This is a genomic window from Enterobacter cloacae complex sp. 6730903, assembly GCF_048283985.1.
Taxonomy (GTDB): Bacteria; Pseudomonadota; Gammaproteobacteria; order Enterobacterales; family Enterobacteriaceae; genus Enterobacter; species Enterobacter hormaechei_C.
On sequence record NZ_JBLVXX010000001.1, the window covers coordinates 57672 to 172312 of the forward strand.

Consider the following 114641-nt stretch of genomic DNA (forward strand, 5'->3'; position numbering starts at 1 on the left):
CTGGCGGGCAATTATCTGGCTAACCAGAACCCGGATCTTCATCAGGCAACCCGTGTCCTGGAAGACGAGTCGAAAATCGAGTTTATCGTCGCAAGCGATCTGTTTATGACGCCGAGCGCCAGATACGCCGACCTGCTTTTGCCGGAAACCAGCTTTATGGAACGCTGGAATATCGGCGAAACCTGGGGCACGGCAAGCTATCTGATCCTGTCCGAAAAGCTGATTGAACCTGAATTTGAACGCCGTTCAGACTACGACTGGCTGCGGGAAGTCGCTGCTAAGCTTGGCGTCGAGCCAGCGTTCAGCGAGGGTCGTGACGAAAAAGCGTGGATTGAGCACATCTGGGAGCAGACGCGGCTGTCCATGCCGGATGAAAACCTGCCGGACTTCGCGACGCTACAGAAGACGCGTCAGCATCTTTTCAAAAGCGCGCCGTACGTTGCCTTTGAAGACAACATTCGCGATCCGCAGAATCATCCGTTCCCGACGCCGTCCGGTAAAATTGAGATCTTCTCAAAGCGTCTGTACGACATGCATCACCCGGAAATTCCGGCGCTGTCGCACTACGTGCCTGCCCATGAAGGGCCGGAAGACGAGCTGGCGAAAACCTTCCCGCTCCAGCTGATCACCTGGAAAGGGAAGAACCGCGCTAACTCCACCCAGTACGCCAACCCGTGGTTAATTGAGGCGCAGCAGCAAAAGCTGTGGATCAACCCGCAGGATGCGCAAAAGCGCGGCATTGCGCAGGGGGATAACGTGCGTATTCATAACGCGCGCGGCATTTGCGAGATCCCGGCGGAGGTCACGCCGCGCATCATTCCAGGCGTGGTGGCCATGCAGGCAGGCGCCTGGTGGCAGCCGGACGCGCAGGGTATCGATAAAGGCGGCTGCGCTAATGTGCTCAGTTCCGCCCGTATTACCGCGCTTGCGAAAGGGAATTCCCATCAAACCATGCTGGTGGAGGTAGCTAAAGCATGAGTCAGTTTAAACATTACGCACCGGTGAGCGACAAACAGCTGGGTTTTTATATCGACTCTTCTCGCTGCTCGGGCTGCAAGGCATGCCAGGTGGCGTGCAAAGATAAAAACAACCTTGAGGTCGGACGTCGTTTCCGTCGCGTTTATGAAGTTAATGGCGGGGGTTTTATCCCGACCGGGCAGGGCGGCGTCAGCAACAACGTTTTTGCCTACACGCTCTCCATTTCCTGTAACCACTGCGCAGACCCTGTCTGCACCAAGAACTGTCCGACCACCGCGATGCATAAGCGTCCGGGGGACGGCATTGTGCGCGTTGATACTGATAAGTGCGTCGGCTGCGGCTACTGCGCATGGTCTTGCCCTTACGGCGCGCCACAGCTCAACGAGCAGACCGGGCAGATGTCCAAATGTGATTTCTGCGTGGATCTCCAGGCGAAGGGAGAACAGCCCGTCTGTGTGGCAACCTGTCCACTCGAAGCGATTAAATTCGGGCCGATTGATGAACTGCGGGCGAAGTATGGTGCGGTCTGTGATGTGAAAGGTTTGCCTGATTCCTCCATCACCAAACCAAACCTGGTGATCAAAGCGCATCAGGGCGCAGAGAAAGAGGGGAAACGTCATGCATGAGTTACCGCTGCTGATTTTTACGCTGTTCCTGCAAGGATCGGTTGGCGTTACGCTGTGGCTGGCGTTCGGAAGCACGCAACGCAGCGCGCTGCTGCCGGCTGCCGGAGCGTTTGTGCTGGCGAGCCTGGGGCTGCTCGCCTCCGCGCTGCACATGGGCTATCCGCTTAATGCTCTTAACGCGCTGCGCCACGTATCCAGCTCCTGGCTGAGCCGTGAGATTATCTTTGCCAGTCTTTATCTTGCGGCACTTGGTCTCGCAACCTTGCTGATGTTTGTCAAAAAGCCAGGCTGGAAGCCACTGTTGGTTGTGGCAGGTCTGGTTGGTTTAGTCGATGTGTTCTGCATGGCGCAGATCTACATGCACGCATCCGTGGTGACATGGCAGCATGTTAACACTCTGGTGCTGTTTATCGGTTCGGTGGGGATTATCGGTTCAGCCTGCATGGCCGTTGGGACGCGTTCCCAGACTACCGTGCGTGCGGCGGTTGTCATTATCACGCTGCTGGTGCTTGTGCGTCTGGTGATGCAGCCCGTCTGGCTGGCAGATATTACGGCTATGGACAACACCGTGGTGACGTTCCCTCACGCACCGCTACAGATGCTGGAGCAACTGCGAACCGTGCATCTGCTGAGCTGGTGCGTATCCGTTGCGGGTATGCTGTGCTTTGCTGCGGGCGGTCTGAAAGCGGCGCGATCTCCCATGCTGCTGGGAAGCGCATTGCTGATTGTCGGTGAGCTGATGCTGCGCTTCGTTTTCTTCAGTATTGGCTGATGGGCGGATTGACCTTTGCCCCGGCGATGGACGTGACGCATGCGTGCGTCCGTCGCCGTTTTCGCCATGCTTCCTGCCTCGCCTGCGCGGACGTCTGTCCTGTGCAGGCTTTTTCTTTTACCGACTCAGGCGTCTCGGTTGATGACAGCCGCTGTATTGAATGCGGTGACTGCCTGTTCGTCTGCCCCGCTGAGGCCATCACCGGCATCACGCCGCGAAAACGCTTTCTGTGTGGCGATACGCTTGTTGGGCCTTTTACTGACCGTGCGCCAGAGGTGAATGAGCTTCTGCTGTGGCACGCGCAGCACAACGTTCGTTTTATCAGTATCGACGCGGAGCAGAATCCTGACTGGTTGCTGGCGATTGCCCGGCTGAATCTGGCGCTTCGTCGACGCGGTGAAGCGGCGTGGGCGTTTAAACATATACCCGTCAACGAGGTTAATACCGCCCGGCGTGCGCTGATGCACGTTCCCCGTGAGGATGTCCGGGTCTGTAGCGTCGTGCCCGGCCAGCGTGAACTGCGCAGGGCGTTTTCTGCGTTTAGCGAGGCAGAGATAACGCTCGATGCCGAATCCTGCGTACTGTGCGGCGCGTGCTGGCGGAGTTGTACGGAAAACGCGATTCGGTTTGAGAACGCTTAACTGGTCGTGGAAACCGGACACTGTACGGGGTGCGGCGGCTGCGAAGCGGTATGCCAGCATGCGGCGATAAACGTGACGCAAACTGAAGGAACAGCGAAAAGCGTGACCATACCGGCATATGAAGCCGTTTGCCTGACGTGCCACCGTCATTTCTGGTCATTTACGTCTGATGAAAAGCAGTGTCCGCTCTGTTTTCATCATCAACACGGTATGCGAAATACGAGCTGTTGCTAATCTTCGTCTCATTTTAAAAAAATGTTATGCATAACCATAGGCAATGGCGCTATTGCTCTTTATAATCCGCGCCACACCATACTCAGGTATGCAAAAACAACAGAACATTTTACAGAGGTTATCAATGGCTATTGAACGTACTTTTTCCATCATCAAGCCAAACGCGGTGGCAAAAAACGTTATTGGCAGCATCTTCGCTCGCTTTGAATCAGCAGGGTTTAAGATCGTTGGCACCAAAATGCTGCACCTGACCGTTGAGCAGGCTCGCGGTTTCTACGCTGAGCACGAAGGTCGCCCATTCTTTGACGGTCTGGTCGAGTTCATGACTTCTGGCCCAATCGTGGTATCCGTACTGGAAGGCGAAAACGCGGTACAGCGTCACCGCGATCTGCTGGGTGCAACCAACCCGGACAACGCACTGGCAGGTACTCTGCGCGCCGATTACGCAGACAGCTTCACCGAGAACGGCACCCACGGTTCCGACTCTGTTGAATCTGCTGCGCGCGAAATCGCGTTCTTCTTCGCTGAAGGCGAAGTGTGTCCGCGCACTCGCTAATAATTTCGTAAATGCCGCGTGCAAACGTGGCATCCCTGCGCCAGACTTTGTACAATGCAACGCCCCGGACGAGCAGACTGCTTACCGGGGCGTTTCTTTTCAACCCACCAAGGGCCACAACGTGTAACAACGAGGCCGGAAAAAATTATGTCTGAATTAGTGAATACCTCCGAAGTCGCCATTCCTGCGGTTCCCAATAAAAATGGAAAAATTAACCTGCTGGATCTGAACCGTCAGCAGATGCGCGAGTTCTTTAAAGAGATGGGCGAGAAGCCGTTTCGTGCCGATCAGGTCATGAAATGGATGTACCACTATTGCAGCGACAACTTTGATGACATGACGGACATCAACAAAGTGCTGCGCAATAAGCTTAAAGAAGTGGCGGAAATCCGCGCACCGGAAGTGGTGGAAGAGCAGCGCTCTTCAGATGGCACCATCAAGTGGGCCATTGCCGTTGGCGATCAGCGCGTTGAAACCGTGTATATCCCGGAAGACGATCGCGCCACGCTGTGCGTCTCTTCTCAGGTGGGCTGTGCGCTGGAGTGCAAATTCTGCTCTACGGCGCAGCAGGGCTTTAACCGTAACCTGCGCGTGTCGGAAATTATCGGCCAGGTCTGGCGTGCGGCGAAAATCGTGGGCGCGGCGAAAGTCACCGGTACACGTCCAATCACCAACGTGGTGATGATGGGGATGGGTGAACCGCTGCTCAACCTGACCAACGTCGTTCCGGCGATGGAAATCATGCTCGACGATTTCGGTTTTGGTCTGTCCAAGCGCCGCGTTACGCTCTCTACTTCCGGCGTTGTGCCTGCGCTGGACAAACTGGGCGACATGATTGACGTTGCGCTGGCCATCTCCCTTCACGCGCCGAACGACGCAATCCGTGACGAAATTGTGCCGATCAACAAAAAGTACAATATCGAAACCTTCCTGGCTGGCGTGCGCCGTTACCTGGAGAAATCCAACGCTAACCAGGGCCGCGTGACCATTGAATACGTGATGCTGGATCATGTTAACGACGGTACCGAGCATGCACACGAGCTGGCTGAACTGCTGAAAGATACGCCATGTAAGATCAACCTGATCCCATGGAACCCGTTCCCGGGCGCGCCGTATGGCCGTAGCTCGAACAGCCGTATCGATCGCTTCTCAAAAGTGCTGATGGAGTATGGTTTCACTACCATTGTCCGTAAAACGCGTGGCGATGATATCGACGCAGCCTGCGGTCAGCTGGCGGGTGACGTTATTGACCGTACCAAACGTACGCTGCGTAAGCGTATGCAGGGTGAGTCAATCGCGGTTAAAACCGTTTGATTATTATGCAGACACGGCGCATTTTTTGCGCCGTGAAGCATTAATTTACTGAATATTCAGTCACAATCATCACGACTGATTAATAATTACGGTGCGTTTCATACGACTTTCGGGCAGTATGTAACGACGTAACAACAGTTTAGCGTGAAGGCCTGCCAGCGCTGTCATCTGCGGCCCGACAGTCTTATACTGTTTGTTCCAGGTTAACTGACCTAAAGTTTCGCGGTGCGGGTGGCATTGTGACTCACCGGCACCTGAACCCTTATTTTCACGTACCAGTAGTTGTAGCGAATGAATACTGAAGCCACTCACGATCAAAATGCAGCACTCTCCACTGGCGTTCGTCTTCGCAACGCCCGTGAACAACTCGGACTTAGCCAGCAAGCCGTTGCAGAACGCCTGTGCCTGAAGGTTTCCACCGTTCGCGATATTGAAGAAGATAAGGCACCCGCCGATCTGGCTTCAACGTTTCTGCGCGGTTATATCCGTTCTTACGCCAAACTGGTTCATATCCCTGAAGACGAATTACTGCCGATGATGGAGAAGCAGGCGCCTGTGCGTGCGGCAAAAGTTGCGCCGATGCAAAGCTTCTCTCTGGGTAAACGTCGTAAAAAACGCGATGGCTGGCTGATGAGCTTTACCTGGCTGGTCCTGTTTGTGGTTGTCGGCCTGACGGGCGCATGGTGGTGGCAAAACCACAAAGCGCAGCAGGAAGAGATCACCACCATGGCCGATCAGTCCTCCGCTGAGCTTAATCAGTCTGGTAATAACGGCGCGCAAAGCGTGCCGTTGAGCACCGAAGGGGCTGCGACCTCCAGCGAACCTCAGGCGGCAGCAAGTAATACGCCTGCAACCGAGCCAGCGGCGACGCCAGAAGCGACGGCGAATACCGCGCCAGCCACCCAGACACAGGATCAGAACGCGGTCGTATCACCTTCTCAGGCCAATGTTGATACCGCCCCTGCGGCAACGGCACCGGCAGAGAACACCGCGGCGTCACTGCCAACTGACCCGGCTGGCACGGCGGCACCTGCCGTTGACCCGAATGCGCTGGTGATGAATTTTACGGCTGATTGCTGGCTGGAAGTGACTGACGCGACAGGTAAAAAGCTGTTCAGCGGCCTGCAACGTAAAGATGGCACGTTAAATCTAACGGGCCAGGCACCTTACAAGCTTAAAATCGGCGCACCGGCAGCGGTACAGATCCAGTATCAAGGAAAACCTGTCGATCTGAGCCGCTTTATCAGAACTAACCAGGTTGCGCGTCTTACCGTTAATGCCGAACAATCAGCAGCACAGTAACAGACGGGCAATGCGGGAGATTTTACATGCATAACCAGGCTCCTATTCAACGTAGAAAATCGAAACGGATTTACGTTGGGAACGTGCCAATCGGCGATGGGGCACCTATCGCCGTCCAGTCGATGACCAATACGCGTACTACGGATGTAGAAGCGACGGTCAATCAAATCAAAGCATTAGAACGCGTCGGCGCGGATATTGTTCGCGTCTCTGTGCCGACCATGGACGCCGCCGAGGCGTTCAAACTGATCAAGCAGCAGGTGAGCGTTCCGCTGGTTGCCGATATTCACTTCGATTACCGTATCGCGCTGAAAGTCGCTGAATACGGTGTCGATTGCCTGCGTATTAACCCAGGCAACATCGGCAACGAAGAGCGCATTCGCATGGTGGTTGACTGCGCCCGCGACAAAAACATTCCAATCCGTATCGGCGTGAACGCTGGCTCTCTGGAAAAGGATCTCCAGGAAAAGTACGGTGAGCCGACGCCGCAGGCGCTGCTCGAATCCGCGATGCGTCACGTCGATCATCTGGATCGCCTTAACTTCGATCAGTTCAAAGTGAGCGTGAAAGCGTCTGACGTCTTCCTGGCCGTTGAATCATATCGTCTGCTGGCAAAACAGATCGATCAGCCGCTGCATCTTGGGATCACCGAGGCGGGTGGTCTGCGCAGCGGTTCGGTAAAATCGGCGATTGGTCTCGGCCTGCTGCTCTCTGAAGGCATCGGCGACACGTTACGCGTCTCCCTGGCCGCTGATCCGGTGGAAGAGATCAAAGTCGGTTTCGACATCCTGAAATCACTGCGTATCCGCGCGCGTGGGATCAACTTCATCGCCTGCCCAACCTGTTCACGTCAGGAGTTTGACGTGATCGGCACCGTCAATGCTCTGGAGCAGCGCCTGGAAGACATCATCACCCCGATGGACGTTTCCATCATCGGCTGCGTGGTGAACGGTCCGGGTGAAGCGCTGGTGTCCACGCTGGGCGTGACCGGCGGTAACAAGAAAAGTGGTCTCTATGAAGATGGCGTTCGTAAAGATCGTCTGGATAATAGTGACATGATCGACCAGCTCGAAGCCCGCATTCGTGCAAAAGCGACGATGATGGACGAAGCGCAGCGCATCAGCGTTCAGCAGGTTGAAAAATAACGTGATGGGAAGCAGGCTGCTTCCCATGTATGATTGAACCCATTCTTTGGGTTCTTTTTTGTATATAGAAAGAGAATAAACGTGGCAAAAAACATTCAAGCCATCCGCGGCATGAACGATTATCTGCCTGGCGAAACCGCCATCTGGCAGCGCATTGAAGGCACACTGAAGCAGGTGCTCGGCAGCTACGGTTACAGCGAAATTCGTTTGCCGATTGTAGAGCAGACCCCGTTATTCAAACGCGCGATCGGCGAAGTGACCGACGTGGTTGAAAAAGAGATGTATACCTTTGAGGACCGCAACGGCGACAGCCTGACCCTGCGTCCTGAGGGGACGGCGGGTTGCGTACGCGCCGGCATCGAACATGGTCTCCTGTACAATCAGGAGCAGCGCCTGTGGTATATCGGCCCGATGTTCCGCCACGAACGTCCGCAAAAAGGCCGCTACCGTCAGTTCAACCAGCTTGGCGTGGAAGTGTTTGGTCTGCAAGGACCCGATATCGATGCCGAACTGATTATGCTGACTGCCCGCTGGTGGCGTGCGCTCGGTATTTCTGAGCACGTTTCTCTGGAGCTGAACTCTATCGGTTCTCTGGAAGCGCGTGCGAATTATCGCGATGCGCTGGTGGCGTTCCTGGAACAGCACAAAGAGAAGCTCGACGAAGACTGTAAGCGTCGTATGTACAGCAACCCGCTGCGCGTACTCGATTCCAAAAATCCTGACGTACAGGCGCTGCTGAACGATGCGCCAGCGCTGGGTGACTACCTGGATGAGGATTCCCGCGAACACTTTGCCGGCCTGTGCAAGCTGCTTGAAGCGGCGGGCATTGCTTATACCGTTAACCAGCGTCTGGTGCGCGGTCTGGACTACTACAACCGCACCGTATTTGAGTGGGTCACCACCAGCCTCGGTTCGCAGGGTACCGTCTGTGCCGGCGGTCGTTATGACGGACTGGTCGAGCAACTGGGTGGTCGTGCAGCACCGGCTGTAGGCTTCGCGATGGGCCTTGAGCGACTTGTTTTGCTGGTTCAGGCAGTTAATCCGGAATTTAAAGCCGATCCTGTTGTCGATATATACCTGGTGGCCTCAGGTGCGGATACGCAGTCTGCGGCGATGCAGCTTGCCGAACGCGTGCGCGATGCGCTGCCGGACGTTAAGCTGATGACCAACCACGGCGGCGGCAACTTTAAAAAACAGTTTGCTCGTGCCGATAAGTGGGGCGCAAGTATCGCACTGGTGCTGGGTGAGTCCGAAGTGGCCAACGGCGAAGTGGTGGTTAAAGACCTGCGCTCTGGTGAGCAAACTACGGTAACGCAGGATGGCGTTGCGGCGCACTTGCGCACTCTATTGGGCTAAGGAGAAGGACTGCGTGGAAATTTACGAGAACGAACACGACCAGGTTGATGCGGTTAAACGCTTCTTTGCTGAAAACGGCAAGGCACTGGTTGTAGGGGTTATTTTAGGTGTTGGTGCGCTGGTAGGCTGGCGTTACTGGAACAATCATCAGGCTGACTCTGCTCGCGGTTCGTCCCTGAACTACGAAAATACCGTTAGCGCAATCCGTGCCGATCAGCCGCAAACGCTGACGACTGCGGAGAAATTTGCCGCTGACAACAAAAACACCTACGGCGCGCTGGCTGCGCTGGAAGTGGCTCAGCAGTATGTTGATAAAAACGAACTGGACAAAGCCGCTGCGCAACTGTCTCAGGGGCTCGCTGCTGCCAGTGACGATAATCTGAAAGCGGTGATCAATCTGCGTCTGGCGCGTATCCAGGTTCAGCAGAAAAAAGCCGACGACGCGCTGAAAACGCTTGATACCATTAAAGGCGAAGGCTTTGCCGCTATTGTCGCCGATCTTCGCGGTGAAGCACTGCTGAGTAAGGGTGATAAAGCGGGCGCGCGTAAAGCGTGGCAAGCTGGCGTGGATAGTAAAGCTTCACCTGCGCTGAGCGAAATGATGCAGATGAAAATAAATAATTTGTCCGTCTGAGAGGGACCCAATGCAATTGCGTAAATTACTTCTGCCAGGACTGCTTTCTGTTACGTTATTGAGTGGTTGTTCACTGTTCAGTGGCGAAGAAGACGTTGTTAAAATGTCCCCGCTGCCGACGGTTGAAAACCAGTTCACCCCATCCACCGCCTGGGACACCTCCGTAGGCGATGGTATTGGCGATTTTTATTCCAACCTGCACCCGGCATTTGCTGACGGCGTTGTCTATGCGGCCGATCGCAAAGGCACCGTTAAAGCGCTGAACGCTGATGACGGAAAAGAAGTGTGGTCCATTAACCTGGCGGAAAAAGACGGCTGGTTCTCCCGTAAACCTGCACTGCTTTCTGGCGGCCTGACCGTTGCCGGCGGTCACGTTTATGTGGGCAGCGAAAAAGCGCAGGTTTACGCGCTGAATGCCAGCGACGGTTCGGTTGCATGGCAGACCACCGTTGCCGGTGAATCCTTGTCGCGCCCGGTTGTCAGCGACGGCCTGGTGCTGATCCATACCAGCAACGGCCAGTTGCAGGCGCTGAACGAAGCCGATGGTCTGGTAAAATGGACGGTTAACCTGGATATGCCAGCGCTGTCTCTGCGTGGTGAATCTGCTCCGGCGACCGCATTTGGCGCCGCCATTGTGGGCGGTGACAACGGCCGCGTCAGCGCGGTACTGATGCAGCAGGGTCAGATGATCTGGCAGCAGCGTATTTCCCAGGCGACCGGTTCAACTGAAATCGACCGTCTGAGTGACGTGGACACCACGCCAGTTATCGTTGACGGTGTGGTTTACGCGCTGGCGTATAACGGCAACCTGACGGCGCTGGACCTGCGTAGCGGCCAGATCATGTGGAAACGTGAGCTGGGTTCCGTGAACGATTTCATCGTCGACGGCAACCGTATTTATATGGTGGATCAGAACGACCGTCTGCTGGCGCTGAGCACCGAAGGTGGCGTGACGCTGTGGACGCAGAGCGATCTGCTGCACCGTCTGCTGACCGCACCGGCACTGTATAACGGCAGCCTGGTGGTGGGCGACAGCGAAGGCTATATGCACTGGATCGATCCAGAGAATGGCCGCTTCGTGGCACAGCAGAAAGTGGATAGTTCAGGCTTCCTGACGGAGCCCGTTGTGGCTGACGGCAAACTGCTGATTCAGGCAAAAGACGGCACGCTGTACGCGATCACGCGTTAATTACACGGCGGTTGTAGTATACTAAACGGCTCCTGATCACTCAGGAGCCGTTTTGACATTTTTAAAAACGCTGCGAAAGCGACGTTATTTTGAATTTTATGAGGCTTCAAACATGGTACCTGTGGTCGCGCTTGTCGGGCGCCCTAACGTTGGAAAATCCACTCTTTTTAACCGTTTAACACGCACCCGTGATGCGCTGGTTGCGGATTTCCCGGGGCTGACGCGTGACCGTAAGTACGGTCGTGCAGAGGTGGAAGGACGCGAGTTCATCTGTATCGATACCGGGGGTATTGACGGTACGGAAGACGGCGTAGAAACCCGCATGGCAGAGCAATCTCTGCTGGCTATCGAAGAAGCGGATGTAGTTCTGTTTATGGTGGATGCTCGCGCTGGCCTGATGCCCGCGGATTCTGCTATTGCTAAACATCTGCGTTCACGCGAAAAGCCAACCTTCCTGGTGGCGAACAAAACTGACGGCATCGATGCCGATCAGGCCATTGCGGATTTCTGGTCTTTAGGCCTGGGCGATATTTATCCTATCGCGGCCTCGCATGGCCGTGGCGTCACCAGCCTGCTGGAAACCGTTCTGCTGCCGTGGGTTGATGAAGTAAACCCGCCGGAAGAGGTGGACGAGGATGCTGAATACTGGGCGCAGTTTGAAGCCGGAGAGGAAGGTGAGGAAGAGCCGGAAGACGACTTCAACCCGCAGGATCTGCCTATCAAGCTGGCTATCGTGGGTCGCCCAAACGTAGGTAAGTCTACGCTTACTAACCGTATTCTCGGTGAAGAGCGCGTGGTGGTTTACGACATGCCAGGCACAACGCGTGACAGCATCTACATTCCCATGCAGCGCGATGAACGTGAGTACGTACTTATCGACACCGCAGGGGTGCGTAAGCGCGGGAAAATCACCGATGTGGTAGAGAAATTCTCGGTGATCAAAACCCTTCAGGCGATTGAAGACGCCAACGTGGTGCTGCTGGTTATTGACGCACGTGAAGGTATCTCCGATCAGGATCTCTCTCTGCTCGGCTTTATCCTCAATAGTGGGCGCTCACTGGTTATCGTCGTCAACAAATGGGACGGCCTGAGCAATGAAGTGCGCGAGCAGGTGAAAGAGACGCTGGACTTCCGTTTGGGCTTTATCGACTTTGCCCGCGTTCACTTCATCTCTGCCCTGCACGGCAGCGGCGTTGGTAACCTGTTTGAATCCGTTCGTGAAGCCTATGACAGCTCTACCCGCCGTCAGAGCACGGCGATGCTGACCCGTATCATGAACATGGCTGCTGAAGACCACCAGCCGCCGCTGGTGCGCGGTCGACGCGTGAAGCTGAAATATGCTCACGCCGGGGGGTATAACCCGCCTATCGTGGTGATCCACGGTAACCAGGTGAAGGATCTGCCGGACTCCTACAAACGCTACCTGATGAACTACTTCCGCAAGTCGCTGGACGTGATGGGTACGCCTATCCGTATTCAGTTCAAGGAAGGGGAAAACCCGTTTGCGAATAAACGCAACACACTGACGCCGAACCAGATGCGTAAGCGTAAGCGTTTGATTAAGCACATTAAGAAAAGCAAATAATCCTTACCGATCTCACTAAAACCCGCGCCTGTCGCGGGTTTTTTTCGCTCATTCAAAAGGCCTGCCTTCCCTGTGTGATGTCAATCACTATTCGCTTTTAACCATGTTTATATCTAAGAAAGTAGACAATCGTCGAATTTTCGTCTTAAAGTCCGGGGTTCGGTACTAGACAAAACTAGCGCCTGGTTATCAAATGGTTAACCAACATTTCGCCGCATGTAAAAAATCGATCGGATACGTAACCGTTCGGCGTACATGCTGGTGTTTACAAGCACGACACATACCTTTTCGGGAGAATTATGCAATCCTCTGTTAATCAAAAAGAGAGCCGAACCTTCTTCGGCCATCCTTATCCGCTCGGTTCTCTGTTCTTCACCGAGATGTGGGAGCGTTTCTCGTTTTACGGTATTCGCCCGCTACTGATCCTGTTTATGGCCGCCACCGTGTATGACGGCGGAATGGGCCTGGCGCGTGAAAACGCCTCGGCGATTGTCGGTATCTTCGCGGGCACCATGTACCTCGCCGCGCTGCCGGGCGGCTGGCTGGCCGATAACTGGCTCGGCCAGCAGCGGGCCGTCTGGTACGGTTCGATTTTGATTGCGCTCGGGCACCTGTCGATCGCGCTGTCGGCCATCATGGGCGACAACCTGTTCTTCATCGGCCTGATGTTCATCGTGCTCGGCTCCGGCCTGTTCAAGACCTGTATCTCGGTCATGGTGGGGACACTGTACAAAAAGGGCGATGCGCGTCGTGACGGCGGTTTCTCGCTGTTCTATATGGGCATCAACATGGGCTCGTTCATTGCCCCTCTGATTTCCGGCTGGCTGATTAAAACCCACGGCTGGCACTGGGGTTTTGGTATCGGTGGTATCGGGATGCTGGTCGCCCTGATTATCTTCCGCGTGTTTGCCGTTCCGGCCATGAAGCGCTACGACAGCGAAGTCGGTCTGGACTCCACCTGGAACAGTCCGGTAGTGAAGCGTAACGGCGTGGGCGCCTGGCTGCTGGCGCTGGCTGTGGGTGTTGCAATCATCGTTACGTTGATTGCCCAGGGCGTGATTGTGATTAATCCGGTCGCGGTCGCCAGCGTGCTGGTGTATGTGATTGCCGCCTCCGTCGCGCTCTACTTCATCTATCTGTTCATCTTCGCCGGGCTGAATCGCAAAGAGCGCGCAAGGCTGCTGGTGTGCTTTATTCTGCTGGTCTCCGCCGCGTTCTTCTGGTCCGCGTTCGAGCAGAAGCCAACCTCCTTCAACCTGTTCGCCAACGACTACACTAACCGCATGATTGGTGATTTTGAGATCCCGGCGGTGTGGTTCCAGTCGATTAATGCCCTGTTCATCATTCTGCTGGCCCCGGTATTTAGCTGGGCATGGCCGAAGCTGGCGAGCAAAAACATTCGTCCGAGCAGCATCACCAAGTTCGTGATCGGTATTCTGTGTGCAGCGGCGGGCTTTGGCCTGATGATGCTGGCGGCGCAGAACGTGCTGAACAACGGTGGGGCAGGGGTTTCTCCGTTCTGGCTGGTGGGAAGTATCCTGATGCTGACGCTCGGGGAACTGTGCCTGAGTCCGATTGGTCTGGCGACCATGACCCTGCTGGCGCCGGAAAGAATGCGCGGTCAGATGATGGGCCTGTGGTTCTGCGCCAGTGCGCTGGGTAACCTGGCTGCGGGGCTGATTGGTGGTCATGTGAAGGCCGACCAGCTGGATATGCTGCCAGACCTCTTTGCCCGTTGCTCCATTGCGCTGCTGATTTGTGCTGCGGTGCTGATCGTCCTCATTGTTCCGGTGCGCCGCATGCTGGAAAATGCGCAGACTAAACCGGCTACCGAAGCCTGACACTATTCAGCCTGCCGGGGCAGTTATCCTGCCCCGGCTCAACTCAACAGGAGAGAGCATGTCGATTACCTGTCCGGATTGCCACGCAGCGCTCGAGCCGCAAAACGGTATCGCGCACTGCGACAGCTGCAATAAAGATATTCCCCTCGAAGCGCGCTGCCCTGACTGCCATCAGCCGCTTCAGGTACTCAAGGCCTGCGGCGCGGTGGATTACTTCTGTCAGAACGGCCACGGGCTGATCTCAAAAAAACGCGTCGAGTTCGTCAGGGCTGGGGCTTAATCGCACACGCAGCCTTCCCCTTTTTGCCATAGTTCGATCAGCGATTCCGGCGCTTCCTGCTCCGGAACCAGCACAATAATATCGGTATACTGCGCCTGATTGTGCCGGGTCCAGATTATCTGAATGCGAAAATAGCGCTGATCGCCGCTGCCCGGAGACGACGCCTGGCCCGGTGGCTGTCCGCGCGGGATAGCCTGTTCCAGAATATTCACCACGCGCTGACGCTGCGCCTCGTTGAGCGTGGAGAGGGCGATCGTGCGCTGACCGCTCAGCTTAGGAATAAAGGCGACGCCGCCTTCCCGGGCCAGCTCAACCACGGCGTCATCCGTCAGTTCCGGTACTTGCATTACAGTACTCCCACCTGTTCCCAGGCTTGTTTAATGGCCGCCCCAACGTCGCTACCGGAGCGTTTCTCGCCGTGGGCGATCGTCAGTTTTGCGAAAGCGTCAAAATCCGCATCCTGCGCCAGGTTGCGATCGCAAACCGTGTCGTACCAGGCATAACCCGCTTTTTCCCAGGCGTAGCCACCGATTGCCGTTGCGGCCAGGTAAAACGCGCGGTTGGGGATGCCGGAGTTCAGGTGTACGCCGCCGTTATCCTCGCGCGTTTTGATGAAATCTTTCATGTGCGCGGGCTGCGGGTCTTTACCGAGGAGGGGATCGTCGTAGGCGGTACCGGGTTCAGACATGGAACGTAGCCCTTTCCCGTTGATGCCCTCCGCCAGCAGACCCTCGCCAATCAGCCAGTCTGCCCGATCGGCGGTTTGCTTAAGATGGTATTGCTTCACCAGCGAACCGAACACGTCGGATAACGACTCGTTCAGCGCGCCCGATTGTTCAAAGTAGATGAGCCCGGCTTCGGTCTCGGTCACGCCGTGGCTCAGCTCATGCGCCACCACGTCGATGGCAATGGTGAAGCGGTTGAAGATTTCTCCGTCACCGTCGCCAAAGACCATTTGCTGGCCGTTCCAGAAGGCGTTTTGATACTCACGGCCGTAATGCACGGTGCCGGTGAGGATCAGCCCCTTATTATCGAGCGAATCGCGCTGATACTCCTTCCAGAAGAAATCATGGGTGATACCCAGATAATCGTACGCTTCATCCACCGCCACATCGCCGTTGGAGGGCTGGCCTTCATAGCGCACCTGGGTACCCGGCAGCTCCTGGGTCTGTTTCGCATCGTAGATGTCACGCTCAAGCTGACCGGCTTTATTCACATGCGGCGCGGCGGGTTTGCCCGGCATATGGGCCATCAGCGTCTGGACGTGGGTTAAGGTCTGACGGGCGCAGCGCTGCTGGGGCTCTGAACCGCTTTCGATAATACGACGAAGAATATACGGAGGGATGACGCTATGAAGATGGGGCATGCTGCTCTCCTTATTAAAAAAGGCAATAGCAGCAGTATAGTTTGTAACCGGCGAAGATTTATCCGCTTTTACGCTGGCGCGTTTTTTTCACCGGTTTGATCTCTTTCACCTCACTCTCGACCCAGCCGTCAGAAAGCCGGGTGGTGAGCACATCCCCGGCTTTAACCTGTTTCGTCTGCTTCAGCACTTTGCCGTCCGTCGCGGTGGTCACACTATAGCCGCGAGCCAGCGTGGAGAGCGGGCTGACGGCTTCCAGATGGGTGACCGCATTGCCAAAACGCTCGCGGGTGGCGCTCAGGCGTGAGCGGATATTTTCCGCGAGGCGGAACTCAAGCTGCTGGATCCGCGTTTGTGCGCGATAAATCTTCGGCTGCGGATTCTGCTGGTTCAGACGCTGCGTCGTGCGCTGCTGGCGCGATACCGCCCGCTTAAGCTGGTTATCCAGCGCGAAGTTCATCCGCTGACGCAGACGTTCCAGCACGGTTTGCTGACGCGCGAGACGCAATTGTGGATGCTGCTGTTGCAGACGATGGTGAAGCTGGGTAAAGCGGCGGGTACGGTTGGCGAGGAAGTAGTCCATCGCCATCTCCAGGCGCTGCTGCCCGTTCTGGATCTGACGCAGCAGCTCCTGCTGGTTACGGCTGACCACCTCTGCCGCCGCGGACGGCGTGGGCGCGCGTAAATCCGCGACAAAATCCGCTATCGTCACATCCGTTTCATGGCCGACGGCGCTTACCACCGGGATAAGGCTGGCAAAGATTGCCCGCGCCACGCGCTCGTCGTTAAAGCTCCACAGGTCTTCCAGCGAGCCGCCGCCGCGCCCGACGATCAGGACATCACACTCCTGACGCGCATTCGCCAGCTCAATGGCGCGCACGATCTGCCCCGGCGCATCGTCACCCTGAACGGCAGTCGGGTAGATAATGACGGGCAGGGAAGGGTCACGGCGCTTCAGGACATGCAAAATATCGTGCAGGGCCGCACCGGTTTTCGAGGTGATAACCCCAACGCAGTGGGCAGGTGAGGGCAGGGGCTTTTTAAACTGCTGGTCGAACAATCCCTCAGCCGAAAGCATGGCTTTTAGCTGCTCGTACTTTTGCTGCAATAAGCCTTCACCGGCGGGCTGCATGCTCTCGACGATAATCTGATAATCGCCGCGCGGCTCATACAGGGTAATATTGGCGCGAACCAGAACCTGCTGGCCATGCTGAGGACGGAACGTCACGCGACGGTTGCTGTTGCGGAACATCGCGCAGCGCACCTGAGTGGTGTCGTCTTTCAGCGTAAAGTACCAGTGACCGGAAGCGGGCTGTGTGAAGTTAGAGATTTCACCGCTGATCCAGACCTGTCCCATTTCCTGCTCAAGCAGCAAACGCACCGTCTGATTAAGGCGGCTGACAGTATAAATTGAGGGGGATTGAGAGGATAACATGTGAGCGGGATCAAATTCTAAATCAGCAAGTTATTCAGTCGATAGTAACCTGCTGAGAGGTGAGCGCAAGCATTTTTTTCAAAAAAGTGTGGATGCAATCGGTTACGCTCTGTATAATGCCACGGCAATATTTAACCACCCAGGTCAGAGATATTGCCCATGCTACGTATCGCTAAAGAAGCACTGACGTTTGACGACGTCCTCCTCGTTCCCGCTCACTCCACCGTTCTGCCGAATACTGCCGACCTCAGCACGCAGTTGACGAAAACCATTCGTCTGAACATTCCTATGCTCTCCGCAGCAATGGACACCGTGACTGAAGCGCGTCTGGCTATCGCCCTGGCACAGGAAGGCGGCATTGGCTTTATCCACAAAAACATGTCTATTGAGCGTCAGGCGGAAGAAGTTCGCCGCGTGAAGAAGCATGAATCCGGTATCGTGTCCGATCCTCAGACCGTTCTGCCAACCACCACGCTGCACGAAGTGAAAGCCCTGACCGAGCGTAACGGCTTTGCAGGCTATCCGGTAGTCACTGAAGACAACGAACTGGTGGGTATCATTACCGGTCGTGACGTGCGTTTCGTGACTGACCTGAACCAGCCTGTCAGCGTCTACATGACGCCAAAAGAGCGTCTGGTGACCGTGCGTGAAGGCGAAACCCGCGACGTGGTGCTGGCGAAAATGCACGAAAAACGCGTTGAGAAAGCGCTGGTTGTGGACGCGAACTTCCACCTGCGCGGCATGATCACCGTGAAAGATTTCCAGAAAGCAGAACGTAAACCGAACGCCTGTAAAGATGAGCATGGCCGTCTGCGCGTCGGCGCTGCGGTGGGCGCAGGTGCGGGTAACGAAGAGCGCGTTGACGCGCTGGTTGCTGCGGGCGTTGACGTGCTGCTGATTGACTCCTCCCACGGCCACTCCGAAGGCGTTCTGCAACGTATTCGTGAAACCCGTGCTAAATACCCGGATCTCCAGATCATCGGCGGTAACGTGGCAACCGGCGCAGGCGCTCGCGCGCTGGCGGAAGCGGGTTGCAGCGCGGTGAAAGTGGGTATCGGTCCTGGTTCTATCTGTACCACCCGTATCGTCACCGGCGTAGGCGTGCCGCAGATCACGGCGGTTTCTGACGCGGTTGAAGCGCTGGAAGGTACCGGTATTCCGGTAATCGCGGACGGCGGTATCCGTTTCTCTGGCGACATCGCCAAAGCGATCGCCGCAGGTGCCGCAGCCGTGATGGTGGGCTCCATGCTGGCCGGTACCGAAGAATCCCCGGGTGAAATCGAACTCTACCAGGGCCGTTCTTATAAATCCTACCGCGGTATGGGCTCCCTGGGCGCGATGTCCAAAGGTTCCTCCGACCGTTACTTCCAGACCGATAACGCCGCAGACAAACTGGTGCCGGAAGGTATCGAAGGCCGCGTGGCGTATAAAGGCCGCCTGAAAGAGATCATTCACCAGCAGATGGGCGGCCTGCGCTCCTGTATGGGTCTGACCGGCTGTGGTACCATTGACCTGCTGCGTACCAAAGCGGAATTCGTACGCATCAGCGGTGCGGGTATCCAGGAGAGCCACGTTCACGACGTGACGATCACCAAAGAGTCCCCGAACTACCGTCTGGGCTCCTGATAAATTTCCGCGCCCGGCTCAATGCCGGGCGCTTTGTTTTGTTTCACTTGCCTCGGAATTAGCGTCAATGACGGAAAACATTCATAAACATCGCATTCTCATCCTGGACTTTGGTTCTCAGTACACTCAACTGGTGGCGCGCCGCGTGCGTGAGCTGGGCGTTTACTGTGAGCTGTGGGCGTGGGATGTCACGGAAGCACAGATTCGCGAGTTCAATCCAAGCGGCATCATCCTGTCCGGCGGCCCGGAGAGCACCACCGAAGAGAACAGCCCGCGCGCGCCGCAGTACGTATTCGAAGCAGGCGTACCGGTGTTCGGCGTTTGCTACGGTATGCAGACCATGGCGATGCAGCTGGGCGGCCACGTAGAAGGCTCTAACGAGCGTGAGTTCGGCTACGCACAGGTTGAAGTCGTCACCGACAGCGCGCTGGTGCGCGGTATCGAAGACTCCCTGACCGCAGACGGCAAACCGCTGCTGGACGTGTGGATGAGCCACGGCGACAAAGTCACCGCTATCCCGTCCGACTTCGTGACCGTTGCCAGCACTGAAAGCTGCCCGTTCGCGATCATGGCGAACGAAGAAAAACGCTTCTACGGCGTGCAGTTCCACCCGGAAGTGACCCACACCCGTCAGGGTATGCGCATGCTGGAGCGCTTCGTGCGTGACATCTGCCAGTGTGAAGCCCTGTGGACCCCGGCAAAAATCATCGACGATGCCGTGGAGCGTATCCGCCAGCAGGTTGGTGATGACAAAGTGATCCTCGGCCTCTCCGGCGGCGTGGACTCCTCTGTAACCGCGATGCTGCTGCACCGCGCCATCGGTAAAAACCTGACCTGCGTCTTCGTGGACAACGGTCTGCTGCGCCTGAACGAAGCCCGGCAGGTAATGGACATGTTCGGTGACCACTTCGGTCTGAACATCGTTCACGTGGAAGGCGAGCAGCGCTTCCTGGATGCGCTGAAAGGCGAGAACGATCCGGAAGCGAAACGTAAAATTATCGGTCGCGTGTTCGTGGAAGTGTTCGACGAAGAAGCGCTGAAGCTGGAAGACGTGAAGTGGCTGGCGCAGGGCACCATCTACCCTGACGTGATCGAGTCTGCGGCCTCCGCCACCGGTAAAGCGCACGTTATCAAATCTCACCACAACGTGGGCGGCCTGCCGAAAGAGATGAAGATGGGCCTGGTTGAACCGCTGCGTGAGCTGTTCAAAGACGAAGTGCGTAAGATCGGCCTGGAGCTGGGTCTGCCGTACGACATGCTCTACCGTCACCCATTCCCGGGCCCGGGTCTCGGCGTGCGCGTGCTGGGCGAAGTGAAGAAAGAGTACTGCGACCTGCTGCGTCGCGCGGACGCGATCTTCATCGAAGAGCTGCACAAAGCTGACCTGTACAACAAAGTGAGCCAGGCGTTCACCGTGTTCCTGCCGGTGCGCTCCGTCGGCGTGATGGGCGATGGCCGTAAGTACGACTGGGTTGTCTCCCTGCGTGCGGTGGAAACCATCGACTTCATGACCGCGCACTGGGCGCACCTGCCGTATGACTTCTTAGGCCGCGTGTCTAACAGAATAATCAATGAAGTCAATGGCATATCGCGTGTCGTGTATGACATCAGCGGTAAGCCACCGGCGACGATCGAGTGGGAGTAAGCCCATAATCTTTCCTGCGAAGTTATAAGCAGGTAAGACGGATAAAACCCTCTGTTTACAGGGGGTTTTTCTTTTATGACCGATATCCAGCTCAGTGGTGAATTACTGCCTCATCTGCCGCGATTCACGGCAGCCGATACTGCGTCGCCATGCCCCTGGCGCCTGACCATACTGACGCTTAAAGCTGCGGTTGAAGGACTGCTGAGAGTCAAAGCCCAGCGCGATCGCCACGTTCAGAATCGGTTCATCGCTGTGGGCCAGGCGCTCAACCGATTTTTGCAGCTTTTGCGCGCGAATATATTCGGCGAGAGGGGAGCCGGTATGTTCCTTGAAAAGCCGCTGGAGGTGCCATTTCGAATAGCCGGCTCGCCTGGAGACGGTTTCAATATCCAGACGGCTATCGAGGTTGTTGTCGATCCAGTCGAGTAAATCGTGAATGAATGCACCCGTGTTCATCTTGCTTCCCCCTACGCCACGCATTAAAAGCATCTTTGTTTGTTGCATTTAAAGGTGACCCGTTTTTACATTAATTGCAAGTTTTATTGTTGCATTTAAATCCCTGCTCAAAACGCGTGATTTATCTTCGCCGCAAATAGCACATAAAGTGCAACAATTATTCTTGCACTTAATTAAGCGCCTTCCTACAATCGCCGCGATAGTGTATTCGAAACTGTTACAGTTTTGTGGCGATGAACGACACAAATGGCCTTCAGCCAGCTACCGGACAAAGGAAGTGGCGCGGCGCCTCCCGCTGCGTCTTGCCCGGCAGCTACAATAACCGGAATAAAAATAATGAGCCTGCAAAAAACCTGGGGTAACTTTCATCTGAGCGCGATGGGGGTGGTTTTACTCTCCGCGCTTCTCGTCGGGTGCGATGACAGCGTCGCGCAAAATGCCGCACCGCAAGCGCCCGTTGTCAGCGCTGCTGACGTGGTGGTGAAATCCATTAGCCAGTGGGACAGCTTTAACGGTCGCATTGAAGCGGTGGAAAGCGTTCAGCTGCGTCCGCGCGTCTCCGGCTACATTGAGAAAGTGAATTACACAGACGGCCAGGAGGTGAAAAAGGGCGAGGTGCTGTTCACGATTGATGATCGAACCTATCGCGCCGCGCTGGAACAGGCGCAGGCGAACCTGGCGAGAGCCAAAACGCAGGCCAGCCTGGCGCGAAGCGAGGCTAACCGTACCGATAAATTAGTCAATACCAACGTGGTATCCCGCGAAGAGTGGGAGCAGCGCCGTTCCGCCGCTACCCAGGCGCAGGCCGATATTCGCGCCGCGCAGGCGGCGGTAGACGCTGCGCAACTTAACCTCGACTTCACCAAAGTGACCGCGCCTATCGACGGTCGCGCCAGTCGGGCGCTGATCACCAGCGGTAACCTGGTGACGGCGGGCGACAGCGCCAGCGTGCTCACCACCCTGGTCTCGCAGAAGACGGTTTATGTCTACTTCGACGTGGACGAGTCAACCTACCTTCACTATCAGAACCTGGCCCGCAGCGGGCAGCGGGCGTCCGGCGATCATGCGGCGCTGCCGGTGGAGATTGGCCTGACGGGCGAGGAGGGCTATCCCCATCAGGGCAAAGTGGATTTCCTGGATAACCAGCTCACGCCGGGTACCGGAACGATCCGCATGCGCGCGCTGCTGGATAACTCACAGCGTCAGTTCACGCCTGGACTCTTTGCCCGCGTGCGCCTGCCGGGCAGTGCGGACTTTAAAGCCACGCTTGTTGACGATAAGGCGGTGCTGACCGATCAGGATCGGAAATACGTCTATATCGTGGATAAAGACGGGAAAGCGCAGCGCCGCGACATCACGCCGGGGCGTCTGGCCGACGGTTTACGTATCGTACAGCAGGGGCTGAATCCCGGGGATAAAGTCATCGTCGATGGTTTACAAAAAGTGTTTATGCCGGGTATGCCGGTTAACGCAAAAACCGTTGCCATGACCGCCAGCGCCGCCCTCAACTGATCCCTTACCTGAGAATCCAATCCATGGACTTTTCCCGTTTTTTCATCGACAGGCCGATTTTTGCCGCCGTACTGTCGATTCTGATTTTTATCACAGGGTTAATCGCCATCCCGCTGCTGCCGGTGAGCGAATACCCTGACGTCGTGCCGCCAAGCGTGCAGGTGCGCGCCGAGTACCCGGGCGCCAACCCGAAAGTGATTGCCGAGACCGTGGCGACGCCGCTGGAAGAGGCGATCAACGGCGTTGAGAACATGATGTACATGAAATCCGTCGCGGGCTCCGACGGCGTGCTGGTGACTACAGTCACCTTCCGTCCGGGCACTGACCCGGATCAGGCGCAGGTTCAGGTGCAAAACCGCGTCGCGCAGGCCGAGGCGCGTCTGCCGGAGGACGTGCGGCGTCTGGGCATCACGACTCAGAAACAGTCGCCAACGCTGACGCTGGTGGTGCATCTGTTTTCGCCTGGCGGTAAGTACGATTCACTGTATATGCGTAACTACGCAACGCTGAAGGTGAAGGACGAGCTGGCGCGTCTGCCCGGCGTGGGTCAGATCCAGATTTTTGGCTCGGGCGAATACGCGATGCGCATCTGGCTGGACCCCAACAAGGTGGCTTCCCGCGGGCTGACCGCTTCGGATGTGGTCACGGCGATGCAGGAGCAGAACGTGCAGGTGTCTGCCGGACAGCTTGGCGCCGAGCCGCTGCCGAAAGAGAGCGATTTCCTGATCTCCATTAACGCCCAGGGCCGCCTGCATACCGAAGAAGAGTTCGGCAACATTGTCCTGAAAACCACGCAGGATGGTACGGTCGTCCGGCTGCGCGATGTGGCGCGTGTCGAGATGGGGTCCGGCAGCTACGCGCTACGCTCCCAGCTGAACAATAAAGACGCGGTCGGGATTGGTATCTTCCAGTCGCCGGGGGCAAACGCCATCGATCTGTCTAACGCGGTACGCGCCAAAATGGACGAACTGTCCACGCGGTTCCCGGACGATATGAAATGGGCGGCGCCTTACGACCCGACGGTATTTGTACGCGACTCGATCCGCGCGGTGGTGCAAACGCTGCTGGAAGCGGTGGTGCTGGTTGTGCTGGTGGTGATCCTGTTCCTGCAAACCTGGCGCGCGTCGATTATCCCGCTGATTGCGGTGCCGGTATCGGTAGTGGGCACGTTCAGTATTCTCTACCTGCTGGGCTTTTCGCTGAATACCCTGAGTCTGTTCGGGCTGGTGCTGGCGATTGGTATCGTAGTGGACGATGCCATCGTGGTGGTGGAAAACGTCGAACGAAATATCGAAGAGGGGCTCGCCCCGCTTGCGGCAGCACATCAGGCGATGCGTGAAGTGTCCGGGCCAATTATCGCCATTGCGCTGGTGCTGTGTGCGGTATTCGTTCCGATGGCGTTCCTCTCCGGCGTGACCGGTCAGTTTTACAAACAGTTTGCGGTAACGATAGCCATTTCCACGGTGATCTCCGCCATCAACTCGCTGACGCTCTCTCCGGCACTGGCCGCGCTGCTGTTGAAGCCGCATGGCGCCCCGAAAGATTTCCCGACCCGGCTTATCGATCGTCTGTTCGGCTGGATTTTCCGCCCGTTTAACCGCTTTTTCCACCGCAGTTCAGAGGGGTATCAGGGGCTGGTGGGCAAAACCCTCGGCCGACGCGGGGCGGTGTTTGTGGTTTATCTGCTGCTGCTCTGTGCCGCAGGGGTGATGTTTAAAGCGGTACCCGGCGGGTTTATTCCGACGCAGGATAAGCTGTACCTGATTGGCGGCGTGAAAATGCCGGAAGGCTCGTCGCTGGCGCGCACCGATGCGGTGATCCGCAAGATGAGCGAAATCGGGATGAACACCGAAGGCGTGGATTATGCGGTCGCGTTTCCTGGCCTGAATGCGCTCCAGTTCACCAATACGCCGAACACCGGGACGGTCTTCTTTGGCCTGAAGCCGTTCGACCAGCGTAAACATACTGCGGCGGAAATAAACGCGGAGATCAACGCGAAAATCGCGCAAATCCAGCAGGGCTTTGGCTTCTCGATTCTGCCGCCGCCGATTTTAGGGCTGGGCCAGGGATCGGGTTATTCGCTGTACATTCAGGATCGTGCTGGTCTGGGCTATGGCGCGCTGCAAAACGCGGTGAACACCATGTCCGGGGCGATTATGCAGACGCCGGGGATGCATTTCCCCATCTCAACCTACCAGGCTAACGTTCCGCAGCTGGATGTACAGGTTGACCGTGATAAGGCGAAAGCGCAGGGCGTGTCGCTCACCGATCTCTTCGGGACGCTGCAAACCTATCTGGGCTCGTCTTATGTGAATGACTTCAACCAGTTCGGGCGCACCTGGCGCGTAATGGCGCAGGCCGACGGGCAGTTCCGCGACAGCGTGGAAGATATCGCGAATTTACGCACCCGTAATAACCAGGGTGAAATGGTGCCGATTGGCAGTATGGTGAAAATCACGACCACCTACGGTCCGGACCCGGTGATCCGCTACAACGGCTACCCGGCGGCGGATCTCATTGGCGATGCCGACCCGCGCGTGCTCTCTTCCGCGCAGGCGATGACGCAGCTGGACGCTATGTCTAAGCAGATCCTGCCGAACGGGATGAATATTGAATGGACGGACCTGAGCTTCCAGCAGGCCACCCAGGGCAACACGGCGCTGATCGTCTTCCCGGTCGCGGTGCTGCTGGCGTTCCTGGTGCTGGCGGCGCTGTATGAAAGCTGGACGCTGCCGCTGGCGGTGATCCTCATCGTGCCGATGACGATGCTCTCCGCGCTGTTCGGCGTCTGGCTGACCGGGGGCGATAACAACGTCTTCGTGCAGGTAGGGCTGGTGGTACTGATGGGGCTGGCCTGTAAAAACGCGATTCTTATCGTGGAGTTTGCCCGCGAGCTGGAAATTCAGGGCAAAGGCATTATGGAGGCCGCGCTGGAAGCGTGCCGCCTGCGTTTACGCCCGATTGTAATGACCTCTATCGCCTTTATTGCCGGGACCATTCCACTGATCCTTGGTCACGGGGCAGGGGCAGAAGTGCGCGGCGTCACCGGGATCACCGTGTTCGCCGGGATGCTGGGCGTGACGCTGTTTGGTCTGTTCCTGACGCCGGTCTTTTACGTGACGCTGCGTAAGTTCGTGACGCGCGGTAAAGCGGAAAGAGAGGTGTTGCCTGCGTAGGACGTAGCAGATAGCAAAAAGCCGCCTTCATTGTGAAGGCGGCTTTTTTTTCGCAGTCCGTCAGGATTAGGGCGCTTTTTTATGCTGTGTGCAGAGTTCCGGCACCGGATCGCACCCGCTGGTATCGGCTTTTTTCACCTCTTCCAGCGCGCTGGCGACGGTATGGCGCGCTAAAACCGCTAACGAAGCCTGCTCCGCTTCATCAGCGATTGATTTGAAGTACCAGCAGGCGTTGGCGCTGACCACGCAGCGGGCCGGGACGTCAGGACGGGACGCCCACAGCTTTTTATCTTCAGTGACGGAAAGGTAGATATCACGCAGGGTGATCTCTTCCGCCGGGCGGCCAAGGTGAATAGAGCCGTTGCGGCCAAGCGTGGAGACGATAATGCCGTCGCGGGCGAGAGGAACCATTAATTTGCGGATAAAGCTCGGATTCGCTTCCAGGCCGTAAGCCAGGATTGCACTCGTCGAACGTTCACCCGATTGCTCCGCCATCGCTACGCTGAGAACCATCTGCAAAGCTGTCGGGAAGCGGTAATCTAACATTTTTCTGTCCTGGGTTGCGGTGAATCTTGTTCTTTTTGGCACCGCAGAGGTGAATAATCAGTAAGTAACAATATAACAAATACGGTAATTTTATTGAAGCAATCTGCGGCATACGTGAAGTAACGCTGCGCTGACACATGTCAGGATGTGTAGCGCCGCGTTTACGTTCATGCGAACGCCGGATTCGGGAAATCAACGGTCACCATAAGACCACCTTCGGCTGACGTACTCAGATTGACCCTGCCGTTGTGTTGCTGCGTAACGGCTTTAACGATAGCAAGCCCCAGTCCACTCCCGCTTTGGGTCTGATTAGGATCGCGGAAGAATCTGTCGAACACGCGCTCCCGCAATTCAACCGGAATGCCGGGACCCGCGTCTGAGACGCGCAGTTGAGCGGACTTGTCACGCGATTGCAGTTGTACCTCAATGCGTCCACCCTCAGGGCTGTACTTCACGGCATTCTCAATTAAATTGTCGATCAGCGATACCAGACGTTCCCGAATGCCTGTGATATGGATTTCATCATCGGCGATGAATTCAAACTCAATTCTGCGCCCGGACGCCAGCGGTTCCAGGGCAGCCATTCGCTCCTGAATAAGTGTTGTTAGCGGTACAGGCGACATCACCGTGCTGATATGCGCTTCGCTGTGCATCATCAGCAGAAGCTGATTGACGAGACGCGCAGCACGGCTATTGCTGCGAACAATGCCCGCAAGCAGCTCCTGCTGGCTTTCGCTGATGACCCAGGACTGCAACGCCTCGACGTTGATCCGCATCGCGGCCAGAGGCGTACGCAGTTCGTGTGCGGCATCGGCAATAAACATTCTTTCTCTTTCGGCGCTTTCCCGCACCCTGGCCAGAAAGTCATTAATCGCGTCTACCGTCTGGCGAAGCTCCCTGTGTCTGGGGACGGCTTTTAAAGGCGAGAGATCGTCCGGCGTGCGCAATGAAATTTCATCTACCACCTTGTTCCAGGGGCGCATCGCGATGCGGATGGACAGCCACGCGGGGAACAGAAGAAAAGGGATGCATATCATCAGCGGCATGACGTAGTAGCCGCGAGAGTTCAGGTAGATAAAGAAATTCCAGCTCCCGGCCGGGGTGAAGAGGGTGACCTCCACGTCGGAGTGCGCGGATTTGAGGGTACGGCTCGTCCATGTATGGTCTTCACTCTGGACATGCTGCATGACCCCCAGACGGCTATTTTTTACCCCCGTTGGCGCACCATCCGAAGAAAAAATCACCTCATTATGCTTACGAACAATGAGGTTGATGGACAGCTCCGGATCTTCACCGCCGCCATACCCCTCCCGCAGCGCCTTGCTGAACGCTGCCAGCACGGCATCACGCGCCTGCGGGCGATCGTCCATGCTCTCCACCAGGGAAAAAACGGTTTCGTAAGTCTCACTGCCCGTCAGTATGGGAGGGCTACGCAGGTCTTCCAGCAAAATGAAGGTTAAAAAGAGACACCAGAGCAACGTAAGCAGCAGCATCTGGGCGACCAGCATTCGCCTGACCAGCGTGGGAAGCCTGAGGTGGTGCCAAAAATTACGCATCAACCTGCCGCCTTCTGAACGGGTACGGTATCAATGACATACCCAACGCCTCTCACCGTTCGCACAAAGCCATCGCCAATTTTTCGCCGCAGGTTACCCATATGCACATCAAGCGCGTTGCTGAGGTTTTCTTTCGTGCCAAATATCCTTTCTTCCAGATACCGTCGCGTAAGCACGCGATCGGCGCGCAGCATTAACGTTTCAAGCAGCGCATATTCGCTTGCCGTCAGCTCAACGTGGCGTGCGCTCACCGTTACGCGACGCGTCGGAATATGAAGCGACAAACCGCGAATTTCTATTGCCTCATTTTCAAAACCGTAACTGCGCCGCGCAAGGGCTCTCACGCGCGCCAGCAGTTCGGCGAGAATAAAAGGTTTGACCAGATAATCGTCTGCGCCTGCATCCAGCCCGCACAGGCGGTCCTGTAGCGTGCCTCGCGCCGTCAGGATGATGACGGGGACGCCCTTAAGCTGTTGACGCAGGCGCGTCATCAGGCTCATGCCATCGCCATCGGGCAGCCCCAGGTCGAGCAAAATAAGTTCCGGCACGCAGAGCTCAAGCTGATGCAGCGCATCCTCTTTGCGGCGTACCCATATGACATCAAATCCTTGATCTGCTAGGGCGATACGCACGCCATTGCCGAGATCCAGGTCGTCTTCAATTAGTAGAATTTTCACATTGGTAACTGTATCAACAGTGCATGAAGAACAACTGAAGAACAAACGGTAACAGGTATTCTTCAGGGTTTACAGAACCTTCACGTGCTTCAGAATTTCTTCATTTACGGCTCATAAGAACCTTAGGGTGAGTATTCAGAATGGGCGCTCTGGCGTTTAACACCGCTTGTATCGCAATCATCTGAATCCAAAGGGCTTCTTTAATGAGAAACATCACACTGCGTCATAGTTTCCCCCGTTCACGCATCGGTCGCAGCATGAAAAGCATCTTGCCGGGGGCCGTCCTGGCGTTACTGGCCACCCCGGCGCTGGCGACAGAGCAGCCTCAGGGCAACGTGTTAACCCTGGGAGGCGGCGTGGATGTTTCGCCACGCTATTCCGGTTCGGACAAGAGCCGGGTCTCTGCGGCTCAGGTGGTTGATTACGCGATGGCAAATGGTTTTTTTGTCAGCACCACGCGGGGGATCGGCTACGGCAACAGCTTTGGTAACCTGGACTACAACGCAGCGCTGAGCTATCGCGCTGGACGTAAGGATCGCGACGTAAGCAGCGATTCGATCGCCTCCGGCAGCGACGACCTGCGAGGAATGGGTGACATTAAAGGCTCAGCTATCGTTGTGCCAGGGCTGGGGTACAGGGTGACTGACTGGCTGACCGTGCAGTTGCAGGCAGAGGTCCCGGTTTCTGAGAGAGACAATGGTGAAGCTGTGCATTTCGGTATTGCCAGCCCGCTCTATACATCTCCGAAAAATGCGTTAACGCTGGCGCTGACCGGTAGCTGGGGATCAAGTAAGTACGTGCAAACCTACTACGGGGTGAATGCCGCCCAGTCGGCCGCATCGGGTTTTGCCCGACACGATGCCGGATCGGGAATATATGCGTATTCGCTGAATCTGGACTGGACCCATAAGCTTACCTCCCGCTGGAGCCTGCTTGCCGCAGCTGGCGTTACGCAGCTGACGGGGGAGGCCGGCGATAGCCCCATTGTTCAGCGAAAAACATCTCCTGTGGGAAGTTTGAAGGTAACGTACAGCTTCTGATGGTTAAGAGAGGGGGGAAGGCGCGTTTGTGACAAAACCGCACATAACCTCGTTGCAGGAGCCGGAAGTGCATAAAGCCCGCAGGATGGCGTGGCCCGAAGTCGGACCGATCATCATGCGGGCTTTTTTGCTGATCACATACCAGCTTCAGCTGCTGCCGTCGGCAAACGTCCCGTGCGCCAGCAAATGACGTCAGCGCAAATACAGGAAGCAGGAAATATCGACGAATCATCTGTGTCTCTCCTCATCAGTTTATTATGGCGAGGAATACAGAAGACCATTTTTATGTATCGGGGATGTTTGCTTTTGCGGGCGTTTTGTACCGATTTGCCAGCGTAGCGCTCGGGATACAGTGCGATACAGTTTGTCTGCCGGGAGCGAACACGCTTTAGCGCTCGGGCGAATCCACCACAAGACCTGATTGCTGCGACTGAATTTTGTCCTGATGGTGATACCAGGCGCCAATGGAGGAGTAAACAAAGCGGCCAAAGAAAAACAGGAAACTGATGAGCAGTATGATGCGGGTCATCCGGGTGTTAAATCGATGTCGTTTTCGCATACGCGTAGCCTGACTCACTTTCTTTTCCTGAGTATACCCTTTTGGGCGATACGGCTATTAAGGCACAGCCGCAAGTCAGGGTCAATTCGGCGAAATGTAAAATACCGTCAATGCTTACATTAATTTATGTTATTAAAAACAACGCTTTTATTTATCGCATTGATAATTACAGGAAAAATATTCAAAAAAAACGTAAGAAAGGTTTATTCAGATAAATTAATTTGATTTAGGTCAACCGCATCCCGTCGTTGCTATTTAAAATCCCTCCTCCACTGTGCTTGCCAGGAATTTTCCGGGCAATGTGTACGTCAGGTTGGATGCCTGTCTTCATTTACCCTCTGGATCGCAAGGGTTGTAAACGAGCATCTATGAATATTCATCATATCCTGAAGCAAAATAAAGACCGCTGGTGGGCTCTTCCTCTTATTTTACCCGTCGTGTTACTCCCGGTGCTAAGTGTGGCTAATACCTTAACGCAGCTGGGCGACGGTATCGTTGCGCTCTATTATCTCCCGCTCTCTTTTCTGCTGGCGCTGCTGCTGTTCTTTGGCCTGGAAGCCCTCCCCGGGGTGGTGGTATCGCTATTTTTACGTTATTACCCCTCCGTTGGGTTATTTGAAGCCATGGCCGGCATTCTGCATTTTATCGTTCCTCTGGTGCTCAGCTGGGGCGGTTATCGCGTGTTTGCGCCCCGGCGCAATATGACCGCCTACGGTGACATACGCCTGATGGGGCAGCGTATTTTCTGGCAGGTGTTTTGTCCGGCAACGCTTTTTCTGATGCTGTTTCAGTTTGCGGTTTATCTCGGCGTCTATGAGAGCCGCCAGAGCCTCGCAGGACTGAATCCCCTCAATATTCGGACACTTATTAACTATCAGGGGCTGCTGGTAAGCGGGCTGACGGGCGTGCCGCTAAGCTACCTGCTGATCCGCCTGATACGTCATCCGCGCTATATCAAGGGACTGATGTCCCAGCTCCGCGCGCAAATAGACAAGAAGGTGACGGCCGTTGAGTTTGTGGTGTGGTTTTTAGCCCTGGGCGGGTTGCTGGTCATGCTGCTGTTGCCCATGAATGCAAACAGTTCCATTTTCAGTACCAACTACACCTTGTCCCTGCTGATGCCCGTGATGCTCTGGGGTGCGATGCGCTTTGGCTACAAGCTGATGTCACTCATCTGGACGCCGGTCCTGCTGGTGTCGATTCACTTTTTTTATCACTACATTCCGGTGCAGGAGGGTTATGGCATTCAGCTGGCGATCACCTCATCCAGCTATCTGGTCTTTTCCTTCGTTGTGACGTACATGTCGATGCTGGCGACACGCCAGCGGGCCATCAATATTCGCTCCCGCAGTCAGGCTTTTCTCGATCCGGTGGTGCATATGCCCAACCTGCGGGCGCTGTCGCGCGAGCTGGCCAGTCACCCGTGGTCGGCGCTCTGTTTACTGCGCGTGCCCGAGCTGGAGGTACTGGGACGCAATTACGGCGTGATGCTGCGGATCCAGTATAAACAGCAGCTGGCGCAATGGATAAACGGTACCCTTCAGCCCAATGAGCGAGTCTATCACCTCACCGGGTATGACATGGCGGTGCGTCTGGATGCGGAGTCGCATCAACAGCGCATTGAGACGCTGGACGAGCATATCAAGCAGTTCGTTTTTGTCTGGGATGGTATGCCGGTACAGCCTCAGGTTGGCATAAGCTATTGCTATGTGCGCTCACCCGTCAATCACCTCTATCTGGTGCTGGGGGAGCTGGGCATCGTGGCCGATCTCTCCCTTTCTACCAACCACCCGGAAAATCTTCAGCAGCGCGGGGCTGTTCACTTGCAGCGTAGCCTGAAAGATAAGGTCGCGATGATGAGCCGTTTGCAGGCCGCGCTGGAGCAGGACGCTTTTACCCTGCTGGTTCAACCCGTTCGCGGGCTGCGCGGCGATTGTTACCACGAGGTGCTGCTGCGAATGCGTGATGATAACGGGGCGCTGATCTTTCCCGAACAGTTCCTGCCCATCGCACAGGAGTTTGGTTTATCATCGCGTGTCGATTTATGGGTACTGGAGCGTACGCTGAGTTTCCTGGCACAGCACCGCCAGCGTTTGCCGGGCCAGCGCTTTGCGATCAACCTCGCACCTTCTACCGCCTACAGGGCGCAGTTCCCGCTTGAAGTGAGCCGCCTGTTAGCCAAATACGCCGTTGAAGCGTGGCAGCTGATCTTTGAAGTGACCGAAAGCAGCGCCTTTGGTCATGCGGATCTGGCGGCGTCGACCCTCAGGAAATTACAAAAAATGGGCATCCGGATCGCCATTGATGATTTTGGCACCGGCTACGCCAGCTATGCGCGGTTAAAAAGCGTGGACGCCGACATCCTCAAAATCGACGGCGGCTTTATTCGCAATATTGTCAGCAACAGCCTGGATTACCAGATTGTGGCTTCCATTTGCCATCTGGCCCGGATGAAGAAAATGCTGGTGGTGGCGGAATATGTGGAAACGGAAGAGATACGTAGCGCGGTGCACGCGCTAGGTATCGATTATGTGCAGGGCTATTTGATTGGGTTACCGGCTGAGCTTGATACGTTGCTCGACACGCAGCCTTCTCAGGAGAGCGCCTGAGCCGCTACGCTGCCGCCTCAGAACTCTCTTCTTCAATCTTCAACAGCCAGCCGGTTACCGCTTCCCAGTACTGCTGCTCTTTTTCCAGATCCAGCAGCACCAGCGCGTTCTGGCTAAACCAGTCGTGCGGGAAGCTCAGCGTCCAGTGATAGTCATCCGTTTTTAGCTTCAGCGTCGGCGGCGTGGTGGTTGCCTGTCGCTGATTATTGAGCAACACGCCCAGGCGCAACAGCTGAATGAGCGGCAGGAACTGCTTTTTCTTAAATAACGTAAAGCGCGGCAGATCGTCGAGCTTGATGGCTTTGCGGTGATAGCGCACCAGCGTCGCCATCATGGATTGCTGCTCCTGGTTGAAGCCAGGCAGATCGCTGTTTTGCAGAATATAGGCCGAATGGCGATGCATTCCGCTGTGGTTAATGTTCAGCCCCACCTCGTGCAGCATGGCGGCCCATTTCAACAGCGCGGCCAGCTGCGGATGCGCCAGCTTCGGATTCTGCTCCTCCCACTGCTCATACATCTGCACCGTGGTTTCGAGAACGCGCTTCGCCTGTTCGCGGTCGATGTTGTACTGGTTGGCCAGGCTCTGCGCGGTGCGGCTGCGAATATCCTGATGACGGAAACGGCCTTCCATCTCATACAGCACGCCTTCACGCAGGGCGCCGTCAGAGAGGCGCAGCTCTTTGATCGCCAGCGCGTCAAACACGCCGCAGAGGATCGCCAGCCCCGGTACGAACACGGCTTTACGTTCGTCGGACAGACCCGGCAGACTCAGGGCGTCGAAGCTCTTATGCTTAAGCACCTCTTCGGTGAGTTTCACCAGGCGCTCAGGCGTAATAAACCCGTCTTTTTCACCCATTGCCAGCAGCACTTCATGGGCCGCTTTAATCGAACCCGATGCGCCCAGCGCCACGTTCCAGCCCTGAATACGGTATTGCCAGGCCAGATTTTCCAGTTTTTGTACGGCGGCCATGCGCGCGCGCTGGAAGTTTTCGCGGGTGATGACGCCGCCCGGGAAATACATCTGCGCGAAGCTGACGCAGCCCATACGGCGGCTTTCCACCAGACGCGGCTCGAAGTCTTCACCAATCACCAGTTCCGTGGAGCCACCGCCGATATCAATCACCAGCTTGCGGCCTTTTTCCGGCTGCGTATGCTCCACGCCCATAAAAATCAGGCGCGCTTCTTCGTTACCGGAGATGATCTCGATCGGGTAGGGGATAACCTTTTCCGCGCGCTTAAGAAACTCCGGCGCGTTTAGCGCCTGGCGTAGCGTATGCGTCCCGACGATGCAGACGCTGGACGGCGAAAAGCCTTGCAGACGTTCTGCGAACAGCGACAGGCAGTTCAGCCCGCGCTCCATGGCCTCTTCGCTCAGCATGTTACGCGCGTCGAGACCATCGGCCAGATGCACACGCTGCTTCAGACGACCGATGATCTGCATTGCGCCATCCACCTCGCGGGCGATGACCATATGGAAACTGTTTGAGCCAAGATCGACCGCAGCGAACTCCTGCGGGCGTGGGGTATTATCGTTTATTGGCATAGGTTAATCGGGTTGCTCAAGTGATTTGATGTAATCGTAAATCGCCAGCTGCGACCGCACTTTACGGCGATTGCCGCGCGGTACATAGCGATTACTGAGTTCTTTGTCGATATAACGTGCTTTCACCGTATCGCTGAACAGGATCTCGATAATGTCCAGGATACGCTGCTTCAGGCGAGGATCCAGCAGCGGTGCCGCCACTTCAATACGGTAATCTATATTACGCGTCATCCAGTCGGCGGAAGAGAGATATACGCGCTTATCACCGGCGTTATCGAAAATATAGACGCGATCGTGTTCAAGATAGCGATCCACAATGCTGATCACGCGGATATTGTCGCTGATGCCTTCCAGTTCCGGAATGAGCGAGCACATGCCGCGAATGAGCAGATTTACCGGAACGCCGGAGCTGGAGGCCGCGTACAGGCGATCCACCAGCCCTTTGTCCACCAGATTGTTGAGCTTCAGCGTAATGCCGGACGACAAGCCGTTCTGCGCATTGGCAATCTCTTTGTCGATCATATCGTACAGCAGGCGTCGCGAGTTCTGCGGTGACACCAGCAGATAATCGAAGCTCACCGGGCGGTACGGGTTCTCAATGAAGTTGAACACCCGACGCACTTCGTTAGTGATGCGCGCATCGGCAGTCAGCAGCGAATAGTCGGTGTAAATTCGCGCGGTTTTCTCGTTAAAGTTCCCGGTACCGATATGGGCATAGCGCACCACGTCCTCGCCCTCTTTACGGGAGATCAGGAACAGCTTGGCGTGAATTTTCAGCCCCGGCGCGGAGAAGATGACGTGCACGCCCGCTTCCGTCAGTCGGCGCGCCCAGTGGATGTTGGCCTCTTCGTCGAAGCGAGCCTGGAGCTCAACCACCACGGTCACTTTCTTGCCGTTGTGCGCCGCGTGGATCATCGCATCGATGATACGGGAATCTTTCGCCACGCGATAAATGTTGATTTTGATCGCCAGCACGTTCGGATCGAACGAGGCCTGACGCAGCAATTCCAGCACGTGTTCAAAGGTGTGATACGGATAGTAGAGCAACACATCCCGCTCGCGGATGGCGTCGAACCCGTTGCGGAACTTATCGAACCAGATATGGCGCAGGCGCGGCAGCGGTTTGTTCACCAGATTGGCTTTGCCGACGTTCGGGAAGCCAATGAAATCTTTAAAGTTGTGGTAACGCCCGCCGGGAATAATGGAGTCGTAGCGGGAGATGGTCAGCTTATCGCGCAGCATCTCCACCATCGCGTCCGGCATATCGCGCTGATAGACAAACCGCACCGGTTCCGCCGTCAGGCGCTGCTTGAGGCTGGAAGACATCAGCTCCATCAGGCTGGCCTCCATCTCATGCACCAGATCGTACTCGGCGTCACGGGTCATCTTCATCGAGTAGGCGTTGAGCGCGTCGTAATCGAAGAAGCCTTTGAAGATATCGTCCAGGCAGTAGCGCAGGATGTTATCCAGCAGGATCATCGGCTTACGTCGGCGCGGGGTTTCCGGCGGCAGGTTTACAAAGCGTGGGACTTTATCAGACGGTATTTCCAGCAACGCGTAGTTAATGGTCTCACCCCGAATGATTTCTACCGCCAGATAGGTGTAATCATCTTTCAGGAACTGCACCAGATCGGTTTCACGATTGATCAGAATCGGGGTGATATGCTGGCGCAGATAATGTTTGAAATAGTGGCGCAGCCAGTTTTGCTGATTCGCGGAGAGCTGGCGTTCGTTGATCAGGAAGATTTGGTTGCGTGCCATTTCCAGCAGCAGCTCGTTATAGAGGCCATCAAATTCCTGATCGGCTTTCATTACGCGAGACTGGATTTTTCCAAGCAGATGCCGCGAGTGGGAGTTTAAGCCCTGTTCTTCGCTGATGATGATTCGCCGTTTCAGTTCGGCGAAGCGAACCTTGTAGAACTCATCCAGATTGTTGGAATAGATGCCTAAAAAACGCATACGTTCAATCAGCGGGTTGCTTTTATCGGCCGCTTCCTGAAGTACACGTTCGTTGAATGCTAACCAGCTTAGCTCTTTCTCGATGTATAACTTTTCCTGACCCATTACAGCTCACACTCCAGTTCAATCACAGGACGTGGTAAATCCGTCTCGTCCTTATTATGGCGAGCATTTCCACGATATGTCCAACAGTGCCAGAAAAGTATGACAGTTATTTTTTTATTGGGGAATTTAGAGGGTTGGGGGAGGGGGTGTCGGGTGGCGCTGCGCTTACCATGACCTACGGGACCGTAGGCCCGTGCAAGCGAAGCGCCGCCGGGCAATTCAAACAGACTACTCTTCAGCCGCATAACCCTGCGGGGGCAACTTCACGCCGTCCAGCCAGGCTGCGCCGTTGCGCATCTCCAGACGTCCATCGACAAACCAGCTTACCACCAGCGGATAAATGGCGTGTTCCTGCGTCTGCACACGTTCGGTCACGTCGTCTTCGTTGTCGCCGTCAAAGACCGGTACTTTTGCCTGCAAAATCACCGGACCACCGTCCAGCTCGTCGGTAACGAAATGCACGGAGGTACCATGCTCCTCATCGCCGTTCTCCAGCACCTGACGATGGGTATGCAGGCCGGGGTATTTTGGCAGCAGGGAAGGGTGGATATTGAGCAGTCGTCCGGCGTAGTGTGCAACAAAAGCCGGGCTCAGGATGCGCATGTAGCCTGCCAGCACCACCACGTCAGGCGCGTAGGCGTCAATCTCCTGCACCAGCTCACGGTCAAAGGCTTCACGCCCGGCGAACTGGCTGGCTTCCAGCGCGTGCGCAGGAATGTTCGCTTCCCGCGCGCGCTCAAGGCCGAATGCATCGGCCTTGTTGCTGAATACTGCCCGAATGGTGCCATTGATTTTCTTCTGTTTGCAGGCGTCTATGATTGCCTGCAAATTGCTTCCGTTGCCGGAAATGAGCACCACGATGTTTTTCATTCAATGACCACACGCTGTTCGGAATCGGATGCTTTAATCGTACCGATTTTCCACGCGTTTTCACCTTTTTCTGTCAGCAGCTTAACCGCTTTATCCGCTTCGCTGGCGGGCAGGGCGATAACCATGCCCACGCCGCAGTTAAAGGTGCGGTACATTTCGTGAGAGCTCACGTTGCCTGCGGTTTGCAGCCAGTTGAAGACGGACGGCCACTGCCATGAGGATGCGTCGATCACCGCCTGGGTATTGTCCGGCAGCACGCGCGGAATGTTTTCCCAGAAGCCGCCGCCGGTAAGGTGAGCGATGGCGTGCACGTCAACGTTCTCAATCAGCTCCAGCACGTTTTTCACGTAGATGCGGGTCGGGGCCAGCAGGTGATCGGCCAGCGGTTTGCCGTCCAGCTCGGTGGTCAGCGGGTCGCAACCGCTCACTTCGAGGATTTTACGCACCAGAGAGTAGCCGTTGGAGTGCGGACCGCTGGAGGCCAGCGCAACCAGCACATCGCCGTCTGCCACTTTGCTGCCGTCGATAATTTCTGATTTTTCTACCACGCCGACGCAGAAGCCTGCGACGTCATAATCTTCACCGTGATACATGCCCGGCATTTCAGCGGTTTCACCGCCGACCAGCGCACAGCCGGATTGCAGGCAGCCTTCGGCGATACCGTTAATGACGCTGGCTGCGGTATCCACGTCCAGCTTGCCGGTCGCGTAGTAATCGAGGAAGAACAGCGGCTCAGCGCCTTGTACCACCAGGTCGTTGACGCACATCGCCACCAGATCGATACCAATCGTATCGTGACGCTTAAGATCCATCGCCAGGCGCAGTTTTGTACCGACACCATCCGTACCCGAGACCAGCACAGGTTCACGATATTTTTGCGGCAGCGCGCACAGTGCGCCGAATCCACCCAGGCCGCCCATCACTTCCGGGCGGCGGGTTTTTTTCACCACACCTTTGATTCGGTCAACCAGCGCATTACCTGCGTCAATATCAACACCGGCATCTTTGTAGCTGAGAGAAGTTTTGTTGGTCACGGCTTAAATCCCCACGCGATTGCATAGCTAGTAAGAAAAATCGGCGCAATTCTAACAGTCCAGGCAAACGTTTGCGAGCCTATTCTCGGCGCGGGGATCTTTTTTTCTGTGCGGGCTGTCCAGGGCAACAAACTTGACTCCGTTCACGAAAATGAAACCGGTTTCGGCGATCTGCTTGCAACGGCTATCCCCTTTGCACATCATCAAACTGAAACCGGTTTCTGTAACTGTTTTTGCAGAAAATAACGCAGAATGAGGGATAGCGAATGTCAGGATTTAAAGCAGGTTTTCTGTGGGGTGGGGCCGTTGCGGCGCACCAGTTTGAAGGCGGCTGGAAAGAGGGCGGCAAGGGCGTGAGCGTTGCCGATGTCATGACGGCAGGCGCCCACGGGGTACCGCGTGAAATCACCAACGGCGTGCTGGAGGGGAAAAATTACCCAAACCACGAAGCCATCGACTTCTATCACCGCTATAAAGAAGACATCAAACTCTTTGCCGAGATGGGGTTCAAATGCTTCCGCACCTCCATCGCCTGGACGCGTATCTTCCCGAAAGGCGACGAGCTGGCGCCGAACGAAGCGGGACTCAAATTCTATGACGATCTTTTTGACGAGTGCCTGAAGCACGGCATCGAGCCGGTGATCACGCTTTCCCACTTCGAGATGCCTTTCCACCTGGTGACGGAATACGGCGGCTGGCGCAACCGTAAGCTGATCGACTTCTTTGTTCGCTTCGCGAAGGTCGTTTTTGAGCGCTACCAGCATAAAGTGAAGTACTGGATGACCTTTAACGAGATCAACAACCAGGCCAACTTCCACGAAGACTTTGCGCCGTTTACCAACTCCGGGCTGAAATATGCGCCCGGAGAAGATCGCGAGCCGGTGATGTTCCAGGCGGCGCACTATGAGCTGGTGGCCAGTGCCCTGGCGGTGAAGGCGGGGCGCGAGATCAACCCGTCGCTGCAAATCGGCTGCATGATTGCCATGTGCCCCATCTATCCGCTGACCTGTGCTCCGGACGACATGATGATGGCGATGAACGCCATGCATCGCCGCTACTGGTTCACCGACGTTCACGTGCGCGGCAAGTATCCGCAGCATCTGCTCAACTACTTTGAACGTCGCGGCTTCGCGCTGGATATCACCGAAGAAGATAAAGTGGCGCTGACGCAGGGCTGCGTGGATTACATCGGGTTCAGCTACTACATGTCTTTCGCCACCAAAGCGACGGCGGATAATCCGACGCTGGATTACGACGAGAGCAAGAGCCTGGTCTCTAACCCGTACGTGCAGAAATCCGACTGGGGCTGGCAGATTGACCCGGTGGGGCTTCGCTACTCCCTCAACTGGTTCTGGGATCACTATCAGCTGCCGCTATTTATTGTGGAAAACGGCTTTGGCGCGATCGACGTGCAGGAGAGCGACGGCACGGTGAACGACCAGTACCGCATCGACTACCTTTCCGCCCACATCCGCGAGATGAAAAAAGCGGTGGTGGAAGACGGCGTGGATCTGATGGGCTATACCCCGTGGGGCTGTATCGACCTGGTCTCTGCCGGCACCGGCGAGATGAAGAAACGCTACGGCTTTATCTTTGTCGATAAAGATAACGAAGGTAACGGCACGCTGAACCGCAGCAAGAAGAAATCGTTCGACTGGTATAAGCAGGTGATTGCGAGCAACGGAGAGCAGCTATAATTGCCCGGTGGCGCTGCGCTTACCGGGCCTACGGGATGTGTAGGCCGGGTAAGCGTTAGCGCCACCCGGCAGAATCCCGCACCCAAGCCGGAGCCCAGCCTCCGGCTTTTTTGTTTTTGATTGATGTACGTCAAGCAAGATGGGTATGGCGCAATCCGAAAAAAGCGGTATAATCCCGCGATTTTTTTGCGGATGCCACCTCAGAGGAGAAAGAGAATGAAGATTGTGGAAGTGAAACACCCACTCGTTAAACACAAGTTGGGCCTGATGCGTGAGCATGACATCAGCACGAAGCGTTTTCGCGAACTGGCTTCTGAAGTGGGTAGCCTGCTGACCTACGAAGCGACCTCTGATCTGGAAACGGAAAAAGTGACCATCGAAGGCTGGAACGGCCCGGTGCAGGTTGAGCAGATCAAAGGTAAAAAAATTACCGTGGTGCCAATCCTGCGTGCGGGTCTGGGCATGATGGAAGGCGTGCTGGAGCACGTCCCAAGCGCGCGTATCAGTGTGGTGGGTATCTACCGTAACGAAGAGACGCTTGAGCCGGTCCCGTACTTCCAGAAGCTGGTCTCTAACATCGACGAGCGTATGGCGCTGGTGGTTGACCCGATGCTGGCGACCGGTGGTTCGATGATCGCCACCATCGACCTGCTGAAAAAAGCGGGATGCAGCAGCATTAAAGTGCTGGTGCTGGTTGCGGCGCCGGAAGGTATCGCGGCGCTGGAAAAAGCGCACCCGGACGTTGAACTCTATACCGCGTCTGTCGACCAGGGACTGAACGAGCACGGGTACATCATCCCGGGGCTCGGCGATGCCGGCGATAAGATTTTTGGTACTAAATAATCGAATAACGATAAAGAAGCCGACTTTGATAGTCGGCTTTTTTTTGAATAAAAACCAACAATGACACTCAGAGGAAAACACTATGACGCGCCGTGCTATCGGGGTGAGTGAAAGACCGCCGCTTTTACAGACAATCCCGCTTAGTTTGCAGCACCTGTTCGCCATGTTTGGCGCAACCGTGCTGGTGCCAATCCTGTTTCACATTAACCCGGCTACCGTGCTGCTGTTTAACGGCATCGGTACGCTGCTTTACCTCTTCATCTGTAAAGGCAAAATCCCGGCCTATCTCGGGTCGAGCTTCGCGTTTATCTCCCCGGTACTACTGTTGCTGCCGCTGGGTTATGAGGTCGCGCTGGGCGGCTTTATTATGTGCGGCGTGCTGTTCTGCCTGGTCTCCTTCATCGTGAAGAAAGCCGGTACCGGCTGGCTGGACGTGATGTTCCCGCCTGCGGCCATGGGGGCCATCGTTGCCGTCATCGGCCTGGAGCTGGCGGGTGTCGCGGCGAACATGGCTGGGCTGCTGCCTGCGGACGGTCAGTCACCGGATTCCAAAACCATCATTATTTCGCTGGTGACGCTGGGCGTGACGGTTTTCGGTTCCGTCCTGTTCCGCGGCTTTATGGCGATTATCCCGATCCTGATCGGCGTGCTGGCGGGTTACGCGCTCTCCTTCGTGATGGGCGTTGTGGATACCACCCCGATTGCCGAGGCGCACTGGTTCGCGCTGCCAACCTTCTACACCCCGCGCTTTGAATGGTTCGCCATTTTCACTATTCTGCCTGCCGCGCTGGTGGTGATTGCTGAGCACGTCGGCCACCTGGTGGTCACGGCGAACATCGTGAAGCGCGACCTGATCCGCGACCCGGGCCTGCATCGCTCCATGTTTGCCAACGGTTTCTCCACCATCATCTCTGGTTTCTTCGGCTCCACGCCAAACACGACTTACGGTGAGAATATCGGCGTAATGGCGATCACCCGCGTCTACAGCACCTGGGTTATCGGCGGTGCGGCGATCATCGCCATTCTGCTCTCATGCGTTGGCAAACTGGCGGCGGCGATCCAGATTATCCCGGTTCCGGTGATGGGCGGCGTTTCCCTGCTGCTGTACGGGGTGATCGGTGCCTCCGGTATTCGCGTGCTGATTGAATCCAAAGTGGATTACAGCAAGGCGCAGAACCTGATCCTGACCTCCGTTATCCTGATTATCGGCGTGAGCGGCGCGAAGGTGCACATCGGCGCGGCAGAGCTGAAGGGGATGGCGCTGGCGACCATCGTCGGCGTCGGCCTGAGCCTGATTTTCAAGCTGATCTCGGTGATCCGCCCGGAAGAGGTGGTGCTGGACGCGGACGACAGCGAAAAAGCGCCACATTGATCGTCATGCCGGGCGAAGGATCGCCCGGTTCTCTCCTTGCAGGTTCCGTGTTAAACTCCATTCCGATTTTATGTAAGATCTCTGGTTGAGGTATTTCTGAACGGACCGGCACAGCTCTCTCTGCCACTTTATCTCCCTGACGACGAAACTTTCGCGAGTTTCTGGCCGGGTGATAACCCCTCTTTACTGGCTGCACTGCAAAACGTGCTGCGCCAGGAACACAGCGGATACATCTATATCTGGTCACGCGAAGGCGCGGGACGCAGCCACCTGCTGCATGCCGCCTGTGCGGAGCTTTCGGCGCGCGGTGACGCGGTAGGCTATGTGCCGCTGGATAAACGCACCTGGTTTGTGCCTGAGGTGCTGGAGGGCATGGAACATCTCTCCCTGGTCTGCATCGATAATATCGAATGCGTGGCGGGGGACGAACCGTGGGAAATGGCGATCTTTAACCTCTACAACCGCATTCTGGAGTCGGGCAAAACCCGGCTGCTGATCACCGGCGATCGTCCGCCGCGCCAGCTCAATCTGGGGCTGCCGGATCTGGCGTCTCGTCTGGACTGGGGGCAAATCTACAAGCTGCAACCGCTGTCGGATGAAGACAAACTCCAGGCACTTCAGTTGCGCGCCAGACTGCGCGGATTTGAACTGCCTGAAGACGTAGGGCGCTTCCTGCTCAAGCGTCTGGATCGGGAGATGCGCACGCTCTTTGATACGCTCGATCAGCTCGACCGCGCCTCCATTACCGCCCAGCGCAAGCTGACCATTCCGTTTGTAAAAGATATTCTTAAGCTTTGAGTTTTTTGCCCGGTGGCGCTGCGCTTACCGGGCCTACGAAAACCCGTCATACCTTGTAGGCCGGGTAAGGCGCAGCCGCCACCCGGCTAAAGATCCCCCAACAAGTGCTCCACCAGCAGTGGAATCGGTCTTCCCGATGCCACGCTTCTGCCGTTCTCACGCCACAGCGCCGTCCCGCTGATATCCAGATGCGCCCACGGAATGGTCGGCGGGCAGAAGTGGTGCAGCAGCCACGCCGCCGAGGCGCTGATCGCCGCGTTATTGGTCGGCGTGTTGCACAGATCGGCAATCGCGCTGTCGGTTTGCTTTTTCAGCCGGGCGTCCAGCGGCAGGGACCACACCTCGTCGCCGCTCCGTTTGCCCGCGTGCGTCAGTGCCTGACGCAGCGGTTCATCCTGGGTCATCAGCCCGCTCAGCTCATACCCCAGCGCTTTCACCACCGCTCCGGTTAAGGTCGCCATATCAATGATATAGTGCGCCTGCGGATGGCGCTGACTCGCCCAGGCGATAGCGTCTGCCAGCACCAGCCGGCCTTCGGCATCGGTATTGTTGATTTCCACCGTAATGCCGTTGCAGGCCGTTGCCACCGTGCCGGGCTGCATGGCGTCGGGGCCGATGGCGTTTTCCGCCAGCGCCAGCACGCCCATGATGCGCACGGGTAATTTCAGCTCTGCAACGGTCAGCATCAGCCCGAGTACGTTAGCCGCGCCGCACATGTCATATTTCATGGTGTACATGCCCGCGCCTTCCTTCAGCCACAGGCCGCCGGTGTCAAAGGTAATGCCTTTTCCCACGTAGCAGCGCACCGGGCCATCAGACACGCCGTTATAGTGAATAGCCAGCAGGCGCGGCGGGCAGGTCGCCCCTTTGCCAACGGCATGCAGCAGTCCAAGTCCCTGCTCAACAATTTGCGTTTCATCCAACACTTCGCAGCGCAGGGCAGGGCTGGCGGCACACAGTTTTTGCGCCTCTTCCACCACAAACTGCGGCGTGCAGCGGTCGGACGGCATATCCGCCAGACGTCGCGCTGCGACCATGCCGTGGGCGATGGCCTGCTGCTGGCGGAAGGCCGTCTCCAGCTTCGCCTGCTGTTCCGGCAGGCAGAGGGCAGTGATGCAGGTAAGACGCAGCGCTTCGTCCGTCTTCTTCAGCTTCAGGTCACTGAGCCTGTGCGCCTGATTAAAGAGAAAACGCAGTACCTGCGCCAGCACCACATCGTCAATATCCGTCACGTCCAGCACGAGTTCGGTGCTGGCGGGGGCGGCAAGCAGCGGTCGCAGAGCGGTAAGCAACCCTTCGGTCAGGGCGTCATGCCAGAGCGCGTCCGGCAACAGGGTGATGCGGGCAAACGGCGCGCAGCCAAAGCGCGTGTCGGCGACGGTGCTCTGCTGGCGCATTTCAGCGATAAGAGCGTTTTCCGGTAACAGGGAACTGTCAGCGCGCGCAATCAAATGGCTGTTCGGCTTCGCGTCTGAAAGCGCGTTGATAAACTGGTACGTGATCATCATGACTCCTCAATCGGCGCGCGGATCCGCGCGGCATAGGCCTGCATCCACTCCTCATCTACCGCGTGATAGTGCGTTTTCTCCCGCAGGCGTTCAGTACGGAAAACGGTGAGGGGCTGGCGAGCCGTCGCCACCACGAACGAGAAGGTTTTGATGTTGGTCGCGGCGCCAAATTCTCCTTTGCTGTTCATGCACACCACGGAAAGATCGCCCGCGCGACCGAAGCGCGACATCAGCTTGTCTTCCAGTTCGAACACCACGGAGTCTGCCGCCTGCTGCGGCGTCATGCCTTGCGCCATCCGGCGAACGATTTCGTAGCTGGTACAGCCCTTCATCAGATCTTCACCGACGCCCGTGGCGGTGGCCGCGCCGGTTTCGCTGTCGCAGTAAAAGCCGGAGCCGATGATGGGTGAGTCACCGAGGCGACCGCGTTTTTTCATAAACAGGCCGCTGGTGGAAGTGGCGACGCTCATCGAGCCCTGTTTATCGAGGCCGATGATGCCGACGGTGTCATGTCCGTCGTAGGGGCTTAACCCCTTGTCCAGCGTTTCGCGGCAGCGCTTACGGTAGTGTTGCATGGCGCGATCCGTGAGCATGGTTTTGTCGGCAAAACCCTGGCTCAGCGCCCATTCGCGCGCGCCCTGGCCGACCAGCAGGCTGTTATAGCGCTGGCGGCTGAGCGCGTGCGCCACGCGCACCGGGTTGGCGATATCCACCAGATTGCCCACGGCGCCGAACGCCAGCGTGTCGCCGTCCATATAGGCCGCGTCCAGCTCCACCTCGCCGTTTTCGGTGGGCAGCCCGCCGTAGCCGACGGATTTATAAAACGGAAAGTCCTCGACGGCGGCGACGGCATCCACCACCGCCGCAGCGACCGGTTTGCCCGCAGCCAGCGCAGACGCGGACTCCGTTACCCCTTCAAGCGCCATTCGCCAGGTTGCGATAATTCCCCACATGCTTTACTCCTGTTTTGCAAGGGTTGTGTCGGGTTGCGTAGCGGTAGTCAGCTCCGCGGCGCGGTACTGTTTATCCACGATACGCATGAAAGGCAGGTACAGCATGGCGCCAATCAGCAGGTTGATCAGCTGCATCACGCTGCCGCTCAGGTGCCCGGTGACGATAAAGCCGCTAATAACCGGCGGCAGCGTCCAGGGGATAAACACCCCGGTGGTGACGGCGACCGCACCAATTTTCATCGCCGCATACTGCACGGTGACCAGCACCAGCGGTACCAGATTGAACGGGATGAGCATGATTGGGTTCATGATCACCGGCAGGCCAAAGAGAATCGGTTCGTTGATGTTAAACACCGACGCGCCCGCGCCGAGGCGCGCCACTTCGCGCATGTTTTTGCTGCGGGCGAAAATCAGCATCGCAATCACCAGCGACAGCGTGGCGCCCGCGCCGCCCATCCAGATCATGTCAAAAAACTGTTCGGTGATGATGTGTGGCGGCGTCGTTCCCGCCTGGATCGCGGCGATGTTGTCGGTCTGGTTTTCCATCCACAACGGACGAATAATGCCGTTGATCATCGAACCGGAGTTAATGCCCACTGACCACAGAATGGTGATGCTGAATACGGTCATCAGCGCGCCAAAGTAAGAGGTGCCGTAATGACGCACCGGGGTGGCAACCACTTCATAAATAAACTGGTGGATGGTGTGGTAGTGGGTGTTTTCAAAGATGATGCGGATAAGCAACACCAGAATCATCACCAGCAGGGCCGGGATCAGGGCCGCGAACGACTCCTGCACCGCCGGAGGCACGCCGTCCGGCATTTTGATGACCAGCTTTTTGCGCTTCAGCCAGCAGAACAGTTCCGTCCACAGCAGGGAACCGATCATCGCCACGAACAGCCCTTTGCTGCCAATCCACTCTACCGGCATCACGGTAATGCCGCCGTTTTCCGCCACCTTAATAAACGGGGTCAGGATCAGAAACGCGACCAGCGCCAGGATGCCGCAGGAGATGCGGTCCTCGCCGTAGTGTTCCGCCAGGCGGTAGGCCACCAGGAAGCTGATAAACAGCGACATGGTCGAGAACACCGCGTTGAAGGGGATCTCAATAATCGCGCTCCAGCTGTCACCAAAGGCCTGAGACATAAACTGCTGATAGGCCTGATTCGGGAAGGAGGAGATCACCAGCAGAATGGAGCCGACGATGATAAACGGCATGAATGAAACGTAGGCCCCACGAATGGCCCCAAGATGACGCTGCTGGGCCGTTTTCGCCGCCAGAGGCATCAGTTTTGCTTCAAGAAATCCCAGAACATTGTTCATTGTGAACTCCGTACAAGATTGAGGGGTGTTGTTTATGTTATGTCTGTGGATTATCAGTGAAGCGCGGCGAGCGAAAGGTGAAATCGGTCACAAAGCATTCGCTGCTCTGATATAAATCTCATAAGATTAGTTGCGGAGAGAGACGCGATGGAAATCAAACTACATGCCAACGCCACCACCACACCGCGTATCCGTCGCTATCTTCAGCAGTCAGATAAAAGCGACAGAGAGCTTGCCGTTGAGCTGGGGATCTCGGTCACCACCGTCAGGCGCTGGCGCAACCGCGACCAGGTTTCGGATAATCACACCACGCCAAAAGTGATACACAAAGCGCTGAGACAAGAGCAGGCGGCACTGATAAATGCCCTGCGGGATATCACCGGGGCACCGCTGGATGAATTGCTGCTGCTGGTGAATGACGGACTCGGGATCGCCGTTTCCCGCGCGACCCTGAACCGCTACCTCAAACCAGCCTCGCTAAAACAAAAGGGGGCGTCGTTGCAGGGCAAAAAGGCGCTGAAGGCCGGAATCATGCCGCAGAAGCTACTCCTGCATCATCAGCCGCTGTCGCTGCATATGGACGACGGTGGCGAGCAACACCTGCTCTGGGCGCGTGAACCCGTCAGCGGCTGGTGCTACGCCCGGCTTTATGCCGGTGTCTCGCCGCAGTTGCTGACCCGCTGGTCGAACGAGGTGCTGGCTGCCTGTCCGGCTGATATTCAATCTGTTGAGACTTTTGGGCTGGAAGTGAACTTGCCGGAGCATAACGTCACCGTAAAAGTGCATTCACAGTATTATCTCGCCCTTCAGGTCACCGTGCCGTTACGCGAAATCATTCCGCGGGTGAACAGTGAACCGATGGGAGAGCTGTTGATCCAACTGTGTGAGTTTTACAACCGGGTAAAAGCGCAGAAAAAGCTGGGAGAGCGTACGCCGCAGGCGTTTCTGGAAGCGCTGCGGCGTAACGATTAGACGATCCCGAGCACGTCTTCCGGCGGACGGCCGATACGCGCCTTGCCGTTCGCCACGACAATCGGGCGCTCAATCAGCTTAGGATTGTCGACCATCGCCTGAATCAGCCGATCTTCAGTGAGACTGGTATCGTTCAGATTAAGCGACTTATACAGATCTTCTTTCTGACGCATCAGGTCGCGTGCGCTGCCCATGTTAAGCATCTTCAGCAGCTGGCGGATCGTCTGCGCGTCCGGCGGCGTCTCCAGATACAACACCACTTCCGGTTCGATGCCGTTAGACTTCAGCAGATTCAGCGTCTCGCGGCTCTTGGAGCAGCGAGGGTTATGGTAAATTTTTACCGCGTCTGTCATGACTTCTCCTTTATTACATCTTCTCGTACGGCTTAAAGCGTTGTTGCAGGCCGCGCAGCTGGTCGATTCGCGCATCGTAGCGGGCCTGTTGCAGGCTGCCAAGCTTCACCTGCGAGCTGGCGCTGCTCAGCAGGGAAATGGCCTGATCGAGACGACCCGCCAGCGCCAGACCTTCCGCACGCGCGGCCAGCTCCTGATCGCGGTTACCCAGTTGCCCCTGGGCCTGTGCGAGCAGCTCCCAGCCGTTCTGGTCGTCTTTATTGTTAAAGGTGTAGCGGTTCAGAATAGTCACCGCCTCGCCGGGCTGGCCGCCCTGTAGGTAGGCGTTCGCCAGGTTAAGCTGCAATACCGGATTGTTGCGAATGTCTTTCGCCCCTTTCAGACGGTTGATCGCATCGGTCGCTTTTTTCTGCCCCAGATCGATATCGGTGGCGAGGTCGAGATACCACGGATTGTCAGGCGCCGCCGCCAGCAGCGGCTGTAGCGCTTTACGCGCTTCATCGTACTTGCTGGCCTCCATCGCCTGGAGCGCCTGACCATACTGCGCCGCGTTCTTCTCGCGCACGTTGCCTTTCGCCAGCGCGTCCAGCAGATCGCTGGTGAGCTGATTACGTCCGGAGTTGTACATGCCAAGCGTTCTCACTTTGGCCATGTAGAAATCCTGCGAAGACTGCACCACGACCGGACGCATCTGGTTGGCACGGTTACGCGCATCCGAGAGACGGCTTTCCGGCAGCGGGTGGGTCAACAGAATTTCAGGCGGGCGCGACGAGTAGCGTGCCTGATCGAGCAGTTTTTCCAGGAAGCTCGGCATGGCCTGCGGGTCAAAGCCGGAACGCTGTAAAACCTGAATGCCGATGCGGTCTGCTTCCTGCTCGTTCTGCTGGGTGAAGCTGATCATCCCCTGACGCGTCCCCGCCAGCGTCCCGGTAAGCGCCGCCATCCCGGCCTGCGGGCTGGCCATCGCCAACAGAATAGAACCCAGCGCGCCCACCCAGGTAAGCGGGGCGTTACGCTTCTGATCTTCCATTGCACGCGCCAGATGGCGCTGGGTGACGTGCGAAATTTCGTGCGCCATGACGGACGCCAGCTGGCTTTCGTTATCGGAATAACGGAACAACGCCGAATGCAGCACCACGTTCCCGCCAAAGAAGGCGAAGGCGTTGATTTCGTCGTTATTGATTAAATAGAAGTGGAAGGGCGTTTTTACCGAGTCGGCGTGCGCCACCAGACGCATCCCCAGACCGTTGATGTACTGCACCAGCAAAGGGTCGTTAATCAGCGGAGCACTGCCGCGCAGCTGGCGTACGTAATAATCACCCATCTGCATCTCCTGCCCGATGGAGAGCGTGCTTCCTGCCGTGGTGCCCATGTCCGGCAATGAATCGGACGAGTCAGCGAAAGCGGGCAACACCTGACCCACCGTCACGGCGGCAATCAGTGTCGCAACCAGTGTTTTTCTCAACTGCCTGAACATAACCACTGTCCTGTATTTTGGATGTGCTAATTTGACCGATGAACCCGCATAACGTTCATCTCCGCTGCTCTGCGAGTGTAGCCGTGTTAAGAGATGAAGAAAATCCCATTCATCAGGGTTTTGCGAAACCTGACAGTGAAACAAAAAGGAAAGTCTTTTTTGTGACAGTTAGATACAATTCACCGTCTCACTCCCGCCATTCGATTCAGGGAAGGGTTGTATGCTCGAAATGTTAATGCAGTGGTATCGGCGTCGGTTTAGCGACCCGGAAGCCATTGCTTTGCTGGTCATTCTGGTTGCCGGATTCGGTATCCTGTTCTTCTTTAGTGGCCTGCTGGCACCGCTACTGGTGGCGATTGTGCTGGCGTATCTGCTGGAGTGGCCCACCGCGCGTCTGGAACATATCGGCTGTTCCAGACGCTGGGCGACCAGCATTGTTCTGGTGCTGTTTGTCGGCATTCTGCTGCTGATGTCCTTCGTGGTGATGCCCATCGCCTGGCAACAGGGGATCTACCTGATCCGCGATATGCCCGGCATGCTGAACAAACTGTCTGATTTTGCCGCCACGCTGCCGCGCCGCTATCCTGCGCTGATGGACGCCGGGATCATCGATGCGATGGCCGAAAACATGCGCGCCCGCATCATGACCATGGGTGATTCGGTGGTGAAATACTCTCTGGCCTCGCTGGTCGGCCTGCTGACGCTTGCGGTTTACCTTGTTCTCGTGCCGCTAATGGTGTTTTTCCTGGTCAAAGATAAAGAGCAGATGCTGAATGCGGTACGCCGCGTGCTGCCGCGCAATCGCGGTCTCGCCGGTCAGGTCTGGCAGGAGATGAACCAGCAAATCACCAACTACATTCGCGGCAAAGTGCTGGAGATGATTGTGGTGGGCGTGGCGACATGGATTGGTTTCGTGATCTTCGGGCTGAACTACTCGCTGCTGCTGGCGGTGCTGGTCGGATTCTCGGTTCTGATCCCGTATATCGGCGCGTTTGTGGTGACCATTCCGGTAGTCGGTGTGGCGCTGTTCCAGTTTGGTCTGGGTACGGAGTTCTGGAGCTGTTTCGCCGTATACCTGATTATTCAGGGACTGGACGGGAACCTGCTGGTACCGGTGCTGTTCTCAGAAGCCGTTAACCTGCATCCGCTGGTGATTATCCTGTCAGTGGTGATTTTCGGTGGGCTGTGGGGATTCTGGGGCGTGTTCTTCGCCATTCCGCTGGCGACGCTGATTAAAGCCGTGGTCCACGCGTGGCCGGATGTGCCGGCGGTGGAGGAGAAGTAGATTTAGTGCGGGCTGATGCCCTCACCCCAACCCTCTCCCACGGGGAGAGGGGGCAAACACTAAAAACGGTAGCGCATGCTACCGTTTTGCATTTACCTTGTAGGCCGGGTAAGCGCAGCGCCACCCGGCACTAAAATGATCACGCGTTCTCTTTCAGCCACTTCAACACTACGTCGTGGTGGTTGCTGGTTTTGAAATCATCAAACACGTGCTCAACTTTACCATCAGCGTCAATCAGGAAGCTGATGCGGTGAATACCGTCGTACGTTTTGCCCATAAAGGACTTCTCACCCCAGACGCCAAACTGCTCGCAAACCTGGTGGTCTTCATCGGAAAGCAGCGTGAAGTTCAGCAGCTCTTTTTCCGCAAAGCGTGACAGCTTCTCTGGCTTATCGGTGCTGATGCCCAGCACTTCCACACCGACCTTTTTCAACTCATCCATGTTGTCGCGTAGACCGCAGGCCTGTACGGTACAGCCCGGGGTCATGGCTTTCGGGTAGAAATAGACCAGAACACGCTGTCCCTGGAAGTCGGTCAAATTTACTTGCTCGCCGTCTTGATCCGGTAAGCTAAATTTCGGTGCGATATCACCGGCTTTCAGTGGGTTCATTACTCAACTCCATCCTGTTCGTGCTGCGAATAATCGACGACGCTTATACTGCCTTGCGCGTGTAATTCTGTACAGAGGGCTTTGAACGCTTGCTCGATATTTGACGCATCCTGCGAGGCAGGGCTGTGTGCGGTAATTTGAATAAACAGCGTCGGGATTGCGTTTTCATCGCCCGGCTGCGTGCGGGAAACCAGTTCGGCAATGTTCATCTGATGGCTGTCAAACAGCGCCGTAAAACGTTCAATCAGATGAGGTGAATCAGGCACTTCAACCTGTACCCAGACCGTGGCAGGCAGAGCCGGACGCGGGCGCGCGGTGGTGCGCTTCATCACAATCAGTAAATCCAGCTCTGCGCCTTTCAGCGGCAGGGTAGATTCGATGAGGGTAATGGCATTCCATGTTCCGGAAAGCAGCATAATGAACGTGAACTCTTCGCCAAGCATAGCCAGCCGGCTGTCTTCGATGTTGCAGCCGCAGCTGCTCACGTGGCGAGTGATGGTATTCACGATACCCGGCCTGTCAGCACCCAGCGCAGTGATAACCAGGTAATGTTGTGATGAGGTTGTCAAACCTGTTCTTCCTTTGCGTGGTTAAGTCTTCCTAAGGAAAGCATAAAAAAAACATGCATACAACCGCCTGAGAGCCTCAGGTCGCTTGCTTTTATTACAGTTCCAAACGTAACATTGAGGCTCTTGTTCGCACAGAGGATGGCTCATGTTCACGGGAAGTATTGTCGCGCTTGTTACACCGATGGATGAAAAAGGTAATGTCTGCCGGTCAAGCATGAAGAAGCTCATTGATTACCATGTCGCCAATGGAACCTCGGCGATCGTTTCGGTAGGGACTACCGGTGAATCCGCTACGCTGAGCCACGAAGAGCACGGCGACGTTGTGATGCTGACCCTGGAACTGGCGGACGGGCGTATTCCGGTCATCGCGGGGACGGGCGCAAACGCAACCGCAGAAGCTATCAGTCTGACCCAACGTTTTAACGACAGCGGCATTGTCGGCTGTCTGACGGTGACCCCTTATTACAACCGTCCTACTCAGGAAGGTTTGTTCCAGCATTTCAAAGCCATCGCTGAACATACTGACTTGCCACAAATTCTGTATAATGTGCCGTCCCGTACCGGTTGCGATATGCTGCCGGAAACCGTTGGCCGTCTCTCGAAAGTAAAAAATATTATCGGGATTAAAGAGGCGACAGGGAACTTAAGCCGCGTTCATCAGATCAAAGAGCTGGTTTCAGACGACTTTATCCTGTTGAGCGGTGATGATGCGACCGCGCTGGACTTTATGCAGCTCGGTGGTAACGGCGTGATTTCCGTGACGGCGAACGTGGCGGCGCGCGATATGGCTGACATGTGCAAACTGGCCGCAGCCGGTCACTTTGATGAAGCACGCGTGATTAATCAGCGTCTGATGCCGTTGCACAATAAATTATTTGTCGAACCCAATCCGATCCCAGTGAAATGGGCATGTAAGGAGTTGGGGCTTGTAGCAACCGACACGCTGCGTCTGCCAATGACACCGATTACCGACCACGGTCGTGAAATTGTCGCTGGCGCGCTGAAGCATGCCGGTTTGCTGTAAAGTTTAGGGAGATTTGATGGCTTATTCAGTACAGAAGTCGCGCCTGGCGAAGGTTGCGGGTGTTTCGCTTGTTATGCTCCTCGCTGCCTGTAGTTCAGACTCGCGCTACAAGCGCCAGGTGAGCGGTGATGAATCCTATCTGGATGCGCCGCCGCTTGCTGAACTTCACGCGCCTGCCGGCATGATCCTGCCGATCCAGAACGGTGATTATAATATTCCGGTTACTAACGGCAGCGGCCTGGTGGGTAAAGCGCTTGATATTCGTCCGCCAGCTCAGCCTCTGGCGCTGGTGAGCGGCGCGCGCACGCAGTTTACCGGTGATACAGCTTCTCTGCTGGTGGAAAGCGCACGCGGTACCACGCTGTGGCCGCAGGTTGTGAGCGTCATTCAGTCGAAAAACTATACGATTGATAAACGCGACGACGCCAGCCAGACTTTAACCACCGACTGGATTGAGTGGAACCGTCTCGATGAAGACCAGCAGTACCGTGGTCGTTATCAAGTCTCCGTTAAGCCGCAGGGTTATCAGCAGGCGGTTACCGTTAAGCTGTTGAATCTTGAGCAGGCAGGAAAACCGGTTGCCGATCCGTCCGCCATGCAGCGCTACAGCACCGAAATGCTGAACGTGATTGCAGCGGGTCTGGATAAGAACGCTACCGATGCCGCAAACGCCGCGCAGAACCGTAACGGCTCAACCTTTGACGTGCAGAGCGGTGCAGACGATACCGGCCTGCCAATGCTGGTGGTGCGTGCGCCGTTTAACCAGACCTGGCAGCGCCTGCCAGCAACGCTTGAAAAAGTGGGCATGAAGGTGACCGACAGCACCCGCTCAACGGGCAGCATCACAGCGACCTATAAGCCGCTGTCTGATAGCGCCTGGCAGGAGCTGGGGGCAAGCGATCCACAGCTGCCTTCCGGTGACTACAAAATCCAGGTTGGCGACCTCGATAACCGCAGCAGCCTGCAATTTATCGATCCGAAAGGACACACGCTGACCCAGTCGCAGAACGATGCGCTGGTCGCTGCCTTCCAGGCCGCATTCAGCAAATAATAGTGAGGGCTGGTTAATCCAGCCCTTTTTATTTTCGTGCCACGCAAACGTGTGCGTGGCATAATATGGCCAGTTTTGAATACAAATCATCACACCAGGAGTAATGAAGATGCAGAAGCAAGCTGAGTTGTATCGTGGCAAAGCGAAAACCGTATACAGCACGGAAAACCCGGATCTGTTGGTGCTCGAATTCCGCAATGATACGTCAGCAGGAGACGGCGCACGCATTGAGCAGTTCGATCGTAAGGGCATGGTGAACAACAAGTTCAACCACTTCATTATGACCAAACTGGCTGAAGCCGGTATCCCGACTCAGATGGAAGCGTTGCTGTCCGATACGGAATGTCTGGTAAAAAAACTGGATATGGTGCCGGTTGAGTGCGTGATCCGTAACCGTGCCGCAGGCTCCCTGGTGAAGCGTCTGGGCATTGAAGAGGGTATCGAACTGAATCCACCGCTGTTCGATCTGTTCCTGAAAAACGACGCCATGCACGACCCGATGGTCAACGAATCCTACTGCGAAACCTTCGGCTGGGTAAGCAAAGAGAACCTGGCGCGCATGCAGGAACTGACCTACAAAGCCAACGACGTGCTGAAAAAGCTGTTTGATGACGCGGGCCTGATCCTGGTCGACTTCAAGCTGGAGTTCGGTCTGTATAAAGGCGAAGTGGTGCTGGGCGACGAATTCTCTCCGGACGGCAGCCGCCTGTGGGACAAAGAGACGCTGGATAAAATGGACAAAGACCGTTTCCGCCAGAGTCTGGGTGGAGTGGTCGAAGCGTACGAAGCGGTTGCTCACCGTTTAGGCGTTAAGCTCGACTAAACTGCGCATTTGCCAAAGGATGTTGGCATCCTTTGGCGTCTTATCCTTGTTTACTATGGTAATCCTTTCATTAACCGCCTACGATCATAGCTATTATAAATGGAATAGTTCGAGGTGTTTATGCGCTGGCAAGGGCGTCGTGAAAGTGACAACGTAGAAGACAGACGCAGCAGTGGTGGCGGTGGTCCGTCTATGGGCGGGCCAGGTTTCCGGTTACCCAGCGGCAAGGGCGGCATTATTCTGCTGGTCGTTGTGCTGGTGGCGGGCTACTACGGCGTCGACCTGACCGGTTTGATGACCGGTGAAACCGGGCAACAGCAGCAGTATTCTCAGCGCTCCATCAGCCCAAATGAAGATGAAGCGGCGAAATTTACTTCCGTTATTCTCGCGACGACCGAAGATACCTGGGGTCAGCAGTTCGAGAAAATGGGGCGGACTTATCAGCCGCCAAAACTGGTGATGTACCGGGGCGCAACCCGCACCGGCTGCGGCACCGGGCAGTCCGTTATGGGGCCGTTCTACTGCCCGGCGGACAGCACCGTCTATATCGATCTCTCCTTCTATGACGACATGAAAAGCAAGCTGGGCGCCGACGGCGATTTTGCCCAGGGCTACGTGATTGCGCATGAAGTCGGCCACCACGTGCAGAAGCTTCTCGGCATTGAGCCTAAAGTGCGTCAGATGCAGCAGAATGCTTCTCAGGCGGAGGTGAATCGTCTGTCCGTACGTATGGAGCTTCAGGCCGACTGCTTCGCTGGCGTCTGGGGACACAGCATGCAGCAGCAGGGCGTGCTGGAAACAGGCGATCTGGAAGAGGCCCTGAATGCCGCACAGGCGATTGGTGATGATCGCTTGCAACAGCAGAGCCAGGGGCGCGTTGTGCCGGACAGCTTTACCCATGGTACCTCAGAGCAGCGCTACAGCTGGTTTAAGCGTGGCTTCGACAGCGGCAACCCGTCGCAGTGTAATACCTTCGGCAAAGCTATGTGATGTTGGGGTTTGAACAGCTGGTTAACCAGCTTCAGCGTATCGGGCACCGCCGGCTGGTGGTGCTCAGCGGCGATGAAGCGTGGACGTTGAGCCAGGCGACCATCCTGCGCGATACGTTACCAGGAGACTGGCTGTGGCTGGAGGAAAACCCCTCTAAGGCCATCAGCGGCCTGCTGGGACGTGAATACCTGCACGCCGTTTTTGACGCGCGTCGCGGGTTTGACGTCTCGGCCTTCGCCGCCCTCAGCGGGACCCTGCGCGCCGGAAGCCTTCTGGTGCTGCTGGTGCCGCCGTTCTCCGTCTGGGCTGACAGGCCCGACGCGGATTCTCTGCGCTGGAGCGACAGCGCCGAGCCGATCGCCACCCCGCACTTTGTTCACCACTTTTGCCGGACGCTTGCCGCCGATTCAGATGCCATCGTCTGGCATCAACATCGTCCTCTGTGCCTTCCCGTTGCGCCAGATTTACCCGCCTGGCAGCCCGCCAACGGTGAACCGCAGCGCGAGCAGGCTGAGATCCTCGACGCTCTTCTGACCATGCCTGCGGGCGTGGCCGCCGTGACGGCGCCGCGCGGACGCGGGAAGTCCGCCCTGGCGGGCATGTTGCTGAGCGGCATTCAGGGGAGTGCAGTCGTGACGGCACCGGCAAAAGGGGCGACGGATGTCATCGCGCGTTTCGCCGGGGAACATTTTCACTTTATGGCCCCGGATGCGCTGCTGGCCTCCACCACAGAAGCTGACTGGCTGATTGTCGATGAGGCGGCCGCCATCCCCGGCCCGCTGCTGGAGAAGCTGGCGTCGCGCTTTCCCCGCGTGTTGCTGACCACCACGGTGCAGGGTTATGAAGGCACGGGCAGGGGATTCCTGCTGAAGTTCTGCGCCCGGTTCAGCGGGCTGCGGCGGTATACCTTATCCACGCCTGTTCGCTGGGCTGCCGGATGCCCCCTTGAGCGGACAGTGGCGAACGCGCTGCTGTTCGACGATGCGCTTATCGATCGCAAACCGGCAGGGGAGGTACGTTTAACGTCGCTGAAGTCCGGGATATGGGAGAGCGATCCGGCGCGCGGGGCAGGCGTGTATGAGCTGCTGTGTGCCGCGCACTACCGGACGTCACCCCTCGATTTACGCCGGATGATGGACGCCCACGGCCAGCACTTTGCTGTTGCTCAGGCGGGCGCGGAGATCGCGGGCGCGCTCTGGCTGGTGGAGGAGGGGGGATTACCCCCTGAACTTAGCCGCGCAGTCTGGGCGGGCTTTCGTCGGCCGCGTGGAAATCTGGTGGCGCAGTCGCTGGCAGCGCACGGCGGCTCGCCGCTCGCGGCGACGCTGAAAGGCCGACGCGTCAGCCGCATTGCGGTTCATCCCCATCGCCAGCGGGAAGGCATCGGCCAGCGGCTGATCCGCAGTGCCAGCGGAGAAGATTATCTCTCGGTCAGCTTTGGCTATACCGACGAGCTGTGGCGTTTCTGGCGGCAGTGCGGGTTTGTGCTGGTGCGAATGGGCAGTCACCGGGAAGCCAGCAGCGGGTGCTATACGGCGATGGCGTTGCTGCCGCTGAGCGAGGCGGGGCATCAGCTCTGCGAACAGGCGCATCAGCGGTTATGTCGTGATATGCGCGTCCTGTCGGCCTGGAATGGCGAAAAGATCCCGGTGACGGATTCATGGGAAGCTACCCTTAATAGTGACGACTGGCTGGAGCTGGCGGGGTTTGCCTTTGCTCACCGGGCGTTTTCAACTTCGGTTGCGGCGCTGACCCGGTTGCTGTTAGCCGTGGACATGTCGCTCCCGGCGCTGCGGGGGAAAATGGAAGGGAATATGCATGATTTCGGGCGCAAAGCGTTGCTGGCGAAGCTACGCGAGGAAACCGCTTACGCGCTTGAAAGCCTTGATTACCCCCGCAGCCAGCAGCTGAAAGCCGATATTTTGCAATGGCAATTTTTTCAATGACTTCTTCAGTAAAGTGGCATGGTCATTACCCCGCAGAGGCGTAAAATCCTGCTTATCAATTAAGGAGATCGCCATGAAACATGACCATTTTGTAGTGCAAAGCCCGGATACGCCTGCTAAACAGCTCCTGCTTCTGTTTCATGGCGTGGGCGACAATGCCGTCAATATGGGACAGATTGGCAGCTGGTTTGCACCCGTTTTCCCACACGCGCTGATCGTCAGCATCGGCGGCGTAGAGCCGTGCGGTCCGGACGGGCGGCAGTGGTTTTCCGTCGAGGGCGTGACGGAGGAGAATCGTCAGGCGCGTATTGATGCCGTTATGCCAGCCTTTATCGATACTGTGCGTTACTGGCAGCAGCAGAGCGGCGTAGGCGCCGACGCAACGGCGCTGATTGGCTTCTCTCAGGGGTCAATCATGTCGCTGGAAAGCGTAAAAGCGCAGCCCGGACTGGTGTCCCGCGTGATTGCCTTCAACGGGCGTTTTGCGACGTTACCGCAAAGCGCGACCACGCAGACCACGATCCATCTCATTCATGGGGGGGAAGACCGGGTAATTGAGCTTTCGCATGCGGTAGCTGCCCAGGAGACGCTGATGCGCGAGGGCGGAGATGTGACGCTGGATATCGTAGACGATCTGGGGCATGCCATTGACGATCGCAGCATGCAGTTCGCGCTCGATCATCTGCGTTATACCGTACCGAAGCACTACTTTGATGAAGCGCTCAGCGGCGGTAAGCCGAATGACGATGATATTGTAGAGTTTATTTAAACATTTCCCCTCACCCTAACCCTCTCCCCAAAGGGAGAGGGAACAAAACACCCCTCGCCCCTCCGGGGAGAGGGGCCGGGGGTGAGGGGTGTGTACAATTACTTCTTCTGGTCCTTCTTCGGCCAGTCGTCTTCATCGTCCCACTTGTCGTTAAAATCACGGTGCGGCGGAAGATCCGGTTTGTTGGCAAGGAACTTTTTGTGGTCAACGCGCTTGAGATCTTTAATCACGTTAAGCAGCACGCCTACCAGAAACACCAACACCAGAATCCACCAGTACTTTGAAAGCCAGTCCATTCGCTAATCCTCTGTAAGCACCCGTCAGGCGACGAGCTGCTCCATAATACGTTGATACATGCGGGCCAGCAGTTGTAAATCGGCAGCGTTCACGCATTCATTGATTTTGTGAATCGTCGCGTTAACCGGACCCAGTTCGACAACCTGTGCGCCCATGCGGGCAATAAAGCGTCCGTCAGACGTGCCGCCCGTTGTCAGCAGCTGTGGCTTAATTTCATTATAGTGCGCAATGGCGTTCACCACCGCATCCACTAGTTTACCGCGCTGCGTCAGGAACGGCTGGCCAGACAGCCACCAGTCGAGGGTATAGCGCAGCTGATATTTCTCGAGCAGCGCAATCACACGCGCTTTGATCATCTCGTCGGTCAGTTCGGTACTGAAGCGGAAGTTAAACTGGACGAAGAGATCGCCGGGAATGACGTTGTTGCTGCCGGTGCCGGCCTTGATGTTGGCTATCTGCATGCTGGTTGGCGGGAAAAATTCATTGCCTTTATCCCATTCAATGCCCACCAGTTCGTTCAGCATCGGCGCGGCGCGGTGTACCGGGTTATCTGCCAGGTGCGGATAGGCAACGTGGCCCTGCACGCCATGTATGGTCAAATTGCAGGTCAGGGAGCCACGGCGGCCATTCTTCACTACGTCGCCCACCACTTCGGTGCTGGACGGTTCGCCCACCAGACAGTAGTCCAGACGTTCATTGCGCGCCATCAGCGCCTCAACGACCTTCACGGTGCCGTTGTGGGCGCTGGCTTCTTCGTCGGAGGTAATCAAAAACGCAAGACGGTTTTTATGGTTCGGATGCTGGGCGACGAAACGTTCTGCCGCCACGACCATCGCAGCCAGGGAACCTTTCATGTCCGCAGCGCCGCGTCCGAAAAGCATGCCGTCGCGAATGGTCGGTTCAAAAGGCGGGTTGATCCAGCGGTCTGCGTCGCCTGCGGGAACTACGTCGGTATGTCCGGCAAACGCCAGCGTCTCTCCCTGACCGCGCCATGCCCAGAAGTTCTGCGTATCGCCAAAATCCATGTGCTCCACGGTAAAACCGATGGCACGCAGGCGCTCAATCATTAATGCCTGACAACCTGCGTCGTCCGGGCTAAGGGAAGGACGGCGAATAAGCTGCTGAGTCAGCTCAATGACCGGGCATGACATAGACTACACCTCAACGAAAAAATCTGAATAAAGGGTTTCACTGAAACCCAGCAGCATAGGCTGACCTGGCTTGCAGAGCAATGGGCGTTTGATGATTGCCGGCATTTCAAGCATCAGTTTGGCTGCGCTGTCGGCGTCGTTGATCGTGGCCCGGAGAGATTCATCCAGTTTTCGCCAGGTGGTGCCGCGGGTATTCAGCAGCGCTTCCCAGCCCAGTTCGTTGATGGCGGAATGGAGAAACGCGGGGTCAAGCCCGTCGGCACGGTAATCGTGGAAGCGATAGTCGATGTTGTGTGCTTCCAGCCAGCGGCGGGCTTTTTTAATCGTGTCGCAATTATTAATGCCGTACATCACAACCATAGTGAATCCTTTTGTTCTTTTGTGGATTAAATGTTCAATATTTTCGACGATATATCCTTAAGTGGAATATAACACATTCGGAATTTTTCAGGATTTACAATTCTCCATAATTCAACGAACAGCTGTAAGCTGAATAGTCTTTCATCTTTTAAGCGTAGTTGTCCACCCTGTTTAAATTGCCAATAAACTCAGGGGGAAATTAAAAATGCTGTCATTTTTCCGACTATTTCAAAATATTGCTGTAGGTCACATAAAATTTACCCGGCAACGCTCATAGTGATCCTAAACCTACCAGCACAGCGGGGCTCAATCACAGCAATCGGTTAAAGTGGCTTCACAATGATGATACGTTTTCGTAGAATGCGCATAATAATAAGAGAGGTTGTTATGATTGAACGTGAACTGGGGAACTGGAAAGATTTTATCGAAGGCATGCTTCGTAAATGAATTTCCAGTAAGAAATGCAAGAGCACTTAATTAACTAAAATAACCATAGTGTGAACGAATCACATAATAAAAAGGCGGCCTGTAAAGCCGCCTTTTTTATTTCAACGGGTTATTCCGGCTTATCCTTCAGCGGAAAACGACGGCGTATCAGCACAAAGAACAGCGGTACGAAATAGATAGCCAGAATCGTCGCGGAAATCATTCCCCCCATAACGCCCGTTCCCACCGCGTGCTGGCTGCTGGAGCCTGCGCCGGAGCTGGTGGCCATCGGCAGGACGCCAAACACAAACGCCAGAGAGGTCATCAGGATCGGACGCAGGCGCTGACGACAGGCGTGCAGCGTGGCGGCCATTAGTTCGTGACCTTTGGCATTCATCTCATTGGCAAATTCGACGATCAGAATGGCGTTTTTCGCCGACAATCCGATTACGGTGAGAAGTCCGACCTGGAAATAGACATCATTTTCCAGGCCGCGCATCCAGGTTGCCAGCAGCGCGCCGATGACCCCAAGAGGCACCACCAGCATCACCGAGAACGGCACTGACCAGCTTTCATACAGCGCCGCCAGGCAGAGGAACACCACCAGCAGCGAAAGGGCATACAGGGCAGGCGCCTGCGCGCCGGAAAGCCGTTCCTGGTAGGACATCGCCGTCCACTCCAGACCAAAGCCGGTCGGTAACTGCTGAACCAGTTTTTCCATTATGTCCATTGCGGTACCGGTACTCACGCCCGGCGCGGCTTCACCGACAATCTCCAGCGCCGAATAGCCGTTGTAACGCTCCAGACGCGGTGAACCGGTCTCCCAGCGTGACGTCGCAAATGCCGAGAACGGCACCATGCCGCCGGTGTTATTGCGCACATACCAGCGGTTGATATCGTCCGGCAGCATGCGGTATTTGGCGGCAGACTGAACGTAGACCTTCTTCACGCGGCCGCGATCCATAAAGTCATTCACGTAGCTTGAGCCCCATGCCGTTTGCAGGGTGTCGTTAATGTCGTCGATGGAGACGCCCAGCGCCTGCGCTTTACGCTGGTCGATATCCACCTGTAGCTGAGGGCTGTCATCCAGACCGTTATGACGAACGCGGGTAAGCTGCGGATCTTTCCCGGCCAGCTCCAGCAGTTTATCGCGAGCAGCCATCAACGCGTCATGCCCGGCACCCGCGTGATCCTGAAGCTCCATATCAAACCCGGCTGAGCTGCCCAGGCCGCTGATGGCGGGCGGGCTGCTGGCGAAAACGCGCGCTTCCTTGATTTTGTTGAACGCTTTGGTTGCACGCTCAATGATGGCAAAGGAGGAGCCGGTATCGCTGTCGCGCTGGTCCCAGTCTTTCAGGCGCACAAACATACGCGCCACGTTCTGCCCGTTACCGCCAGGGCCAGAGCCGACGGTGGAGAAGACGGAAACCACGTTATCTTTCTCCTGAGTATGGAAGTAGTTCTCAACCTTCTGCACCACTTTCAGGGTCTGCTGCTGGGTCGAGCCGCTCGGTAACTGTACGGAGGTGATAAACATGCCGCGATCTTCCAGCGGCAGGAACGAGGTTGGCAGTCGCAGGAACAGGAAGACCATGCCGCCGAGCAGCAGGACATAAACCACCATCCAGCGTACGCTGCGGTGCAGAACTTTACCCACCCCCGCTTCATAGCGCGCCGCATTGCGGTTAAACATGCGGTTAAACCAGCCGAAGAAGCCTTTTTGACCGTGGTGTTCGCCCTTATGCAGCGGTTTGAGCAGCGTTGCGCACAGGGCAGGGGTAAGGATCATCGCCACCAGTACGGAGAGCACCATCGCGGAAACGATGGTGATCGAGAACTGGCGATAAATCGCGCCCGTGGTGCCGCCAAAAAATGCCATCGGGATAAATACCGCCGACAGCACCATGGCGATACCGACCAGCGCGCCCTGAATCTGTCCCATCGATTTGCGCGTGGCCTTGCGGGGCGAAAGCCCTTCCTCGCTCATGATGCGTTCAACGTTTTCCACCACCACGATGGCATCATCCACCAGCAGGCCGATGGCCAGCACCATGGCGAACATGGTCAGGGTGTTGATGCTGTAACCGAAGGCATACAGCACCGCAAAGGTGCCCAGCAGCACCACCGGCACCGCAATAGTGGGGATCAGCGTGGCGCGGAAGTTTTGCAGGAACAGGTACATCACGAGGAACACCAGCGCGATAGCTTCGAGCAGGGTTTTCACCACATCTTCGATGGAGGCTTTTACGAACGAGGTGGTTTCGTAGGCGACTTTGTACTCCAGTCCGTGCGGGAAGTAATGCGACAGTTCATCCAGACGCTCTAAGACCCGCTGCGCGGTCGCCATTTCGTTGGCGCCGGAGGCCAGTTTCACCCCCAGCCCGGACGCGGCATTGCCGTTAAAGCGGCTCAGGTAGTCATATTTTTCCGCCCCCATTTCCACGGTGGCGACATCCCCCAGACGCACTTCCGAACCGTCCTGATTCACGCGCAGAGTAATATCGCGGAACTGTTCAGGCGTCTGGAGCAGCGACTGCGAGTTGATGGTGGCATTAAGCGCCTGGTTATCCACGGACGGCGTACCGCCGAGCTGCCCCACGGCAATCTGGGCGTTCTGCGATTCGATAGCGTCAGTGACATCTTTGGCGGTCATCTGCACGCTGTTCAGCTTGTTGGGATCCAGCCAGATACGCATGGAGTACTGCGAGCCGTAGACGTCGATATCCCCCACGCCGTTGATACGGCTGAGCGGGTCCTGAATATTACTGGCGACGTAGTCCGCGATGTCCTGCTTATCCATTGAGCCATCGGTTGAAACAAACGCGATGGTCAAAATATTGGTGTCACCGGTTTTACGCACGGTCACCCCCTGGTTCTGCACCGCCTGAGGCAGTTTACGCAGGGCCGATTGCAGCTGGTTTTGCACCTGCTGCACCGCTTCATCCGGATCCGTGCCCGCCGTAAAGCTCAGGGTTACCGTCGCCTGGCCCGTGGCGCTGCTCTGCGAGGACATGTACATCAGATTATCGAGACCCGTCATGTTCTGCTCGATAACCTGGGTGACGGTATTTTCCAGCGTCTGTGCCGAGGCGCCAGGGTAGTTCGCCGTGATACGCACGTTGGGGGGCGCGAGGTCAGGGTATTGCTCAACAGGAAGGGAAGTAATCGCCAGGACACCCGTCAGACACAACAGGATTGCAAGCACCCAGGCAAAAATGGGGCGATCGATGAAAAAATTCGCCATTAAAGTGTGACCTCGTTTTGCTGCACGTCATTATTGTTTATTGCCCGCCTAACTTTAGCGGTAAGGCCCAGGTCAAACGTGGAGAAATAAAGGAGATAATGTAAATTATCATGCGCTTTTTTCAGCGCGCCTTCTTTCCCGCTATTTTTCAGCCTGCGCCGCAGGCGTCCGGAACGTCACGCTGACCTGTGTCCCGCCCTGTGGCGGCTGAGAAAAGTGTAATGTCCCGCCGAGCCGTCCCGCGCGTTCGCGCATGATATTCAGCCCGTAATGCCCCGGCGGTTCACTGGCGTCGCCGATACCAATGCCGTTGTCGCGGATCGTGACCGTGTGAGTGCCGTCCGCGGTGGTGACGCAGCTGACCACAATCTCGCTGGCGCCGGCATGTTTAATCGCATTCAGCACTGCCTCACGCACAATCTGTAAGAGGTGCACCTGTTTTTGCGCGTCCAGCGCCAGCGATGAGAGACGGCAGTCGAGCACCAGCTTCGCGCGGGTCTGGCTTTGCAACCCGTCGAGAGACTCCTGTAGCGCGGCAGGAAGATTGGCGTGATTGAGCGTCAGGCGGAAGGTGGTGAGCAGCTCGCGTAGCTGATGCCAGGCGTTATTCAGCTCGCGAGAGAAATCCGTGATGATGGTCTGCGCCGGCGCATTGTCGCCCGGCACGGCATGCTTCAGCAGCGTAAGCTGAATACGCAAATAGGAGAGCACCTGCGCCAGCGAATCATGCAGCTCGCGCGCGATGGTGGCGCGCTCCTCCATCAGCAGCAGCTGCTGATAATGTTTCTGCGCCTGATTAAAATAGAGCCCCCGGCCCAGCATCGTCGCCACGCTTTCCATGAGCGGCAGCGGAACATCCCCGGTCGCGCTTTGCCAGCGCAGTTCGCCGTACAGGGTGTCCTGCATTAACACCGGTAAAGTGTGCATTTTCTCGCCCGGGGATTCCTGTCCTTCGTAAAGCTGCCAGTCGTCACTGGTGCGCAATTGCAGGTAATTCATCTGCGTATAGTCATGCACAATCTGCAAAATATGCCGGAAGCAGTGGCTGTCTATCTGCCCGGTATTCAACGCCTGTGAGCATTTGAACAGCATTTCGAGCTGCTGATGCGCTTCATTCAGGTGGCGGGTTTTTTCGGCAACGGAGTGCTCAAGGGAGCGGTACAAAGTGTGTAATTCCGCCGACATATGGTTGAAGGCGCGTGAAAGCTGGCCCAGCTCGTTGGGCAGCATAGTATCCGGCGCGGGGGTATCGAACTGCCCCTGTTCGATACGCTCGCTTGCCGCCACCAGATTATTCAGCGGCAGCACAACCTGGCGGCGGATGCGCCGCAGGGTCACCACCGCCAGCAGCAGAATGCCCAGGCCGCCCGTCAGCGACATGCAAATCACCAGCTGAATTTTATGTTCGGTGTAGTGCTGAAGCGCCAGCACAAAGGCATCTATCCGGCCCACGAAATCCTCTATGTGGTTCTGATACCACCCGGTATCGCCGCTGGCGATGCGCGTGTCCATCTCCTGCCAGCCAAGGTGCAACTGCTGGTAACGCTGTTTGACGTCCTCAGGCACATACCACCGGTTTAGCTTCTGCAACGCAGGCGCGCCCAGCGTTTTCTGCCAGACCGCGCGGTGCTCCGCCAGCGACGGGCTGGCGCGCTGCATTTCGTAGCCCAGGCGGTAGCTCTGCATACGCAGCGAACCGGCGATATTAATCGCCTCGGCGTCGCGCTGGCTGCTGGCGAGTGTAACCAGCGCAATGGCGCTGATCAGAACGGACAAGACAATCATCGAAAAGAAAGCCCGAGCCAGGCTTCCCGATACGGGGCGTTTAACGGTCACTCATCAGCTTCCTGAATTAAATTGATCTGCCACAGGTTCACTGGAAATAGTTCGCCTTCCTGGGCATTTGAACATTGCGTCGCCATGCCGCTGTGGGTAAATACGATAACAATAGAAAGAATAAGGTTATTGAACCAAAAACAGGTGTTGTTATGAATCGTTTTATTATGGCCAACGCTCAACAGTGTATCGGTTGTCGCGCCTGCGAAGTTGCCTGTGTGATGGCGCACAACGGGGAGCAGCACGCGCTGAGCGAGCGCCATTTTCATCCCCGCATTACGGTCCTTACCTCAGGCTTGCGAAAAAGCCCCGTGACCTGCCACCACTGTGAAAACGCGCCCTGCGCGCAAAGCTGCCCGAACGGAGCCATCACGCAACACAGCGACAGCGTACAGGTCAATCAACAAAAATGCATTGGCTGTAAAGCCTGCGTGGTGGCCTGTCCGTTTGGCACGATGGACATGCTGATCGCCCCGCTGGAAAACGACAGCGTAAAGGCCTCGGCACACAAATGCGACCTCTGTCTGGAAAGGCCGCAAGGCCCGGCCTGCGTTGAAAACTGCCCGGCGGAGGTGCTTACGCTCGCCACCCCAGCCGTACTGGATAAGCTGGTTAAGCAGCGCCGACAGCGCAGTGCAAGGCTGGACGCGCTGCCGTGGCACAGCGAGGCGGTTCAGTCAGTCTCTCCGCAAACCAAACGGCAACAGATGCAAAACACCCCGGCGCGCGGTGAGCCGGATAAGCTCAGCCCCGAAGCACGTGCAGGCCATTTTAACGAGATCTACCTGCCGTTTCGCCCGGAACAGGCGCAGCGCGAGGCATCCCGGTGCCTGAAATGTGGCGAGCACAGCATTTGCGAGTGGACCTGCCCGCTGCATAACCACATTCCGCAGTGGATTGAGCGGATCAGGGCGGGGGATATCGTCGGTGCGGCTGAGCTTTCTCACCAGACTAACTGTTTACCGGAAATTACCGGCCGCGTCTGCCCACAGGATCGATTATGTGAAGGCGCCTGCACCCTGCGGGATGCGTCAGGGGCAGTAACCATCGGGAATATCGAACGGTATATCTCGGATCGGGCGCTGGCGATGGGCTGGACGCCGGACGTCAGCCACGTTAAGCCGGTCGGTAAGCGCGTCGCCATCATCGGTGCCGGTCCGGCAGGGCTGGCCTGCGCCGACGTACTGGTGCGCAGCGGCGTCGGTGTGACGGTCTACGACCGCCATCCGGAAATCGGTGGATTGCTGACCTTTGGTATTCCTGCCTTCAAGCTGGATAAATCCCTGTTAGCGCGGCGCAGAGAGATATTCAGCGCGATGGGTATCCGCTTCGAGCTGAACTGCGAGGTGGGAAAAGACGTGTCGATGACCCAACTGCAAAACGACTACGATGCCCTGTTCATCGGCGTAGGGACCTATCGTTCCATGAAAGCGGGTATCCCTCACGAAGACGCGCCGGGCGTGTACGACGCGCTGCCGTTTTTAGTGGCAAACACGCGGAACGTGATGGGCCTTGACCCTGCCGCAGACGAGCCGTTTATCGACACGCAAGGGTTAAACGTGGTGGTGCTCGGCGGGGGCGATACGGCGATGGACTGCGTGCGCACCGCGCTGCGGCATGGCGCGGCGAAAGTCACCTGCGCCTATCGGCGGGACGAGGCCAACATGCCGGGCTCAAAGAAAGAGGTTAAAAACGCGAAAGAAGAGGGCGCGGCGTTTGAATTTAATGTCCAGCCGGTTGAGCTCACGCTGGATACTGACGGGAAGGTCAACGGTATCCGGATGCTGCGCACCCGTCTGGGCGAGCCGGATGCGCAGGGGCGGCGGCGTCCTGTCCCGGTGGCGGGCAGTGAGTTTGTTATGCCAGCGGATGCGGTGATCATGGCGTTTGGGTTTAATCCGCACGCCATGCCGTGGCTTCAGGCGCAGGGCGTCGACACCGACGACTGGGGGCGCATCAGGGCCTCCGTGGAGAGCCGTTATCGCTACCAGACCTCGAATCCGCAGATTTTTGCTGGCGGTGATGCGGTACGCGGTGCGGATCTGGTGGTCACCGCGATGGCGGAAGGGCGTCATGCCGCGCAGGGGATCATGGACTGGCTTGGCGTGCCGCCGCGCAACATGCATTAACGCAGACGGGCGACAAAGCGGGCTTCACGGCGTAGTATAAACAGACTCATTTTGCCGTGGAGCCCGTATGTCCCTGAACATTAGCGTTATTAAAGACAAAATCCTTTCTGAAAATTACTTTGTCCTGCGTAACATCACTTACGATCTCACCCGTAAGAACGGGGAAGTCATTCGCCATAAACGCGAAGTCTACGACCGGGGCAATGGTGCAACCATTCTGCTGTATAACCGTGAAAAGCAAAGCGTGGTGCTGATCCGCCAGTTTCGCATCGCGACATGGGTCAATGGCAACGCGGACGGACGGCTGATTGAAACCTGTGCAGGTCTGCTGGATGACGATGAGCCGGAAGTGTGTATCCGCAAAGAAGCCATTGAGGAGACGGGCTTTGAAGTGGGGGCGGTGCAGAAAGTCTTTGAGCTGTTTATGTCCCCTGGCGGGGTTACCGAGCTGATCCACTTCTTCATTGCGGAATATACCGATGCCCAGCGCACGCACCGGGGCGGCGGCGTGGACGATGAAGACATTGAAGTGCTGGAAATGCCTTTCGCGCAGGCTGTTGACATGGTGAAACGCGGCGAGATCCGCGACGGTAAAGCGGTGATCCTGTTGCAGTATCTGCAAACCAGCGGGCTGATGAATGCGGCGGCGGCAGCGCGATAAGTTGTATTTCAGATAAATCTATCCGATAAATCCGATTGAGCCAGCCCGCCCAGGGCACGAAGATACGCCCCAGATTGACCTATTCGTTTCCGGGGCTGTGCCGTTCATGCGCTACTGCGTTTTTCTTCTCTTCTTCATTTGCGTGCTTCCCGCGCCTCGGGTGTGGGCTGCGCCTGCGCAGCAGTCTTTTTCAGACTGGCAGGTGACCTGCAATAACCAGAACTTTTGCGTAGCGCGCAACACCGGCGAGCATCGCGGTCTGGTCATGACGCTGAGCCGCAGTGCGGGGGCAAAAACGGACGCCAGCCTGCGCATCGATCTCGGCGGGCTTTCAGCGCCTCCGGTGAAAGAGCCTGACATCGCCCCGCGCCTGCTGCTCGACAATGTGCCGCTTAAACTCACGTCGCAACACTGGCAGTTAACCCCCTGGCATCTTAAAACAGACGATACGGCCACCATCACCACGTTTCTGAAAACCATTCAGGAAGGGCAGGCGCTGACCCTGCGCGGGGGGAAGCAGACAATCTCTCTGGCCGGGCTAAAAGCGGCGCTGCTGTTTATCGATGCCCAGCAAAAACGCGTCGGAAGTGAAACGGCATGGATTAAAAAAGGGGATAGTCCACCGCTGAGCGTGCCGCCTGCGCCGGCATTAAAAAAGGTGGCGGTGGTGAACCCCACGCCAACGCCGCTGACGCATAACGAACTCAACGATCTGCTGGATTATGGTACCTGGCGCATGAACCACAGCCAGTGCTCTCTCGATCCGAACCGGCGTGAAGTGCGCGTGACCGCGCTGACCGATGACAAAGCGCTGATGATCATCAGCTGTGAGGCGGGGGCGTACAACACCGTCGACCTGGCGTGGCTGGTGTCGCGTAAAAAACCATTTGCGGCCAGGAGCGTGAGATTGCGCCTGCCGTTTACCCCTTCCAGCCAGAGTAGCGACATGGAGCTGATGAATGCCAGCTTCGATGAAAAAACGCGCGAGCTGACCACGCTGGCGCTGGGACGCGGGATTGGCGACTGTGGGATCCAGACCCGCTGGCGTTTTAACGGCCAGCGCTTCCGCCTGGTACGCTACGCGGAAGAGCCAAGCTGTGATAACTGGAATGGGCCAGATGCCTGGCCCACGCTGTGGATCACAAGGTAGGGTTTTGCCGGGTGGCGCTGTCGCTTACCCGGCCTACGTTTTAGCGATTTGTAGGCCCGGTAAGGCGTAGCCGCCACCCGGCAACGCAGATCGCATTACAGCACGCTCAGCGCCTTCTCCACCACGTTCTCAACGGTAAACCCGAAATACGGGAACAGCTTGTCGGCCGGGGCGGATTCACCGTAACCATGCATCCCGACAATTGCCCCTTTCAGACCCACATATTTGTACCAGTAGTCGGCAATGCCAGCTTCAACCGCCACGCGCGCCGCGACGTTTGAAGGCAGCACCGATTCGCGGTACGCCTCATCCTGAGCATCAAAGATATCCGTTGAAGGCAGGGAAACCACGCGCACCGCATGACCCTCAGCGGTCAGTTTCTCCGCCGCTTTTACCGTGATTTCCACCTCGGAACCGGTGGCGATCAGGATCACGTCTGGCTTGCCGCCGCTGTCTTTCAGGATGTACCCGCCGCGGGCGATATTTTTCACCTGCTCCGGCGTGCGTTCGATCTGCGCCAGGTTCTGGCGCGACAGGATCAGCGCCGTAGGTCCGTTATGACGCTCTACGGCCAGCTTCCAGCCCACTGCCGCTTCAACCTGATCGCACGGACGCCAGGTGCTGAAGTTTGGCGTTAAGCGCAGGCTCGCCAGCTGCTCCACCGCCTGGTGCGTCGGCCCGTCTTCACCCAGCCCGATGGAATCGTGGGTATACACCATGATCTGCCGCGCCTTCATCAGGGCCGCCATACGCGCCGCGTTACGGGCATATTCGACAAACATCAGGAAGGTGGCGGTGTACGGCACGAAGCCGCCGTGGTGGGCGATGCCGTTGGCAATGGCGGTCATCCCGAACTCGCGCACGCCGTAGTGGATGTAGTTCCCGGCAATGTCCTCCTTCAGAGATTTAGAGCCGGACCAGATGGTGAGGTTACTTGGCGCCAGATCCGCCGAGCCGCCCAGCAGTTCGGGCAGGATTGGGCCAATTGCGTTCAGGGTGTTTTGTGATGCCTTACGGGTGGCAATTTTCGCCGGGTTGGATTGCAGGTTTTCAATCAGCGCCTGGGTTTTCTCTTCCCAGTCTTCCGGCAGGCCGCCGCTCATGCGGCGGGTAAACTCAGCCGCCAGCTCCGGATACGCTTTTTTGTAAGCGGCAAACTTCTCGTTCCAGGCCTGCTGCGCTTTTTCACCTGTTTCGCGAGCATCCCAGGCCTTGTAGATCTCTTTTGGGATCTCAAAGGCCGGGTGTTTCCAGCCCAGTTTCTGGCGGGTCAGCGCCACTTCCTCTTCACCCAGCGCCGCGCCGTGCGCCTCCTCTTTGCCCGCTTTGTTCGGCGAGCCGAAGCCGATGGTGGTGCGGCAGATGATCAGGGACGGTTTGTCCTTCACGCTCTGCGCTTCCTGAATCGCTTTTTTCACCGCCTCAGGATCGTGACCGTCGATCTCGTGCACCACGTGCCAGTGATAGGCTTCAAAGCGTTTCGCCGTGTCGTCGGTAAACCAGCCCTCGGTTTCCCCGTCAATGGAGATGCCGTTGTGATCGTAGAAGCCAATCAGCTTGCCCAGCCCCAGGGTGCCCGCCAGCGAGCAGACCTCGTGGGAGATCCCCTCCATCAGGCAGCCATCACCCATAAAGACATAGGTGTAGTGATCGACAATCTCGTGGTCAGGCTGGTTGAACTGCGCAGCCAGCGTACGTTCGGCAATCGCCAGGCCAACGGCATTCGCCAGCCCCTGGCCCAGCGGGCCGGTAGTGGTTTCAACGCCCGGCGTATAGCCGATCTCCGGGTGGCCCGGCGTTTTGGAGTGCAGCTGGCGGAAGTTTTTTAACTCCTCAAGCGGCAGATCGTAGCCGGAAAGGTGCAGCAGGCTGTAGAGGAGCATCGAGGCGTGCCCGTTGGAAAGAATAAAACGGTCGCGGTCGTACCAGGTCGGGTCGGTCGGGTTGTGCTTCAGGAAGTCGTTCCACAGCACTTCGGCGATATCAGCCATACCCATGGGGGCGCCAGGGTGGCCGGAATTGGCTTTTTGTACGGCATCCATGCTGAGGGCGCGAATGGCGTTGGCGAGCTCTTTACGGGACATAGTTCACTCCGTGGCAAGGTTAAAGTTTGGCGGCGAGAAGATCTTCGAGTTTGCGCTGGTCGACGGCGAACTGACGGATGCCGTCCGCCAGTTTTTCCACGGCCATTGGGTCCTGATTGTGCTCCCAACGGAATTCCGCTTCGGTCATGGGTTTTGGTTTCGGCAGAACGGTAGAGGTTGGCACCAGCTTGCGGATCACCGTCTCTTCACTCTCCTGAAGCTTTTTCAGCAGGTCAGGGGAGATGGTCAGCCGGTCGCAGCCCGCGAGCGCGAGGATCTGCTCGGTGCGGCGGAAGCTGGCCCCCATCACGATGGTCTCGTAGCGGTGCTGCTTGTAATAATCGTAGATATTCCGCACCGATTTCACGCCGGGATCTTCGTCCACCACATACGGGTCCATCGGCTGTTTCGCCTGATACCAGTCGTAGATACGCCCGACAAACGGTGAAATAAGGAACACGCCCGCTTCGGCGCAGGCGCGCGCCTGGGCGAAGGAGAACAGCAGCGTCAGGTTACAGTTGATCCCCTCTTTCTCCAGCACTTCCGCCGCGCGGATGCCTTCCCAGGTGGAGGCAAGCTTGATCAGGATGCGTGACTTATCGATCCCCTGCTCCTGGTAGAGTTCCACCAGGCGGCGAGCCTTGTTAATGCTCTTTTCCTGATCGAATGAGAGGCGGGCATCCACTTCGGTGGAGACGCGTCCCGGTATGCTTTTAAGAATTTCCGCACCGATATTGACCGCCAGCTTGTCGCTGGCCTCGGCGACCTGCTGCTCCTGCGTTTTCCCGCGCTGTTTGCCGTAGGCAAGGGCGTCATCAATCAGATGACTAAAGTGCGCAAGACCGGCCGCCTTGAGCAGCAGCGAGGGGTTGGTGGTCGCGTCTTCCGGCTGGTAGTGACGAATCGACTCAATGTCGCCGCTGTCTGCAACCACGGTGGTAAATTGTTTGATGCCGTCTAGCTGGTTCATAATTACTCCTTGGAAATAAAAGAGTTAGTCGAGTGCGTCAGGTCACACTTCTGAGAAAATCATGATGGACTTAACAAAAAAGCATAGCAGACGGGGGAGGCATTGCTGTCTGAGACGGGTAACATGGCTGTTATAAATTGATAACAATTTTTATTCTGCAATGGTGAGAGTTTGGTAGCCTTCAAAGTTTAGGAGCCTGCCTGCGGCGATACTATGCGGCACACCAGGGTGTGCATAGGAACGTCAACATCACCCTTTTTGACCGAAACGTGAAAGGAATAACAAGATGGATGATCAGTTAAAACAAAGCGCTCTCGATTTTCACGAGTTTCCTGTTCCGGGTAAAATCCAGGTATCCCCGACCAAACCGCTGGCGACCCAGCGCGATCTGGCGCTGGCCTACTCGCCAGGCGTAGCCGCTCCGTGCCTTGAAATCGAAAAAGATCCGCTGGCAGCGTACAAATACACCGCCCGTGGCAACCTGGTGGCCGTGATCTCTAACGGTACGGCGGTACTGGGGTTAGGAAACATTGGCGCGCTGGCCGGTAAGCCGGTGATGGAAGGGAAGGGCGTTCTGTTTAAGAAATTTGCCGGTATCGACGTCTTCGATATTGAAGTGGACGAACTGGACCCGGATAAATTCATCAACGTGGTGGCGGCGCTGGAGCCGACCTTCGGCGGCATCAACCTGGAAGACATCAAAGCGCCGGAATGTTTCTATATCGAGCAGAAGCTGCGCGAGCGTATGAACATTCCCGTGTTCCATGACGACCAGCACGGCACGGCGATTATCAGTACCGCCGCCATTCTGAACGGTCTGCGTGTGGTGGAGAAAAACCTCTCCGACGTGCGCATGGTGGTTTCCGGCGCGGGCGCCGCAGCCATCGCCTGTATGAACCTGCTGGTGGCGCTGGGCATGCAGAAACACAACATTGTGGTCTGCGACTCCAAAGGCGTGATTTACAAAGACCGTGAGCCAAACATGGCGGAAACCAAGGCGGCCTATGCGGTGGAAGACGACGGCAAGCGCACGCTTGAAGACGTCATTGAAGGTGCTGACATTTTCCTCGGCTGTTCAGGCCCGAAAGTGCTGACCCAGGAGATGGTGCAGAAGATGGCGCGCGCGCCAATGATCCTGGCCCTGGCGAACCCGGAGCCGGAAATTCTGCCGCCGCTGGCGAAGGCAGTGCGCGAAGACGCTATCATTTGTACCGGCCGTTCGGACTACCCGAACCAGGTGAACAACGTGCTCTGCTTCCCGTTCATCTTCCGCGGTGCGCTGGACGTTGGCGCTACGGCGATCAACGAAGAGATGAAGCTTGCCGCCGTTCATGCTATCGCAGAGCTGGCGCACGCCGAGCAGAGCGAAGTGGTGGCCTCCGCCTACGGCGATCAGGATCTGAGCTTTGGCCCGGACTACATCATTCCTAAACCGTTTGACCCGCGTCTGATCGTGAAGATCGCGCCAGCGGTGGCCAAAGCGGCGATGGACTCCGGCGTGGCGACGCGGCCGATTGAAGACTTCGATGCCTACGTCGATAAACTTACCGAGTTTGTCTACAAAACCAACCTGTTTATGAAGCCGATCTTCTCCCAGGCGCGTGCTGACGCGAAGCGCGTGGTGCTGGCGGAAGGGGAAGAGGCGCGCGTGCTGCATGCCACGCAGGAGCTGATCACCTTAGGGCTGGCGAAACCGATCCTGATTGGTCGTCCGAGCGTGATCGAGATGCGTATTCAGAAGCTGGGCCTGCAAATTAAGCCGGGCGTCGACTTTGAGATCGTCAATAACGAATCCGATCCACGCTTCAAAGAGTACTGGAACGAATATTATTCGATCATGAAGCGCCGCGGGATCACCCAGGAGCAGGCGCAGCGGGCGGTGATCAGCAACACCACGGTGATCGGCGCGATCATGGTTCATCGCGGTGAGGCGGATGCGCTGATCTGCGGCACAATCGGCGAGTACCATGAGCATTTCAGCGTGGTGCAGGAGATCTTCGGCTATCGCGAGGGTGTCCATACTGCCGGCGCAATGAACGCGCTGCTGCTGCCAAGCGGTAACACCTTTATCGCCGATACCTACGTCAACGACGATCCAACCCCGGACGAACTGGCGGAAATCACCGTGATGGCGGCGGAAACCGTTCGCCGCTTTGGTATCGAGCCGAAAGTGGCGCTGCTGTCGCACTCTAACTTCGGGTCATCTAAATCCGCGGCGGCGTGCAAAATGCGCCAGACGCTGGACCTGGTGCGCGAGCGTGCGCCGGAGCTGATGATTGACGGCGAGATGCACGGCGACGCCGCGCTGGTGGAGACCATTCGTAATGAACGTATGCCGGACAGCCCGCTGAAAGGCTCGGCGAACGTGCTGATCATGCCGAACGTAGAAGCGGCGCGTATCAGCTACAACCTGCTGCGCGTGTCGAGTTCTGAAGGGGTGACCGTAGGGCCAGTGCTGATGGGGGTGTCAAAACCGGTACATGTGTTAACGCCGATTGCCTCCGTGCGTCGTATCGTCAACATGGTGGCGCTGGCGGTGGTTGAGGCGCAGACGCAGCCGCTGTAATTTTTACCCTCACCCTAACCCTCTCCCAAAGGGAGAGGGAATTTATACTCCCTCTCCCTTTGGGAGAGGGCAGGGGTGAGGGGGTTACACCCAGTCCCGAACCCGAATAAACTCACGCAAGGCAGCCTCCGGGCTGCCTTCTTTGGGTTCAAAGCTGTATTCCCAGCGCACCAGCGGCGGCATCGACATCAGAATGGACTCCGTGCGCCCACCGGTTTGCAGGCCAAACAGCGTCCCGCGATCCCATACCAGATTAAACTCCACGTAGCGCCCGCGGCGGTACAGCTGGAACTCACGCTCGCGAACGCCGTAGTCGGTGTTTTTGCGGCGTTCGACAATTGGCAGATAGGCGTCGGTAAAGCCTTCACCCACTGCGCGCATAAAGCTGAACGCGGTATCAAAATCCGGCGTGTTGAGATCGTCAAAGAACAGCCCGCCGATGCCGCGCTGCTCGTCGCGGTGCTTCAGATAGAAATAATCATCGCACCACTTTTTGTATTTCGGGTAAACGTCTTCGCCAAACGGCAGGCAGAGGTCGCGCGCGGTGATGTGCCAGTGCACGGCGTCCTCTTCGAAGCCATAGTAAGGCGTTAAGTCGAAACCGCCGCCAAACCACCAGACGGGATCGGCTCCCGGTTTTTCCGCGATGAAAAAGCGCACGTTGGCGTGGCTGGTTGGCACAAACGGGTTATGCGGATGCACCACCAGCGAGACGCCCATCGCCTCGAAGCTGCGGCCCGCCAGTTCAGGCCGATGCGCCGTGGCGGATGCTGGCATTGCATCACCGTGGACGTGGGAGAAGTTAACCCCGGCCTGTTCAAAAATACCGCCGTTACGCAGCACGCGGCTGCGCCCGCCGCCGCCCGCGTCACGCTGCCAGGCGTCTTCATGGAATTCACCGCCGTCTGCGGCGGCCAGTTTCTGGCAAATCGCGTCCTGTAGCTGCATCAGGAACGTTTTGACCAGCTGTGCATTCGGTTTCATCAACGTTTCCTGGAGTGTGCTTTTTGATTATCGAACCAGTTGAAATAACTGATAACCCCGGAGGCGATAGCGTTCGCGATCTTCTGACGAAACGCCGTGGTGCCGAGTAATCGCTCTTCTTCCGGGTTGGTAATGAACGAGGTTTCAACCAGCACGGACGGAATGGACGGGGACTTCAGCACCACAAACGCGGCCTGCTCGGTGCTTTTACTGTGCAGACGGTGCACGGGCTTAATCCGTTTGAGGATATGCGAGCCGAGCGTCAGGCTGTTTTTGATGGTATCGGTCTGCACGAGATCGAACAGAACCTGCTGCAACAGATGGTCTTTGTCGGTGGCTTTTTTCCCGGCCACTTCATCCGCCCGGTTTTCGCGATCGGAGAGGTATTTCGCCATGGCGCTACTGGCGCCTCGGTTGGAGAGGGCGAACACCGAGGCGCCTGCGGCGGAAGGGTTTGTGAAGCCATCCGCGTGAATGGACATAAACAGGTCGGCGCCGTGCTTGTGGGCAATCTCCACGCGATCGTACAGCGGGATAAACGTGTCGCCCGTGCGCGTCAGGCGGGCGTCAATACCGTTGCTGCGTAAAATTGCGCGCACATTTTTTGCAATTGCCAGCACGACGTGTTTTTCTTTCGACCCGTTTCGGCCAATGGCGCCGGTGTCGATCCCGCCGTGGCCCGGATCGAGCATGACCAGACGCTTTGCGCCGGCTTTTTTGGTTTTCGGCTTGCTGTGTCCGTTACTGGTTTTAAGCGTGCTCTCTTCTTTTGCCTGAGCCTGCTTTGCGATGCCCGTTAACGTTAAGGCCGCCAGCCCCGCTTTGAGAACCTGACGACGCGATGTGAGTGCTTTTAATGGTTTGAATGTGCTCATGCGGCCTGAATTGTAAAAATTGGGGTCCTGGTGTTATATCGTATCGCGTTTTGCGTGACGACATTCCTTATTGAGAATTGTTTTACTTTTCATTTCAATACGTGACAAAGTGACATTATGCCAAATTTTGGCGAGTTTTTCCCCGGTTATTGGCTAAATGCCCTGTTCACGCCATAATCACTGTTTTTAAACCCGAAAAGGCGGTTAATACCATGGAGATACGCGTTTTTCGCCAGGAAGATTTCGAAGAGGTGATCACCCTTTGGGAGCGCTGCGATCTGCTGCGTCCGTGGAACGATCCGGAAATGGACATCGAACGGAAGGTGAATCACGACGTCAGTCTGTTTCTGGTCGCTGAGGTCAACGGCGAGGTGGTCGGGACGGTAATGGGCGGGTACGACGGCCACCGCGGGTCGGCCTACTATCTGGGCGTGCACCCGGAATACCGCGCGCGCGGCATCGCCAACGCGCTGCTTAACCGTCTGGAAAAGAAGCTGATCGCCCGTGGCTGCCCGAAAATCCAGATTATGGTGCGGGAAGATAACGACGTGGTGCTGGGCATGTATGAACGTCTGGGCTACGAGCACGCGGATGTCCTGACGCTGGGTAAGCGCCTGATCGAAGATGAAGAGTACTGAGTTCCACCCTGGCGACTATGATGTTCACGGTCGTCTGCGTCTGCCTTTTTTGTTCTGGTGCGTTCTGCTGTTGCAGGCCCGCACCTGGGTGCTGTTCGTGATGGCTGGCGCGTCGCGCGGGCAGGGCGATACGCTACTGAATCTCTTTTATCCCGATCACGATGCGTTCTGGCTGGGGTTACTGCCCGGTGTACCGGCGGTGCTGGCGTTCCTGTGCAGCGGTCGGCGGCAGTTCCTCCCGCGCTTCTGGCGCGCGCTTCGCTGGCTGTTGATTCTGGCGCAGGTTGTGCTTCTGGCCTGGCAACCCGTACTCTGGCTGTACGGCGAGCCGCTTTCCGGTATCGGGATTGCGCTGGTGGTGGCGGATATTGTCGCGCTGCTGTGGCTGGTCACGAATCCCCGTTTACGCGCCTGTTTTACGCAAGAGTCAGATTAAAACGGCACTTTTTGCCGATACTGCACTCCAACAAGCGTTGATTTACTACGTAAGGACGTCTCAATGAAATCGCTGCGTTTACTTTTATGCGCTCTCCCGCTGGCGTTAACCGGCTGTTCCACGCTCTCATCCATCAACTGGTCTGCGGCCTATCCGTGGAACTGGTTTGGCTCTTCAACGGAAGTGACCGAGCAGGGCGTGGGCAAAATCACCGCGTCGACGGCGCTGGATCAGGATGCCATTCAGGAGGCCATCGGCAGTGATTATCGCCTGCGCAGCGGCATGAAAACCGAGAACGGCAACATCGTGCGCTATTTCGAAGCGTTGAAAGACGACAAGGTGGCGATGGTCATCAACGGCGATAAAGGTACGGTCAACCGCATTGCGGTGATGGATGAAGAGATCCCGACCTCAGGTGGCGTGAAGGTAGGTACGCCGTTTGGCGAACTCTATCAGAAAGCGTTTGGCCACTGCGCCAGCGTGCCGTCGGATGACAGCGTGGCGGTCGAGTGTAAGGCCGACGGCAGCCAGCACATTAGCTATGTATTCAGCGGCACCTGGAACGGTCCGGAAGGGTTAATGCCGTCTGACGACACCCTGAAAAAGTGGAAAGTGAGCAAAATTATCTGGAAGCAGTAATTTGCGCCTGAGCAAGCCGCCTCGCTGAAATCCAGGTATAATAGCCGCCATCAATGCCACGCTGTCGTGGCATCTTTTTTTCAGGAGGAGCGATGTCTCAGGTTCAGAGTGGCATTTTGCCAGAACATTGCCGCGCGGCGATTTGGATTGAAGCCAACGTCAAAGGGGACGTGGATGCCCTGCGCGCGGCCAGCAAAGTTTTCGTTGATAAACTGGCCACCTTCCAGGCCAAATTCCCCGAAGCCCATCTGGGCGCGGTGGTTGCCTTTGGCAATACCGTCTGGCGTCAGCTGAGCGGCGGCGAAGGCGCAGAAGAGCTGAAAGACTTTATTCCTTATGGCAAAGGTCTTGCGCCCGCCACCCAGTATGACGTCCTGATCCATATCCTCTCCCTGCGCCATGACGTGAATTTCTCCGTCGCTCAGGCAGCGATTGAGGCCTTTGGTGACAGCATCGACGTGCAGGAAGAGATCCACGGTTTCCGCTGGGTGGAAGAGCGCGATTTGAGCGGCTTCGTCGACGGTACCGAAAACCCGGCCGGGGAAGAGACGCGTCGCGAGGTGGCTGTAATCAAGGATGGCGTGGACGCGGGCGGCAGCTACGTGTTCGTCCAGCGCTGGGAGCATAACCTCAGGCAGCTCAACCGCATGAGCGTGCATGACCAGGAGATGATGATTGGCCGCACCAAAGACGCCAATGAAGAGATTGACGGCGATGCGCGTCCGGCCACGTCCCACCTGACCCGCGTTGACCTTAAAGAAGACGGTAAGGGGCTGAAGATTGTTCGCCAGAGCCTGCCGTACGGCACCGCGAGCGGTACGCACGGCCTGTACTTCTGCGCTTACTGTGCGCGCCTTTACAACATCGAACAGCAGCTGCTGAGCATGTTTGGCGATACCGACGGCAAGCGTGACGCCATGCTGCGCTTCACCCGTCCGGTGACCGGTGGCTACTACTTCGCGCCGTCCGTTGAGCGCCTGCTGGCGCTGTAACCCCCTCACCCTAGCCCTCTCCCCACGGGGGAGAGGGGATTAATGCCTTATTCCCTTTTCTGCTTCTAAATCACCAAACGGTATATAAAACCGTTACTCCTTTAGACTCCGTTATAAATATTATGACTATAAGATAGTCATCACATTTATAAGGGTGCGCAATGGCCGTTACTGTACTGAAAAAAGGATCGCTGGCACTGGCAGGTTTACTGCTGGTGGCGCAGGCGCAGGCAACCGAGTTGCTGAACAGTTCTTATGATGTTTCACGCGAGCTGTTTGCCGCCCTTAATCCCGCATTTGAACAGCAGTGGGCGAAAGATAACAGCGGCGACAAGCTGACCATCAAACAGTCGCACGCTGGTTCATCCAAGCAGGCGCTGGCCATTTTGCAGGGGCTGAAAGCGGATGTGGTGACCTACAACCAGGTCACGGACGTGCAGATCCTGCACGACAAAGGCAAGCTGATCCCGGCGGACTGGCAAAGCCGCCTGCCGAACAACAGTTCGCCGTTCTATTCCACCATGGGCTTCCTGGTGCGCAAGGGCAACCCGAAAAACATTCACGACTGGAACGACCTGGTGCGTTCTGACGTCAAGCTGATTTTCCCGAATCCGAAAACCTCCGGCAACGCACGTTATACCTATCTGGCGGCGTGGGGCGCGGCGGACAAAGCTGACGGTAACGATAAAGCGAAAACCGAACAGTTTATGACCCAGTTCCTGAAAAACGTCGAAGTGTTTGATACCGGCGGCCGGGGCGCAACCACCACCTTCGCCGAGCGCGGGCTGGGCGACGTGCTGATCAGCTTTGAATCCGAAGTGAACAATATTCGTAAACAGTACGAAGCGCAGGGCTTCGAAGTGGTTATCCCGAAAACCAACATTCTGGCCGAGTTCCCGGTGGCCTGGGTGGATAAAAACGTCAAAGCCAACGGCACTGAGAAAGCGGCAAAAGCCTATCTCAACTATCTGTACAGCCCGCAGGCGCAGACGGTGATTACTGACTATTACTACCGCGTTAATAATCCGGACGTGATGAACAAGCTGAAAGACAAATTCCCGCAGACCGAGCTGTTCCGCGTGGAAGATCATTTCGGCGCCTGGCCTGAGGTGATGAAAACGCATTTTGCCAGCGGCGGTGAGTTAGACAAATTGCTGGCGGCGGGGCGTAAGTAATGTTTGCAGGATCAACAAGACGTGTGCTGCCGGGTTTTACCTTAAGCCTCGGGACCAGCCTGCTGTTCGTCTGTCTGATTTTATTGTTACCGCTCAGCGCTCTGGTGATGCAGCTCGCTGAGATGAGCTGGTCCCAGTACTGGGAAGTGGTCACCAACCCGCAGGTGGTGGCGGCCTACAAGGTCACGCTGCTGTCTGCGTTCGTGGCCTCGATTTTTAACGGCGTGTTTGGCCTGCTGATGGCGTGGATCTTAACCCGCTATCGCTTCCCGGGCCGCACGCTGCTCGACGCCCTGATGGATCTGCCGTTTGCCCTGCCAACGGCGGTGGCCGGTTTGACGCTGGCGTCGCTGTTCTCCGTGAACGGCTTTTACGGCGAATGGCTGGCGAAGTTTGATATCAAAGTGACTTATACCTGGATCGGTATCGCGGTGGCGATGGCCTTCACCAGCATCCCGTTTGTGGTGCGTACCGTACAGCCGGTGCTGGAAGAGTTAGGCCCCGAATACGAAGAGGCCGCGGAAACCCTGGGCGCCACGCGCTGGCAGAGTTTCCGTAAGGTTGTGCTGCCGGAACTTTCTCCGGCCTTGCTGGCGGGGGTGGCGCTCTCCTTTACCCGCAGCCTCGGTGAATTTGGCGCGGTCATTTTTATCGCCGGGAACATCGCGTGGAAAACCGAAGTGACCTCGCTGATGATTTTTGTCCGTTTGCAGGAGTTTGATTATCCGGCCGCGAGCGCGATTGCCTCGGTGATCCTTGCCGCGTCGCTGCTGCTGCTGTTCTCGATTAACACTCTGCAAAGTCGCTTTGGTCGACGTGTGGTAGGTCACTGATGGCGGAAGTTACGCAATTGAAGCGCTATGACGCGCCCCGCATCAACTGGGGCAAATGGTTTCTGATTGGTACCGGCGTGCTGGTCTCCGCATTCATTCTCGTCGTGCCGATGGTGTACATCTTCGTGCAGGCCTTCAGCAAAGGGATTATGCCCGCGCTGCAAAACCTGGCCGATCCGGACATGCTCCACGCCATCTGGCTGACGGTGATGATTGCCCTCATCACCGTCCCGGTGAATCTGGTGTTTGGCGTATTGCTGGCCTGGCTGGTAACGCGCTTTAACTTCCCGGGGCGTCAGCTGCTGCTGACCTTGCTGGATATCCCGTTTGCGGTGTCTCCGGTGGTGGCGGGTCTGGTTTATCTGCTCTTCTACGGCTCCAATGGCCCGCTGGGCGGCTGGCTGGATGAGCACGACCTGCAAATCATGTTCGCCTGGCCGGGGATGGTGCTGGTGACCGTCTTTGTCACCTGTCCGTTCGTGGTGCGCGAGCTGGTGCCGGTGATGCTCAGCCAGGGCAGCCATGAAGATGAAGCCGCGGTGCTGCTCGGCGCTTCCGGCTGGCAGATGTTCCGCCGCGTCACGCTGCCGAATATCCGCTGGGCACTGCTTTACGGCGTGGTGCTGACCAACGCCCGTGCGATCGGTGAGTTTGGCGCGGTGTCGGTGGTATCCGGCTCGATTCGCGGCGAAACCCTGTCGCTGCCGTTACAGATTGAATTACTGGAACAGGACTACAACACAGTCGGTTCCTTTACTGCCGCAGCGTTGCTGACGCTGATGGCCATTTTGACCCTGTTTTTGAAGAGTGTGGTGCAGTGGCGTTTAGAGAATCAGGAAAAACGTCAGCATCAGGAGGGAAATCATGAGCATTGAGATTGCCAATATTAAGAAGTCTTTTGGTCGCACCCAGGTGCTGAATGATATCTCGCTGGATATCCCTTCCGGACAAATGGTGGCGCTGCTGGGGCCGTCTGGCTCCGGTAAAACCACGCTGCTGCGTATTATCGCCGGGCTTGAACACCAGACCAGCGGACATATTCGCTTCCACGGTACGGACGTTAGCCGCCTGCACGCCCGCGACCGTAAAGTGGGCTTTGTATTTCAGCATTATGCGCTGTTCCGCCACATGACGGTATTCGACAACATCGCGTTTGGCCTGACCGTGCTGCCGCGTCGTGAACGTCCGGATGCCGCCGCCATCAAAGCGAAAGTGACCAAACTGCTGGAGATGGTGCAGCTTGCGCATCTGGCGGACCGCTTCCCGGCTCAACTTTCCGGCGGGCAGAAGCAGCGCGTGGCGCTGGCGCGTGCGTTAGCCGTTGAACCGCAAATCCTGCTGCTGGACGAACCGTTTGGCGCGCTGGATGCGCAGGTGCGAAAAGAGCTGCGCCGCTGGCTGCGTCAGCTGCATGAGGAACTCCAGTTCACCAGCGTTTTCGTGACCCACGATCAGGAAGAGGCGATGGAAGTGGCCGATCGCGTGGTGGTGATGAGTCAGGGCAACATTGAGCAGGTTGACGAGCCAGAGCAGCTCTGGCGTGAACCGGCGACCCGCTTTGTGCTGGAGTTTATGGGGGAAGTCAACCGCCTTCAGGGCACCATTCGCGGCGGTCAGTTCCACGTTGGCGCGCACCGCTGGCCGCTGGGGTATACCTCCGCGCATCAGGGGCCGGTGGATCTGTTCCTGCGTCCGTGGGAAGTGGACGTCAGCCGCCGTACCAGCCTGGATTCACCGCTTCCGGTGCAGGTGCTGGAAGCTAGCCCTAAAGGGCACTACACCCAATTAGTGGTACAACCCCTGGGCTGGTACACCGAGCCGCTGACCGTGGTTATGCGTGACGACGTGCCGCCGCACCGGGGGGAGCGTCTTTTTGTGGGGCTGCAACATGCGCGCATTTATCATGGCAACGAGCGTATCGAGACGCGCGAGGATATTGCTCTGGCGGAGTCAGCCTGATAGGTTATTAGTATGTTTATCGCCCGGTGGCGCTGCGCTGACCGGGCCTACAGTTATCACTGCGTCTTGTAGGCCGGGTAAGCTAAGCGCCACCCGGCTTTTTTATTGAGTAAAAATCGTGAATACACTCGAACACACCATCGGCAACACCCCTCTGGTCAAACTTCAGCGCATGGGGCCGGACAACGGCAGCGAAATTTGGGTCAAACTTGAAGGCAATAACCCGGCGGGGTCGGTAAAAGACCGGGCGGCGCTGTCGATGATTGTCCAGGCTGAAAAGCGCGGTGAAATTAAGCCCGGCGACGTGCTGATCGAAGCCACCAGCGGTAACACCGGTATCGCGCTGGCAATGATTGCCGCCCTGAAAGGCTACCGCATGAAGCTGCTGATGCCGGATAACATGAGCCAGGAGCGCCGGGCCGCCATGCGCGCCTATGGAGCCGAGCTGATTCTGGTAAGCAAAGAGCAGGGGATGGAAGGGGCGCGAGATTTAGCGTTAGCGATGGCGGAGCGCGGGGAAGGCAAGCTGCTCGACCAGTTCAACAACCCGGACAACCCGTACGCGCACTACACCACCACCGGCCCGGAAATCTGGCAGCAAACCGACGGGCGCCTCACCCACTTTGTCTCCAGCATGGGGACCACGGGCACGATCACCGGTGTGTCACGCTTTCTGCGCGAACAGGAGAAGCCGGTGACGATTGTCGGCCTGCAACCTGAAGAGGGGAGCAGTATTCCAGGCATCCGCCGCTGGCCAGCGGAGTATATGCCGGGCATCTTTAATGCGCAGCTTGTGGACCAGGTGCTGGATATTCATCAGCGCGAGGCGGAAAATACCATGCGTGAGCTGGCCGTGCGTGAAGGTATCTTCTGCGGCGTCAGCTCTGGCGGTGCCGTAGCGGGCGCGATCCGGGTGGCTGAGTCCACGCCGGGAGCGGTGGTCGTGGCGATTATTTGCGATCGCGGCGACCGTTACCTGTCTACCGGCGTCTTTGGTGAAGAGAGTTATTCGCAGGGGGCGGGGATTTAAGCGTCATGGAGATGATTTTATTCCGGGATAACACCCGGGCGCAGCAAACCGATATTGTCGCCGTACAGTCGCAGGTGGTGTACGGCAGCGTGGGAAACAGCATCGCGGTGCCGAATATTCGCACCCACCGGCTGAACGTTACCGCCGTGCCGACGGTGCTGTTCAGCAATACGCCGCACTACGACACCTTCTACGGCGGGGTGATCCCGGACGAGTGGTTCAGCGGCTACCTGAAGGCGCTGGAAGAGCGCGAGATCCTGCGCGAGCTTAAAGCGGTCACCACCGGCTATATGGGCAGCGCCAGCCAGATCGTGCTGCTGGCGCAGTGGCTGAAGGCAATCAAAGTGCAACATCCCGATTTGCTGGTGCTGGTTGACCCGGTGATCGGGGATATCGACAGTGGGATGTACGTGAAGCCGGATATTCCTGAAGCCTACCGTGAGCATCTGCTCCCGCTGGCCCAGGGCATTACGCCCAACGTGTATGAACTGGAAGTGCTGAGCGGCAAACCGTGCCGTACGCCGGAGAGCGCCATTGCCGCCGCGCAGGGGCTGCTGTCCGACACGCTGAAATGGGTAGCGATCACCAGCGCGCCAGTGGCTGACGATCCGCAGAATATCCACGTCGTGCTGGTGAGCGAAGAAGGTGTTACCGTAAGCGCGCACCCGCGCGTAGAGACGGATCTGAAAGGAACGGGCGATCTGTTCTGTTCGGAGCTGATCAGCGGCATTGTGGGAGGGAAAACCGTTGCCGATGCCATTCGCATGGCGGGCGATCGGGTGACTGACGTTATGATCTACACGCAGTCGAAAGGCTATGACGAGCTTATTCTGCCGGCATAAACAAAAATGGCGCCCGAAGGCGCCATTTTTCTGTGCGGCAAGAATTACTTCTTGATGCGGATAACCGGGGTTTCACCCACGGTGACGCTGCCAGACAGTTTGATCAGTTCTTTGATTTCGTCCATGTTGGAGATAACAACCGGAGTCAGGGTAGACTTCGCTTTTTCTTCCAGCAGCGGCAGATCGAATTCAATTACCGGGTCGCCAACTTTAACACGCTGGCCTTCTTCCGCGATACGTTTGAAGCCTTCGCCTTTCAGTTCAACGGTGTCGATACCGAAGTGAACGAACAGTTCGATACCGCTATCGGATTCGATAGAGAACGCATGGTTGGTTTCAAAAATTTTACCGATGGTGCCGTCAACTGGAGCAACCATTTTGTTGCCAGTTGGTTTGATAGCAATGCCATCACCAACGATTTTCTCAGCAAACACTACATCCGGCACGTCTTCGATGTTGACGATCTCGCCGGAGAGCGGAGCAACAATCTCAATAGTTCCGGAGTCTTTCTTGTCATCAGAAACCAGAGATTTCAGTTTATCGAACAAACCCATGATCTTCTCCTAAGCAGTAAATTGGGCCGCATCTCGTGGATTAGCAGATTGTTTTTTCTTCAATGAACTTGTTAACCAGCGTCATTAACTCGTCCGTTGTCGGTTGAGCAAGAGCCTGCTCTGCTAACACCTTCGCATCTTCGAAGTTCGTGTTACGGATAATCTTCTTAATGCGCGGGATGGAAATGGCGCTCATAGAGAATTCGTCCAGACCCATACCCAGCAACAGAAGTGTAGCACGTTCGTCGCCTGCAAGCTCACCACACATGCCAGTCCATTTACCTTCTGCATGAGAAGCATCAATAACTTGCTTGATCAAATTCAGTACGGACGGTGACATTGGCTGGTAGAGATGTGAAATCATATCATTACCACGGTCAACTGCCAGGGTGTACTGCGTTAAATCATTGGTACCGATACTAAAGAAATCAACTTCTTTGGCTAAATGACGCGCAATGGTCGCGGCTGCCGGTGTTTCCACCATCACGCCGATCTCAATGGATTCGTCAAATGCTTTACCTTCGTCGCGCAGTTCCTGTTTGTAGATTTCGATCTCTTTCTTCAGTGCACGCACTTCTTCAACAGAGATGATCATCGGGAACATGATGCGCAGTTTACCGAACGCAGAGGCACGCAAAATAGCGCGAACCTGGTCACGCAGTATCTCTTTGCGATCCATGGCGATACGCACGGCACGCCAGCCCAGGAACGGGTTCTCTTCTTTCGGGAAGTTCATGTACGGCAGCTCTTTGTCGCCACCGATGTCCATGGTACGGACGATGACAGCCTGCGAGCCGCACGCTTCCGCAACCGCTTTGTACGCTGCAAACTGCTCTTCTTCCGTTGGCAGGGCGTCGCGATCCATGAACAGGAATTCAGTACGATACAGACCTACACCTTCCGCGCCGTTGCGCTCAGCGCCGTCAACGTCACGTACGGTACCGATGTTAGCGCACACTTCAACCTGATGGCCGTCCAGCGTGATGGCTGGCAGATCTTTCAGTTTAGCGAGTTCCGCTTTCTCGGTAGCAACCTGCTCCTGAACGGAACGCAGCTGCTCGATCACATCGTTAGTTGGGTTGACGTAAACCACATTGTTTACGGCATCCAGAATCAGATAGTCGTCGTTTTTCACCTGGGAGGTCACGCTACCGGTACCCACAATGGCTGGCAGCTCCAGAGAACGCGCCATGATTGAGGTGTGGGAGGTACGTCCACCTGCATCAGTAATGAAACCCAGCACCTTGTTCAGGTTCAGCTGTGCGGTTTCAGACGGGGTCAGGTCAGCGGCAACCAGGATGACTTCGTCCTGAATCGCGCTCAGATCGATGATGGCCAGACCCAGGATGTTGCGCAGCAGGCGCTTACCGATGTCACGTACGTCAGCCGCACGTTCTTTCAGGTATTCATCGTCCAGCTCTTCCAGGGCAGATGCCTGACCTTCGATAACTTCATGCGCAGCCGCGTCGGCCGTCATGCCTTTATCTTTAATCAGGGCTATGATTTCCTGCTCCAGCTCCTCATCTTCGAGCAGCATAATGTGCCCTTCGAAGATGGCTTCTTTTTCTTCACCGAAAGTTTCGCCAGCTTTAGTTTTAATCGCTTCCAGTTGCGCAGATGCCTTGGCACGACCGCTCAGAAAACGTTCAACTTCCTGATCAACCTTGTCGGCAGAAATTTTTTTCCGGTCAATGACGATTTCGTCTTCTTTCAGCAGCAATGCTTTGCCGAAAGCGATACCCGGGGATGCTAAAATGCCTGAAATCATAACCCTACCTTACTTGTGACTGATATTGAAAAGAACCCGGTAAACTTACTCGAGTTCAGCCATCAGCTTAACCAGATGCTCAACTGCTTTCTGCTCGTCTTCACCTTCAGCGGAGATGGTAACAACGGTACCCTGAGTCAGGCCCAGAGTTTGCAGCTTGAACAGGCTTTTTGCGCTAGCGCTTTTGCCGTTGGAAGTCACAGTGATTTCAGAAGTGAAGCCTTTCGCTTCTTTAACAAACTGAGCAGCAGGGCGGGTGTGCAGACCGTTCGGAGCGGTAATGGTAACTTCTTGCTGGAACATTGTATTTCCCCAACTTATAGGTTTAGTGTTGTGGAACTAAAGTCTAGCCTGGCGACTTAACTTTAGCCTGTATAGTTAGCGCTGACGTTTCAATCGTCATTAAACATTATGCAGTGAAAGCAAGACTTGAACCAAATCATAAAATCGATTCAGCAGCGCTATTTCGTTCACCGATTAATTTCGCGCATCAAAATAATTGCTGGTTTAAATACCAGACCCAACGGGGTGAAGCAATGCCAGGAGGGGTAAAACTTTGAAGCAGGCCACAAAAAAGCACCTGAAAAGGTGCTTTTTTACGCGTTTTTAACATGCTGGCATCACTGTTGCAGTTCTTTCTCAGTGAAGAGATCGGCAAACAGTGCTGTGCTTAAGTAACGCTCACCCGAAGACGGTAGGATAACCACAATGTTCTTATTGGTAAAGGTTTCGTCTTCCAGCAGTTTGAGGGCTGCCGCAACCGCCGCACCGGAAGAGATACCCGCCAGAATGCCTTCCTCATCCATCAGGCGACGCGCCGTGGAGATGGCTTCTTCATTGGTAATGGCGACGACTTTATCGATCAGCTTCAGATCCAGGTTGCCTGGAATAAAGCCAGCGCCAATACCCTGGATTTTGTGTGGGCCAGGTTTGATCTCTTCGCCTGCCAGCGCCTGAGCGATAACCGGTGAGTCAGTTGGCTCAACGGCAACGGTAATCAGATCTTTTTTACCTTTCGTGCCTTTAATATAGCGAGACACACCGGTCAGCGTACCGCCGGTGCCTACGCCGGAGATAAACACATCAACCTGACCGTCGGTATCTTCCCAGATTTCCGGGCCGGTGGTTTTCTCATGAATTTCCGGGTTGGCCGGGTTGCTGAACTGCTGGAGCAGCAGATATTTTGCCGGATCGCTGGCAACAATTTCTTCGGCCTTCTGAATCGCGCCCTTCATGCCTTTTGCGCCTTCGGTCAGGACCAGGTTCGCACCCAGCGCTTTCAGCAGCTTACGACGCTCAATGCTCATGGTTTCAGGCATAGTCAGCGTCAGCTTATAGCCACGCGCCGCCGCAACATAGGCCAGAGCGATACCGGTATTGCCGCTGGTGGGTTCAACCAGCTCAACGCCAGGTTTCAGCACGCCACGCTTTTCAGCATCCCAAATCATATTCGCACCGATACGGCATTTAACGCTGAAGCTTGGGTTACGAGATTCGACCTTCGCCAGAATGCGTCCATTACCGATACGGTTCAGTCGAACCAGGGGCGTATGACCGATAGTCAGCGAGTTGTCTTCATAAATCTTACTCATGGCCTGTCCTTAACTGTATGAAATTGGGATACCGACCCAGCATACCTGTAGAACAGGTATGGGGAAGTAAGGAAATCGCATATCTATATGCTGCAAGGAAATAATGGGGATCAGTATGGAATAAGGGGCGGCATAAGCCACCCCTCTTTTACACATTTTTGCATTACTTCCATAACGCGTGCTTAGCACGGTAGCAGTCCACCCACATTGCCGTCGCGCCGCAAACGGCAACGGGCATGATGAACAAATTGAGGAAAGGGATCATGGTGAACAGGCTGGTCAGCGCGCCAAACTGCATGTTGGCAACCTTCTGAGTGCGCAGGGCAGTGCGCATCTCTTTAAACGGCACTTTGTGGTTATCGAACGGATAATCACAGTACTGGATAGCAAGCATCCAGGCGCTGAACAGGAACCACAGCACGGGCGCAACCGTCTGGCCGATCCCGGGTACAAAATAAAGGATAAGCAGCACAATCGCCCGCGGCAGGTACCAGGCGAACTTCTGCCATTCACGCTTCATGATGCGGGGGAGATCTTTCACGATCCCCAGTACGCCCGTGTCAGGTGGCGTCGCACCGGTCAGGCGCGCTTCCAGCTGTTCGGCCAGCAGACCGTTGAACGGCGCGGCTATCCAGTTTGCTATCGTCGAAAAGAAATAGCCGAAAACCAGCAGCACGGAGATAACCGCAATCGGCCAGAGCAGGTAGTCTAGCCACTGTAACCAGTCCGGCACATAGCTCATCAGGGAAGGGATCCAGCTTTCCAGTCTGGTGAACAGCCACCAGAAGGCCCCGCCCATCAGAATAATGTTGATCAGTAACGGCAAAATAACGAAGCGTCGAATGCCCGGCAGGGAGACCAGTTTCCAGCCCTGAGAAAAGTACCAGACCCCGCTGCGTGGGGCAGAAGAAGATGTTGAAACCATACCAGGCTGTACTCCTTTTTACACAACCAGTGGAATTGCCCGCCTATATTATCCAGTTACGGGCCAATGACCAGTTCGGAAATGTTCGAAAAACCAGCAAAAAGCACGATTTAGTTCATCTTTATGCTGTGAATGCTCTGCATACACTTGCACTTGACGTAAACGGCAAATACTCTTAGTGAGTAAATGTTTGCCGTGGTGGCAAGGTGTTAGAACAACAGAGAATATAATGATGCAGGATTTGCGTCTGATATTAATCATTGTTGGCGCGATCGCCATAATCGCTTTACTGGTACATGGTTTCTGGACCAGCCGTAAAGAGCGTTCCTCTATGTTTCGCGATCGTCCACTGAAGCGCATGAAGTCCAGTCGTGACGACGATGACGTTGAAGACGACATCGACGGTCCTGACGACGACGGCGTGGGTGAAGTTCGTGTTCATCGGGTCAATACTGCGCCCGGCGCAGCGCATGGAGAGCATGAAGCCCCCCGCGCTCCGCAGCACCAGTATCAACCACCGTATGCTTCTGCCCAGCCGCGCCAGCCAGCGCCGCCGCCAGTGGAAGAACCTGTTCGTCATCCGCCGCAGCAGCCTGTGCAACAGCAGCCCGTTGCGCCACAGCCTGTACAGCCGCAACCTGTGCAACAGCCTGCACAGCCAGTGCATCAGCCACAGCCTGTTCAGCAGCCGCAGCCGGTACAACAACCGCAGCCGCAGCCTGAACCGCCTGCGCCACAGCCCGCTCCGCGCGTTGAGCCAGAGCCGGTCACAGAGCCAGAACCGGTTGTTGAAAAGCCGCAGCGTAAAGAAGCGGTGATCATCATGAACGTGGCTGCTCATCATGGCACCCATCTGAACGGTGACGTGCTGCTTAACAGCATCCAACAGGCAGGCTTCAAGTTCGGCGACATGAATATTTTCCATCGCCACCTGAGTCCTGACGGTAGCGGTCCGGCGCTGTTTAGCCTGGCCAATATGGTCAATCCAGGCACGTTTGACCCGGAAATGACCGGTGATTTCGTCACGCCGGGGGTTACGATCTTTATGCAGGTGCCGTCCTACGGTGACGAGCTGCAAAACTTTAAGCTGATGCTACAGTCCGCTCAACACATCGCCGACGAAGTGGGCGGTGTGGTGCTCGACGATCAGCGTCGAATGATGACGCCGCAGAAACTGCGCGAGTATCAGGACCGCATCCGCGAAGTTAAGGAAGCGAACGCGTAATCGTTGCGTTAACTTCAACTCCTCCTCAACCCCCGCCTGTCGGGGGTTTTTCTCATTGATGGTGCGATATGGACTCAATCGAACAACAACTTACTGAACTGCGAACCACGCTTCGCCATCATGAATATCTCTATCATGTTATGGACGCACCGGAAGTGCCGGATGCGGAATATGACCGCCTGATGCGTGAACTGCGCGAGCTGGAAGCGCAGCACCCCGAACTGATTACGCCCGATTCCCCAACGCAGCGCGTCGGCGCGGAACCGCTGGGCGCTTTCAGCCAGGTGCGCCATGAAGTGCCGATGCTGTCGCTGGATAACGTGTTTGATGAAGAGAGTTTTCTGGCTTTCAACAAGCGTGTGCAGGATCGCCTGAAGAGCGTCGACAATCTGAGCTGGTGCTGCGAGCTAAAGCTGGATGGTCTGGCCGTTAGTATTCTTTATGAGAACGGGGTGATGGTGCGTGCCGCAACGCGCGGCGACGGCACTACCGGGGAAGACATCACCACCAATGTGCGCACTATTCGTGCGATCCCGCTGAAACTGCGTGGCGATAACATTCCCGCCCGGCTGGAAGTGCGCGGGGAAGTGTTCCTTCCGCAGGCGGGCTTCGAGAAGATCAACGAAGAAGCGCGTCGTACCGGTGGGAAAGTGTTTGCAAACCCGCGTAACGCGGCGGCAGGTTCGCTGCGTCAGCTCGATCCGCGAATCACCGCGAAGCGACCGCTTACTTTCTTCTGCTACGGCGTCGGGATCCTGGAAGGCGGCGACCTGCCAGATACCCACCTGGGTCGCTTAATGCAGTTCAAAGAGTGGGGATTACCGGTAAGCAACCGCGTGCAGCTCTGCGACTCTCCGGAGGCGGTGCTGGCGTTCTATCACAAGGTTGAAGAAGATCGTCCCACGCTCGGGTTTGATATTGACGGCGTGGTGATCAAGGTTAACTCGCTGGCGTTGCAGGAACAGTTAGGATTTGTGGCCCGTGCGCCGCGCTGGGCGGTAGCCTTTAAGTTCCCGGCGCAGGAGCAGATGACCTTCGTTCGCGACGTGGAGTTTCAGGTAGGGCGTACGGGGGCGATTACGCCTGTGGCGCGTCTGGAGCCTGTGCAGGTGGCTGGCGTGCTGGTAAGTAACGCCACGCTGCATAACGCCGATGAAATTGCCCGCCTGGGCCTGCGCATTGGTGACAAAGTGGTGATTCGCCGCGCGGGCGACGTGATCCCACAGGTGGTTAACGTTGTTGAGTCTGAACGTCCTGCCGATACCCGTGCCATCGAGTTTCCAGCCCACTGTCCGGTATGTGGTTCGGACGTTGAGCGCGTGGAAGGTGAAGCGGTAATGCGCTGTACGGGCGGGTTAATCTGCGGCGCGCAGCGTAAAGAGTCCCTGAAGCACTTTGTCTCCCGCCGGGCGATGGACGTCGACGGAATGGGTGACAAGATTATCGACCAGTTAGTTGAGAAAGAGTACGTCCATACGCCAGCGGACCTCTTTACCCTGACGGCAGGTAAGCTGACCGGTCTTGATCGTATGGGGCCAAAATCTGCCCAGAATATCGTTAACGCGCTCGAGGCGGCCAAAAACACCACCTTTGCCCGTTTCCTTTACGCGCTTGGCATTCGTGAAGTCGGAGAGGCGACAGCGGCAGGGCTGGCGGCGTATTTCGGCACGCTGGACGCGCTGGAGAAAGCCACCATCGACGAGCTACAGAAAGTCCCTGATGTCGGCATTGTGGTCGCTACCCACGTTTTCAACTTCTTCGCCGAAGAGAGCAACCGTGAAGTGATCGGTAAATTACTGGAACAGGGCATTCACTGGCCTGCACCGGTAGTGGTTAATGCCGAAGAGATCGACAGCCCGTTTGCCGGTAAAACGGTGGTGCTGACCGGCAGCCTGAGCCAGCTCTCGCGCGATGACGCGAAAGCGCGCCTGGTGGCGCTGGGGGCAAAAGTGGCGGGCAGCGTATCGAAGAAAACCGACCTGGTGATTGCCGGGGAAGCGGCCGGTTCGAAGCTGGCAAAAGCGCAGGAGCTTGGTATCGAGGTAATCGACGAAGCGGAAATGATGCGCCTGTTAGGAGAGTGACGTGGAAAAAGAGCAGCTCGTTGAGATCGCCAATACGGAGATGCCGTTCGGTAAATATAAGGGTCGCAGGCTGATTGATTTACCGGAAGAGTATCTGCTGTGGTTTGCCCGTAAGGATGAGTTCCCCGCCGGGCGTCTGGGCGAGCTGATGGCTATCACGTTACTGATCAAAACAGAGGGGCTGACCCAGCTGGTTCAGCCCCTGAAACGTCCTTAAACTTTCGCGGCGCGGGTCTCTTCCTGCGCCAGCTTTTCTGTCTGCGCCTTGTAACGCCGCGCCAGTACCGCACACACCATCAGCTGGATCTGATGGAAAATCATCAGCGGCAACACCATCATCCCAATGACGGACGTCGGGAACAGAATATTGGCCATCGGGATCCCGTTGGCCAGGCTCTTTTTCGATCCGCAAAATACAATGGTGATTTCATCGGCCTTATTGAAGCCGCATTTGCGGGCCACAAAGACGTTAACCGCGATGACAATGGCCAGCAAAACGATGCTTACCACCACAATAAACAGCAGCGATCCAGCGCCCACCCTGTGCCAGATGCCGTTCACCACGGCTTCGCTGAAGGCCGTGTAAACCACCAGCAGAATTGAGCTTTGGTCCGTTTTCCCGATCCATTTTTTATGTTTTGCCACAAACGCCCCAATCCAGGGACGGGATAAGTGTCCGAGCACAAACGGCAGCAGCAGTTGCAGACAAATTTTACCCACCTGCTCCAGATTACCTTCCGCCCCGTGCATATTCATCAGCAGACCGACCAGCAGCGGTGAAACAAAGATCCCCAGCAGGCTGGAAGCGGAAGCAGAACAAACCGCCGCCGCGACGTTACCGCCCGCCAGCGAGGTAAAGGCAATAGCGGACTGCACGGTGGCCGGCAAAATGCACAGATAAAGGAAACCGGTATACAGCGCCGGATCGACATTCACCGGCGCCCACCAGGCGAACAGCACGCCCAAAACCGGGAAGAGGATGAAGGTGCTGCACATTACCCACAGGTGCAGTCGCCAGTGGCTACCGCCTGCAATAATGGCTTCCCGGGAGAGTTTGGCGCCATGCATAAAGAACAGCAGGGCAATGGCTGCCGTGGTCAGTCCTTCAATAACCGGAACGAAACTGCCCCGCGCCGGGAAGAACGAGGCCAGCAAGACGACACTAATCAGGGTCAGCGTAAACGGATCAAGGATACGAAAAAGTTTCATAATCACTCCTGAAAACAGATGCCGCTATTGTGCTTTCTTCCCTTTGAGAAATAAAATTGATTTATTGCATCCATTCATGAATTAAACAGATGAATTATTCGTTACGTCAGCTTCGCGTTTTCGTCACCGTCGCGCAGGCCCGCAGCTTTAGCCGGGCAGGGGAGATCATTGGCCTCAGCCAGTCGGCGGTGAGCCATAGCGTTAAGGAGCTTGAAACGCAAACGGGAGTGAAGCTGCTCGACCGTACGACGCGAGAAGTGGTACTCACCGAAGCGGGACAGCAGCTGGCAATGCGTCTGGAGAGGCTGCTGGATGAACTGCACAGTACGCTCAGGGATGTCGGACGGCTCGGACAACAGCTTTCCGGCACCGTGAGAGTGGCGGCGAGCCAGACGATTTCAGCGCATCTTATTCCCCAGTGTATCGCTGAAAGTAATCACCGCTATCCGGATATTGATTTTGTTTTGCACGACAGGCCGCAGCAGTGGGTACTTGAGAGTATCCGTCAGGGGGATGTGGATTTTGGCATCGTTATTGATCCCGGGGCGGTAAGCGACCTGGAATGTGAAGTGGTGCTCTCGGAGCCCTTTTTATTGCTCTGCCGCGATGATGATCCGCTGGCATCGCTGCCGCAGGTGACCTGGCAGGCCTTGCAGGGGGCAAACCTGGTGCTACAGGATTATGCATCAGGCAGCCGCCCGCTGATAGATGCCGCACTGACCGCGCAGGGCGTTAAGGCAACCATTGTGCAGGAGATCGGGCATCCTGCCACGCTATTCCCCATGGTCGAAGCGGGGATTGGCATCAGCGTTCTGCCGGCGCTGGCGCTGCCACTGCCGCAGGGGAGTCGTTTAACGGTGAAGCGTTTCGTACCCTGTGTCGAACGCCAGCTGATGCTGGTACGCCGTAAAAACAGGTCTCTTTCCGGCGCGGCGCATGCCTGCTGGGATGTGGTGCGTATGCAGGCCGAACGTTTGATGGAGGCCCGCACACGCGATCCACTCTTTAACGAAACCAATAATCAGATGTAGATATTAATCTGATGCTCCGCGGAGGGCTTATTGATGCCTTCCGCGACTGCCTGGCCTTTTTCCTGCTTTGGCATCGCCTCTTCGGCCTGCTGACGCTGCAATTGCGCCAGCTGTGCCTGCAACATAGCCAGCTGAGATTCGAGTAACTCTTGCTGCTTTTGCTTTTCTTCTGCTGTGGCATCACCCATGGCCACTTCTTTGAGCTGCTGAGTGACTTTCGTTATCTGTTTGGTCAGACGGGTGATTTGAGAAGCAATGTCGTTTCCGCCGGAGCTGTTATCTACGCTGCCGATTTCCATCGCCGACAGAGAAACGGGCTTAAGAGTTGTCATATTGAGATCCTTTTCGCCATAAAATAGAGGTATCGGCAAAGAAGGCGTGAGCTTGAGTAAAACAAGCGCTCTGGCTGCAATGGGGATGTGCTATATCGCAGATAGCAAAAAAGCGCCTTTAGGGCGCTTTTTTACATTGGTGGGTCGTGCAGGATTCGAACCTGCGACCAATTGATTAAAAGTCAACTGCTCTACCAACTGAGCTAACGACCCGAAATGGTGGGCGATGACGGGCTCGAACCGCCGACCCCCTCCGTGTAAAGGAGATGCTCTACCAACTGAGCTAATCGCCCATTTCGGAACTGCTGCGATAAGGTGAGAATGGTGGGCGATGACGGGCTCGAACCGCCGACCCCCTCCGTGTAAAGGAGATGCTCTACCAACTGAGCTAATCGCCCAATCTCAATGCTTATCTACACTGCGAGTCTACCGAAGTAGATGGTGGGTGATGACGGGCTCGAACCGCCGACCCCCTCCGTGTAAAGGAGATGCTCTACCAACTGAGCTAATCACCCCCGCTGTGTGGAGTCGCATTATAGGGAGAGTTGAAAATGAGTCAACGCATTTTCTAAAGTTTTTATTCGTTCGTCGTAAAATTAGTCAAAACGATCGCAAAACGGACTGTGGCGCATGATTTATAAACAAAAACAGCAATCTCGAACCGGATAAAGTGATCGACATTGAGGAATCGGCCCACAGTGATAGAATATTGCCCATTGTTTTCTTCCCGGAATTTGCCGATTACCGGCATCTTTATAACGTAAGGCCATTTCATGAAAATCAAAACTCGCTTCGCGCCGAGCCCGACAGGCTATCTGCATGTCGGTGGTGCACGTACCGCTCTCTACTCCTGGCTTTTCGCACGTCACAACAACGGTGAGTTTGTGCTGCGTATTGAAGACACCGATCTGGAGCGCTCAACGCCGGAAGCAATTGAAGCCATTATGGATGGGATGAACTGGCTGAATCTGGAGTGGGACGAAGGTCCATACTTCCAGACCAAACGTTTTGACCGCTATAACGCCGTAATTGACGAGATGCTGGTGGCAGGCACGGCCTATAAGTGCTACTGCTCCAGGGAGCGTCTGGATGCGCTGCGCGAAGAGCAAATGGCAAAAGGCGAAAAACCGCGTTATGACGGTCGTTGCCGCCATGACCACAGCGAGCATGCTGCTGATGAGCCTTGCGTAGTGCGTTTTGCTAACCCGCAGGAAGGCTCTGTTATCTTTGATGACCAGATCCGTGGCCCGATCGAATTCAGCAACCAGGAGCTGGATGACCTCATCATTCGTCGTACTGACGGATCGCCAACCTATAACTTCTGCGTAGTTGTGGACGACTGGGATATGGAAATCACTCACGTGATCCGTGGTGAAGACCATATTAATAACACCCCGCGTCAGATCAACATTCTGAAAGCGCTGAACGCGCCTGTACCGGTGTATGCGCATGTGTCGATGATCAACGGTGACGACGGTAAAAAACTGTCCAAACGTCATGGCGCGGTGAGCGTGATGCAGTACCGTGATGACGGCTATCTGCCGGAAGCGCTGCTGAACTACCTGGTGCGTCTGGGCTGGGCTCATGGTGACCAGGAGATTTTCAGCCGCGAAGAGATGATCGAGCTGTTCTCTCTGAACTCGGTGAGCAAATCAGCCAGCGCGTTCAACACTGACAAACTGCTGTGGCTGAACCATCATTACATCAATACCATGCAGCCAGAATATGTGGCGACTTATCTGCAATGGCACATTGAGCAGGCAAACATCGATACCCGTACGGGCCCTGAACTGGCGGATCTGGTGAAGCTGCTTGGCGAGCGTTGCAAAACGCTGAAAGAAATTGCTGAAAGCTGCCGCTACTTCTATGAAGAGTTTGACGCGTTCGACGCCGACGCGGCCAAGAAACACCTGCGTCCGGTTGCGCGTCAGCCGCTGGAAGTGGTGCGTGACAAACTCGAAGCCATTACCGAATGGACTGCGGAAAATGTTCACCACGCGATTCAGGCTACCGCTGATGAGCTGGAAATTGGCATGGGTAAAGTCGGTATGCCGCTGCGCGTTGCGGTGACGGGGGCAGGCCAGTCCCCGGCGCTGGACGTGACCGTTCATGCCATCGGCAAATCACGTAGCGTTGCGCGTATCAACAAAGCGCTGGGCTTCATTGCTGAGCGTGAAAGCCAGCAGTAATACTCGTGTAATACAAACAACGGCAGGGTAACCTGCCGTTTTTTTATGCCTGTTATTCAGCAATACCAAGACGCGTGAGAAAACCCTGCAAACCTTCACGAGCGAGCAACTTGTGCAAACGTTCCTGTTCGACAGTCGTCATGTTTTCCAGCGAGTCGATAATTTGTGGAAGCAGGCTGGATGAGGTTGCCACGCCGTAGTGGGAAGGGCTTTCCGCCACATGGTAAACAGCCCGACGGTTACGAATGGCGGGAAGACTAATGATGTGCTCCTTAACGTGCGCATCAATACATATCACCCTCGCTCTTCCGCCTTTTACACCGTTGATACCCTCCGTTTTCCATCCTTTCTGTCGTATCCAGCGATTAACGGTTTGTCGGGCTACGCCCAGACTGTCCGCCAGCTCTTCCGTGGTCATTTTGCTGCGTAATCTTTTCATATCAGCGTTGGTCGCGAATCCCTAAACGTTGTAACAAGCCGGTAATCCCTTCCCGCAGTAACAGCGATGTCATCTGCTTTTGCTCTTCCGGCGTCATTTCATTCGCCAGCGTCAGGAGCAGGGCATGAAGCGAGCCCTCGTGGTACGCCTTATCTGGCAGTTCCGGCGTCTCTGTTGCCCTGCGCGCGCTGCGAATAAAGTCGCGCACTTTTTCATTGACGTGTACCAGACGCGCCTTGCCACCCTGAACGCCTGGCTTTGGCGATGTAATCCAACCCTCTTTGCGTACCCATTTATTGATGGTCTGTCGGCTATAGCCAGTCAGCAGGGCTAACTCTTCTGGCGTCATTCGTTCCTTGATCATACAATTTCCTGAATATCTGTGGGGTTAATTAGTGGTTCATTTTATAGCACCGTTTTACGTGAAAACGTGACAAGCTTAACTCCTGGCTGCGTGCAGGCTCGCAAAGTGATTCATTTGCATGATTTTTCGGCGATTGAAAGGCGGAGGCTGAATTTGCCGTTGACACTCTGCGGCGGAATTCATATTATGCCGCCCGTCAACATGACAGCTTTACGACGGGGCTATAGCTCAGCTGGGAGAGCGCCTGCATGGCATGCAGGAGGTCAGCGGTTCGATCCCGCTTAGCTCCACCAAACTCTGAACCCAACAGAGTGCGGTAGGTAAAGTAACATGTGGGGCTATAGCTCAGCTGGGAGAGCGCTTGCATGGCATGCAAGAGGTCAGCGGTTCGATCCCGCTTAGCTCCACCAAAATTTAAACCCTCGTCGCAAGACGGGGGTTTTTTTATATCTTGTAAAATATTTAGACTGTTTTTGTTGCAATTAACGTCGTTTTCTACACCTCACCTCAATCCAAATCAATAAACAAGTCTATAAATAGACCTGAACTTGATTCGTGTAATTAATAAACCTATTATCCATCCGGTCAATGAGACGATGGTAAAATAGATTATCCGGATTAATGAATAGAAAAATTTACAATAATGTAAAAATATTTATGATTGCCCTGGCGCTAAGCCTGATTGCGATTCCTTTTTCTCGTTATATCTCACCACGTGCCATCGTCAGCGAAAATGATGTTTATTTAGCGTGGCTGCCCTTAAGTGCTATGCTCGCCATCGTGTTGTTATTTGGACGACGGGCAATCATTCCTTTGCTGTTTGGTTTTAGCGTTACTAACATTTATAACCTTGATTTAACGCTGCTACAATCAGCCGTATTATTATGTTGTCAGACGTTTTCCGTCTTCGCCGCCTGTGGCGTCATCCGGCTGGTGCTGGGCAAGCGCTGGCGGCACAGCATGCCGAATAAGTACATTGGCATACGTATTTTCTGGCTCGGATTTATGGTGCCTGTGGGCATCAAATTATCGATGTATCTGGCGGGATATTTATTTGATTTCCCGGTGACAATCTCCTCCTATTTCGGCGAAGGCTCTGCAATTTATAACGTTATCGATATTCAGAGTCTGATTGGTGCCGCCCTGATTTTCACCATGATGTTCTATTACCCGTTAAGAATGATTATTAATCCTCGCTATGCCCGAACATTCTGGCGGCGAAGCGTGAAGCCCCTCTTTTGTCACAAAAAAGCGTTATTTATCGTTGTGTGGCTGATGCTGTTGATCTCGATGATCGCTATTTTATGCGCGCCTTTTGAATCGCAGTTTATTGCGGGTTATTTGATGCCAATCGTTTTCATTCTTTTTACCCTGGGGATTGGTCGTCTGAGCTATGCGCTCATCTCTTTACTCTGGGCGGCCTCGGCGCTCATGCTGTTGACCTATAATTATAATTTTCTTAATGGCGTTGAATCGGGCCACTCGCTCTCCTTTATCCTGTCGGTGCTGATCTCTTTCGCCATCTGCCTGCTTTACATGTCGCGGATCTACCAGAAAAGTGAATGGCTGAAACAAGGCTGGCAGGAGAGGGCGCTTACCGATCCGCTCACCGGTCTGCCTAACATTCGTGCACTGGAAGTGTTTTTACAGCACCATCCCGAAGCCAAAATCTGCTGCCTGCGCCTGGATAATCTGGAATTTCTGAGCCGTCACTACGGCATCCTCATGCGTGTACACTGTAAAAAGATGATCACCGCGTCGCTGCAACCGTTATTGCAAAAAGATGAGAAGCTCTTCCAGTTGCCAGGCAGTGAGCTGGTGGTGGTCTTGCTGGGTCCGGGCACGGCTGAACGTCTGCAATATATGGTTGATCATCTGAACAGCCGTAAGATTGTCTGGAACAAGACTGAGCTCGACATCGAGTTTGGCGCCTCCTGGGGCGAAGTGCCGGATGGAGAAAGCCTGCATCATACGCTGGGTCAGCTGAGCTGGCTCTCCGAGCAATCCTGTGCCGGGCATAACGTCCTGGCGTTAACCAACAGTCTGGATGATGTCTCCGGTCAGACGACGGACAGAGTGCTGATGCTGGCCCGCATAAAACGCGCCCTTGATGTCGGAGGGCTTCACCTTTACGCCCAGCCAATCCATAACGCGCGTGGGGAAGGGTACTTTGAAATCCTCTCAAGGCTTGAAAGCGAGGGTGAGATCATTACACCTGATCGCTTTATTCCGCTGATTGCTCAGTTTAACCTGAGCCACCGATTTGACCTGAACGTGGTGGAAAAATTGCTGAAGTGGATGCGCAGCCATCCGTCCGAACGGGCCGGAACGCGGTTCTCCGTCAATCTGATGCCGCTGACGCTGATGCAAAATGAGATAGCGGCTGAGATCATCGCGCTTTTTGAACGCTACGCCATTGCGCCGCAAGATATCGTCATTGAGATCACCGAGGAACAGGCTTTCTCTGACTCGGGAAGCAGCATCAACAATATCCAGCAGCTGCGGGATTACGGCTTCCGCATTGCTATCGATGACTTTGGTACCGGCTATGCCAACTTTGAGCGCCTGAAGCGGCTGGAGGCCGATATCATTAAGATCGATGGCTGCTTCGTGAAAGATATCTGCACCGACAGCATGGATGCGATGATCGTGCAGTCCATTTGCAACATGGCCAAAACGAAATCGCTTTGTGTGGTGGCTGAATATGTGGAATCGGCTGAACAACGCGAAATGTTGCTGCGATTCGGCGTGGACTATTTGCAGGGCTATTTGATTGGCAAACCACTGCCCCTGACGGCGCTGGAGGCATAAAAAAACCGGGAGCGAGGACTCCCGGTTTTTATTGCGCGGTATGAATTACAGAACCAGTGCTGCGATAGAGGCAGACAGGACGCTCACCAGCGTTGAACCGTAAACCAGTTTCAGACCAAAGCGAGAAACAACGTTACCTTGCTCTTCATTCAGGCCTTTAATCGCGCCAGCGATAATACCGATGGAAGAGAAGTTCGCGAAGGAGACCAGGAAGACGGACAGGATCCCTTCCGCACGTGGGGAGAGCGTGCTGGCAATCTTCTGGAGATCCATCATCGCCACGAACTCATTGGAAACCAGTTTCGTTGCCATGATACTGCCCACCTGCAACGCTTCATGAGCGGGCACGCCCATCACCCAGGCAACCGGGTAGAAGATGTAGCCCAGAATACCCTGGAAGGAGATACCGAGTACGGCCGCAAACAGGGCGTTCAGCGCAGCGATCAGCGCGATAAAGCCAATCAGCATCGCGGCAACGATAATTGCAACCTTGAAACCCGCCAGAATGTATTCACCCAGCATTTCGAAGAAGCTCTGTCCCTCGTGCAGGTTAGACATCTGAATGTTCTCTTCGCTGGCATCCACGCGGTAGGGGTTAATCAGCGAAAGCACGATAAAGGTGCTGAACATGTTCAGAACCAGCGCCGCAACTACGTATTTTGGTTCCAGCATAGTCATATACGCGCCCACGATAGACATGGAAACGGTAGACATTGCGGTTGCCGCCATGGTGTACATGCGGTTACGGGACATCTTGCCGAGGATATCTTTATACGCAATGAAGTTCTCAGACTGACCGAGGATCAGCGAGCTAACTGCGTTAAAGGATTCCAGTTTACCCATGCCGTTAACTTTCGATAACAGGAAGCCGATCGCGCGGATAACCACCGGCAGAACGCGGATGTGCTGGAGAATACCGATCAGGGCAGAGATGAAGACGATAGGGCAGAGTACCTTCAGGAAGAAGAAGGCCAGACCCTGATCGTTCATGCTGCCAAAGACGAAGTTTGTCCCTTCGTTGGCGAATCCGAGCAGTTTTTCGAACATTTCGGAGAAGCCTTTCACGAAGCCGAGGCCTACGTTGGAGTTCAGGAAGAACCACGCAAGTAAAACTTCAATGACCAGCAGTTGGACAACATAGCGAATACGAATTTTTTTGCGGTCTGTGCTGACCAGCAATGCAAGTGCAGTAACGACAACGAGTGCCAGGACAAAATGAAGGACGCGGTCCATATTTGCTCCAAATATGAGGCAGGTTTAATTTCCGTGCACATTCTATGTAACAAGCACAAAGAAAACGAGATCAAGCCCACACTATAGTTACATCCTGTGACGAGTCTCAAAAATAGTGATCAACAATACATTTTTGTTATGTTAGGTAAATGAGTGAAAAGTTAAGTTTGTGTGCTACGCTTCACAAATGTCTGCGCATTTTCACATTCTGTGACCTTGCTCCACCTGCCTGTCTATCGTTCCTGACTATCAGAGAAATCATGTTAACCATTACAAATGAACTTGATAATCATTCTCATTTTGATAGCATGAAACATAGCAAAGGCTATATTTCCAGAGGCAGAAATGACGAATAGTCGCGTAGAGAGTAGCAGCGGCAGAGCGGCACGCAAGCTGCGGTTCGCATTAATGGGACCGGCATTCATTGCCGCGATTGGCTACATCGATCCGGGTAATTTTGCGACCAACATTCAGGCCGGGGCCAGTTTCGGCTATAAACTGCTGTGGGTTGTGGTCTGGGCCAATCTGATGGCGATGCTGATTCAGATGCTCTCCGCGAAGCTGGGTATTGCTACCGGAAAAAACCTGGCGGAGCAAATCCGCGATCATTATCCACGTCCGGCAGTTTGGTTTTACTGGGTTCAGGCGGAAATTATCGCCATGGCCACCGATCTCGCCGAGTTTATCGGGGCGGCGATCGGCTTCAAGCTTATCCTGGGCGTCTCCCTGCTTCAGGGGGCCGTGCTGACCGGTATCGCCACTTTCCTGATTCTGATGCTACAGCGGCGGGGGCAAAAACCGCTGGAGAAAGTCATCGGCGGCCTGCTGCTGTTCGTCGCTGCCGCCTATATTGTTGAGCTGATTTTCTCCCAGCCGAATCTGGCGCAGCTGACGAAAGGGATGGTGATCCCGTCGTTACCCACCTCTGAAGCCGTTTTTCTGGCTGCCGGGGTGCTGGGGGCGACCATTATGCCGCACGTCATTTATCTGCACTCTTCATTAACCCAGAATCTGCATGGCGGGACGAGTAAAGAGCGCTACTCCGCCTCGAAATGGGATGTGGCTATCGCGATGACCATTGCCGGATTTGTGAATCTGGCGATGATGGCGACCGCCGCCGCCGCGTTCCACTTTAACGGGCATACCGGGGTTGCCGATCTTGACCAGGCTTACCTGACGCTGGAGCCGCTACTGAGTCATGCCGCTGCCACTATTTTTGGTTTAAGCCTGGTTGCTGCGGGTCTTTCATCTACGGTTGTGGGGACACTGGCCGGGCAGGTGGTGATGCAGGGGTTCGTACGCTTCCATATTCCGCTGTGGGTTCGCCGCTCGGTCACGATGCTGCCTTCCTTTGTTGTGATCCTGATGGGGCTGGATCCGACCCGCATTCTGGTGATGAGTCAGGTATTGTTGAGTTTCGGAATTGCGCTGGCGCTGGTGCCGCTGCTGATCTTCACCAGTAATAAATCGCTGATGGGCGATCTGGTTAATTCGACGTGGGTGAAACGCGCCGGGTGGGCCATTGTGGTCGTGGTGGTGGCGTTAAACTTGTGGTTGCTGATAGGCACAGCCGCAGGCCTGTAAAAGAAAAAGGAGCCGGAAGGCTCCTTTTTGTTGTTAATGGTGATGGCCGTGACCGTGGCCTCTGCCTTTTCCGTGACCCCAGCCGCCACGGCGGTCATCACGATCGTTCCAGCCTTCGCGGTAGCCGCGTTCGTAAGCCTTACGCTTATCCCAGCCACGGTGATAGCCGTTATCGTGTTTCCACCAGCGGTTTTGACGCCATTCATAATGGCGGTGCCAGTAGTCACGGTCGCGCCAGTAGCCACCGTCCCAGTATCTGCCGTAGTCATCACGATCGCCAATTTGTAATTTAATCGATGGCAACAGGGTGATTTCGCCCGCACTGGCGACCAGCGGGGCCGAAGCCAGTAATACCGCTGCAAGAATCAGTGACCTGAACATACTCTTCTCCTTCACGATCGGGGCCGCTGTGCGACCTGTTAACGCAATTTTACGAGTTGGTAAACATTCGTTTCATCGCCTCAACTCCTAAATCATGAACGAGAGCACTTTTTGCTAAAAGTGTTTTTATTCTGCACTGGACAGGATCGTATCTATCGTCTTCAGCTCTTCTGCCGTGAACCGACAATTTTCAAGCACGCCTGCTGCATCATCAATTTGTCCGGTCTTGCTTGCGCCGATGAGCACGGATGTCACCGCATCGTGACGCAGGATCCAGGCCAGTGCCATTTGCGAAAGCTTTTGCCCCCGTTTTCCCGCCAGCGCATTCAGCTTGCGTACCTTTTCCAGCTTTTTGTCGGTGATCTGCTCCGGATTAAGGAACTTACTGCCGCTTGCTGCGCGAGAATCCGCCGGGATGCCGTTCAGATAGCGATCGGTCAACTGTCCGCCCGCCAGGGGAGAGAAGGGGATACATCCCACCCCTTTTTGCTGCAACACGTCCAGCAACCCCTCTTCAGGCGCACGTTCAAACATGGAGTACTTCGGCTGGTGGATCAGACATGGCGTGCCCAGATCCTCCAGTATTTCAATCGCCTGCCTTGCCACTTCTGCCGGGTAGTTGGACAGACCGATGTACAGCGCTTTGCCCTGACGCACCACATGGTCAAGCGCTTTCATGGTTTCACGTAGCGGCGTTTGTGGATCCGGGCGGTGATGATAGAAGATATCGACATACTCCAGCCCCATACGCCTGAGGCTCTGGTCCAGGCTGGCGATCAGATATTTACGCGAGCCCCAGTCGCCGTAAGGCCCGTCCCACATGGTGTAGCCCGCTTTGGTGGAGATGATCAGCTCATCGCGCCAGGGCAGGAAATCCTCCTGCAAAATGCGCCCAAAATTACGTTCGGCCGAACCAGGAGGCGGGCCGTAATTATTGGCAAGGTCAAAATGCGTAATACCCAAATCGAAAGCACGCTGTAAAAGTTGACGGCTGTTTTCGAGTAACGTCGCGTCGCCAAAATTATGCCAAAGACCCAGCGAAATGGCGGGAAGCTTAAGACCGCTTTGTCCACAGTGGCGATATTGCATTGTCTGATAACGATTTTTGTCAGGCTGATAACCCATTGACGAGACCTCTGGCGCTGGAAAGAAACATCAGTGTATACGTTTACACTAACCTGAAGAAAATGAGCATAGCTCAGCTTTTTTCGTAAAGCATTCTTTCCAGACCCTGATTGTCGCCAATTCTGGACACGCTTCACGCTTATTTAATACTCAGAGTGAGGTCAACGTCAGAAGGACACTTATAATATGCGTACCCCCTATTGCGTCGCCGATTACCTGCTGGACCGACTAACAGATTGTGGTGCCGATCATCTGTTTGGCGTGCCGGGCGACTATAACCTGCAATTTCTCGATCACGTGATAGACAGCCCGGACATCTGCTGGGTGGGCTGTGCCAATGAACTGAACGCGTCTTACGCCGCAGACGGCTATGCCCGCTGTAAGGGCTTTGCCGCGCTCCTGACGACATTCGGCGTTGGGGAGTTAAGCGCCATGAACGGTGTGGCGGGCAGCTTTGCCGAACATGTTCCCGTCCTCCATATTGTGGGGGCCCCGGGTATGGCGGCGCAGCAGCGAGGAGAGTTATTGCACCATACGTTGGGTGACGGCGAGTTCCGCCATTTCTATCATATGAGCGAACCCATCACCGTTGCACAGGCGGTGCTTACCGAACAAAACGCCTGCTATGAAATTGACAGAGTCCTGACCACTATGCTGCGGGAGCGCCGTCCGGGCTACCTGATGCTGCCCGCTGATGTGGCGAAAAAAGCCGCTACGCCCCCTGTAAGCGCTCTCACTCTGCACCCCGCACCGGCCGATTCAGCTTGTTTGCAGGCGTTCCGTGAGGCTGCCGAAAAGCGCTTGTCCACGAGCAAACGCACCGCGCTGTTAGCGGACTTCCTCGTACTCCGCCACGGTCTGCGCGCAGCCCTTCAGACGTGGGTGAAAGAGGTGCCGATGGCACACGCCACCATGCTGATGGGCAAGGGCATTTTTGACGAACGACAGAGCGGTTTTTACGGCACCTACAGCGGATCGGCGAGCGCCGCGCCGGTCAAAGAGGCCATCGAGGGGGCTGATACGGTGCTGTGTATTGGCACGCGCTTTACCGATACGCTCACTGCCGGGTTTACCCACCAGCTGACGCCAGACCAGACGATAGAGGTTCAGCCCCACGCATCCCGCGTCGGTGACGTCTGGTTTACGGGTATCCCGATGAGGGAGGCCATTGAAACGCTGACAGCGCTGTGTAAAACCTATGTTCGAGATACGCGAGCGCCATTGGATCACAGCGGTTTTTCGTTCCCGACTATTGAAGGGGCGCTGACTCAGGAGAGCTTCTGGCGTACCCTGCAAACGTTTATTCGCCCCGGAGACATTATTCTGGCTGACCAGGGGACGTCTGCTTTCGGCGCTATCGATCTGCGTTTACCGGCGGACGTGAACTTTATCGTCCAGCCGCTGTGGGGATCGATTGGCTACACGCTGGCGGCGGCGTTTGGCGCGCAAACGGCGTGTCCGAACCGACGCGTGATTGTCCTGACGGGTGACGGCGCCGCGCAGCTGACCATTCAGGAGCTGGGATCGATGCTGCGCGACAAGCAGCGCCCGATTATTCTGGTGCTAAACAATGAAGGATACACGGTGGAAAGGGCCATCCACGGGCCGGAGCAGCGCTATAACGATATTGCCCTCTGGAACTGGACGCAGATCCCGCAGGCGCTGAGCCTGGCGCCTCAGGCAGAGTGCTGGCGCGTCAGCGAAGCGGAAGCGCTGGCGGAGGTGCTGGATAAAGTGGCACACCATGAGCGGCTTTCGCTGATCGAGGTGATGCTGCCGAAAGCCGATATTCCGCCGCTGCTGAGCGCGCTGACCAAAGCGCTGGAGGCGCGCAATAACGCCTGATTACCTGTCGTTTCGCCATGCCATCAGCATCGGTTTGCCCGCCAGCAGGAGCCAGGCGGGCAACATCACGATACAGAGCAGCGGCAGAAGCGTGGTATCCGGCACGACAACGGCCGCCATAAACAGGCTCAGCCACGCATCGCGCGTGACCACCAGTACCAGCCCCAGAATGGAGCAGGAGACGGTAATCGCCGCAGGGACAGCGTCGACATGCTCATGCAGCATTAGCCCCAGCGCGACGCCAACAAATACCGCCGGGAAGATACGACCTCCCCGGAAACCACAGGCCGCAGCGACCACCAGCGCCGCCAGTTTTACCAGCGCGAACAGCAGATAATCGGAGACGCTAAAGACCTGGCTGAAGGCCAGCTGCTGCATCTCGTCCAGCCCCTTAAATAGCGTAACCGTCCCGCCGATGGCGCCTAAAACGCCCAGAATAAAACCCCCCATGCCCAGAATCAGCACCGGATGCTTCAGCCTGTGCATCAGGCGATGCAGACGAGGAAGACACCACACCGCGACCATCCCCAGCGCAATGGCGATGGCGACGACGACGGCACCGCTGAAAATATCGGTGAGTTGCATCTGGCCGTAGTGGGGGATGGAGAGTGAAAAATGGGGATGGAAAAACAGGCTGGTGGTGAGGGCTCCCGCAGCGGCGGCCATTAGCGGCGCGAAGAGTTTATCCCACAGCGGTACTTCATGATCACTGCTGAGGGTTTGCGAAAAAATGAGCGCAGCCGCGGCCGGGGTGCCAAACAGCGCCCCGATGGTGCCTGCTGACGCCAGGATCGTCCAGTCCAGCGCGCCAACGCGCGGGAAAAGACGCGCCCCCAGAAAGACCGCCAGCGCGATATTAACCGCCATAATGGGATGTTCAGGCCCGAGGCTTACGCCGCCCGCAAGACCGATAATCAGCGCGATAATAAGCCCCGGCAGAGCAGAGGGAGAGACAGGCGCGCCAATCAAGGGTTCCAGTGCCGGGTCCGGCCCGGCATGACCCGGGCTATAGCGGATCACCAGCCCTACGGCAATCCCGGTCAGGGTCAGCATCATCATGATCCAGCCCGGCGAGTCAATGCTGATACCGAGTTTTACCGGAAGCGCGGTCCATAAAATCGTTTGCAGCACCGCCGCCACTTTCATGACGACGATGAGCACCAGGCTCGACGCCACGCCAATAATCAGCGCCGGGACAGCCAATAACAGCATGGTTCTGGCTCGCGGATGGAGCATGATGATTTCCTTGTACAAAACGGCTTAACGTTACTTTGCACAATCAGCATTGTGGCAATAGTGCAAAAGGTGCTGAAACGGTAAAGTTATAATGTGACGAAGATCGATAATCCATGGGCAGTCACCTTCTGGTCGTTGTTGTTATCACGCCTTGAATTTACAGTGTCCCAAAGATTTATTCTGACTTTAGCGGAGCAGTAGAAGAATGACAAAGTATGCTTTGGTAGGTGATGTAGGCGGCACCAACGCGCGCCTTGCCCTGTGCGATGTGAACAGCGGTGAAATTTCTCAGGCGAAAACCTATTCAGGGCTGGATTACCCAAGCCTGGAAGCGGTGGTTCGCGTCTATCTGGAAGAGCATAAAGTGAGCGTTGAAGACGGTTGTATCGCCATCGCCTGTCCGATCACCGGCGACTGGGTGGCGATGACCAACCACACGTGGGCCTTCTCAATTGCCGAAATGCGGAAAAACCTCGGCTTCTCGCACCTTGAAATTATCAACGACTTCACTGCGGTTTCCATGGCTATCCCAATGCTTAAACCAGAGCATCTGATTCAGTTCGGCGGTACGGCCCCGGTTGAAGGCAAACCGATTGCCGTTTACGGCGCGGGCACCGGTCTGGGGGTGGCGCACCTGGTTCACGTCGACAAACGCTGGGTCAGCCTGCCGGGCGAGGGCGGTCACGTGGATTTTGCGCCGAACAGCGAAGAAGAGGGCATTATTCTTGAGGAGCTACGCGCCGAGATTGGTCACGTGTCGGCCGAGCGGGTGCTTTCTGGCCCGGGCCTGGTGAACCTGTATCGGGCGATTGTAAAATCAGACGGTCGTCTGCCGGAAAATCTGCAACCTAAAGATGTGACCGAACGCGCGCTGGCCGACAGCTGTATTGACTGCCGCCGTGCTTTGTCGCTGTTCTGCGTCATTATGGGGCGTTTCGGCGGCAATCTGGCGCTGAACCTTGGCACCTTTGGCGGGGTCTATATTGCGGGCGGGATCGTGCCGCGCTTCCTCGATTTCTTTACCGCCTCCGGCTTCCGTGGCGGCTTCGAAGACAAAGGCCGCTTCAGGAGCTATGTCCAGGACATTCCTGTTTACCTGATTGTCCACGACAACCCAGGCTTACTGGGCTCCGGGGCGCATCTGCGTCAGGTACTCGGTCAGATCCTCTGACGCTCATTCCCCTCTCCTGCGGGAGAGGGAACGTGCTACAGGTGCATAAGCTGGCGGAACTCTTTCACCCTGCTGCGGCTTACCGGCACCTGGAAATCCAGATCCTTCAGACGCAAAATATAGGTGTTATTAAACCAGGGTTCGATTTCGCGGATCTTGTTCAGGTTGACGCAGAACGAGCGGTGACAGCGGAAGAAGTGAGCGGCCGGGAGTTTATTGCAGAATTCGGTGATGTTCATCGCCATGACGTAGGATTCACGCCGCGTATAGACAAACGTCATTTTTTCATGCGCTTCGGCATAGTAAATATCGTCGACAGGCGTGACGATGATCCGTTCGTCTTTCACCAGATTAATGGTGTCGTTTTCCCGCGCTACCGGGCTGGCGCTGGCGGGTAATGCTTGCTGCTGCCACGCGGCTTCCAGCTTATGCAGCATGCTGATAATACGCGACTCCTGGTACGGCTTGAGAATATAGTCAAACGCCTCAAGCTCGAAGGCCTCCACGGCATGCTCTTTCCACGCGGTGACAAACACAATAAACGGCTTGTGGGCGAACTGATTGATATTCTGCGCCAGCAGGACGCCGTCCAGCGACGGAATATTAATATCGAGGAATATCGCGTCGACCCGGTTATGCTGTAAAAATTTCAGCACGTCCAGACCATCCTCAAAACAGCCAACAATCTCCATCTGGCTGTGGGTTTTGATAAGCCAGCTCAACTCCTGTTGAGCCAGAATTTCATCTTCTACGATGATGACTTTCATCTGTTACTCCGGCCTACGGCAATAAGGATATGGGGGCATTCACGGGCGTTCGCTCATTCGGAACATAAAAGGCAATTTCGGTGCCCGGCTCAAGGCGGTGGATATGCAGCCCGTCACCGTACAGCAGTTTGACCCGGTGATGCACATTCAGCAGTCCGATCTTGTTGCCCGGCATTTCGTTTGATTTAACGCGCTCAATGACTTTCGGATCGATGCCGTGCCCGGTATCGCGCACGGCGATACGCACGCGGTTACCGCTTTCCGTCACGCTAATCGTTACCACGCCTTTGCCTTTACACGGCTGAATACCGTGAACAATGGCGTTTTCCACCAGCGGCTGGATCAGCAGACTTGGGATCACGCAGTTGACCTCTTCATCAATATCGTAAATGACCGTCAGCTTATCGCCAAAGCGAGCCTGCTCGATGGCGATGTAATCCTTGATTTGATACAGCTCTTTTTTGATGTCGATCTGCTCGTCGTCTTTTAGCTCAATGTTGTAGCGCAGATAGCGCGACAGATTAAAGATCAGCTGCCGCGCGGTGTCCGGATTAAGTCGAATGGAAGAGGAGATAGCGTTCAGCGCGTTAAACAGGAAATGGGGATTGATCTTGCTTTGCAGGGCGCGCAGCTCTGCCTTATTTGCCATCTCGCGCAGCTGCTCCGCACGCGAAACCTCAAGTTGGGTGGAGATGATCTGCGACAGGCCAATCGCCATCTCCTGGAGCGAGGAGGTGATTTGGTGCGCATGGCAGTAGTAAATTTTCAGCGTCCCCGTGACCACGCCTTTTTCCCACAGCGGGATCACCAGCATCGAGTGGATCTCTGGCGTCCGGTGGGCTTCATCATTGTTTTTAATGATGATTTTTCCGTAGTTAATTGCCTGTCTGGTGGTCGGGCTGATGGTGTCGTCGCTGTCGCGATAATTGTGCTCACCGACGCCAACGTAAGCCAGCACGTGGTCAATATTGGTGATGGCGACCGCATCGGCGTGAATATCACGGCGGATGATATCGCAAACCTGACGTAAAGATTCGGCGTTAACGTGCCGGAAAAGCGGCAGCGTCTTGTTGGCGATATCCAGCGCCAGCTTAGCCTGACGCGCGGCGCTGGCCTCTTTTTCGCCCTCCACGCTTTGCACCAGCAGCACGATAAAACCGATACAGACGCTCCCGAGGATCATCGGAATACCGATCTTCGAGACGATATCCAGCCCCAGCGCAACGGTTGGCGCCCAGACGATGACCAGGATCATGGTCAGCGTTTCGCAGACCATCCCCGCGATAATCCCTGCACGCCAGTGCTGCTTTTTCGGGATTTTGCGGTTAATCCAGCCCGAGAGCAGCCCGGCAATAATGCTGGTGATAAAGCAGGGGACGGCCGTCACGCCGCCAATATCAATCAGGTATCGGTGGGTGCCGGCGATAATGCCTGTGATAATCCCTACCCAGGGACCAAAGAGGATCCCGCCCGACATGACGGCGATGATGCGCACGTTCACCAGCGAGCCTTCTACCGGCACGCCGGACCAGGTGCTGAACAGGGCAAACATCGAAAAGATAAACGTGACGGCCAGCAGCTCTTTTGGCGAATGGGCAGATTTATGCAACAGTTCGCGGAACAAGCGGATGCGGATAAGGAAAAAGAGACAGATCAGCATTAATGCCGCGCGGTCGAACACCGCCAGGAGCATATTGAAGATTTCGTGCACGGTCAGGCCTGGGAAAACGGGAAAAATCTATGATAGAAAACATAGGGCCTGATGACCAGCTATCCATCAGATTTATCAAATGAGGAAAAACCATAATTCTCAAAGGGGATTGCTGGCTTTTGACTGAAAGCCGGTGCTTTTCCGTTTGGGGAGAAACGTCAGGTAACGATACTGAAAACATTGTGTTAAATCGTAGCGCTTAAAACTGCCTGTTCACGATAAGAGTTCCGCTTTTCACTGCAATCGCATTCCCGTTTTAGCGCAAAATATTGTTTTGCCGTTCTCCTCTCGACAGCGTCTTTTTCTTCAGGTTATTTTCTAAGCACGCCACACAGGTGGCAGCGTCGCTCGGACGGTCCGGGCGCTAACGTGACTCTGAGGAATCTATGGCTGAATTCAGTCCTGAACGCCGTTTTACGCGTATCGATCGTCTCCCCCCTTATGTTTTCAATATCACTGCTGAACTGAAAATGGCTGCGCGTCGGCGCGGCGAAGACATTATCGATTTTAGTATGGGTAACCCTGACGGCCCAACGCCGCCGCACATTGTGGAGAAACTCTGCACGGTTGCCCAGCGTCCCGATACCCATGGGTATTCCACCTCACGCGGCATTCCACGCTTACGTCGGGCGATCTCCCGCTGGTATCAGGATCGTTATCAGGTCGATATCGATCCTGAAAGTGAAGCGATTGTGACCATTGGCTCCAAAGAGGGGCTGGCCCACCTGATGCTGGCGACGCTGGATCACGGCGATACCGTACTGGTGCCGAATCCGAGCTACCCGATTCACATCTATGGGGCGGTGATTGCCGGCGCGCAGGTGCGTTCTGTCCCGCTGGTGGAAGGTGTCGACTTCTTTAACGAGCTGGAACGGGCGATTCGTGAAAGCTATCCGAAGCCGAAAATGATGATCCTCGGTTTCCCGTCAAACCCAACGGCACAATGCGTTGAACTCGAATTCTTCGAGAAAGTGGTCGCGCTGGCCAAGCGTTACGATGTGCTGGTGGTACACGATCTCGCCTACGCCGATATCGTTTATGATGGCTGGAAAGCGCCGTCAATTATGCAGGTGCCGGGTGCCCGTGATGTGGCGGTTGAGTTTTTCACCCTGTCGAAAAGCTACAACATGGCGGGCTGGCGAATTGGTTTTATGGTGGGAAACAAAACGCTGGTGAGCGCTCTGGCGCGTATTAAAAGCTACCATGACTATGGCACCTTCACGCCGTTACAGGTCGCGGCTATCGCGGCGCTGGAAGGGGA

At 56.0% G+C, this 114641-nt stretch carries 100 protein-coding genes, 6 tRNA genes and 1 pseudogene (2 of these 107 cut by a window edge); 60 read left to right on the forward strand and 47 right to left on the reverse strand.

Features of this window, described 5'->3' with window-relative positions; genetic code table 11:
• The 14 genes and pseudogenes from ACNQ0W_RS00265 to ACNQ0W_RS00330 form a co-directional block, all read left to right on the forward strand.
• On the forward strand, nt 1–978 hold the final stretch of the coding sequence (locus tag ACNQ0W_RS00265; protein ID WP_062933298.1) for a DMSO/selenate family reductase complex A subunit. The gene continues 1401 nt to the left of window position 1, outside the view; only the last 978 of its 2379 coding nucleotides appear in the window; its start codon lies off the left edge, out of view; it ends in the stop codon at nt 976–978.
• Nucleotides 975–1604, forward strand: coding sequence for a DMSO/selenate family reductase complex B subunit (locus ACNQ0W_RS00270; protein WP_047057333.1), 630 nt, complete (start codon nt 975–977; stop codon nt 1602–1604). Before ACNQ0W_RS00265 ends, ACNQ0W_RS00270 begins: the two co-directional genes overlap by 4 nt.
• A complete protein-coding gene (locus tag ACNQ0W_RS00275; protein ID WP_062933296.1) occupies nt 1597–2376 on the forward strand; it encodes a dimethyl sulfoxide reductase anchor subunit family protein in 780 nt (259 codons plus the stop codon). The genes ACNQ0W_RS00270 and ACNQ0W_RS00275 overlap by 8 nt, the downstream gene beginning before the upstream one ends.
• Nucleotides 2376–3251 (forward strand): annotated as a pseudogene (locus tag ACNQ0W_RS00280) (4Fe-4S binding protein). The gene ACNQ0W_RS00275 and the pseudogene ACNQ0W_RS00280 overlap by 1 nt, the downstream one beginning before the upstream one ends.
• Before the next feature lie 124 nt (nt 3252–3375).
• A complete protein-coding gene (gene ndk, locus ACNQ0W_RS00285; protein WP_003860625.1) occupies nt 3376–3807 on the forward strand; it encodes a nucleoside-diphosphate kinase in 432 nt (143 codons plus the stop codon).
• 147 nt (nt 3808–3954) lie between these two features.
• Nucleotides 3955–5121, forward strand: coding sequence for a bifunctional tRNA (adenosine(37)-C2)-methyltransferase TrmG/ribosomal RNA large subunit methyltransferase RlmN (locus tag ACNQ0W_RS00290; protein ID WP_003860623.1), 1167 nt, complete (start codon nt 3955–3957; stop codon nt 5119–5121).
• A 291-nt stretch (nt 5122–5412) separates the two neighbouring features.
• The gene (rodZ, locus tag ACNQ0W_RS00295; protein ID WP_047050301.1) at nt 5413–6423 is read left to right on the forward strand and encodes a cytoskeleton protein RodZ; all 1011 of its coding nucleotides are present in this window, start codon (nt 5413–5415) and stop codon (nt 6421–6423) included.
• 26 nt (nt 6424–6449) lie between these two features.
• A complete protein-coding gene (gene ispG / locus ACNQ0W_RS00300; protein ID WP_003860619.1) occupies nt 6450–7568 on the forward strand; it encodes a flavodoxin-dependent (E)-4-hydroxy-3-methylbut-2-enyl-diphosphate synthase in 1119 nt (372 codons plus the stop codon).
• An 81-nt stretch (nt 7569–7649) separates the two neighbouring features.
• Nucleotides 7650–8924, forward strand: a complete 1275-nt coding sequence (gene hisS / locus ACNQ0W_RS00305) for a histidine--tRNA ligase (protein ID WP_022649001.1) — start codon at nt 7650–7652, stop codon at nt 8922–8924.
• Between the two features lie 13 nt (nt 8925–8937).
• The gene (locus ACNQ0W_RS00310; protein WP_062933294.1) at nt 8938–9558 is read left to right on the forward strand and encodes a YfgM family protein; all 621 of its coding nucleotides are present in this window, start codon (nt 8938–8940) and stop codon (nt 9556–9558) included.
• A 10-nt stretch (nt 9559–9568) separates the two neighbouring features.
• A complete protein-coding gene (gene bamB / locus ACNQ0W_RS00315; protein ID WP_017383525.1) occupies nt 9569–10747 on the forward strand; it encodes an outer membrane protein assembly factor BamB in 1179 nt (392 codons plus the stop codon).
• A 112-nt stretch (nt 10748–10859) separates the two neighbouring features.
• A complete protein-coding gene (gene der, locus ACNQ0W_RS00320; RefSeq protein WP_003860611.1) occupies nt 10860–12332 on the forward strand; it encodes a ribosome biogenesis GTPase Der in 1473 nt (490 codons plus the stop codon).
• A gap of 299 nt (nt 12333–12631) precedes the next feature.
• Nucleotides 12632–14173 carry a peptide MFS transporter gene (locus tag ACNQ0W_RS00325; protein WP_062933293.1) on the forward strand — a complete coding sequence of 514 codons (1542 nt, stop codon included), beginning with the start codon at nt 12632–12634 and terminating at the stop codon, nt 14171–14173.
• Nucleotides 14174–14231: 58 nt separating this feature from the next.
• Entirely contained in the window at nt 14232–14453 is a 222-nt protein-coding gene (locus ACNQ0W_RS00330; protein WP_003860607.1) for a zinc ribbon domain-containing protein, read from the forward strand.
• On the opposite strand, the gene ACNQ0W_RS00335 is transcribed toward ACNQ0W_RS00330, so the two are convergent.
• From ACNQ0W_RS00335 to xseA, 3 genes are read right to left on the reverse strand one after another with little or no spacing between them, the layout of a single operon-like run.
• Nucleotides 14450–14800 carry a protealysin inhibitor emfourin gene (locus tag ACNQ0W_RS00335; protein WP_003860606.1) on the reverse strand — a complete coding sequence of 117 codons (351 nt, stop codon included), beginning with the start codon at nt 14798–14800 and terminating at the stop codon, nt 14450–14452. The genes ACNQ0W_RS00330 and ACNQ0W_RS00335 overlap by 4 nt on opposite strands.
• The gene (locus ACNQ0W_RS00340; protein ID WP_032609828.1) at nt 14800–15819 is read right to left on the reverse strand and encodes a M4 family metallopeptidase; all 1020 of its coding nucleotides are present in this window, start codon (nt 15817–15819) and stop codon (nt 14800–14802) included. The genes ACNQ0W_RS00335 and ACNQ0W_RS00340 overlap by 1 nt, the downstream gene beginning before the upstream one ends.
• A 58-nt stretch (nt 15820–15877) precedes the next feature.
• Complete coding sequence (gene xseA / locus ACNQ0W_RS00345; protein WP_062933292.1) at nt 15878–17251, reverse strand: exodeoxyribonuclease VII large subunit; 1374 nt, start codon at nt 17249–17251, stop codon at nt 15878–15880.
• A 159-nt stretch (nt 17252–17410) separates the two neighbouring features.
• Between xseA and guaB the strand changes: the two genes are divergently transcribed.
• Together guaB and guaA are read left to right on the forward strand one after the other, a co-directional pair.
• Nucleotides 17411–18877, forward strand: coding sequence for an IMP dehydrogenase (gene guaB, locus ACNQ0W_RS00350; RefSeq protein ID WP_003860601.1), 1467 nt, complete (start codon nt 17411–17413; stop codon nt 18875–18877).
• A gap of 67 nt (nt 18878–18944) precedes the next feature.
• Nucleotides 18945–20522: a glutamine-hydrolyzing GMP synthase gene (guaA, locus tag ACNQ0W_RS00355; RefSeq protein WP_062933291.1), complete on the forward strand. Its 1578-nt coding sequence runs from the start codon at nt 18945–18947 to the stop codon at nt 20520–20522.
• Nucleotides 20523–20624: 102 nt separating this feature from the next.
• Here guaA and ACNQ0W_RS00360 read toward each other — a convergent pair whose 3' ends face one another.
• Nucleotides 20625–20978, reverse strand: coding sequence for a helix-turn-helix domain-containing protein (locus ACNQ0W_RS00360; RefSeq protein ID WP_047365237.1), 354 nt, complete (start codon nt 20976–20978; stop codon nt 20625–20627).
• Nucleotides 20979–21314: 336 nt separating this feature from the next.
• On the opposite strand from ACNQ0W_RS00360, the gene ACNQ0W_RS00365 reads away from it, so the two are divergent.
• On the forward strand, nt 21315–22490 hold the full coding sequence (locus tag ACNQ0W_RS00365) for an efflux RND transporter periplasmic adaptor subunit (protein ID WP_062933290.1): 1176 nt from the start codon (nt 21315–21317) through the stop codon (nt 22488–22490).
• A gap of 23 nt (nt 22491–22513) precedes the next feature.
• Nucleotides 22514–25666 carry a multidrug efflux RND transporter permease subunit OqxB gene (gene oqxB, locus ACNQ0W_RS00370; protein ID WP_062933289.1) on the forward strand — a complete coding sequence of 1051 codons (3153 nt, stop codon included), beginning with the start codon at nt 22514–22516 and terminating at the stop codon, nt 25664–25666.
• A 66-nt stretch (nt 25667–25732) separates the two neighbouring features.
• Here oqxB and ACNQ0W_RS00375 read toward each other — a convergent pair whose 3' ends face one another.
• From ACNQ0W_RS00375 to ACNQ0W_RS00385, 3 genes are all read right to left on the reverse strand, one after another.
• Nucleotides 25733–26212, reverse strand: coding sequence for an RrF2 family transcriptional regulator (locus ACNQ0W_RS00375; protein WP_003860591.1), 480 nt, complete (start codon nt 26210–26212; stop codon nt 25733–25735).
• Nucleotides 26213–26379: 167 nt separating this feature from the next.
• Nucleotides 26380–27768, reverse strand: a complete 1389-nt coding sequence (locus ACNQ0W_RS00380) for a sensor histidine kinase (RefSeq protein WP_116329927.1) — start codon at nt 27766–27768, stop codon at nt 26380–26382.
• Nucleotides 27768–28445 carry a response regulator gene (locus tag ACNQ0W_RS00385; protein ID WP_062933287.1) on the reverse strand — a complete coding sequence of 226 codons (678 nt, stop codon included), beginning with the start codon at nt 28443–28445 and terminating at the stop codon, nt 27768–27770. Before ACNQ0W_RS00385 ends, ACNQ0W_RS00380 begins: the two co-directional genes overlap by 1 nt.
• Before the next feature lie 203 nt (nt 28446–28648).
• On the opposite strand from ACNQ0W_RS00385, the gene ACNQ0W_RS00390 reads away from it, so the two are divergent.
• On the forward strand, nt 28649–29485 hold the full coding sequence (locus ACNQ0W_RS00390; protein WP_062933286.1) for a MipA/OmpV family protein: 837 nt from the start codon (nt 28649–28651) through the stop codon (nt 29483–29485).
• A 28-nt stretch (nt 29486–29513) separates the two neighbouring features.
• Complete coding sequence (locus ACNQ0W_RS00395) at nt 29514–29675, forward strand: hypothetical protein (RefSeq protein WP_154815990.1); 162 nt, start codon at nt 29514–29516, stop codon at nt 29673–29675.
• A 198-nt stretch (nt 29676–29873) separates the two neighbouring features.
• On the opposite strand, the gene ACNQ0W_RS00400 is transcribed toward ACNQ0W_RS00395, so the two are convergent.
• On the reverse strand, nt 29874–30044 hold the full coding sequence (locus ACNQ0W_RS00400; RefSeq protein ID WP_017383512.1) for a YfgG family protein: 171 nt from the start codon (nt 30042–30044) through the stop codon (nt 29874–29876).
• Between the two features lie 368 nt (nt 30045–30412).
• On the opposite strand from ACNQ0W_RS00400, the gene ACNQ0W_RS00405 reads away from it, so the two are divergent.
• A complete protein-coding gene (locus ACNQ0W_RS00405) occupies nt 30413–32653 on the forward strand; it encodes an EAL domain-containing protein (protein WP_062933285.1) in 2241 nt (746 codons plus the stop codon).
• 4 nt (nt 32654–32657) lie between these two features.
• On the opposite strand, the gene ppx is transcribed toward ACNQ0W_RS00405, so the two are convergent.
• The 4 genes from ppx to purM all read right to left on the reverse strand — a co-directional run bounded on the left by ppx (nt 32658) and on the right by purM (nt 38164).
• Complete coding sequence (gene ppx / locus ACNQ0W_RS00410) at nt 32658–34196, reverse strand: exopolyphosphatase (RefSeq protein WP_017383510.1); 1539 nt, start codon at nt 34194–34196, stop codon at nt 32658–32660.
• A 3-nt stretch (nt 34197–34199) separates the two neighbouring features.
• Nucleotides 34200–36260, reverse strand: coding sequence for a polyphosphate kinase 1 (ppk1, locus tag ACNQ0W_RS00415; RefSeq protein ID WP_062933284.1), 2061 nt, complete (start codon nt 36258–36260; stop codon nt 34200–34202).
• Nucleotides 36261–36488: 228 nt separating this feature from the next.
• On the reverse strand, nt 36489–37130 hold the full coding sequence (purN, locus tag ACNQ0W_RS00420) for a phosphoribosylglycinamide formyltransferase (RefSeq protein WP_006811493.1): 642 nt from the start codon (nt 37128–37130) through the stop codon (nt 36489–36491).
• A complete protein-coding gene (gene purM, locus ACNQ0W_RS00425; protein ID WP_017383509.1) occupies nt 37127–38164 on the reverse strand; it encodes a phosphoribosylformylglycinamidine cyclo-ligase in 1038 nt (345 codons plus the stop codon). Before purM ends, purN begins: the two co-directional genes overlap by 4 nt.
• Before the next feature lie 266 nt (nt 38165–38430).
• On the opposite strand from purM, the gene ACNQ0W_RS00430 reads away from it, so the two are divergent.
• The 4 genes from ACNQ0W_RS00430 (at nt 38431) to ACNQ0W_RS00445 (ending at nt 42874) form a co-directional block, all read left to right on the forward strand.
• The gene (locus ACNQ0W_RS00430; RefSeq protein ID WP_062933283.1) at nt 38431–39861 is read left to right on the forward strand and encodes a 6-phospho-beta-glucosidase; all 1431 of its coding nucleotides are present in this window, start codon (nt 38431–38433) and stop codon (nt 39859–39861) included.
• 216 nt (nt 39862–40077) lie between these two features.
• Nucleotides 40078–40704: a uracil phosphoribosyltransferase gene (upp, locus tag ACNQ0W_RS00435; RefSeq protein WP_003860560.1), complete on the forward strand. Its 627-nt coding sequence runs from the start codon at nt 40078–40080 to the stop codon at nt 40702–40704.
• An 82-nt stretch (nt 40705–40786) separates the two neighbouring features.
• A complete protein-coding gene (uraA, locus tag ACNQ0W_RS00440; protein ID WP_003860558.1) occupies nt 40787–42076 on the forward strand; it encodes a uracil permease in 1290 nt (429 codons plus the stop codon).
• Nucleotides 42077–42172: 96 nt separating this feature from the next.
• Nucleotides 42173–42874 (forward strand): DnaA inactivator Hda, encoded by a 702-nt coding sequence (locus tag ACNQ0W_RS00445; RefSeq protein WP_211482948.1) that lies wholly within the window; start codon nt 42173–42175, stop codon nt 42872–42874.
• An 86-nt stretch (nt 42875–42960) separates the two neighbouring features.
• Here ACNQ0W_RS00445 and ACNQ0W_RS00450 read toward each other — a convergent pair whose 3' ends face one another.
• From ACNQ0W_RS00450 to celB, 3 genes are read right to left on the reverse strand one after another with little or no spacing between them, the layout of a single operon-like run.
• Complete coding sequence (locus ACNQ0W_RS00450) at nt 42961–44379, reverse strand: leucyl aminopeptidase family protein (RefSeq protein WP_062933281.1); 1419 nt, start codon at nt 44377–44379, stop codon at nt 42961–42963.
• Nucleotides 44379–45335 (reverse strand): N(4)-(beta-N-acetylglucosaminyl)-L-asparaginase, encoded by a 957-nt coding sequence (locus ACNQ0W_RS00455; RefSeq protein ID WP_015572193.1) that lies wholly within the window; start codon nt 45333–45335, stop codon nt 44379–44381. Before ACNQ0W_RS00455 ends, ACNQ0W_RS00450 begins: the two co-directional genes overlap by 1 nt.
• A gap of 3 nt (nt 45336–45338) precedes the next feature.
• Nucleotides 45339–46658: a PTS cellobiose transporter subunit IIC gene (gene celB, locus ACNQ0W_RS00460; protein WP_062933280.1), complete on the reverse strand. Its 1320-nt coding sequence runs from the start codon at nt 46656–46658 to the stop codon at nt 45339–45341.
• A 147-nt stretch (nt 46659–46805) separates the two neighbouring features.
• On the opposite strand from celB, the gene ACNQ0W_RS00465 reads away from it, so the two are divergent.
• Nucleotides 46806–47630 (forward strand): hypothetical protein, encoded by an 825-nt coding sequence (locus tag ACNQ0W_RS00465; RefSeq protein WP_062933279.1) that lies wholly within the window; start codon nt 46806–46808, stop codon nt 47628–47630.
• Here the strand turns inward: ACNQ0W_RS00465 and arsC are convergent.
• Both arsC and bepA read right to left on the reverse strand, forming a co-directional pair.
• A complete protein-coding gene (gene arsC, locus ACNQ0W_RS00470) occupies nt 47627–47983 on the reverse strand; it encodes an arsenate reductase (glutaredoxin) (protein ID WP_062933278.1) in 357 nt (118 codons plus the stop codon). The genes ACNQ0W_RS00465 and arsC overlap by 4 nt on opposite strands.
• A gap of 13 nt (nt 47984–47996) precedes the next feature.
• Entirely contained in the window at nt 47997–49460 is a 1464-nt protein-coding gene (gene bepA / locus ACNQ0W_RS00475; protein WP_062933277.1) for a beta-barrel assembly-enhancing protease, read from the reverse strand.
• A 220-nt stretch (nt 49461–49680) separates the two neighbouring features.
• On the opposite strand from bepA, the gene ACNQ0W_RS00480 reads away from it, so the two are divergent.
• On the forward strand, nt 49681–50745 hold the full coding sequence (locus tag ACNQ0W_RS00480) for an AI-2E family transporter (protein ID WP_003860546.1): 1065 nt from the start codon (nt 49681–49683) through the stop codon (nt 50743–50745).
• Between the two features lie 139 nt (nt 50746–50884).
• Here the strand turns inward: ACNQ0W_RS00480 and bcp are convergent, their stop codons facing one another.
• Nucleotides 50885–51355, reverse strand: a complete 471-nt coding sequence (gene bcp, locus ACNQ0W_RS00485) for a thioredoxin-dependent thiol peroxidase (RefSeq protein ID WP_015572198.1) — start codon at nt 51353–51355, stop codon at nt 50885–50887.
• Complete coding sequence (locus ACNQ0W_RS00490) at nt 51355–51924, reverse strand: glycine cleavage system transcriptional repressor (RefSeq protein ID WP_000213743.1); 570 nt, start codon at nt 51922–51924, stop codon at nt 51355–51357. The genes bcp and ACNQ0W_RS00490 overlap by 1 nt, the downstream gene beginning before the upstream one ends.
• A 145-nt stretch (nt 51925–52069) precedes the next feature.
• Between ACNQ0W_RS00490 and dapA the strand changes: the two genes are divergently transcribed.
• From dapA to ypfH, 6 genes are all read left to right on the forward strand, one after another.
• The gene (dapA, locus tag ACNQ0W_RS00495) at nt 52070–52948 is read left to right on the forward strand and encodes a 4-hydroxy-tetrahydrodipicolinate synthase (RefSeq protein ID WP_003860542.1); all 879 of its coding nucleotides are present in this window, start codon (nt 52070–52072) and stop codon (nt 52946–52948) included.
• A 16-nt stretch (nt 52949–52964) separates the two neighbouring features.
• On the forward strand, nt 52965–53999 hold the full coding sequence (gene bamC / locus ACNQ0W_RS00500; RefSeq protein ID WP_032669408.1) for an outer membrane protein assembly factor BamC: 1035 nt from the start codon (nt 52965–52967) through the stop codon (nt 53997–53999).
• A 109-nt stretch (nt 54000–54108) separates the two neighbouring features.
• On the forward strand, nt 54109–54822 hold the full coding sequence (gene purC / locus ACNQ0W_RS00505) for a phosphoribosylaminoimidazolesuccinocarboxamide synthase (RefSeq protein ID WP_001171626.1): 714 nt from the start codon (nt 54109–54111) through the stop codon (nt 54820–54822).
• A gap of 120 nt (nt 54823–54942) precedes the next feature.
• Nucleotides 54943–55812: a neutral zinc metallopeptidase gene (locus ACNQ0W_RS00510; RefSeq protein WP_001303362.1), complete on the forward strand. Its 870-nt coding sequence runs from the start codon at nt 54943–54945 to the stop codon at nt 55810–55812.
• Entirely contained in the window at nt 55812–57758 is a 1947-nt protein-coding gene (locus ACNQ0W_RS00515; RefSeq protein ID WP_062933276.1) for a tRNA(Met) cytidine acetyltransferase TmcA, read from the forward strand. Before ACNQ0W_RS00510 ends, ACNQ0W_RS00515 begins: the two co-directional genes overlap by 1 nt.
• A gap of 73 nt (nt 57759–57831) precedes the next feature.
• The gene (gene ypfH, locus ACNQ0W_RS00520; protein ID WP_062933275.1) at nt 57832–58527 is read left to right on the forward strand and encodes an esterase; all 696 of its coding nucleotides are present in this window, start codon (nt 57832–57834) and stop codon (nt 58525–58527) included.
• Between the two features lie 98 nt (nt 58528–58625).
• Here the strand turns inward: ypfH and ACNQ0W_RS00525 are convergent, their stop codons facing one another.
• The 3 genes from ACNQ0W_RS00525 to ACNQ0W_RS00535 are packed head-to-tail and all read right to left on the reverse strand — an operon-like array spanning nt 58626 to nt 60335.
• Nucleotides 58626–58823 (reverse strand): YpfN family protein, encoded by a 198-nt coding sequence (locus ACNQ0W_RS00525; protein WP_000383991.1) that lies wholly within the window; start codon nt 58821–58823, stop codon nt 58626–58628.
• Nucleotides 58824–58847: 24 nt separating this feature from the next.
• Nucleotides 58848–59975, reverse strand: a complete 1128-nt coding sequence (dapE, locus tag ACNQ0W_RS00530) for a succinyl-diaminopimelate desuccinylase (RefSeq protein ID WP_017383496.1) — start codon at nt 59973–59975, stop codon at nt 58848–58850.
• A 3-nt stretch (nt 59976–59978) separates the two neighbouring features.
• Nucleotides 59979–60335 carry an ArsC family reductase gene (locus ACNQ0W_RS00535; protein ID WP_062933274.1) on the reverse strand — a complete coding sequence of 119 codons (357 nt, stop codon included), beginning with the start codon at nt 60333–60335 and terminating at the stop codon, nt 59979–59981.
• A gap of 387 nt (nt 60336–60722) precedes the next feature.
• On the opposite strand from ACNQ0W_RS00535, the gene ypfM reads away from it, so the two are divergent.
• A complete protein-coding gene (gene ypfM / locus ACNQ0W_RS00540) occupies nt 60723–60782 on the forward strand; it encodes a protein YpfM (protein ID WP_015572204.1) in 60 nt (19 codons plus the stop codon).
• Between the two features lie 109 nt (nt 60783–60891).
• Here ypfM and acrD read toward each other — a convergent pair whose 3' ends face one another.
• Both acrD and narQ read right to left on the reverse strand, forming a co-directional pair.
• Entirely contained in the window at nt 60892–64005 is a 3114-nt protein-coding gene (acrD, locus tag ACNQ0W_RS00545) for a multidrug efflux RND transporter permease AcrD (protein WP_116329926.1), read from the reverse strand.
• A gap of 141 nt (nt 64006–64146) precedes the next feature.
• Nucleotides 64147–65841 carry a nitrate/nitrite two-component system sensor histidine kinase NarQ gene (gene narQ, locus ACNQ0W_RS00550; protein ID WP_417933160.1) on the reverse strand — a complete coding sequence of 565 codons (1695 nt, stop codon included), beginning with the start codon at nt 65839–65841 and terminating at the stop codon, nt 64147–64149.
• A 152-nt stretch (nt 65842–65993) separates the two neighbouring features.
• On the opposite strand from narQ, the gene aegA reads away from it, so the two are divergent.
• From aegA to ACNQ0W_RS00565, 3 genes are all read left to right on the forward strand, one after another.
• Nucleotides 65994–67970, forward strand: coding sequence for a formate-dependent uric acid utilization protein AegA (gene aegA / locus ACNQ0W_RS00555; protein ID WP_074135718.1), 1977 nt, complete (start codon nt 65994–65996; stop codon nt 67968–67970).
• A 67-nt stretch (nt 67971–68037) separates the two neighbouring features.
• A complete protein-coding gene (nudK, locus tag ACNQ0W_RS00560) occupies nt 68038–68631 on the forward strand; it encodes a GDP-mannose pyrophosphatase NudK (protein ID WP_062933270.1) in 594 nt (197 codons plus the stop codon).
• 106 nt (nt 68632–68737) lie between these two features.
• Nucleotides 68738–69781, forward strand: coding sequence for a DUF1176 domain-containing protein (locus ACNQ0W_RS00565; protein WP_062933269.1), 1044 nt, complete (start codon nt 68738–68740; stop codon nt 69779–69781).
• A 95-nt stretch (nt 69782–69876) separates the two neighbouring features.
• Here the strand turns inward: ACNQ0W_RS00565 and tkt are convergent, their stop codons facing one another.
• Nucleotides 69877–71865, reverse strand: coding sequence for a transketolase (gene tkt / locus ACNQ0W_RS00570; RefSeq protein WP_015572216.1), 1989 nt, complete (start codon nt 71863–71865; stop codon nt 69877–69879).
• 19 nt (nt 71866–71884) lie between these two features.
• Nucleotides 71885–72835: a transaldolase gene (gene tal, locus ACNQ0W_RS00575; RefSeq protein WP_062933268.1), complete on the reverse strand. Its 951-nt coding sequence runs from the start codon at nt 72833–72835 to the stop codon at nt 71885–71887.
• A gap of 286 nt (nt 72836–73121) precedes the next feature.
• Between tal and maeB the strand changes: the two genes are divergently transcribed.
• Complete coding sequence (gene maeB, locus ACNQ0W_RS00580) at nt 73122–75401, forward strand: NADP-dependent oxaloacetate-decarboxylating malate dehydrogenase (protein ID WP_062933267.1); 2280 nt, start codon at nt 73122–73124, stop codon at nt 75399–75401.
• Between the two features lie 84 nt (nt 75402–75485).
• On the opposite strand, the gene hemF is transcribed toward maeB, so the two are convergent.
• Nucleotides 75486–76385: an oxygen-dependent coproporphyrinogen oxidase gene (gene hemF / locus ACNQ0W_RS00585; RefSeq protein ID WP_062933266.1), complete on the reverse strand. Its 900-nt coding sequence runs from the start codon at nt 76383–76385 to the stop codon at nt 75486–75488.
• The gene (gene amiA / locus ACNQ0W_RS00590) at nt 76385–77260 is read right to left on the reverse strand and encodes an N-acetylmuramoyl-L-alanine amidase AmiA (RefSeq protein ID WP_045345542.1); all 876 of its coding nucleotides are present in this window, start codon (nt 77258–77260) and stop codon (nt 76385–76387) included. The genes hemF and amiA overlap by 1 nt, the downstream gene beginning before the upstream one ends.
• A 212-nt stretch (nt 77261–77472) precedes the next feature.
• Here amiA and ACNQ0W_RS00595 point away from each other — a divergent pair, with 212 nt between their 5' ends.
• From ACNQ0W_RS00595 to pdxK, 10 genes are all read left to right on the forward strand, one after another.
• Nucleotides 77473–77898 (forward strand): GNAT family acetyltransferase, encoded by a 426-nt coding sequence (locus tag ACNQ0W_RS00595; protein ID WP_003861292.1) that lies wholly within the window; start codon nt 77473–77475, stop codon nt 77896–77898.
• Entirely contained in the window at nt 77885–78334 is a 450-nt protein-coding gene (locus ACNQ0W_RS00600; RefSeq protein ID WP_045344321.1) for a DUF2919 domain-containing protein, read from the forward strand. Before ACNQ0W_RS00595 ends, ACNQ0W_RS00600 begins: the two co-directional genes overlap by 14 nt.
• Nucleotides 78335–78397: 63 nt before the next feature.
• On the forward strand, nt 78398–78973 hold the full coding sequence (locus ACNQ0W_RS00605; protein WP_015572220.1) for an RpoE-regulated lipoprotein: 576 nt from the start codon (nt 78398–78400) through the stop codon (nt 78971–78973).
• Nucleotides 78974–79065: 92 nt separating this feature from the next.
• Entirely contained in the window at nt 79066–79965 is a 900-nt protein-coding gene (locus ACNQ0W_RS00610; protein WP_062933265.1) for a Dyp-type peroxidase, read from the forward strand.
• 161 nt (nt 79966–80126) lie between these two features.
• A complete protein-coding gene (locus ACNQ0W_RS00615; protein WP_047737519.1) occupies nt 80127–81140 on the forward strand; it encodes a sulfate ABC transporter substrate-binding protein in 1014 nt (337 codons plus the stop codon).
• Nucleotides 81140–81973 (forward strand): sulfate/thiosulfate ABC transporter permease CysT, encoded by an 834-nt coding sequence (gene cysT / locus ACNQ0W_RS00620; protein WP_017383478.1) that lies wholly within the window; start codon nt 81140–81142, stop codon nt 81971–81973. Before ACNQ0W_RS00615 ends, cysT begins: the two co-directional genes overlap by 1 nt.
• Nucleotides 81973–82848 (forward strand): sulfate/thiosulfate ABC transporter permease CysW, encoded by an 876-nt coding sequence (gene cysW / locus ACNQ0W_RS00625; RefSeq protein WP_003861305.1) that lies wholly within the window; start codon nt 81973–81975, stop codon nt 82846–82848. The genes cysT and cysW overlap by 1 nt, the downstream gene beginning before the upstream one ends.
• Nucleotides 82838–83932: a sulfate/thiosulfate ABC transporter ATP-binding protein CysA gene (cysA, locus tag ACNQ0W_RS00630; protein ID WP_017383477.1), complete on the forward strand. Its 1095-nt coding sequence runs from the start codon at nt 82838–82840 to the stop codon at nt 83930–83932. Before cysW ends, cysA begins: the two co-directional genes overlap by 11 nt.
• A 118-nt stretch (nt 83933–84050) precedes the next feature.
• Nucleotides 84051–84962, forward strand: coding sequence for a cysteine synthase CysM (gene cysM, locus ACNQ0W_RS00635; protein WP_047053223.1), 912 nt, complete (start codon nt 84051–84053; stop codon nt 84960–84962).
• Between the two features lie 5 nt (nt 84963–84967).
• On the forward strand, nt 84968–85804 hold the full coding sequence (gene pdxK, locus ACNQ0W_RS00640; RefSeq protein ID WP_062933264.1) for a pyridoxine/pyridoxal/pyridoxamine kinase: 837 nt from the start codon (nt 84968–84970) through the stop codon (nt 85802–85804).
• Between the two features lie 44 nt (nt 85805–85848).
• Here pdxK and crr read toward each other — a convergent pair whose 3' ends face one another.
• The 5 genes from crr to cysZ form a co-directional block, all read right to left on the reverse strand.
• On the reverse strand, nt 85849–86358 hold the full coding sequence (gene crr / locus ACNQ0W_RS00645; protein WP_003861316.1) for a PTS glucose transporter subunit IIA: 510 nt from the start codon (nt 86356–86358) through the stop codon (nt 85849–85851).
• A gap of 40 nt (nt 86359–86398) precedes the next feature.
• Nucleotides 86399–88126 (reverse strand): phosphoenolpyruvate-protein phosphotransferase PtsI, encoded by a 1728-nt coding sequence (gene ptsI, locus ACNQ0W_RS00650; protein ID WP_006811455.1) that lies wholly within the window; start codon nt 88124–88126, stop codon nt 86399–86401.
• A 45-nt stretch (nt 88127–88171) separates the two neighbouring features.
• Entirely contained in the window at nt 88172–88429 is a 258-nt protein-coding gene (ptsH, locus tag ACNQ0W_RS00655; RefSeq protein ID WP_000487600.1) for a phosphocarrier protein Hpr, read from the reverse strand.
• Nucleotides 88430–88746: 317 nt separating this feature from the next.
• Nucleotides 88747–89718: a cysteine synthase A gene (gene cysK, locus ACNQ0W_RS00660; protein WP_006811453.1), complete on the reverse strand. Its 972-nt coding sequence runs from the start codon at nt 89716–89718 to the stop codon at nt 88747–88749.
• A gap of 163 nt (nt 89719–89881) precedes the next feature.
• Complete coding sequence (cysZ, locus tag ACNQ0W_RS00665; RefSeq protein WP_006811452.1) at nt 89882–90643, reverse strand: sulfate transporter CysZ; 762 nt, start codon at nt 90641–90643, stop codon at nt 89882–89884.
• 229 nt (nt 90644–90872) lie between these two features.
• Between cysZ and zipA the strand changes: the two genes are divergently transcribed.
• The 3 genes from zipA (at nt 90873) to ACNQ0W_RS00680 (ending at nt 94169) form a co-directional block, all read left to right on the forward strand.
• The gene (gene zipA / locus ACNQ0W_RS00670) at nt 90873–91868 is read left to right on the forward strand and encodes a cell division protein ZipA (RefSeq protein WP_062933263.1); all 996 of its coding nucleotides are present in this window, start codon (nt 90873–90875) and stop codon (nt 91866–91868) included.
• A 68-nt stretch (nt 91869–91936) separates the two neighbouring features.
• Nucleotides 91937–93952 (forward strand): NAD-dependent DNA ligase LigA, encoded by a 2016-nt coding sequence (gene ligA, locus ACNQ0W_RS00675; RefSeq protein ID WP_062933262.1) that lies wholly within the window; start codon nt 91937–91939, stop codon nt 93950–93952.
• Nucleotide 93953: 1 nt separating this feature from the next.
• Nucleotides 93954–94169: a DUF3820 family protein gene (locus ACNQ0W_RS00680; RefSeq protein ID WP_003861328.1), complete on the forward strand. Its 216-nt coding sequence runs from the start codon at nt 93954–93956 to the stop codon at nt 94167–94169.
• On the opposite strand, the gene ACNQ0W_RS00685 is transcribed toward ACNQ0W_RS00680, so the two are convergent.
• On the reverse strand, nt 94166–95161 hold the full coding sequence (locus ACNQ0W_RS00685) for a bile acid:sodium symporter family protein (RefSeq protein ID WP_023304176.1): 996 nt from the start codon (nt 95159–95161) through the stop codon (nt 94166–94168). The two genes, ACNQ0W_RS00680 and ACNQ0W_RS00685, sit on opposite strands and share 4 nt — an antisense overlap.
• A gap of 89 nt (nt 95162–95250) precedes the next feature.
• Between ACNQ0W_RS00685 and ACNQ0W_RS00690 the strand changes: the two genes are divergently transcribed.
• Nucleotides 95251–96192, forward strand: a complete 942-nt coding sequence (locus ACNQ0W_RS00690) for a LysR family transcriptional regulator (protein WP_062933261.1) — start codon at nt 95251–95253, stop codon at nt 96190–96192.
• Here the strand turns inward: ACNQ0W_RS00690 and ACNQ0W_RS00695 are convergent.
• From ACNQ0W_RS00695 to ACNQ0W_RS00715, 5 genes are all read right to left on the reverse strand, one after another.
• Nucleotides 96183–96524 carry a FlxA-like family protein gene (locus ACNQ0W_RS00695; RefSeq protein ID WP_017383471.1) on the reverse strand — a complete coding sequence of 114 codons (342 nt, stop codon included), beginning with the start codon at nt 96522–96524 and terminating at the stop codon, nt 96183–96185. The two genes, ACNQ0W_RS00690 and ACNQ0W_RS00695, sit on opposite strands and share 10 nt — an antisense overlap.
• Nucleotides 96525–96661: 137 nt before the next feature.
• Nucleotides 96662–96737 (reverse strand) — tRNA-Lys (locus ACNQ0W_RS00700).
• A 4-nt stretch (nt 96738–96741) separates the two neighbouring features.
• A tRNA-Val gene (locus tag ACNQ0W_RS00705) sits at nt 96742–96817 on the reverse strand.
• A gap of 29 nt (nt 96818–96846) precedes the next feature.
• Nucleotides 96847–96922 (reverse strand) — tRNA-Val (locus tag ACNQ0W_RS00710).
• Nucleotides 96923–96963: 41 nt separating this feature from the next.
• Nucleotides 96964–97039, reverse strand: a tRNA-Val gene (locus ACNQ0W_RS00715).
• Between the two features lie 258 nt (nt 97040–97297).
• Here ACNQ0W_RS00715 and gltX point away from each other — a divergent pair.
• Nucleotides 97298–98713 carry a glutamate--tRNA ligase gene (gltX, locus tag ACNQ0W_RS00720; RefSeq protein WP_047053234.1) on the forward strand — a complete coding sequence of 472 codons (1416 nt, stop codon included), beginning with the start codon at nt 97298–97300 and terminating at the stop codon, nt 98711–98713.
• 52 nt (nt 98714–98765) lie between these two features.
• Here gltX and ACNQ0W_RS00725 read toward each other — a convergent pair whose 3' ends face one another.
• A complete protein-coding gene (locus tag ACNQ0W_RS00725) occupies nt 98766–99152 on the reverse strand; it encodes a YfeC-like transcriptional regulator (RefSeq protein WP_017383469.1) in 387 nt (128 codons plus the stop codon).
• A 1-nt stretch (nt 99153) separates the two neighbouring features.
• Nucleotides 99154–99516: a YfeC-like transcriptional regulator gene (locus ACNQ0W_RS00730; RefSeq protein ID WP_015572232.1), complete on the reverse strand. Its 363-nt coding sequence runs from the start codon at nt 99514–99516 to the stop codon at nt 99154–99156.
• A gap of 217 nt (nt 99517–99733) precedes the next feature.
• Here ACNQ0W_RS00730 and ACNQ0W_RS00735 point away from each other — a divergent pair.
• The 3 genes from ACNQ0W_RS00735 (at nt 99734) to ACNQ0W_RS00745 (ending at nt 102327) form a co-directional block, all read left to right on the forward strand.
• Nucleotides 99734–99809 (forward strand) — tRNA-Ala (locus tag ACNQ0W_RS00735).
• Nucleotides 99810–99850: 41 nt separating this feature from the next.
• Nucleotides 99851–99926 (forward strand) — tRNA-Ala (locus tag ACNQ0W_RS00740).
• Between the two features lie 211 nt (nt 99927–100137).
• Nucleotides 100138–102327, forward strand: a complete 2190-nt coding sequence (locus ACNQ0W_RS00745) for an EAL domain-containing protein (RefSeq protein ID WP_062933260.1) — start codon at nt 100138–100140, stop codon at nt 102325–102327.
• 45 nt (nt 102328–102372) lie between these two features.
• Here the strand turns inward: ACNQ0W_RS00745 and nupC are convergent, their stop codons facing one another.
• Entirely contained in the window at nt 102373–103560 is a 1188-nt protein-coding gene (nupC, locus tag ACNQ0W_RS00750; protein WP_003861341.1) for a nucleoside permease NupC, read from the reverse strand.
• Between the two features lie 345 nt (nt 103561–103905).
• Here nupC and ACNQ0W_RS00755 point away from each other — a divergent pair, with 345 nt between their 5' ends.
• The gene (locus tag ACNQ0W_RS00755) at nt 103906–105144 is read left to right on the forward strand and encodes an Nramp family divalent metal transporter (RefSeq protein ID WP_062933259.1); all 1239 of its coding nucleotides are present in this window, start codon (nt 103906–103908) and stop codon (nt 105142–105144) included.
• Nucleotides 105145–105177: 33 nt separating this feature from the next.
• On the opposite strand, the gene ACNQ0W_RS00760 is transcribed toward ACNQ0W_RS00755, so the two are convergent.
• Complete coding sequence (locus ACNQ0W_RS00760; RefSeq protein ID WP_015572233.1) at nt 105178–105525, reverse strand: DUF2502 domain-containing protein; 348 nt, start codon at nt 105523–105525, stop codon at nt 105178–105180.
• A 126-nt stretch (nt 105526–105651) separates the two neighbouring features.
• Nucleotides 105652–106650 (reverse strand): L-glyceraldehyde 3-phosphate reductase, encoded by a 999-nt coding sequence (gene mgrA / locus ACNQ0W_RS00765; protein ID WP_062933258.1) that lies wholly within the window; start codon nt 106648–106650, stop codon nt 105652–105654.
• Between the two features lie 186 nt (nt 106651–106836).
• Here mgrA and ipdC point away from each other — a divergent pair, with 186 nt between their 5' ends.
• Nucleotides 106837–108495, forward strand: a complete 1659-nt coding sequence (ipdC, locus tag ACNQ0W_RS00770) for an indolepyruvate decarboxylase (RefSeq protein WP_062933257.1) — start codon at nt 106837–106839, stop codon at nt 108493–108495.
• Here the strand turns inward: ipdC and ACNQ0W_RS00775 are convergent, their stop codons facing one another.
• Nucleotides 108496–109731: an ion channel protein gene (locus tag ACNQ0W_RS00775; RefSeq protein WP_062933256.1), complete on the reverse strand. Its 1236-nt coding sequence runs from the start codon at nt 109729–109731 to the stop codon at nt 108496–108498. It abuts the gene before it with no gap.
• 205 nt (nt 109732–109936) lie between these two features.
• Between ACNQ0W_RS00775 and glk the strand changes: the two genes are divergently transcribed.
• Complete coding sequence (glk, locus tag ACNQ0W_RS00780) at nt 109937–110902, forward strand: glucokinase (RefSeq protein ID WP_003861352.1); 966 nt, start codon at nt 109937–109939, stop codon at nt 110900–110902.
• Nucleotides 110903–110937: 35 nt separating this feature from the next.
• Here glk and ACNQ0W_RS00785 read toward each other — a convergent pair whose 3' ends face one another.
• Together ACNQ0W_RS00785 and ACNQ0W_RS00790 are read right to left on the reverse strand one after the other, a co-directional pair.
• On the reverse strand, nt 110938–111669 hold the full coding sequence (locus tag ACNQ0W_RS00785) for a LytR/AlgR family response regulator transcription factor (RefSeq protein ID WP_017383462.1): 732 nt from the start codon (nt 111667–111669) through the stop codon (nt 110938–110940).
• Nucleotides 111670–111682: 13 nt separating this feature from the next.
• On the reverse strand, nt 111683–113380 hold the full coding sequence (locus tag ACNQ0W_RS00790; RefSeq protein ID WP_003861356.1) for a sensor histidine kinase: 1698 nt from the start codon (nt 113378–113380) through the stop codon (nt 111683–111685).
• Between the two features lie 386 nt (nt 113381–113766).
• Here ACNQ0W_RS00790 and alaC point away from each other — a divergent pair, with 386 nt between their 5' ends.
• On the forward strand, nt 113767–114641 hold the 5' portion of the coding sequence (gene alaC / locus ACNQ0W_RS00795) for an alanine transaminase (RefSeq protein ID WP_017383460.1). 361 nt of this gene lie beyond the right edge of the window; 875 of the gene's 1236 nt are visible here — the first part of the coding sequence; it begins with the start codon at nt 113767–113769; its stop codon lies off the right edge, out of view.

Excerpts from the sequence above, each read along its gene's own strand:
- ACNQ0W_RS00270 (WP_047057333.1), top strand. The coding sequence starts at position 975 with ATGAGTCAGTTTAAACATTACGCACCGGTGAGCGACAAACAGCTGGGT.
- ACNQ0W_RS00275 (WP_062933296.1), top strand. The coding sequence starts at position 1,597 with ATGCATGAGTTACCGCTGCTGATTTTTACGCTGTTCCTGCAAGGATCG.
- ndk (WP_003860625.1), top strand. The coding sequence starts at position 3,376 with ATGGCTATTGAACGTACTTTTTCCATCATCAAGCCAAACGCGGTGGCA.
- ACNQ0W_RS00290 (WP_003860623.1), top strand. The coding sequence starts at position 3,955 with ATGTCTGAATTAGTGAATACCTCCGAAGTCGCCATTCCTGCGGTTCCC.
- rodZ (WP_047050301.1), top strand. The coding sequence starts at position 5,413 with ATGAATACTGAAGCCACTCACGATCAAAATGCAGCACTCTCCACTGGC.
- ispG (WP_003860619.1), top strand. The coding sequence starts at position 6,450 with ATGCATAACCAGGCTCCTATTCAACGTAGAAAATCGAAACGGATTTAC.
- bamB (WP_017383525.1), top strand. The coding sequence starts at position 9,569 with ATGCAATTGCGTAAATTACTTCTGCCAGGACTGCTTTCTGTTACGTTA.
- der (WP_003860611.1), top strand. The coding sequence starts at position 10,860 with ATGGTACCTGTGGTCGCGCTTGTCGGGCGCCCTAACGTTGGAAAATCC.
- ACNQ0W_RS00325 (WP_062933293.1), top strand. The coding sequence starts at position 12,632 with ATGCAATCCTCTGTTAATCAAAAAGAGAGCCGAACCTTCTTCGGCCAT.
- ACNQ0W_RS00330 (WP_003860607.1), top strand. The coding sequence starts at position 14,232 with ATGTCGATTACCTGTCCGGATTGCCACGCAGCGCTCGAGCCGCAAAAC.
- ACNQ0W_RS00335 (WP_003860606.1), bottom strand. The coding sequence starts at position 14,800 with ATGCAAGTACCGGAACTGACGGATGACGCCGTGGTTGAGCTGGCCCGG.
- ACNQ0W_RS00340 (WP_032609828.1), bottom strand. The coding sequence starts at position 15,819 with ATGCCCCATCTTCATAGCGTCATCCCTCCGTATATTCTTCGTCGTATT.
- xseA (WP_062933292.1), bottom strand. The coding sequence starts at position 17,251 with ATGTTATCCTCTCAATCCCCCTCAATTTATACTGTCAGCCGCCTTAAT.
- guaB (WP_003860601.1), top strand. The coding sequence starts at position 17,411 with ATGCTACGTATCGCTAAAGAAGCACTGACGTTTGACGACGTCCTCCTC.
- guaA (WP_062933291.1), top strand. The coding sequence starts at position 18,945 with ATGACGGAAAACATTCATAAACATCGCATTCTCATCCTGGACTTTGGT.
- ACNQ0W_RS00360 (WP_047365237.1), bottom strand. The coding sequence starts at position 20,978 with ATGAACACGGGTGCATTCATTCACGATTTACTCGACTGGATCGACAAC.
- ACNQ0W_RS00365 (WP_062933290.1), top strand. The coding sequence starts at position 21,315 with ATGAGCCTGCAAAAAACCTGGGGTAACTTTCATCTGAGCGCGATGGGG.
- oqxB (WP_062933289.1), top strand. The coding sequence starts at position 22,514 with ATGGACTTTTCCCGTTTTTTCATCGACAGGCCGATTTTTGCCGCCGTA.
- ACNQ0W_RS00375 (WP_003860591.1), bottom strand. The coding sequence starts at position 26,212 with ATGTTAGATTACCGCTTCCCGACAGCTTTGCAGATGGTTCTCAGCGTA.
- ACNQ0W_RS00380 (WP_116329927.1), bottom strand. The coding sequence starts at position 27,768 with ATGCGTAATTTTTGGCACCACCTCAGGCTTCCCACGCTGGTCAGGCGA.
- ACNQ0W_RS00390 (WP_062933286.1), top strand. The coding sequence starts at position 28,649 with ATGAGAAACATCACACTGCGTCATAGTTTCCCCCGTTCACGCATCGGT.
- ACNQ0W_RS00400 (WP_017383512.1), bottom strand. The coding sequence starts at position 30,044 with ATGCGAAAACGACATCGATTTAACACCCGGATGACCCGCATCATACTG.
- ACNQ0W_RS00405 (WP_062933285.1), top strand. The coding sequence starts at position 30,413 with ATGAATATTCATCATATCCTGAAGCAAAATAAAGACCGCTGGTGGGCT.
- ppx (WP_017383510.1), bottom strand. The coding sequence starts at position 34,196 with ATGCCAATAAACGATAATACCCCACGCCCGCAGGAGTTCGCTGCGGTC.
- ppk1 (WP_062933284.1), bottom strand. The coding sequence starts at position 36,260 with ATGGGTCAGGAAAAGTTATACATCGAGAAAGAGCTAAGCTGGTTAGCA.
- purN (WP_006811493.1), bottom strand. The coding sequence starts at position 37,130 with ATGAAAAACATCGTGGTGCTCATTTCCGGCAACGGAAGCAATTTGCAG.
- ACNQ0W_RS00430 (WP_062933283.1), top strand. The coding sequence starts at position 38,431 with ATGTCAGGATTTAAAGCAGGTTTTCTGTGGGGTGGGGCCGTTGCGGCG.
- upp (WP_003860560.1), top strand. The coding sequence starts at position 40,078 with ATGAAGATTGTGGAAGTGAAACACCCACTCGTTAAACACAAGTTGGGC.
- uraA (WP_003860558.1), top strand. The coding sequence starts at position 40,787 with ATGACGCGCCGTGCTATCGGGGTGAGTGAAAGACCGCCGCTTTTACAG.
- ACNQ0W_RS00450 (WP_062933281.1), bottom strand. The coding sequence starts at position 44,379 with ATGATCACGTACCAGTTTATCAACGCGCTTTCAGACGCGAAGCCGAAC.
- ACNQ0W_RS00455 (WP_015572193.1), bottom strand. The coding sequence starts at position 45,335 with ATGTGGGGAATTATCGCAACCTGGCGAATGGCGCTTGAAGGGGTAACG.
- celB (WP_062933280.1), bottom strand. The coding sequence starts at position 46,658 with ATGAACAATGTTCTGGGATTTCTTGAAGCAAAACTGATGCCTCTGGCG.
- ACNQ0W_RS00465 (WP_062933279.1), top strand. The coding sequence starts at position 46,806 with ATGGAAATCAAACTACATGCCAACGCCACCACCACACCGCGTATCCGT.
- arsC (WP_062933278.1), bottom strand. The coding sequence starts at position 47,983 with ATGACAGACGCGGTAAAAATTTACCATAACCCTCGCTGCTCCAAGAGC.
- bepA (WP_062933277.1), bottom strand. The coding sequence starts at position 49,460 with ATGTTCAGGCAGTTGAGAAAAACACTGGTTGCGACACTGATTGCCGCC.
- ACNQ0W_RS00480 (WP_003860546.1), top strand. The coding sequence starts at position 49,681 with ATGCTCGAAATGTTAATGCAGTGGTATCGGCGTCGGTTTAGCGACCCG.
- bcp (WP_015572198.1), bottom strand. The coding sequence starts at position 51,355 with ATGAACCCACTGAAAGCCGGTGATATCGCACCGAAATTTAGCTTACCG.
- dapA (WP_003860542.1), top strand. The coding sequence starts at position 52,070 with ATGTTCACGGGAAGTATTGTCGCGCTTGTTACACCGATGGATGAAAAA.
- bamC (WP_032669408.1), top strand. The coding sequence starts at position 52,965 with ATGGCTTATTCAGTACAGAAGTCGCGCCTGGCGAAGGTTGCGGGTGTT.
- purC (WP_001171626.1), top strand. The coding sequence starts at position 54,109 with ATGCAGAAGCAAGCTGAGTTGTATCGTGGCAAAGCGAAAACCGTATAC.
- ACNQ0W_RS00510 (WP_001303362.1), top strand. The coding sequence starts at position 54,943 with ATGCGCTGGCAAGGGCGTCGTGAAAGTGACAACGTAGAAGACAGACGC.
- ACNQ0W_RS00515 (WP_062933276.1), top strand. The coding sequence starts at position 55,812 with ATGTTGGGGTTTGAACAGCTGGTTAACCAGCTTCAGCGTATCGGGCAC.
- ypfH (WP_062933275.1), top strand. The coding sequence starts at position 57,832 with ATGAAACATGACCATTTTGTAGTGCAAAGCCCGGATACGCCTGCTAAA.
- ACNQ0W_RS00525 (WP_000383991.1), bottom strand. The coding sequence starts at position 58,823 with ATGGACTGGCTTTCAAAGTACTGGTGGATTCTGGTGTTGGTGTTTCTG.
- dapE (WP_017383496.1), bottom strand. The coding sequence starts at position 59,975 with ATGTCATGCCCGGTCATTGAGCTGACTCAGCAGCTTATTCGCCGTCCT.
- ACNQ0W_RS00535 (WP_062933274.1), bottom strand. The coding sequence starts at position 60,335 with ATGGTTGTGATGTACGGCATTAATAATTGCGACACGATTAAAAAAGCC.
- acrD (WP_116329926.1), bottom strand. The coding sequence starts at position 64,005 with ATGGCGAATTTTTTCATCGATCGCCCCATTTTTGCCTGGGTGCTTGCA.
- aegA (WP_074135718.1), top strand. The coding sequence starts at position 65,994 with ATGAATCGTTTTATTATGGCCAACGCTCAACAGTGTATCGGTTGTCGC.
- nudK (WP_062933270.1), top strand. The coding sequence starts at position 68,038 with ATGTCCCTGAACATTAGCGTTATTAAAGACAAAATCCTTTCTGAAAAT.
- ACNQ0W_RS00565 (WP_062933269.1), top strand. The coding sequence starts at position 68,738 with ATGCGCTACTGCGTTTTTCTTCTCTTCTTCATTTGCGTGCTTCCCGCG.
- tkt (WP_015572216.1), bottom strand. The coding sequence starts at position 71,865 with ATGTCCCGTAAAGAGCTCGCCAACGCCATTCGCGCCCTCAGCATGGAT.
- tal (WP_062933268.1), bottom strand. The coding sequence starts at position 72,835 with ATGAACCAGCTAGACGGCATCAAACAATTTACCACCGTGGTTGCAGAC.
- maeB (WP_062933267.1), top strand. The coding sequence starts at position 73,122 with ATGGATGATCAGTTAAAACAAAGCGCTCTCGATTTTCACGAGTTTCCT.
- hemF (WP_062933266.1), bottom strand. The coding sequence starts at position 76,385 with ATGAAACCGAATGCACAGCTGGTCAAAACGTTCCTGATGCAGCTACAG.
- amiA (WP_045345542.1), bottom strand. The coding sequence starts at position 77,260 with ATGAGCACATTCAAACCATTAAAAGCACTCACATCGCGTCGTCAGGTT.
- ACNQ0W_RS00595 (WP_003861292.1), top strand. The coding sequence starts at position 77,473 with ATGGAGATACGCGTTTTTCGCCAGGAAGATTTCGAAGAGGTGATCACC.
- ACNQ0W_RS00600 (WP_045344321.1), top strand. The coding sequence starts at position 77,885 with ATGAAGAGTACTGAGTTCCACCCTGGCGACTATGATGTTCACGGTCGT.
- ACNQ0W_RS00605 (WP_015572220.1), top strand. The coding sequence starts at position 78,398 with ATGAAATCGCTGCGTTTACTTTTATGCGCTCTCCCGCTGGCGTTAACC.
- ACNQ0W_RS00610 (WP_062933265.1), top strand. The coding sequence starts at position 79,066 with ATGTCTCAGGTTCAGAGTGGCATTTTGCCAGAACATTGCCGCGCGGCG.
- ACNQ0W_RS00615 (WP_047737519.1), top strand. The coding sequence starts at position 80,127 with ATGGCCGTTACTGTACTGAAAAAAGGATCGCTGGCACTGGCAGGTTTA.
- cysT (WP_017383478.1), top strand. The coding sequence starts at position 81,140 with ATGTTTGCAGGATCAACAAGACGTGTGCTGCCGGGTTTTACCTTAAGC.
- cysW (WP_003861305.1), top strand. The coding sequence starts at position 81,973 with ATGGCGGAAGTTACGCAATTGAAGCGCTATGACGCGCCCCGCATCAAC.
- cysA (WP_017383477.1), top strand. The coding sequence starts at position 82,838 with ATGAGCATTGAGATTGCCAATATTAAGAAGTCTTTTGGTCGCACCCAG.
- pdxK (WP_062933264.1), top strand. The coding sequence starts at position 84,968 with ATGGAGATGATTTTATTCCGGGATAACACCCGGGCGCAGCAAACCGAT.
- crr (WP_003861316.1), bottom strand. The coding sequence starts at position 86,358 with ATGGGTTTGTTCGATAAACTGAAATCTCTGGTTTCTGATGACAAGAAA.
- ptsI (WP_006811455.1), bottom strand. The coding sequence starts at position 88,126 with ATGATTTCAGGCATTTTAGCATCCCCGGGTATCGCTTTCGGCAAAGCA.
- ptsH (WP_000487600.1), bottom strand. The coding sequence starts at position 88,429 with ATGTTCCAGCAAGAAGTTACCATTACCGCTCCGAACGGTCTGCACACC.
- cysK (WP_006811453.1), bottom strand. The coding sequence starts at position 89,718 with ATGAGTAAGATTTATGAAGACAACTCGCTGACTATCGGTCATACGCCC.
- cysZ (WP_006811452.1), bottom strand. The coding sequence starts at position 90,643 with ATGGTTTCAACATCTTCTTCTGCCCCACGCAGCGGGGTCTGGTACTTT.
- zipA (WP_062933263.1), top strand. The coding sequence starts at position 90,873 with ATGATGCAGGATTTGCGTCTGATATTAATCATTGTTGGCGCGATCGCC.
- ligA (WP_062933262.1), top strand. The coding sequence starts at position 91,937 with ATGGACTCAATCGAACAACAACTTACTGAACTGCGAACCACGCTTCGC.
- ACNQ0W_RS00685 (WP_023304176.1), bottom strand. The coding sequence starts at position 95,161 with ATGAAACTTTTTCGTATCCTTGATCCGTTTACGCTGACCCTGATTAGT.
- ACNQ0W_RS00690 (WP_062933261.1), top strand. The coding sequence starts at position 95,251 with ATGAATTATTCGTTACGTCAGCTTCGCGTTTTCGTCACCGTCGCGCAG.
- ACNQ0W_RS00695 (WP_017383471.1), bottom strand. The coding sequence starts at position 96,524 with ATGACAACTCTTAAGCCCGTTTCTCTGTCGGCGATGGAAATCGGCAGC.
- gltX (WP_047053234.1), top strand. The coding sequence starts at position 97,298 with ATGAAAATCAAAACTCGCTTCGCGCCGAGCCCGACAGGCTATCTGCAT.
- ACNQ0W_RS00725 (WP_017383469.1), bottom strand. The coding sequence starts at position 99,152 with ATGAAAAGATTACGCAGCAAAATGACCACGGAAGAGCTGGCGGACAGT.
- ACNQ0W_RS00730 (WP_015572232.1), bottom strand. The coding sequence starts at position 99,516 with ATGATCAAGGAACGAATGACGCCAGAAGAGTTAGCCCTGCTGACTGGC.
- ACNQ0W_RS00745 (WP_062933260.1), top strand. The coding sequence starts at position 100,138 with ATGAATAGAAAAATTTACAATAATGTAAAAATATTTATGATTGCCCTG.
- nupC (WP_003861341.1), bottom strand. The coding sequence starts at position 103,560 with ATGGACCGCGTCCTTCATTTTGTCCTGGCACTCGTTGTCGTTACTGCA.
- ACNQ0W_RS00755 (WP_062933259.1), top strand. The coding sequence starts at position 103,906 with ATGACGAATAGTCGCGTAGAGAGTAGCAGCGGCAGAGCGGCACGCAAG.
- ACNQ0W_RS00760 (WP_015572233.1), bottom strand. The coding sequence starts at position 105,525 with ATGTTCAGGTCACTGATTCTTGCAGCGGTATTACTGGCTTCGGCCCCG.
- mgrA (WP_062933258.1), bottom strand. The coding sequence starts at position 106,650 with ATGGGTTATCAGCCTGACAAAAATCGTTATCAGACAATGCAATATCGC.
- ipdC (WP_062933257.1), top strand. The coding sequence starts at position 106,837 with ATGCGTACCCCCTATTGCGTCGCCGATTACCTGCTGGACCGACTAACA.
- ACNQ0W_RS00775 (WP_062933256.1), bottom strand. The coding sequence starts at position 109,731 with ATGCTCCATCCGCGAGCCAGAACCATGCTGTTATTGGCTGTCCCGGCG.
- glk (WP_003861352.1), top strand. The coding sequence starts at position 109,937 with ATGACAAAGTATGCTTTGGTAGGTGATGTAGGCGGCACCAACGCGCGC.
- ACNQ0W_RS00785 (WP_017383462.1), bottom strand. The coding sequence starts at position 111,669 with ATGAAAGTCATCATCGTAGAAGATGAAATTCTGGCTCAACAGGAGTTG.